Here is a 112,748-nt window from a genome sequence, read left to right on the forward strand (position 1 = left end):
GACGGCGAGATGCGTGCCTTCTTCGCCATCCATCGCGACATCGACGACCCATCCTTGCTCGGTCAGGCCGGAACGCAGGTAATCGACCACCTTGTGTTCGTCTTCCACTATCAGGACTTTCATGCCTGCACCTGTGTGTTCAGTGTGTGCTTATTGTGTCGCGGCTGTTCTCACTTGGCCCGCGCATCGGCGACATCTTGCGTCTGCGCCGGCTCGCTCACATCCCATCCGCCGCCCAATGCCTTCACGAGTGAGACCGATACCGTATGCTGCTGGCCGCGAATCTGCACGTCCTGCCGCTCGCTCGTGAGCAACTGCTGCTGCGCCGTGATGACATCGAGATAGGCGACGAGGCCGCCGGAATAGCGGTCATTCGCAAGCGAGAGCAGACGCTGCGCATCCATCACGGCGGCATGAGACTGCTTCGCTGCGCCATCCAGCACGGAGAGCCCGACGATGCCATCCTGTACTTGCTGGAACGCGTTCAACACGGTCTGACGATAGTTCGCTTCGGTTGCGCGATACCCCTCGCTCGCGAATGCGACCGCCGCCGAGCGACGGCCGCCATCGAACACGACCTGGCTCGCCATCGTGCCGATGGTCCACAAGAGACTCGGCGCAGAGATCAGGCTCGTGAGCGCGGTGCTTTCCCAGCCGATGGAGCCGTGCAACGTGAGGCTCGGAAAGAACGCGGCCTTCGCGACGCCGATCTGCGCGTTGGCGGCGGCCATCGCGCGTTCCGCGGACGCGACATCGGGTCTGCGTTGCAGCACGTCGCTCGGCACGCCGAGCGGTATCGGCGGAATCGGGCCTTCATCGACCTTCGAGGCAATCGAGAACTGTGGCGCGGGCGTGCCGACCAGCGCGGCGATCGCATGCTCGTATTGCGCGCGCTGATTGAGCAGCAGTTGCGCTTGCACACGCGTCGAATCGAGTTGCGATTGCTGTTGCAACACATCGAGGCCGGATACCGCGCCGAGACTGTGCTGTGTGTTCACGTAGTCGAGCGCCTTCTCCTGCAACTGCACCGAGCGATTGAGCACGTCGATTTCCGCATCGAGTTCGCGCATCGAGAAGTAAGCGCTCGCGAGATCGGTGGTCAAGATTAGACGCGCGTTGGCGAGGTCATCGCGCGTCTGGTCTTCCGATGCCTGCGCGCTTTCCACTTCGCGGCGAATGCGGCCGAAGAGATCGAGGTCGTAATCGACCGTGGGCGCGAGCTTGATATCGTTCTGCACGGTCGACATGCTCGGCGTGCTGTAGTTGTTCACCGGGCGATTGCGCGAGGTGCGCGTGCGTGCCGCTTGTGCGCCGAGATCCACTTCGGGCAGCGCGAGCGATGACGTTTGCGCAAGTGTCGCGCGAGCCTGCTCGTAATGCGCGCTCGCGGCGGCGAGCGTCTGGTTCTGCGCGAGCGCCTGCGTTTCGAGTCCGTCGAGAATGTCGTCATTGAAGCCGCGCCACCAGTCGAGAGCAAGCGGCGCGTGCGAGGGCTCGCCCACGCGCCAGTACGAGTCCGTCTTCCATGTCGGCGGCGTCTCTGCAAGCGGGCGCTGATAGTCGGGGCCGACCGTGCAGGCGGCGAGCATCGACAGCAACGCGATAGAGGCGATGCGTCTCATGATGCGGCCTTCTTGTCGCTCGCCTGCTGCTCGGTTTGCTGCGGTTGTTGCTGCTGCTCGTGCTGCTGGCCTTGTTGCGGCGCGATCACGACATGATCGCCGTCCGCCACCGAGTCGCTCGGGTTGATGATGATCTTGTCGTTCGCTTCGATGCCGCTCTCGATTTCCAGCGTCTGCCCGAGGTCCTGCGCGATGACGATCTTGTGCAGATGCACGTGTCCGCTCGAATCGACGACGGCCAGGCGCGGACCTTCCGAGCGAAACAGCAACGCATTGCCGGGAACGATCAGACGCGCGTGCGCGACGGACGGCACCGCGACCTGCACATACGCACCGGGGCGCAGACGTCCATCGGCATTGGGCAGCGTCACTTCGATTTGCAGCGAACGCGTGGGCACGTCGATCGCGCCGGAGATATGCGTGATCTTGCCGTGGAACTGTTGCCCGGGGAGCTCGGCTTGCGTGACGACCACCTGCTGCCCGACCGACACGTTCTGCGCGTAGGCCTGCGGCAGTTGCACATACACGCGCAACGGATCGGACTGCGCGAGCGCGAAGAGCGCACGACTCGCGCCACTGCCTGCATCGATGAGATCGCCGACATCGACATTGCGCTGCGTGACGACGCCGGCGAACGGCGCGACGATACGCTTGAACGATTCGAGCTGGCGCAGGCGCTTCACGTTGGCATCGGCTGCCGCGAGGTTGGCGACATCCTGGTTATAGGTGCTCTGGCGTTCATCCAGTTCCTGCTGGGAAACGGCATCGCGTTGGCGCAATTGCTTCCACCGTTCGAGCGATGTCTTCGCGAGCCCGAGACTCGATGCGGTCTGGTCGCGTTGCGCGACGGCCTGCGCGAGTTCCTGATCGATCTCGGGCGTGTCGAGATCGGCGAGCAATTGTCCCTGCTTCACGCGCGCGCCGATATCGACGTACCAGTGCAGCAGATAACCGGTTGCGCGCGCGTAGATCGGCGACTCGACGAAGCCGCGCAACGTGCCCGGCAGCGTGGTTTCGCCGCTGCCGTCTGTCTGTGTCGGCGACGCCACGTTGACGTATTGCTGCGCGTTCTGCTGCGTGCGCGTGGCGACCGAACGGCTATGCATGAGGTCGCTCACGACCGTGCGCGCGGCGCCTATCGCAAGCAGCGCGAGCACGATCACGATTGCAATCTTCGCGCGCTTCCATTCGAGGTTGCGCGGCGGCAACGCCGGGCCTTCGTCGGGATCGCGAGCGGGAATGGCCAGCGATGCGTGGTTCTTTTCAGTCATGTTCGGCTTCGGGCGTGATGCGGTTCAATGTTGATCGTGATGCTGCGCTTCGTCTTTGCGCCGCGCGCGGCGTGCGAGCCGCGCGTGAATGCCGGCGAACACGAGCGGCACGAAGAAGAGCGTCGATACCGTTGCGAAGAGCAGGCCGCCGATCACCGCGCGGCCGAGCGGCGCGTTCTGCTCCGCGCCTTCGCCGAGGCCGAGCGCCATCGGAATCATGCCGATGATCATCGCGAAGGCCGTCATCAACACGGGGCGAATGCGGCTCGCGCCGGCTTCGAGCGCGGCCGTGAGCGGCGGCGCGCCCGCCGCGAGGCGTTGCCTTGCGAAGGACACCATCAGGATGCTGTTGGCGGTGGCGACGCCCATCGTCATGATTGCGCCGGTCAGCGCCGGAACGGACAGATGCGTGCCGGTGAGAAAGAGCATCCAGATGATGCCTGCAAGCGCGGCAGGCAATGCGCTCACGATGATGAGCGGATCGATCCATGACTGAAAGTTCACGACGATCAGCAGATACACGAGCACGATCGCCATCGCGACGCCGACGCCCAGGCCGAAGAACGATGTGCGCATGGTCTCCACCTGTCCGCGCACGGCGATCTGGCTTCCGCGTGGCAGCGTGCCGCGCGCCTGATCGACGAGCTCGTTCACGCGACGCGCGACGCTGCCGAGATCGCGTCCTTCCACGCTCACGAAGATATCGATGACAGGGCGGATGTTGTAGTGCGACACGACCGCGAACTGACTCTGCGGCGAGAGGCGCACGAGATTGCCGAGCAATTGCGTCGGCCCCGTGCCGGGCGCGGAGACGGGCGTGCGCATCAGTTCATCGACCGACGATATCTGATACTGCGGCGTCTGCACCGCCATGTTGTATTCGACGCCGTTGCGCGGATTGAACCAGAAGCCCGGCGACGTCTGCGAACTGCCCGACAGCGAAATGAGCACGTTCTGCGCGACATTGCTCGCAGACAGATTGAGCTGCTGCAAACGCGTACGGTCCATCACGAGATTGAGCGTGGGTTGGTCGAGCTTTTGCTGGATATGCGTATCCACGTTGCCGGGGATCATGCGTATCTGCTTCATCAGGTTGCTGGCCACCTGAAAATTGCCTTGCTGGTTTTGCCCTTGAATCTGCACGTCGATGGCCGCGGGCAGACCGAAGTTCAGAATCTGCGTGACGATATCCGCTGGCTGAAAGAAGAATTCGACGCCGGGAAAAAGGCGCGGCAGCAGGGAGCGCAACTGGTCGATGTAGGTTTGAGTCGGCGCATGATCGGGCTTGAGCGCGACCTGTATCTCGCCATCCAGCGTGCCGATCGTGCCCGCGTTGCTATACGACAAGTTGATGCCGCTATACGGCAGGCCGAGGTTGTCGAGAATGGTGGCGAGTTCGTCCTGCGGCACGACCTTGCGCACGACTTTCTCCACTTCGTCCGCAAGACGCGCCGTTTCCTCGATGCGCGTGCCGGTCGGGGCGCGCATGTGCATGCGGATATCGCCGGCATCCACGCTCGGGAAAAAGTCTTCGCCGAGCACGAATACCAGTCCTGCCGACAACAGACAGAACCCCAGAAATAACGAGCCGAACGCGCGTCGCCGCACGAGCAGGCTGCTCAGAATGACGATGTAGGCGGCGCGCATGCGTTCGAAGCCATGATCGAACCGGCGATGCAGCCGCATGAAAAGATTTGGCCGGGCCTTCGCATCCGCTGCGTGCGCGTGGCCCATCAAAAGCATCGCGAGCGTCGGCACGAGTGTGCGCGAGAGGACATACGACGCGAGCATCGCGAAGACGACGGCTTCCGCGAGCGGCACGAACAGGTAGCGAGCGACGCCGGTCAAGAAGAACATCGGCACGAACACGATGCAGATGCATAGCGTGGAAACGAGCGCAGGCACGGCGATTTCGCCCGCGCCTTCGAGAATCGCTTCGTGCAGGGCCGTGCCCATGTGCAGATGACGCTCGATGTTCTCGATCGTCACGGTCGCGTCGTCGACCAGAATGCCGACAGCAAGCGCCAGGCCGCCGAGCGTCATGATGTTTATGGTCTGCCCGAGCGCATGCAATGCGAGCAGCGAAGAAAGAATCGACAACGGAATCGAGACAGCGATGATGCACGTGCTGCGCCAGTTGCCGAGAAAGAGCAGGATCATCGCGGCGGTCAGCGCGGCGGCAATCAGCGCTTCGCGTACCACGCCTTCGACGGCGGCCTTGACGAAGACGGACTGGTCGAACAGTGCCGTGATCTTGAGATCTTGCGGCAGCGCGGCGCGCGCTTGTGGCAACAGGCTATGCAACGTATTGACGATGGCGAGCGTCGATGCATTGCCGTTCTTCAGCACGGAGATGAGCACGCCGCGTCGCCCGTCCTGCCGCACGATATTTGTCTGCGGCGAGGAGCCGTCGCGCACGTGCGCCACTTCGCGCAAGTACGTGGTGGCGCCGTTCACCGTGCGCACCGGAATGTCGTTCAGGCCCGCAACCGTCGTCGGCGAGCCGTTCATGTTGATCGTGTATTCCTTGGAGCCGATCTTCGCGGTTCCGGTCGGAAGAATCAGGTTTTGCGCGTTGACGGCGCTCACCACGTCTATCGGCGTGAGGCCCTTGGCGAGAAGCGCGCGGGTGTTGAGGTCCACCGAAATCAGGCGCGTCTTGCCGCCATACGGATACGGCACGGCCGCGCCCGGAATGGTCACCAGTTGCGGGCGCAGAAAGTTGAGGGCGGTGTCGTTCAGTTCCTGCTCCGACTGCTTGGGACTCGACAGGCCGAGCTGGATCACCGGAATACTCGACGCCGAATAACTGATGACGAGCGGCGGCGTCGCGCCCGGCGGCATCTGCTTGAGCTGCGCCTGTTCGACGGCGACCGTCTGCGCAATCGCCGTCTGAATGTTGGCGGTCGGCTGCAGGAACAGCTTGATGATGGCGATGCCCGGAAGCGATTGCGACTCGATGTGCTCGATGTTATTGACCGTCGTCGTGAGACTGCGCTCGTTGACGGACGTGATGCGATTGGCGATGTCCTGCGAGGACAAGCCCGTGTACGTCCAGATGATGCTGACCACGGGAATGTCGATCTCGGGCAGCACGTCTACCGGCGTCGTCAAGAGGGCGAACGGCGTGGCCAGCACGATCATGATGGCCATGACGATGAACGTATAGGGGCGCTTCAGCGCAACGTTGACGATCCACATTGAGTCGTTAGAGAGTGCGGGAGAAGGGCGCCGGGGTCGTGCTTGTCAGCGCGCGGCGTTTCATGAAGAGGCGATCGCTTTGCGTTCAGTGCCGCTATGGTAGTGCGTGGGCACCAACGAGATAATGACGCGAAAATGGCGCTGTCGTCATATTCGATTCATTACGCGCGAACGTTCGGACGTTTTTGATAGCGGAGCAACCGCGCGAGGCGGTCGCTCCATGAGGGCATCAGTTCACGTTGACGTTGGTGTCGTTGGATGAGGATTGCGGAGTCGCGGAGCGATACACGCTTGCGCCGGTATAGATGCCCTCGCGTCGGTCGAGGAAGCTGCCGGGATATCGTTGGTCGTCGACGCCCGGAAAGTATCCGGCCCGCTCGGCTCGGATCAGGTCGTCGCGGACTTGCTGCCGCGTCAGACTGCTCGACTGCGCGGCGGCGGCAAGCGGCGAGAGTGCGAACACAACGATGGCAATGCGCGTGACTGGCTTCATGGCGAACTCCTCATGCAGATGATGGACGGACGCAATCCAATGCGCGTCCACGGCAGAGCCGCCGCGGACCGGTCCATTGTAAGCACGAGCGTTAGCAAGATTTCGCCTGTTTGCGGCGGTTTTATCGAACGCTGCGAGGCAATGCAGTGAACGAATGCGCGGACTATTGCGGCATCTGCTGCGAAGGCGTATTCGACAACGCACCGCCCGAGGCCGACGTGCCTTCCGGCGATGCGCCATACGCCGTGCCTCCATGCACGCGCGCTTCCGCGGCCTCGATGTCATTGGGATAGAACGCCTCGCGTGCCGCCGGCCGATAGCCGGCCTGCTCCAGTTGCTGAAGGTCCTGCTTGACCTGATCGCGCGTGAGGCCTTGCTGGGCCATCGCGGCGACGGGCGAGGCGATGAGCGCGGCGGCGACGATACGCATGACGAGTTTCATGGCGAACTCCTGTTACGGGTGAAAAGCGATCGCGGCATGCGGTCGGGAATGAGGAGCGAAAGCAGAGAAGACCGCTTTCGACACGGCTGAATTCTATTCGTCGTACCGTGGCGAGATGCTGGCGAGCACATGGCGTTTTCGTCAGCGGCGCGCGGGTGTCGGCTGCCTGAAAGATGGCGCGGCCAGTGATAGACTCGCCTGCGCGCGAGGCCCGCCCATCCGGCGAAGCGCTCGACGCCTCGCCTTTTCATCCAACCGGATACGATCAATTGCCGTTCAAGCTGCCGACTACCGCTACCGCTCCGTTCTGCCCGTCCGAAGTCAAAGGCTCCGTCATCGTTGCGCCGGGCACGCCGCTCTGGAAGAAGCTGTTGCAATTCGCGGGGCCAGGGCTGCTGATCTCGATCGGCTACATGGACCCGGGCAATTGGGCAACCGACATCGAAGCAGGCTCGCGCTACGGCTATAGCCTGCTGTTCGTCGTCGTGTTGTCGAGCATCGCGGCGATGGTGCTGCAATGCCTGTCGATGCGCCTCGGCATCGTCACCGGTCGCGATCTCGCGCAGTTATCGCGCGAGCGCTACGCGAAGCCTGTCGCCAATGCGCAATGGATGCTCGCGGAGTTGTCGATTATCGCGTGCGATCTCGCCGAAGTGCTCGGCGGCGCGCTCGCGTTTCATCTGCTCTTCGGCTGTTCGCTGATGTGGGGCGTGATTCTCACGGCATTCGATACGCTGATCGTGCTGGGGCTGAAAGAACTTCCGCGACCTCGAAGCGATCATGCTCGGGCTCATCGCGACCATCGGCGTGGGATACATCGTGGAGTTGGCGCTCGTCAAACCGCACTGGCCGTCCGTCGCGGCGGGACTCGTGCCGTCGTTCAACGTGCTGTCCGAGCGCGAGCCGCTTTATCTCGCCATCGGCATTCTGGGCGCGACCGTGATGCCGCATAACCTGTATCTGCATTCGTCCATCGTGCAGACACGCGTGGTCACTCGCGAGCCGAAAGACCTTGCTTCATCGATCAGGCTTTCGCGGCTCGACACTATCGCGTCATTGATGCTTGCGCTCCTGATCAACGCCGCGATCCTGATTCTCGCGGCTTCCGCGTTTCATGCGACAGGTCACACGCAAGTGACCGAGATCGAGGACGCATACAAGCTGCTCGCGCCCATCGTCGGGAGCGGGCTTGCGGCGATTCTGTTCGCGGTGACGCTCTTCGCTTCGGGGCAAAGCTCCACCTTCACGGGGACCATTGCAGGGCAGGTCATCATGGAAGGCTTTCTGCGCCTGAAGATTCCGTGTTATCAGCGCCGCTTCATCACGCGGGCGCTCGCGCTCGTGCCTGCGCTGATCGGTGTCTATATGCTCGGCAACGGCGCGGTCGGCAAGCTGCTCGTCGCGAGCCAGGTCGTGCTGAGCCTGCAATTGCCGTTCGCGCTGTATCCGCTGATTCGCATGACGAGCGATCGCGCGCTCATGGGCAGCTTCGCGAACGCGTCGCATACGAAGGTTATCGCGTGGTTGCTTTTCGTCGTGATCAGCGCCGCGAACATCTGGCTCGTCGTGCAGACCGCGACGGAGTGGTTCGCGTAAGCGCGAGGCTCACGCGAACCACTTACGGCTTACTTGACGACAGCGACCGGCGTATTCGATTTCGCCGCGACGGCAGCGGGAATCGCGGCGTCGGCAGGGAGAGCCTGATCGACCGTCGTGCGTCCGCCATCGCGGAAGAACGCGAGTTCAGCCGCCTTGTTCAGCACGAGAATGCTGATACGCCGGTTCGTCGGCTCGTCGATGACGTCCTTGTTGAGCGGCAGGACGTCGGAGAGACCGCGCACCTGCAGCACCTTGCCTTCGTTCATGCCGCCCGCGACCAGCGCACGCCGCGCCGCGTTCGCGCGCTCGCTCGACAGTTCCCAGTTCGAATAGCCTTTCTGATTGCCGGAGTAGGGCACGGCATCCGTATGGCCTGCAATCGACACGCGATTGTCCACGTCGTTGAGCGATGCGCCGATGTTCGACAGAATCGTCGTCACATAGCTTTCGAGCTTCGAGCTGCCCGATGCGAACATCGGCCGCTTGAGTGAATCGACGATCTCGATGCGCAAGCCTTCGCTCGTGATCGCAATGCGGATCTGATCCTTGAACGCGCGCAATGCCGGCGTGTTCTCGATCAGCGCGGTCAGCTTTTGCTTCAACTGTTGCAGACGCTGCATGTCGTCGACAGCGACGGCCGCGCGCGCGACCGAAGGCGGCACGGGCTGCGTCTGGCTCTTGTTGGCTTCGCCGGGACGCGAGCTCGACAGATCCTTGCCGCCGCCGTTGACGACGCTCGTATGCGCGGAGGCGCCGCCTTCGTTGCCGAACAGCGCCGAGAGCGGCGTATTGAAGTATTGCTCGATGCCTTCCTTGTCGTACTTCGACGTCGAGCCGAGCAGCCACATTAAGAGGAAGAACGCCATCATTGCGGTCACGAAGTCCGCGTAGGCGATCTTCCACGCGCCGCCATGATGGCCGCCGTGGCCGCCGCCCTTCTTCTTGCGACGCACGACGACAGTGGGCGCGAGCACGGATTGCAACGGGTCGCGTGACGGTCTTTCAGCCATGAACGATGCTCCTTGTGTCTACGCAGGCGCGGGTCAGGCCGACTTCGGCGACTTGGTGGCGCGCACGGCGTCGTCCAGTTCCTTGAAGCTCGGACGGTCCGCCGTGAAGAGCACCTTGCGGCCGAATTCGACAGCGACCGTCGGCGCGTAGCCGTTCATCGATGCGAGCAGCACGGACTTCACGCACTGGAACGGCTTGGCTTCTGCCGCGCCCTTCGCGTTGAGCAGGTCCGCGAGCGGGCCGATGAAGCCGTATGCGAGCAAGATGCCGAGGAACGTGCCGACCAGCGCGCCCGCGATCATCTCGCCGAGCACGGCGGGCGCGGCGCCCACCGAGCCCATCGTATGCACCACGCCCATCACCGCGGCGACGATGCCGAATGCCGGCAAGCCATCGGCCATCTTCTGAATGGCGTTCGCGGCCACCGCGCTTTCCGTGTGATGCGTCTCCAGTTCTTCGTCCATCAGGTCCTGCAATTCGAGCGCGTTCACGTTGCCCGCCGACATCATGCGCAGGTAATCGACGATGAAGTCGAGCAGGTGATGATCCGCCATCACGTGTTCGTACTTCTGGAAGACCGGGCTGGACTCCGGCGCGTCGACGTCTGCTTCGAGCGCCATCATTCCTTCCTTACGGGCCTTTTGCAGGAGTTCGTACAGCAACGCGATCAGCGACAGGTATTTCTCTTTGGTGTACCCGCCGCCTTTGAATACCTTCGGCAGCGCCTGCAAGGTTTTCTTGAGCGTGGACGTGGGGTTCGATACGACGAAAGCCCCGATGGCCGCGCCGAAAATACACAGCAATTCAAAAGGCTGAACGAGGGCTGCCAGGTGACCGCCGACCCCCATGAAGCTCCCGATCACGGAGCCGATGACGACTACCCATCCGATAACGACAAACATGATTTCTCCGCAAATGTCCGGGCGTTGCGAGCCGTGCGCGCTCGTTAGCGAAACACGCACGGCTCGCAATGCATTGTCTGCATGATGCTGGGCTTTTTAACGGCGCAGTACACGCCGACATTTAGGGTGGCGCCCGCAAACATTTCGACGCGGCCTCGCCCAAGGTAAAACTTACGCGCGTGCTTTACGCGCAAGGTAATGGATTGCTGCCATGCGCTTCGTCTAACATCGGCGCATGGACACGACACTCACAGAAGCGAAGTCGCGCGCGCCGGGCATCACGCCTGCCACGGTCGGCATGTTGCTGCGCGAATGGCGTCAACGCAGGCGCATGAGTCAGCTCGAGCTTGCCTGTATAGCGGACGTTTCGACGCGCCACTTGAGCTTCATCGAATCCGGACGCTCCGTGCCGAGCCGCGATATGTTGATCCGGCTCGCCGAGCAACTGGACGTGCCTTTGCGCGAGCGCAACGCGCTCTTTCTCGCAGCGGGCTATGCGCCGCTGTACAAGGAGCGGGCATTCGCGGACCCCGATCTTGAACCCGCGCGGCGTGCAGTCGAGCTCGTGCTCAAGGGCCACGAGCCGTATCCCGCGCTCGCGGTGGATCGTCACTGGACGATGATTGCCGCCAACGCCGCGCTGCAACCGCTCGTCGCGTCGGCGGATGCGTCGTTGCTTGCGCCGCCGGTCAACGTGCTGCGCCTCGCGCTGCATCCGCTCGGGCTCGCGAGCGTGATCGAGAACTGGCACGAGTGGCGCGCGCATCTGCTCGCGCGGCTGCATCGGCAGATAGACGTGTCAGGCGACCCGACGCTCGCCGCGCTGCTCGACGAACTCGAAGCGTATCCCGCGCCGCCGCACGCGGGACGCGTCGAACGCGGCGCAACCGATTCTGTCGTCGTGCCGCTGCGCTTGCGCACGGAGTTCGGCGTGCTGTCGCTCATCAGCACGACGACGGTGTTCGGCACGCCGGTCGATATCACGCTTTCCGAGCTCGCAATCGAAGCCTTTTTCCCCGCAGACGACGCCACCGCGCGCATACTCCATCGGGCGCACGGCGAGCGTCGCTGACGGGTGATGTGGAACCTGCTGCTGCCGCGCGAATCAATCAACAGGAGGGGAGCGGCGCGCGCTGCCATACGCGCGCGCCGGTGCCTGCGTCAGCTTTTGTCCAACCAACGCAGAAGGCAGCCATGATTCAGACATTCGAACACGTGATCGGCGGCGAGCGCATGCAGTTTTGCGCGAGCATCGCGGAAGGCGGCGGACCGCAGCGCGTCATCATCAGCCGGGCGGACTCGGCGGAATCGCTCGTCATCGTCCAGGCCGATGGCATCATCGGCACGATCAGGGCGGAAGTGGAAGCGCCGGATACGTTCGTCGCGGACGCCGTGCGCAAGGCGCAGCAGGACGCGTTGATCGAACGCGCGCTGGAAACCGGCGAGGTTCAGACGACAAGCCTCTAGCGTGTTTCTATCCGACAATGCCCGCGCAGCCCCGAAGGGCGCGCGGGCATTCGTCATGCGGACACGAAGGAGGAGCCGCTACATGCGCGGCTCGCCGTTCTTTGGATCGGCCGGGACGAGCGGCATCGCCGAATCGGGGCCGTCCGGCATGTCGGGATCGTCGGGATTCGGCGCCGCATCCGGATCGAGCAACTTGTCCGGATCCGGTTCGACGGTTTCTTCCGGGGCGTGTGGCTGGCTGGACATGATGCGGGTTCTCCTTGAAGTGACTTGAGCCGGTTCGCAACCTGTGTTCCCGCCGATGCCCACGCGCTATTTCACCGCGCGTCGCAACCGGTTCGCGGCTTCATTGCCGTCCGCCGCCGTGCCGCCGCGCACGCCACGCGCGATGAGCGCCGCGCACGCCAGCATCGCCACCGACGCAGCCGCCGACCAGCGCACCGCATCGACGATTTGCGCCGATGCCGCCGTGCCTCCCGCGTGGCCCGCCAACGCGCCGAACGCGGCCACGCCCATTGCGCCGGCAGCCTGCCGCGCGGTGTTCAGCACGGCCGAGGCCGTTCCCGCGCGTCGCTGGCCGACGGTGCCGAGGAGCGCCGTGGTCATCGCGGGAACGGCCACGCCCATGCCCGACGGAATCAGCAGAAACGGAAGCAGCAGAGCGACTGTCGGCGTGTGGGCATCGACAAATGCGAGCGACGCGAAACCCGCCGCGTCGAGCAAGGCGCCTGCGATCATCGGGCCGCGCGAGCCGAAGCGCGCCACCACCGGACCGCTCGCGAGATTCGACAGCAGGAAGCCGCCCGTGAGCGGCAAAAACGCGAGGCCGGTCTGCAACGGCGTCTGGCCGAGCACGCGTTGCAAATACAGGCTCAGCACGAACACGCTTCCATAGTAGGTGAAGTTCACGGCGATGCCGAACAGCACCGCGGCGCTGAAGGTGCGCTCGCCGAAGAGCGCGAGCGGGAGCATCGGCGCGGGGCTTCTTCTCTCGACTGCGATGAACGCGGCCGTCGCCGTCACCGCAATCGCGAATGCCCCGGTCACGAGCGGATGCGACAGCCCGAGCGGCCGCGCTTCGATTACCGCGCCGACCAGCGCCGTGAGCGCGACGATGGCGAGCGCATGGCCGCTCAGGTCGATGCCGTCGCCGCGCCCGTGCGACGGCGACTCGTCCACACATGCGAGCGTCGCCGCGACGCCCGCCGCGCAGATCGGCAGATTGACCCAGAAGATGCTGCGCCAGCCGAACGTTGCGATCAGCGCTCCACCGACAATCGGGCCTGCCGCGATAGAGACCGCGCCCGCCGCCGTCCATAAGCCGACCGCGCGCGCCCGCACGCGCCGATCATGCCCACACGCGGCGTTCAGCAGCGCGAGCGAATTCGGCAGCATCGCTGCCGCGCCGACGCCTTGGATCGCGCGGGCGGCGATCAACTGCGCGGCATCGCGCGAAAAGGCGCAGGCGAGCGAAGCGAACGCGAAGACCGCGAGACCACCGACGAACAGCCGCCGCGCGCCGAGCCGGTCGCCGAGCGAGCCGGCCAGAAGCATCAGCGCGGCGAATGCGAGCGCGTAGGCGTCCACGGTCCATTGCAGGCTCGCGACGCTCGCGCCGAGATCATGTGCGATGCTCGCGAGCGCGACGTTCACGATCGACACATCGAGCTGCGAGACGACGAAGCCGACGCTCGTCGCGGCCACGACGCACAACTGGCGGGAAGACAGGTTCGAGTTCATGCCGTTCATCGTAGGCGCGTGGCGCTCGGGATGTTTCGGCCTCGCCTGAAATGAAAATGGCGCACCGCCGAGGCGTGCGCCATTGTCTTGCCGTCACGATGAAACGGCTCGCGGCCTCAGCGTGCTTCCTTGATGAAGAGCGCGGTCACCGCGCCGACCACGCACAGCGCGCCGACGTAGAGCGCGGGCGCGGCCGGGCTCGATTTCATCATCAGCGAAACGACGATCGGCGTGAGTCCGCCGAACACCGCATACGCGACGTTGTACGAGAACGAGATGCCCGAAAAGCGCACGGCGGGCGGGAACGACTTGACCATCACGAACGGAATGGCGCCGATCACGCCGACCGTGAAGCCCGTGAGCGCGTACCACGGCAGCAGCGTCGAGGCATCGACCGCGACTTGCTGGAACAGCGCGTAGTACGAGCCCGCCAGCAGGAACGCGCCGACGAAAAGCGTCTTGCCCGCGCCGATGCGGCCGGCAATCGCGCCCGCGAGCACGCAGCCGACCGTGAGACACAGCGTCGCGGCGCAGTTCGCGATCAGCACCGTGGCCGGCGCAATGTGGAACTGCTTCTGGAGCAGCGTGGGCGTCATCAGGATCACGACGACGATGGCGGCCGAGAGCATCCACGTCAGCAGCATCGACACGATGACGGCGCGGCCGTGGTCGCGCAAAACGGCCTTCAGCGGAAGTTCAGCCGCCAGCGACTTGCGCTTCTGGAGTTCGGCGAACACCGGCGTTTCATGCAGCCAGCGGCGCAGATAGACCGAGCAGAGCCCGAACAACCCGCCGAGCAGGAACGGCAGACGCCACGCGAAGCTCGCGACATCGGCAGGAGAAAACGTCTTGTTGATGGCCGTCGCGATCAGCGAGCCGAGCAGAATCCCCGCGGTCAGGCCGGCCGTGAGCGTGCCGCACGCATAGCCGATATGACGGGTCGGCACGTGTTCCGAGACGAATACCCACGCGCCCGGCACTTCGCCGCCGACCGCCGCGCCCTGCATCACGCGAAAAACCAGCAGCAGAACGGGCGCCATCAGCCCGAGGGACGCGTATGTGGGCAAGAGGCCCATCAGGAGCGTCGGGACCGACATCAGCAGGACGGAAAGCGTGAACATGCGCTTGCGTCCGAGCAGATCGCCGAAATGCGCCATCACGATACCGCCGAGCGGCCGCGCCAGATACCCGGCGGCAAAGATGCCGAAAGTCTGCAATTGGCGCAGCCAATCAGGAATGGACGCCGGGAAAAACAGCTGGCCGATGACCGGCGCGAAAAACACGAAGATGATGAAGTCGTAGAACTCGAGCGCGCCGCCGAGCGCGGCGAGCGCGAGCGTCTTGTAATCGCCGCGCGTAAGGGCGCGGCCGGCGGCGTGCGACGCGCCGTCGAAAGGTGTTGCCTGCATCGAATGAGAACCCGTAATGAGAAAAGCCACGCGTGCGGTCGAGCGACGCATGGGACGAGGCGATGCCCTGCGGGATGTCGGACGCGCCGGGTGAGCGCGAAACGGGAACGACTTGGGGCACGGTCTGAAACCGCGCCCGTCACCGCGCTGCGCATGCCGGCGGACAGCCGTGTCGCAGCTTGCACTTGCGCCGTCTCGGTAAGGCGGCGGAAGCGGGGACTTTCGGCTCGATGTAAGCCGAAGGCGGCATGTTACAGGATGTAAGTCGCCACTACACAAAAAATCACGTTTGAGTGTCGCGCGTTCGCGCCATGGGCGGCGCGCGGCGTTACATGCGTTGACATTTCGGACGAGTCCGATGGGCAAGGGTGGTCGCGCTGACCAGAATGCGTGCCTGTATTTGCCGTCTCTTTTTGTAACGAGACGCCCGGGGAAATGCCGCGAGAAGCGGCATCGGCCCATGTCCTCAGACTCATCAGGCTTGACTCTATGCGCGTCGCCGTTTTGCAAACCGACCCAAGTTACCGAAATCTCATCGCCGAAGTCGTCAAACGACTCGGTCACACTGTCGTCACCTTCGGCGACGGCCTGCTGCTTTCCAAGGCGCTGTCGCGTTCGACCGTCGATCTGCTGATCCTCGACTGGAACTCGACGGGGCTCTGCGGTCTCGATCTGCTGAAATCCGTGCGCTCGAGCTTCGGCGAGCGCGTTCCCGTGATGTTCGCTACTGCCGACGGCGCCGAGCACAACGTCGTCTGCGCGCTGACGGCGGGCGCGGACGACTTCGTGGTGTATCCCATCCGTCCGGGCGAATTTGGCGCGCGCGTCGAAGCGTTGCTGCGCCGCGCGTACCCGACGACGTCCAGCGCGTGCCTGGAGATCGGGCCGTATCGCTTCGATTCGCGTCAGCAGACCGTCACCGTGCGGGGCCGCCCGGTGCAATTGAGCGGCACGCAGTTCCGGCTGGCGCAGCTTTTCTTCTCGAATATCGGCCGCGTGTTGTCGCGCGATCACATTTTCGCGATGGTGTGGGGCCGGGAATTCCGCGAAACCACGCGCACCATCGATAGCCACGTGTCGCGCCTGCGTCTCGCGCTGGAAATCGAGCCGGTGAACCACTTTCGCCTGCAGCCGGTGTACAAGAGCGGCTATCGGCTGCTTCATCTGTACGACGACGGTGAAGACGCGGGCGACGATCGCGTGGAAACGGAGCATGCGCGAATCGCTGCTTGAGGCGATTGAACGAAGCTGAACGAGGATGCCGTCGCGAGACGGCATTTTCGTTTTTGGGAGCCGGGTGCAGCGCTTTGGCTTGCGACGCTCGTCGCACGCGAGCGGCAAGCGCGGCGGGGGCTTGCCCTCTCTGGCCGCGCGATGGATTCCGCAAATTATCAGCGTGGGAATTCGCCGGGCTGGCGGCCGCCGTGCGTCGGTCGCAGTGAGCTAGGCGCGGCATCGGCGGCGCGATTTCGGCCAGCATTAGCAACATCGCCGCGAGGAAAGAAGCGCCCGCATAGCTCGCGCTTTCCCAGCTCGCGCGGCGTCGGACTTGCGCAGACGCGACGCCTCCTGCGCAGCGGCAAGCTCTTTCTCAACGGCGGGCGGGCCGAAGTGTCCCATGCCGCCGCGCTGCGCCTCTCAGTCGCTTAACGCGAGACTTCGGGGACCATATGTGAGCCGGTGATTTCTCAGCCATTCGCGACTGCCCTAATGCGCGGGATTAGATAACCAAGCCGGGTGAATCGAATGCAGCCGTCCACTTGTTCAGACGTTGCATAGCAACCCAGTTCAGACACTGTCTCACGCGCAAATTACCGCCATGACCGTGAGCACAATAATCGCAATACCGAGAAGCCACGCGGCGACGGGATTCGTGCCTCCACGACGGACTAACTCAGCGTCGCGTATTTCGGCCGGTAAGGGAGAATCGCTTACCTTCTTGAGAATCTTTTCGGCGTGCGCCAAGTAAATGGAATTGCCGCACAACCCCATTGCCACCGGCAATGCGTAGGAAAGCGCATGATTGATGCCCTCACTCAGCGAAGACGTCGCTACGGTACAAACCAGAGCGATTGCAATGTAGGCGGCGGCTTGCCAAGCGCATTTTCCTGTACACGAGCCAGACCGGCCCTAAGAGAAACGCGGCGCCGTTCCACGTTCGCTTCGACATGCGCGTGTTTTGAATCACCCATTTGCGACTGTAATACTCAATGTTCTTTCCGACGAACAGTGCCATGTCGCGATCAAGTTGGAATGATGCGGAGTGTGCGTCAGTTTGCGGTGCGGCTTGTTCGTTGATTTGATTCATCGGCGATTTTTAATTGTATTAATCAAAGCGAGCAGCTTCGCACGATCAGCGTAGCGCGTCCATGTGTTCGCCTCCGTTTGATCGAATGTTTTGATTCGTTAGGCAGGCTAAACGACGATGAAAATCGACTTTCGGAGCTCCGCCATTTGATGCCCTGCGCCCGTCGATTAATGCAAAAGTGAAGCGAGCAGGTGTGCAAGCGTCTCAAGCATTGTCGTCGGCACCGCATCGTTAAGGGAATTGCGGCGCACGTCAGACGCGCGGGACAGGGCTGCGACATCGATCAGGAAGAAGGGGCTCATGATTCGTTACCTCGGTTGCGTTTCGGACAGGTCTAATTTTGAGATGGGGTGCTTTCCCTTGCCATCGGATGTATCTCAAAATTGCGCCGGCGTTGCGCTACGGAGGAAACGCGCCCAGGTAGAACCGGTTATTTTTGGTCTGGCGAGCATTGGCCGCGGAGCAGCGCCCATTCCTCGCACGACTTGCCGCCTGGGAAGCGGCACATGCCGATCTGGCCGTCGCCGCTCTCGACGATTTGCAGCGTCCCGCCTTGGCGGATGCAGTTCGTGGAAGCCGGGTTGGGAAGTCCTGTGTGCGAATCGGGCCGCGAGGCGGGCTGGTCTGCAACCACGTCAGTGGCGGAAGGGACGGGCGACCTGCACGCTGCCAATAAAGTAGCAACGGCAAATGAGGTGGCGAGCTTGAACACGAACGAGCGACATCAATCGGAAACCTGAGCGCCGCGACTATATCAAGCGCTTTCCGCGCCGTCGAATTCTCGCGCCGTGGGTTCCAGTTGAGCGGCGCGCGGCCGGCGCGGCCCGCCCACGCTCATCCCGTCTGCTCGACCGGCGTCACATCGACATCGATCATCTGCGTCCCGCGCAGCACCGCGACCTTCACCGCGCGCTCGATACGCGAAGCATCCAGCGCGCGCTGCAAGCCGTCGACGCTATCGACGTTCACGCCATCCACCGCGACGATACGGTCGCCCGTGCGCAGCCCGCCCAGCGCGGCCGGGCTGCCTTTGACGACTTCCATGACGTGCACCGCGCTCGCCGACGTCAGCCCGAAGAAGCGTTGCACGCGCCGCGACACCGGCGCCGTCGTTCCCGCCACGCCGATATACGCGCGCCGCACGCGTCCGTACGCGAAGATCTGCATGATGACCCACTTGGCCGTATCGATGGCAGTCGCGAACGAAATGGCTTGCGCGCCCGAAATGATGGCCGTGTTCACGCCGATCACCTGTCCCGCCGAATTGATGAGCGGACCGCCCGAGTTGCCGGGATTGAGCGCGGCATCGGTCTGGATCACGTCGTAGATCATGCGGCCGGAGGTCGAGCGCAGCGACCGTCCGAGCGCCGAGACGACGCCTGTCGTCACCGTCTGAGCAAGGCCGAGCGGATTGCCCACCGCGATCGCGATCTGGCCGACGCGCAGATTGCCCGATTCCCCCAGTTCGACGTGCGGCAGCGGCTCAGGCGAGCCGATGCGCAGCACCGCGAGATCGCTGCCCGGATCGTCGCCGACGAGATCGGCGTAAAAGTGCGCGCCGTCGGCAAGCGTCACGGTGATGCGCGTCGCGCCGTGAACGACGTGGCTATTGGTCAGCAGATAACCGTCGGGCGTGAAAATGAAACCCGAGCCGGTGCCGCCCGCCTGACGGCGCGCGCCGCGGGCATCGGCGAGTTCGCGCTCGACCGAAATGAAAACGACGGCCTGCTGCACGCGCTCCAGCGCGCCGATCACGGTGCGCGAATACGCATCGAGCAGCGCGGTGTCGTCGAGCGGCTGCGGCTGGGACTGCGGAGCGTCTTGCGAGCCGCGCGCAAGATCGTCGATGAATTGTGGTCGGCTTCCCATGTCGGACTCCCGATATTGAGAGGCGACATGCGGGTCGCGCCGGCGCTTTTCAACCCCGCGCGGCGCGGGCGAGCAACTTCATCGGCCCCAGCGTTTCGACGATGCGGCGCTGGGCATCGTCCCGCACGAAAAGCGAGCCGGCGAAGCCGAGCGCGTTGATCGCGATGCCTTCGACATCGGCCACGGTGCGCGGAACCGCGAGCATCCAGCGGCGCGTGACGAGCAAGTTGTACGGCGCGGCCTGATGCGTTGCCCCGGCGACATCCAGCGGTTCGACGCCGATCGCGTCCAGCAACCGTCGATACGTGTGGTGCGCGCGTTGCGGCGTGTTGTCGGACGGGGCGTCGAACCACGCCGCCGCGTGACCGAACGCGAGCCCCGGCACGCGAAAGATCGCGCCGTTCCGCGCGTTCTGGATCAACGGCTCGATGGGCGCCGCGAGACCGTCGAGCGGCAGCCGCACCATCTGCATGTGCTTATGCGGCTGGCTCGATCCGGCGACGGCGCCGCCGTTGTAGAAGCCGAGCCCGTCATACTGGTTCAGGCACGCGAGCAGGGCGGCGAAATCGTCGGTATCGAGCAGGGCTTCCTGTGGCTCGAACTGCGTGGTCACGATCAGCAGATGGTGCGCGAGGACATTGAACTTGTTCAACAACAGGAAATGCCGCTCGCCGATATCACCGACGCGCAGCGCGTCCTCGCATGGCGAGAACGGATCGCGCCACGCGCTTGCTGCATCGGTGGCAGACTTGGCCGCCAGCTTCGCGGCCTCTTCCTTGCGCGCCAGATTCGCCGTTTGCCGCACGAGGAAGCGCACGCCGCCTTCCTCGACGACGTGCTCTACCGTGTCGAACGGGCGCAGCGCGCCACACGCGAGCGCGCGCGCCGTCTGCTCGACGACTACTTGCCATGAAGGCGCTTCTGGCAGTGGATATGGGCTCATGTTTCTCGCGAGTTGTTGCCGGAATGTGCATTCTGCTGCCTTTGCGCATATTGCGTGCAGAAGCTGTTTGCGGGCGGCTGTTATATAGCATCTGCGCAGCAAAACAGCACCGAATTGTTCCGATAGTTCAGACTTTTCGGCGTTCATTTTGGCCGGTGACTTCGATAGACTTTCTCGCACTCAGTCGTTCGCAAACGCAGTTATCCGTTCGTTGTACTTAGCGAATAGACGTCATGACTGAGCGCGACGCTGGCCGGCGTATTACCCACATTCTATTGTTTTCAGCGAAAGGCACTCTCATGCAAAAGATCGACCGCGCAGCTCTGGTTCAGGCAAACATCGCTGGTGGCACCGCCAAGGCGTCGAGCACGTCTTCGTCCACCACCAACGTCTCCGTGACGATCACGGCTTAAGGCTGCGACCTCGGCGTTACAGCACTATCGCTTCAACCGTTATTCAAGAAGGTATGCACATGCAAAAGATCGAACGCGCTGCTCTGGCTCAAGCAAACATCGCTGGCGGTACCGCCAAGGCATCGAGCTCGTCGTCGACCAACACGACCGTCGATATCAACATCTCGGCGTAAGAGTGCCGCTCTCTTCGTGAGAGCGAACCCCGGTTGTTCGAAGGCTCCCTTTCATGGGAGCCTTTGTCATCGGACAAGTCACGCCCAGTCTTCCTCTGCGTTCTTTGGCTCCGGCAACGTCAGACCGGACGCTGGTAGCGGCAGCGCCGTTTTGTAGCGCACCTGCTTGAGTGCGAAGCTCGAGCGAATGTTCGACACGCCCGGCATCTTTGTGAGCCGCTCCAGGATGAAGCGCTCCAGCGCTGCCACGTCGGGCAGCACCACGCGCAGCAGATAGTCGGCATCCCCCGTCATCAGATAACACTCCATGACCTCCGGGCGCTCGCTGATCGCCTGCTCGAAGCGCGCCAGCGCGTCCTTGATCTGCTTCTCCAGACTCACCTGAATGAACACGTTGATGCTGAGTCCCAGCGCCTCTGGACTGAGCAGCGTGACGTGTTGCCTGAAAAGCCCGGCTTTCTCCAGCGCGCGCACGCGATTGAAGCACGGCGTCGGCGACAGATTGACGGCGCGGGCAAGCTCCGAATTCGTGATGCGCGCATTCTGTTGAAGCTCGTTGAGAATGCCGATGTCGATGCGGTCGAGCCGCTGCTTCGTCTGTGAGCTCATAGTTCAGATGTTCCTGTTTCGTGCCTTTTCGCAGAATAAGAACACTACCGCAAAGCGATCTCGCAGCCAAATGAGATGCACATTCTGCGCGCGACTGGTTATCCTCGACTGATACTAGCCTGCCAGCGGAGCCGCGCCATGACCGATTTGTCGAACGGAACCAGTCAGCTTCTTTCTCTTGCGCGGGGGCGTGAAGACGCGGACCCCGGCGAAACAGCCGAGTGGCTCGATGCGCTCGATGCGGTCGTTGCTCACGTCGGGAAGGAGCGCGCGCAGTATCTGTTCGACCGCCTCGCGGAGCATGCGCTGTCGGTCGGCGTCGAATCGGCGCGGGCCCGCGCGACGCCATACGCCAACACCATTCCTGTCGAACAGCAGCCGCCGTATCCGGGCAACTTCAAGATCGAAGAGAAACTCGCCGGCGTGCTGCGCTGGAACGCGCTGGCAATGGTCGTGCACGCGAACCGCGCCTACGGCGAACTCGGCGGCCATATCGCGAGCTACGCGTCGGCCGCGGATCTCTTCGAAGTGGGCTTCAATCACTTCTTTCGCGCAGCGGGCGGCGACCACGGCGGCGATCTCGTCTACTTTCAGCCGCACTCGTCGCCGGGCGTGTATGCGCGGGCCTTTCTCGAAGGCTTCCTCGACGAAGCGCACTTGCAGCACTACCGGCGCGAGATCGGCGGGCCGGGGCTGTGCTCGTATCCGCATCCGTGGCTGATGCCTGATTTCTGGCAATTTCCGACGGGCTCGATGGGCATAGGGCCAATCAACTCGATCTACCAAGCGCGCTTCATGCGCTATCTGCAAAACCGTGGCCTGAAGCAGACGGAAGGGCGCAAGGTCTGGGGCTTTTTCGGCGATGGCGAGATGGACGAGCCTGAGTCGATCGGCGCGCTGTCGCTGGCTTCGCGTGAACGGCTCGACAACCTCGTGTTCGTCATCAATTGCAATTTGCAGCGGCTGGATGGACCGGTGCGCAGCAACGGGCGCATTGTCGACGAACTGGAAGCGCAGTTCACCGGCGCGGGCTGGAATGTGATCAAGGTGCTGTGGGGATCGGACTGGGACGCGCTTTTCGCGCGCGACCGCACCGGCGCGCTGCTGCGCGCGTTCGCGCATACCGTCGACGGCCAGTTTCAGACGTTCTCCGCGAACGACGGCCGCTACAACCGCGAGCGCTTTTTCGGCCAGAACCCGGAACTGGCCGCGCTCGCCGCGCATTTGTCGGATGAAGATATCGACCGTTTGCGGCGCGGCGGCCACGACGTGCGCAAGCTGCATGCGGCGTACGCAAAAGCGCTCGCCCACAAGGGCCAGCCGACGGTGATCCTCGCGAAGACGATGAAAGGCTTCGGCATGGGAACGGTCGGGCAGGGCCGCATGACGACGCATCAGCAAAAGAAGCTGGATCTCGACGACCTGAAAGCGTTCCGTGACCGCTTTCGCTTGCCGCTTTCCGATGCCGACGTCGAGGCGCTGAAGTTCTACAAGCCCGCCGACGACGCCCCGGAGATGCGGTATCTGCACGAACGCCGCGCGGCGCTCGGCGGCTACCTGCCGCGGCGACGCGCGAAGGCGTCGGAATCGCTCGTGCCGCCTGCGCTCGGCACCTGGGCGCAATTTGCGCTCGACAGCGCCGGCAAGGAGATGTCCACGACGATGGCGTTCGTGCGCATGCTCGGCAGTCTGATGAAGGACGCGACGCTCGGCCCGCGCATCGTGCCCGTTGTGGCCGACGAAGCGCGCACCTTCGGCATGGCGAATCTGTTCCGGCAGGTGGGCATCTATTCGCCGCTCGGCCAGCTTTACGAGCCGGAAGACATGGGCTCGATGCTCTACTACCGCGAGGACACGCGCGGGCAGATTCTCGAAGAGGGCATTTCCGAGGCCGGCGCGATTTCATCGTGGATCGCGGCGGCGACGTCCTATAGCGTCCACGATCTGCCGATGCTGCCGTTCTACATCTACTACTCGATGTTCGGCTTCCAGCGCATCGGCGATCTGATTTTCGCGGCGGCCGACCAGCGTTCGCGTGGCTTCCTGATCGGCGCGACGTCCGGGCGCACGACGCTCGGCGGCGAGGGCTTGCAGCATCAGGACGGCACGAGTCATCTGACGGCATCGACCATTCCGAACTGCCGCGCCTACGATCCCGCGTTTGCGTACGAAGTCGCGGCGATCGTCGACGAGGGCATGCAGGAGATGTTGACGCGTCAACGCGACGTGTTCTACTACCTCACCGTCACAAACGAGAACTACGCGCAACCGTCCGCGCCCGGCCAGACGCTGGATTCGGCTACGCGCGAAGGCATTCTGCGCGGCATCCACCGCATTTCCGGCGACGACGAGGCGAGTAGCGCTCAGGTGCAACTGCTCGGTTCGGGCGCGATCCTGAACGAGGCGATCGCTGCGCGCGCCATGCTCGAAGCCGACTGGAACATCGCGGCGGCCGTTTGGAGCGTGACGAGCTATGCGGAACTGCATCGCGATGGCGCGGCGTGCGAGCGCATGGACCGCCTCTCCGACGACGCGCCGACGCCCTATGTGACGCGCGCGCTGCAGGCATCGCGCGGGCCGGTGATCGCCGCGACCGACTACGTGCGCGCGGTGCCCGAGCTGATTCGCGCGTATGTGCCGCGCCGTTACGTGACGCTCGGCACCGACGGGTTCGGGCGCAGCGACACGCGGCAGTCGCTGCGCGCGTTCTTCGAGGTGGACCGCGTGGCCATCGTGTTAGCGGCGCTGAAAGCGCTGGCGGACGACGGCCTGATCGAGCGCGCGGTGCTGCGGCTCGCGCGGCAGAAGTACGGCGCGACGCATGCCGAACGCGACGCTCCGTGGACGCGCTAGGCGCTGAGTCCTAGAAGCGCGCGCACTTCGTCGTCGCTCGTCTGGTCGAAGTCGATGTAGAACTGCCCGACGCCCAGAAAGTGACGCGGCTGAAGCACGCAGACGCAAGAATCGACGACTTCGGCGAAGCGCGACGCCGCATCCAGCGGCGCGACCGGCAACGCCGCGATCAGGCGCGCGGGCGCGGCGCCGCCGTTGCGCAGCGACATCGCGGCCGCGCGCATGGTGGCGCCGGTGGCCATGCCGTCGTCCACGACGATCGCGACCTTGCCGGCGGTATCGAGCGGCGGACGCGATCCGCGATACATCGCCTCGCGCCGGGCCAGTTCGGCGCGCTCGCCCTCGATCACGGCGTCGAGTTGGGGCTTGCTGACGCCCGCATAGCCGACGATGCGGTCATCGAGATAGAAAGCATCGCCGGACGCGATAGCGCCCATCGCAAGCTCGGGCTGCGACGGCACGCCCAGCTTGCGCACGATGAGTGCGTCCAACGCAGCGCCAAGCGCGCTCGCCACTTCGAAGGCTACCGGCACGCCGCCGCGCGGGAGGCCGAGCACGATCACGTCGTCGCGGTTCGCGTAATCCGCGAGCAGCGTGGCGAGTTCGCGGCCGGCTTCGCGCCGGTCCTTGAAGAAGGAGTTCATGTGGCTTGGGTCTTGCCTGCGCGTGGGGCTGTCGTCCTGATCGACATCACGCCGAGGCGCGCGTGATGGGCGCACGGCGCGGGTCGCCGGGCGTTCGCGCGCATCCGCCAAGGGAGCTTTCCTACATCGTAGGCGATAAATCGTCTGTTACACATGTGAACGCGCGCACGCGCACGGCGGCGCGCCACGAACCGCCCCGGCGAAAAAAAAGCGCCCCGACTCGGGGGCGCTTTCGCATGAGGGATTTGAACGCTCAGAGATTCGCGCGCACTGCGTCCCTGAGAGCGTCCATCACGATACCGTAATTGAGCGGAATGTCCAGCGAGTCCGAGTAGCCCGTTTTCTCGGCTGACTCGGCGGGCGCAGCGCCGACCGGAATCGGCTCGTAGGCAGTCTCGCCTGCCGGATTGTTGCGTCCTTCGATGGCACTCTGCAATTGCGGATTCTTCACGATTAACTCCTTTCCGGTAAGGGAGCGGCGAGGACCTGCAAGATAAACCAGTGTCGTGACAAATTGACGACTTCGATTGAGCACGCATCCGAAACACACGCGTCCGGCGCGCCGGTATTCGCCGTAATGACGCAATGTCAAAGAGCGCGGGGGCTCTAGTGTAACGGCGGCGCGCCTCGGGCGAAGCGATTTTTTCTTATGACGCAGCCGGAGCGGTATCGGGTGCGGATGCGACAAAGCGGCGCGGAAATTGCATCCCCGCATCGGGCGCGTCGCTCGAGCGAGCGGCGTGCCGTACGATCGTTCTCGCCAAAGGCTGTTCGCGGAAAGGAATCCGAACCATCAGGACCGCTCACTCGACGTTCCTTATCGGCATCCGGCGCGAGAGGCGCGCGCGACGACCATGCGCGCGCGGTAAAACAAGGAGAAAAGAAACATGAGCAGGATCGCGATCATCGGCGCTACCGGCAATGTCGGAAGCCGGCTCACGCACGAAGCGTTGCGGCGCGGACACACCGTGACGGCGCTTGCCCGCGACACGTCGAAGCTGGAAACGCGCGAAGGTCTCGACGCGCGAGACGTGGATGCGCTCGATCTCGACGCGCTCGCCGATGCCATCGCCGGACACGACGCCGTCTTCAGCGCGACGCGTTTTTCGACCGTGCCCGAGAGCGCGATCGTGGGCGCGGTGAAGCGCGCGGGCGTGGAGCGGCTCTTGGTCGTGGGCGGGGCGGGCAGCCTGTATCTCGCGCCCGGCCAGCGCCTGCTCGACGCCCCGGGCTTTCCGGACGCCTACCGCGCGGAAGCGACAGCGGGCGCCGCGTTTCTCGACGCCCTGCGCCGCGACCGCGAACTGAACTGGACGTTCGTGTCGCCGTCGGCGGAGTTCGTGAGCGGCCCGCGCACGCAGCGGTTTCGCACGGGCGTCGACGAACTACTGGTCGATGCCAACGGCCGAAGCTGGATTTCCTTCGACGATTTCGCGATCGCGTTCCTCGACGAGTTCGAACGCGGGGCGCATATCAAGCAGCGGTTCACGGTCGGCTATTGACCGCAGGCGGCCGCACGGAGCGGCGCCGCCTGCGCCGCCCGCCCGCCCCCCATTCGTCAGCCGTGGACGTCGGCTTCGACTTCCTCGGTCTTGGGCATGGCGGCGGCGAGAATCATCGCCGATGCGTTCTGGGGCTTCGGATCGCGCTGCGACGGCCGATAAACCTGATCCCCGCGATGAATCGGCATGCCCGAGAGCGAGCACACGCCGTCGCCGGACGCGGTGGTGGCGCGCCAGCCCTGATAGCCGTAATGGCACGTTCCCGGATCGGACCAATAAACGAGCGCGGTCGCGCTGCTCGGGCGCTCGATGACGCGCACGATGGCTTGCGGGAAAGGCAAGCGGTCATTCGACTCGCGCGGATGCGTGCGATTCCAGTCGCGCGTCAGGCGTTCGAGGAAGGCGCTTTCGGCGCGAGCCGTCTTCTGCGACGGCGCGGTCCGCCCCGACTCGACGGGGATGGTTTCAAGTTGGTGGACGGTCTGTGACCACGGGTCCGCTCTTTTCGAAAAAGCTGTCATGGCATTGTTCCAGGCTTTGACTCGACCTAGAACGTACGTCATTAAGCATATTCCGATAAATACGGGATAGGTGAAAACACTGTCCCGTTAGTGCGAATAATCCGAAAAAGTAGCGAGCGGGGTGCGATTGCGGGCCGCCGGGTTGATATATGGACCCTCGCGGAGCCTTATGTGGCGAGGCTTTGCGGCGGGTCTCGCCTTTGACCGAAGGCCGAACGGCGTGGCACTGTTTAGTCGCGGCAGGGAGACAACGGCGCGCTTTTCCGTACGGGCGACGTGGGTTTCTCGGGCAGAACAGGCGGCCACGCTCGCGAGGGAGCCCCGGCCGTTCGGTTTGGCGCTCGTGCGCGGGTCGCGTCCGAGGCGCAAGGATGCGACCGATCGGGCTGGCTCAGATGGCTGCACGCGGCCCTATGGCGACCCCTGTCGCGCAAGGCAACACGCGGGTCCGCCGTCGCGGTCTCGGCCCACTACCGCGCACGTACGTGCCGCTTAGAGACCGCGCAGGCGCCGGTCGAAAACAGATGCACAAGCGCGCGTGCGGCAATGGGCCGACACTTGACGCTTGCCCGAGCAGTTCAGATTAGTCGGCTCAAGCGACGAAAGCGCGACGACGCGTTGATATAAGAATGGCTGCGGACGAGAAACGAGCACGAGAGCAACCGACGGCAGAGGACCGGCAGCGCGGGCGGGCAAGAAGAGGCGCCTTGCCCACAAGGGCGGATGAGCGCGCGGAGTCTACGCCCGGCGGCGAGCGCCGCCGTGGGCTCGGTTCCGGCTATAGTGAGGGCACGATTCGGCGGGCGTTGAGACCGAAAGAACCAGACCCTTGTGCGGGCGCGTGGCCCAGCGCGGGAGGCCGCCCTATAAGCCTGCGTTCTGATCCACCGCCACGGCCTCGGACCGAAATCGCCCGCGCCCAAGAGCTCTGCGAGCGCAAGTCGAAGCAATAGTCGGCGGTAAGCCGTTTCGCGGCCGAACCGGGGTTTGACGCCCTCAGGCGAGAAAGAGCGAGCGCCGCCGTGGGCTCAGGCCCGGCCATAGTGCGGCCCATTCAGCGGGCGTTTAGCCGGACTCGAAACGAACAGGCCCTAGTGCGGGCGCGCGGCCCAGCGCCGGAGCCCGCTGTATAAGCCGCCAATCTGATCCATCGCCAAGGCCTCGGACCGCAATCGCCCGGGCTTAAAAGCGCTGCTAGCGCAAGTCGAAGCAACACTCGGCGGTAAGCCGTTTCCCGGCGGAACCGCGCTTCGGCCCGCTCAGGCGAGAAAGAGCGAGCACCGCCGTGGGCTCGGATCCGGCCATAGTGCGGGCCGCATTCAGCGGGCGTTGCGCCGGACTCGAAAGGAACAGGCCCTAGGGCGGGCGCGTGGCCGGCGTCGAAGCTCGCGGGATAAGCCGGCGTTCTGATCCACGGCCACGGCGTTGGACGCTATCGCCCGCGCCGGAAAGCCATGCGAGCGCAATAAAACACCATCCGGACGGCAAGCCAATTTCGCTGCGAATAATGCAGTTCGGCCCGCACAGGCGAGAACGAGCGTCATGAGGATTCAGGGAGAGAGGGCGCCAGCAAGGCCAGCGCGCCCGCCGTCATTGCGGGGAGAAAAGCGGCAGCGCGGGGACTACCTCTCTGCCCGACGTACAACAGACCACTCAAGCCACCTTCGCAACAACTCCCGTCACGCGACTACAATGCCGCGCGCGCCTGTCTGAAGCCCAGATCGCGCCTGCATCCAACGAACGCATCGGCGCGACCGAGCGTGCTCACGAAAGCGCCGCACAATCGCCGCATTCTTCCGCAACCTGCAACCCATCGGTAGATGCCGGCTGCACGAACGGCCGCCACACGGGCGCGGTCGGCGCGAAGTCGTCGAGCATGGAGAATTGTTCGAGCGACGTGTTATCGAACATGATCGACCTCATTGCTATGTAGTTAGTTTGACGAAGTAAATCAACGCGCGACCACATTGTTTCGTACCGGCGACCCATTCGCATACTCGACGATCCCGCGATTGCGCGCTTCCGCTTGAGCGGCGACCGCATCGCCCCACATGCTGCGCGACGGATAGCTATTGCGATTCAGCGCCGGAAGCGAGCCGTCGGAGTAAGCCGCTGCAAGCTCGGCACGGACTTGCGCGCGAGTCTTCGGTGCTTCGCTCGTGCTCGACGTGGTCTGAGTCAGATACGTCCCCGCACGGCCAATGCCTTGTCCGCCTTCAGCGAAAGCCGTGCTCGAAATGACGGCAGAGATAGCGGCAAGCGAGACACTCGCGACGATAAAGCTTTTCATGTTGCGACTCCTTTCGATCCGTTCCATATGCATCGGGATACGGCGCACTGTTCACTTTGAGCGATGCGTCGTGGCAGGACGAAATGTAGTCGCGCGGTGTCGGCGGATAAATGCCCCATCCGCGAATAGATTTATCGACATCCGCGAATAATCGCTCGCGGCGTCGTCATTGAAGTAAGCGGGAAATGAGAGAAATGCTTTCCATCATGGCGATGGAAAGCATGTGAGCAACGAGAAGAACAGCAGTGTTTCGTTAAACGACGACGTCTGCCGTGCCCGCCACTTCGGGCGTGCCATGACGCACGATCATCGGCGATGCGGTGCTCGTCGGCAGGCAACGCTCTTCCGCATCCTTCTGTCCTTGCAGCAGCGGGCAGCGTTCGAATAGCTCGGCAACCCAGTCCACGAACACGCGCACTTTCGGCGACAAGTGCCGGTTGTGCGGATAGACCGCGGAAATAGGCATCGGCAAGGGATTCCATTGCGGCAAGACTTCGACGAGTTCGCCCGAGCGCAAATAAGGCAGCGCCATGAAACGCGCGACCTGCACGATGCCGACGCCCTTCAGGCCGCAGCTGAGATACGCTTCGGCGTCGTTCACCGCGATCATGCCGCGCATCTTCACTTCGATGGTTTCACCGTCCACGACGAAATCCATATCCATGATGCGGCCCGTGCGGCTCGAGAAATAATTCACTGCCGTGTGGTTCTGCAAATCGTCGAGCGTCTTGGGCGTGCCGTGGCGCTCCAGATATTGCGGACTCGCCACCGTCACGCCCTGAAACACGCCGATGCGCCGCGCGACGAGACTCGAATCCTGCAGCGTGCCCACGCGAATCACGCAGTCGACGCCTTCCTGAATGAGATCGACGGGCTTGTCGCCGAAGCCCATCATCAGTTCGATATCCGGGTAGCGCGTGTGGAAATCGCATAGCTGAGGCATCACGATCAGACGCCCGATTGCGCCCGGCATATCCACGCGCAGCTTGCCGTGCGGGCCTTTGCCGTTGTTGGAGAACGTGCTTTCCGCTTCTTCGATGTCCGCGAGAATGCGCACGCAGCGCTCGTAATAAGCCGCGCCGTCCGGAGTGAGATTGAGCCTGCGTGTCGTGCGCTGAAGCAGGCGCACGTTGAGAAACGCTTCGAGGTTTTGAATGATGGTCGTCACGGACGCGCGCGGCAGATTGAGCGTATCCGCTGCCCGCGAAAAGCTGTTCGTGTCGACGACGCGGGTAAAGACCTGCATTGCTTGTAGCCGATCCATGTTCTCGTACCTTCGATGCTGAGTGAGCGAGGAATTAAGCGGGTGGCTAAGAAATGAATTGCGCGGTCTAGCCACGATTGCCCCGATTGTTCGGGGCGACCGAATTGTGTTGCCGGATTATAGGCATTTATCTAAAAAGGCGTGGACTCCAGAATTCGCACCATCGCAACTCATGCGCGGACGCCTTGTACGCAAGGCCGTGCGAACGGAATAACCATGGCAACACTGCTGGATCAGGAGCAACGCCCGAGACTGTGCATCGAAGAGGTGCATATCGCAGGGCACGTCCAGCCAATCGTGCTGCGAAGCTATCGCCCGGCATCCGATGGCACTGTCTTGCCCATCGTGCTCTATTTTCATGGCGGTGGTTTTACACACGGCAATCTGGACGATGCCGACATCGCCGCTTCGACCATCGCAGGCGATACGCCGGCGTGGGTCGTCTCCGTCGGCTATTCGCTCGCGCCGGCCTATCCGTTTCCCGCCGCGCCGGAAGACGGCTATCGCGCGGCGCAATGGGCCTTCGCGCATGCACGCGGCCAGCGCGCGGACCCGCAGCGCATGGGCGTCGCGGGCCACGATGCAGGCGGCAACCTCGCGACGTGCGTAGCTGCCATCGCTCGCGATCGCGGCGACATTCGCGTGTCGGCGCAGGCGCTGCTCGCGCCGCTGCTCGATCCGAGCATGACGCGCGTGGCCGATGAGCGCAAGGTTCTGTGCCCCGATCTCGAACTCAGCGAGTGCGCGCGGTGCTATCGCGCGTACTTGCCGAACCCGTCGCAACGTTTGCATCCGTACGCGGCGCCGCTCGAATCGCGGCGTCTCGCTGGCTTGCCTCCTGCATTGATCGCGAGCGCGGAGCATGACCTGCTGCATATCGAAGCCGAGAAATACGCGGCCGAACTCATTGCGGCGGGCGTGCCGACCGAAGTCACGCGCCACTGCAAGGCATCGCACCAGGCGCTCGCGGCGCACGCGGCGGCATTGAAGGATGTCGTCGCCTTCTTCAGGAAACGGCTCGCGCGCACCACATAAGCGCAAAGCCACGCACCACAACAATACGAACTCAACGCAACCGGAGCTTTCCATCATGATGTTCACTCGCAAACGCATCTACGCCGCGCTAGGCGCGACGCTGATCATCGCAGGCGCGGGCGGCTATACCGTCTGGCGCGGCCAGGGCGACGCGGCCATCAATCAGGCGCACGCCGCGGCACAGGCACATAGTCCGACCGCCACCGAAGTGGACGTGGCGACCGTCGTGTCGAAGACCATCACGGATTGGCAAAGCTATTCCGGCAGGCTCGAAGCGGTGAATCACGTGGACATTCGTCCGCTCGTGCCCGGCACCATCGTCGCGGTTCATTTCAAGGACGGCGCGCTCGTGAAGAAGGGCGATCCGCTCTTCACCATCGATCCGCGTCCCTACGAAGCCGAAGTGGATCGCGCACAGGCGCAGCTCGCGGCGGCGCAGGCCCGTAACGGCTATACGTCGACGGACGCGGCGCGCGCCGAACGTCTGCTCGCCGACAACGCCATTGCCAAGCGCGACTACGACGAGAAGCAGAACGCCGCCCGCGAGGCCGTCGCGAATCTGAAGGCCGCGCAGGCCGCGCTCGAAGCCGCGAAGATCAACCTCGCGTACACGCATATCGTCGCGCCGGTGTCGGGCCGCGTCTCGCGCGCTGAACTGACGGTCGGGAACATCGTGTCGACGGGCGCGAACGCGCCGCTTCTGACGACGCTCGTCTCGGTTTCGCCGATCTACGCCTCGTTCGATGTGGACGAGCAGACGTACCTGCGTTATCTGGGCCGCGATGCGGGCAGCACCGTGCCGGTCTCGTTGGGCCTGGCGAACGAGGACGGCTATTCGCGCGAAGGCGTCGTCGATTCGGTCGATAACCGTCTCGATACGACCTCCGGCACCATCCGCGTGCGCGCGCGCTTCAACAACCCGGATGGATCGCTCGTGCCGGGGCTCTACGCGCGCATCAAGGTGGGCGGCGGCACGCCGCATCCGGCAGTGCTCGTCGACGACTCGGCCATCGGCACGGATCAGGACAAGAAGTACGTGATGGTCGTGGACAAGGACAACCGCGTGCAGTACCGCGAAGTCACGCTGGGCCAGACGCATGACGGCCTGCGCGTCATCGCGAAGGGACTTGCTCCGGGCGAACGCATCGTCGTGAACGGCTTGCAGCGCGTGCGTCCAAACGATGTCGTGAAGGTCAACGCCGTCGCCATGAACAACGCCGGCGAAGCGCCCGCGGTGAAGACGGCATCGGCACAGTGATGCGCGTCATTCGTAACGAACAGAACCCGTCATGAACATATCCAAATTCTTCATCGACCGCCCGATTTTTGCGGGCGTGTTATCGGTGGTCGTGCTGCTGGCCGGGATCATCGCGATGTTCCGGCTGCCGATCTCCGAGTATCCGGAAGTCGTGCCGCCTTCGGTGGTCGTGCATGCGCAGTATCCGGGCGCGAATCCGAAGGTGATCGCAGAGACCGTCGCTTCGCCGCTCGAAGAGCAGATTAACGGCGTAGAGGACATGCTCTACATGCAGTCGCAAGCCAACAGCGACGGCAACCTGACCACCACGGTCACGTTCAAGCTCGGCACCGATCCGGACAAGAACACGCAGCTCGTGCAGAACCGCGTGAATCAGGCGTTGCCGCGTCTGCCGCAAGACGTGCAGCGGCTCGGCGTGACGACCATCAAGTCGTCGCCCACGCTCACGATGGTGGTCCACCTGAACTCGCCCAACGGCCGTTACGACATGACGTATCTGCGCAATTACGCGCTGATCAACGTGAAGGACCGGCTCGAGCGCATCGCCGGTGTCGGCGAAGTGCAACTGTGGGGCTCGGGCGATTACTCGATGCGTGTATGGCTCGATCCGCAAAAGGTCGCGCAGCGCGGCCTGACGGCGACCGATGTCGTCAACGCCATTCGCGAGCAGAACGTGCAGGTCGCGGCCGGCGTGATCGGCGGTTCGCCCACGCTGCCGAACGTGCCGCTGCAACTCAACGTGAATGCGCGCGGCCGCTTGCAGAACGAGTCGGAGTTCCGCGATATCGTGCTGAAAACGTCGCCGGACGGCGCGGTCACGCATCTCGGCGACGTCGCGCGTGTCGAACTCGCGGCATCCGAATACGGCTTGCGCTCGCTTCTCGACAACAAGTCGGCCGTGGCCATCGCGATCAATCAGCAGCCTGGCGCTAACTCGCTGCAAATCTCCGACGAAGTGCGCAAGACGATGAAGGAACTGCAGGCGGACATGCCCGCGGGCCTCGAATACCAGATCGTCTATGACCCGACGCAGTTTGTGCGCTCCAGTATCGAAGCCGTGATTCATACGCTCGCCGAAGCCATTGCGCTCGTCGTGCTCGTGGTGATCGTATTCTTGCAGACGTGGCGTGCGTCGATCATTCCGCTTCTCGCGGTGCCGGTATCGATCGTGGGTACGTTCTCGCTGTTGCTCGCGTTTGGTTTCTCGATCAACGCGCTCTCGCTTTTCGGCATGGTGCTCGCCATCGGTATCGTCGTGGACGATGCGATCGTGGTGGTCGAGAACGTCGAGCGCAACATCGAAGCGGGCTTGTCCGCGCGAGAGGCGACGTATCAGGCCATGCGCGAAGTGAGCGGGCCGATCATCGCGATTGCGCTGACGCTGGTGGCCGTGTTCGTGCCGCTCGCGTTCATGTCCGGCTTGACCGGCCAGTTCTACAAGCAGTTCGCGATGACCATCGCCATCTCGACGGTCATCTCCGCGTTCAACTCGCTGACGCTGTCGCCCGCGCTGGCCGCGCTGCTGCTCAAGGGTCACGACGAGCCGAAGGACTGGCTCACGCGCGGCATGGATCGCGTGTTCGGTGGCTTCTTCCGGCGCTTCAACGCGGTGTTTCATCGTGGTTCCGAGTCGTACAGCAAGGGCGTGAAAGGCGTCATCAACCGCAAGGCGATCATGATGGTGCTCTATGCGGTGCTGCTCGGCGGCGCGGTATTGATGGGCAAGATCGTCCCCGGCGGCTTCGTGCCCGCGCAGGACAAGGAGTATCTGATCAGCTTCGCGCAGTTGCCGAACGGCGCATCGCTCGACCGTACAGAAGGCGTGATCCGCGAAATGAGCGCCATCGCTCTGAAGCAGCCGGGCGTGGAAAGCGCGGTGGAGTTTCCGGGCTTGTCAGTGAATGGCTTCACCAATTCGTCGAGCGCGGGCATCGTGTTCGTCACGCTCAAGCCCTTCAAGGACCGCGTGCATGACAAGGCGCTTTCCGCGAATGCCATCGCAGGCGCGCTGAATCAGAAGTACGCGGGCATCAAGGGATCGTTCATCGCCGTGTTCCCGCCGCCGCCGGTGCTCGGCCTGGGCACGCTCGGTGGCTTCAAGATGCAGCTCGAAGATCGCGGCGCGCTCGGCTATGCGGCGCTCGCCGATGCCACGCAGGCATTCATCAAGCGTGCATCGCAAACGCCGGAACTGGGGCCGACGTTCTCCAGCTATCAGATCAACGTGCCGCAGCTGAACGTCGATCTGGATCGCGTGAAGGCGAAGCAACTGGGCGTCTCCGTCACCGACGTGTTCGACACGATGCAGGTGTATCTCGGCTCGCTGTATGTGAACGACTTCAATCGCTTCGGCCGCGTGTATCAGGTGCGCGTGCAAGCGGATGCGCCGTTCCGCGCGAATCCGGAGGACATCGGCCTGCTGAAGACGCGCAACGCGAATGGCGACATGGTGCCTTTGTCGTCGCTCGTGAAAGTCTCGCCGACGTACGGCCCCGAAATGGTAGTGCGCTACAACGGCTATACCGCAGCGGACATCAACGGCGGTCCCGCGCCCGGCTATTCGTCGGGGCAGGCGCAGGCGGCGGCCGAACGCATCGCAGCGGAAGTGTTGCCGCGCGGGATCAAGTTCGAATGGACCGATCTCACGTATCAGCAGATCCTCGCGGGCAATGCGGCGCTGTGGGTCTTCCCGATCAGCGTGCTGCTCGTGTTCCTCGTGCTGGCCGCGCTGTATGAAAGCCTGACGCTGCCGCTCGCGGTCATCCTGATCGTGCCGATGAGTATCTTGTCCGCGCTGCTCGGCGTATGGCTCACCGACGGCGACAACAACATCTTCACGCAGATCGGCTTGATGGTCCTCGTGGGCTTGTCCGCGAAGAACGCGATTCTGATCGTCGAATTCGCACGCGAACTGGAAATGCAGGGGCGCTCCATCGTGCAGGCCGCGATCGAAGCCAGCCGTCTGCGTCTGCGTCCGATTCTGATGACGTCCATCGCGTTCATCATGGGCGTGGTGCCGCTCGTATTGTCGTCGGGCGCAGGCTCTGAGATGCGGCATGCAATGGGCGTCGCGGTGTTCTTCGGCATGTTGGGCGTGACGCTCTTCGGCCTGATGCTCACGCCGGTGTTCTACGTGATTCTGCGCAAGCTGAGCCGCACCGAACATGTGACGGACAAGCATGGCACGCATCCGCAGATGCGCGGTATCGGCGCTTCGTACGAGGCGCAATGAGGTCGATAATGAACAAGATGCCTATACAAAAATGGCTGGGTTTGCCCGCGCTGATGAGCGCGTTGCTGGTGGTCGCGGGATGTTCGCTCGCGCCCACGTATGAAAAGCCGGACGTGAACGCGCCGAGCGCCTATAAGGAAACGCCGACGCTCGCGCCTTCGGAAGCGGGCACCTGGAAGACCGCGCAGCCTTCGGAAGAGATGATGCGCGGCGAATGGTGGACGCTTTTCGACGATGCCACGCTCAACGATCTCGAACGTCAGGCGCAGGATGCGAATCAGAACCTGAAAGCCGCGGCGGCGCGCGTGAAGGAAGCGCGGGCGATCAATCAGACCGCGCGTGCTGGGCTCTTTCCGACGCTCGACGCAGGCTTCGGTCCGACGCGCGAGAAGTTCTCGCCCGCATCGCAGTTCCTGCCTCCGAACGCGAACGTTCCGGCGCAGACCTTGTGGCGCGCGCAGGCGAGCGTGTCGTACGAGGTGGATCTGTTCGGGCGCGTGTTCAATACCGTGCAGGCCGCCAACGCCGACACGCAGCAAAGCGAAGCGTTGTTCCGTTCCGTGCAACTCGCGTTGCAGGCGGATGTGGCGCAGAACTACTTCGAGCTGCGCGAGCGCGATGCCGAACTGGACGTGTACACGCGTACCGTGTCGCTGCGTGAAGAAGCGCTGAAGCTCGCGGAGCGACGGTTCGCCGAAGGCGATATCAGCGAGTTGGATGTGGCGCGCGCCAAGTCGGAACTCGCGACCGCGCGTTCGGATGCGATGACGGTGCAACGGCTGCGGGCGGCATCCGAGCATAGTCTCGCGGTATTGCTCGGCAAGACGCCCGCCGAGTTTTCGATGGCCGCTAATCCGCTCAAGCCTGTCACCGTGCACGTGCCGCCCGGCTTGCCGTCTTCCTTGCTCGAACGTCGCCCGGACATTGCGGCAGCGGAGCGGTCGATGGCGGCGGCCAACGCGCGCATCGGCGTGGCGAAGGCGGCGTTCTTTCCGTCGCTCACGCTGACAGGCTCGGGCGGCTTCGAGTCGGCTACGCTCGGCGATCTCTTCAACTGGTCGAGCCGCACGTTCTTGCTCGGACCGTTCGCGGGCACCATGCTGAACCTGCCGATCTTCGACGGCGGACGTCGCAAGGGCAATCTCGCCAATGCGCGCGCCATCTACGAAGAGGACGTGGCGAATTATCGCCAGCAAGTGCTCGTGGCGTTTCGTGAAGTCGAGGACAACCTGTCGGACTTGCGCATTCTGGAGACGCAGACGGCGACGCAAGCGGATGCGGTGAATGCGTCGGTACGCGCCGCGCAACTGTCGCGCAGGCAGTACACGGAAGGCGCGGTGAACTATCTCGACGTGATCGACGCGGACCGCACGGTGCTGCAATCGCAGCGCGCGGCGGTTCAGCTCGCGGGCGCGCAGGCGGTATCGACGGTCAATCTCGTTCGGGCTCTAGGCGGCGGCTGGGGCGATGCAATGCCCACGCCCGTGCCTGAACCGAGCCTCGCGCAGAAGTAATGCCAACGCACAAAGCCCCGCTCGGAGCGGGGCTTTTGTCATGAAGGCGATTGTTCGTCGCGAGGAACATATGTCTTCACCTGGCGCCCATTTATCCCGTGCGACGCGATCCCTAGAATCTCAATCATGGGAACGGGAGCGTGCAATGAGAGCTTTGATCGAAAGACAGCTATATCAACCGTCAGTGGTCCTGCCACTGCTTCTTCTAACGCGCCTGATGGTGTCGCTCGACTTCAATCTCGCGCAAGTCGCATTCGTGGTGCTGCTCAGAGGCTCGCAGCAGGTCTATCATTTCATGCATCAGGCGGCGCTGCGTCAGCGTGGCGGCGCGGCGGTGGAGCGCATCGCCTGCCGTCACTGCTGCTGAACTGACTCAATACACTTCGGGGACGTACATCGATTCCGGCACGGGCTGACGCAGATAATCGGGATTGAACACGCGCTCGGGCAGCGTGATCTGCGGGTGTTCGATCTCGTGATACGGCACCTGGCTCAACAGGTGATGAATGCAGTTGAGGCGCGCGCGCTTCTTGTCGACAGCCTGAACGACCCACCACGGCGCTTCGGGAATATGCGAGCGTTGCAGCATGACTTCCTTCGCGGCCGTGTACGCTTCCCAGCGACGGCGGCTCTCCAGATCCATCGGACTCAGCTTCCACTGCTTCAGCGGATCTTCGATTCGCGCCTGAAAGCGCACTTCCTGTTCGTCGTCGGTGATCGAGAACCAGTACTTGATGATCTGGATGCCGCTGCGCACGAGCATCTTCTCGAACTCCGGTACCGAGCGAAAGAATTCCTCATACTCTTCGTCGGTGCAGAAGTGCATCACGCGCTCGACGCCCGCGCGGTTGTACCAGCTACGGTCGAACAACACGATCTCGCCGCCCGCGGGCAAGTGCGAGACGTATCGCTGAAAGTACCATTGCGTGCGCTCGCGATTGTTCGGCGCGGGGAGAGCGGCGACGCGGCAGACACGCGGATTCAACCGCTGCGTGATGCGTTTTATCGCGCCGCCCTTGCCAGCGGCATCGCGCCCCTCGAAGATCACGACAAGCCGGTGGCCCGTATGAACCACCCAGTCCTGTAGCTTCACCAACTCGCCCTGTAGCCGGAACAACTCGCGGAAATAGGTCTTGCGAAGCTGCCGCTCTTCATCCGAGAACGCCGCTTCGCCATCGAGGAAGCGATCGTCGATTTCCATCTCGAACTCTTCGTCGTAGCTGTCGATCAGGTCGGCGTGAAAGCGGCGCTGCTTGTCCGTCGTGGTCATTGAATGCTCCATGTGCGTGCTATGGCGTGCTTCTTGTGTGCAGTGCGCGGGCGGCGCTGAACGCCCGATGGTGACGTTCCCGCATGGCAGTCGTGTGACACTGCCTTCCGCGTCATCTCGCGTCATTCATTGTATGAAGCCGCGCGCTTTATGACACGAGCCGCGCGGCCCTTAGAATGGTCGAGCGTTTGACGGCATCACGTTGGCACAACCATTCCAGAGGCGAACCGCACGATGATCGACACACCTGGCGCAATTCCCGTTTTCGACGCGGCGCAAACCGCGCGCCTTCTGCCTTACGACCGCTTGGCGGACACGCTCGCCGCGACGATGCTCGATTATGCAGCCGGCCGCATCGAGAGTCCTGAGCGAATGGTGGTCCCGCTTGCGCACGGCGGGGTCATGCTCTCGATGCCCGCGACGGCCGCCGACATTGCCATGCACAAGCTCGTGAACGTGTGCCCGGGCAATGGCGCGCGCGGCCTGGCGACGATTCACGGTCAGGTCACCGCTTTCGACGCCACCACGGGCGTGCCCCAGTTCATGCTCGACGGTCCCACGGTCACGGGTCGCCGCACGGCCGCGGTCTCCATGCTGGCGATACGCGCGCTGGCGGCCGACATTCCGCGCGAAGTGCTTGTGATCGGCACCGGAAAGCAGGCGGTGTCGCATGTGGAAGCGCTCGCAAGCCTGTATCCGGAAGCGCGCCTGTTCATTCTCGGGTCGCGTGCGGAGCGCGCGAGTGCTTTCTGCGCGGACCATGCCGCGCTTTCGCCGAACCTGATCCCGCTCGAAGGTCCGGCGATACCGGATTCCATCGACGTGGTGATTACTACGACCACCAGCAAGACGCCGGTGTACACGCTTGCGGCCAGCGCGGCGCGACTCGTGATAGGCGTAGGCGCATTCACCGCCGATGCCGCCGAAATCGCGGCCTCGACCATTCATGCCAGCGCCTTGTTCGTCGACGATCTCGCAGGCGCGCGCCACGAAGCGGGCGATTTCATCCTCGCTGGAATCGACTGGAACGTGGTGCGGCCACTCGCGACGGCGCTTGCATCGCATGAAAGACCCGACGTTCCGGTGGTTTTCAAGTCGGTCGGATGCGCGGCATGGGACCTCGCGGCCTGCCGCGTTGCGAGGGCAGTCTTGTCCGACCAGAGCCAAGCCGGGTGACAGGTGGAACAACCTTTGCTGTAAGTTTGCTCGATGACGATTGCGCAACGGCGCTCAAGCACTCCAGCGAATGAACAGATCAATGAACAGTCGAATCGACACCGACCGGGCGGCATGGCCGGCAGAATACCGAACCGCCCATAGCAACGACCTTGCGGTGGCGCGGGCGCCGGCGCCTTCTGTGCAAGGGCGCGCCGCGCCGCCCGCCGCTTATTTCATCTCCGTCCTCGAAATGGCGACCGGCGAGCAGCTCGGCAACGAGGAACGCGTGCGCGCGGTGGCCATGCTGGAGACGGAATTTGGCGCGGGACGGCCGCGTACGCTAAAAGAGGCGGTGCGCATTTGCGCCGCCGCCATCGATTTCTCTACCTTGCAGCGCATGGCGCGCGGAGCCAAGGCCTGATTCGAAGCGCCGAAAGCGGTCATGGCAGACGCTCTTTAAGCACATTCTTTCATCAACGTGTAAAAGAAACGTGCTACTTGACGGTCTGAATGACTTCGAAGCCTTCGAATTCAGGGTGCCCGAGATAGAGCTGGCGCGTCTCGCCGCCTGCGTTGCGATGCGCGGCGCGAAAGGCGTCGGACCGCGTCCAGTCTTCGAACGCCGCCCGATTCGCCCAGATCGTGTGGCTCGAATAGAGGACGTGATCGTCCTTGGCCGGGCCCTTCAGCAAATGAAATTCGACGAAGCCGGCGACGTCCTTGAGATGCGTGTCGCGGCTCGTCCATAGGCGCTCGAAGTCGGCTTCTGCGCCGGGCACGATCTTGAAGCGATTCATGGCGATATACATGTCGACGTTTCCCTTTGTGGTGATTGAACGAACGAAGGCTTAAGAGCGCGCCAGTTCGACTATCGTCGAAAAGCCGCCGAAGAACATGCGCTTCGCATCGAAAGGCGGCTCGCCGTGCTCCATCATCGCCTTCAGACGCGGGTCATTCATGACCTTTGCGTTGACTGCGTCGCGCTGCTCGCGCGATTCATAGAGTATCCACGAGAACGCAATCGTTTCACCTTCCTTCAATTGCACGCTCTGCGGGAATGAAGTGACTTTCCCGGGCTTCACGTCGTCGGCAATGCTCTCGACGAATTGCAGTGCGCCGTGTTCGAGCCATATCTTGCCCGCCTCTTCGGCCATGACGCGATACGCGTCGATCTTGCCGATGGGGACAGGTACGACGAATCCATCCACATAGTGCGCCATGTGAGCCTCCTTGAGCGGTATCGACAGCGTCATCCCGTCAATTGCATTGGAGCTTGAGCCGCGCGACGAAGTTCAGGCCACGGTCCAGACGCCGCGCTGTCTGTCATAGTCGAGCGTTATGGACGACAGGGGCGCGAAGTCCATCGCGAAGATAGATTCGAGCGGGTCGCCTCGCACATGCGCCAGTGCGGCTTTGACGACGATGGCATGCGTGACGATCAAATAACGTCCGGTGCGGGCATCGTCGTTCACAAGAGTTGCCAGCGCGTTCGCAATGCGTTCGGACAGCATCGCAATACTCTCGCCGCCGTGCGGCCGCGCGGCGACATTCGCGAGCCATGCGTTCATGCCTTCAGGGTCCTTCTCGGCGATGGCGCGTATCGAATGCCCGCGCCAGCGGCCGTAGTCGATATCGCTGAAGGCGTCGCACGTTTCGACGCTGCATGCTATCCATGCGGCCGTCGCGCGGGCAACGGGCGCGGGACTCGCGATCACGCGGCCGTCGAAGCGTGCGAAGCGCTGTGCAAGCGCCGCGCGGTCATCCCATGCAGGCGGCTCGTCGCCCGTCGGAAAGCGGGCGGTTTTCATCGCGTGCGTGGCGGCGTGGCAGAGAAGCGTGACGTTCAATGAAGGAGGCAATGGGCGCATCGTTGCTTTACTTTGCCCGCAATCGTCCTAGAATGGCAAGCTTGCAGTGCGAGGAAGCCGGTGCAAGCCCGGCACGGTCGCGCCACTGTAAGCGGCTTTCGTGAGAACGACGGTCCGCGAGTCAGACCCCGCTGCAAGCTCTTTCGTCTATTGGGACGCGCTTTTCCCTCGGAGAAAATCAATGAATGTCGCTCACGCGCCGGTTTATGCCGCCGCTTCTGCTTCGCCCGCCCTTGATGCGCCGGTGCCTATTCCGGTACGTGAAGTCGTGCCTTGGGCCGTGTTCATCGGCCTGATCCTTTTGATCGCTATCTATTTCGTCGGCGCGGAGCAGGGCGCGACGTCGATCTTCTCCGGCATGGTCGTTCACGAATTCGTGCATGACGGCCGGCACTTGCTCGGCTTTCCCTGCCACTAAGGGCGCGCCATGATTCGCAGCTTGTTGATACGCGGCATGATCGCGGGTTTCGTCGCGGGCCTGCTCGGCTTCGGTTTTGCGAAGATCGTCGGTGAGCCGTTCGTTGCGCAAGCCATCGCGTTCGAAGCAGAACATGCGCATGGACATAGCCATCAGGAGGCCACGGCTCATTCCCACGATCACGACGGCGACGAAGAGCTGGTGAGCCGGGACACGCAGGCGGGTCTCGGCCTCTTTACCGGCGTGGCAGTATTCAGCGCTGCGCTCGGCGGCATTTTCTCACTCGTCTTCGCGTTTGCTTATGGACGGCTCGGCGCATTGCATGCGCGCGGCACATCGGCGTTGCTCGCGCTATTCGGCTTCTTAAGCGTGGCGGTCGTGCCTTTCCTGAAGTATCCGCCGAACCCGCCTTCGGTCGGCAACGCGGCGACGATCGGTCCGCGCACCGCATTGTTCTTCGGCATGTTGGCCCTCTCCATCGCGGCAGCGGTGTTCGCCGTTGCGCTGCAAAGGCGGCTGCGCGTGCGGCGCGGCGAGTGGAACGCAACGATGATCGCAGCCGCTTTCTACATCGCGTCGATGCTGCTCGCGCAGTTCGCGCTGCCGCGTATCGAAGAAGTGCCGGCCGGCTTCTCCGCGTCGTTGCTCTGGGACTTTCGCGTCGCAGCCATCGGCATTCAGGTCATCATCTGGACAACGCTCGGGCTCGTGTTCGGCGCGCTCGCTGCCCGCGAACTCGAGCGGCCCGCATTGCGCAAAGTGGCGGCCGTCTAAGCGTTTTCTCGCGACAATGCCGCTTGCCTTGCGGGCAATTCATCCAATAGCGCGAGTTTCGCGGCATCGTCCATCGAACGGAACGACTTGATCTCTTCGCGGCTCCTGAAGCATCCCGCGCACAGACCGTGTGCGGGATCGATCTTGCATACGCCCGTGCAGGGCGAACCGACCGGCTCTTGCGACTTCGCGCGCGCAATGGTGAAGGCGAGGTCGATGATCGTCATAGCGATTCACCGCGAAAGAGCGCCGCGGCGACGGCCGGATTCGATGGCCAATACGCGTGCATATACGTGGCCGTGATCGGACCGTGGCGAAAGAGGGCTTCGCCTTCGGCGCCTGTCGTTGCATGCTTCGAAAACAGATGCGGCTGCATGGGTGTATCGAGCGTGGAGTAATGGAACGTGTGACCGGTAAGCGCGCCATGCGCGGTATCGAGCCTTTGCATTGCAAGACGCGCGAGACGGCGCTGCATGAAGGCGTTGCCGGGCAGAAGACCGAGCATTGCATGCTTCGTGCCTTCCACGTCCGTCAGCGTATCGAGCAGATACAGCATGCCGCCGCATTCAGCGACGACGGTTCTTTCACGCGCCACATGCGCTTGAATCGCTGTCCGCGTGCGATGGTTCGCGGCAAGCGTGGACGCATGCAGTTCCGGATAGCCGCCGGGAAGATAGAGGGCGTCGGCATCGGCGGGCACGGGTTCATCGGCGAGCGGGGAGAAGGTGCTCACGCGCGCGCCCATTGCGTGCAGCAAGTCGATATTGGCCGGATAGACGAATGAAAACGCGGCATCGCGCGCCACGGCGATATGCAAGCCTTCGAGCAAACGCGGCGGCGCTTCAGGCTTCGCGTCCTCGAAGCGCACAAGCGGCGGTAGATCGGCAAGCGTGGTAGCGGCAATGGCATCGGCGGCGCGATCGAGACGCGCATCCAGTCCCGCGACTTCTTGCGCCTGCGTCAAGCCCAGGTGACGCTCGGGCAGCGCGATGTCCTCTGCATTCGAAAGATGCCCGCAATAGCGCAGTCCATCGGGGATGGCTTCGGCCAACATCTGCGCATGCCGCGCCGATGCAACGCGATTGGCGAGCACGCCATGGAACGGCACGTCCGCGCGATAACGCGCCAGTCCGAACGCCACCGCGCCGAACGTCTGCGCCATGCCATGCGCGCCGATCACCGCAAGCACCGGCACGTTGAATGCGGCCGCGAGATCGGCGCTGCTCGGCGTGCCGTCGAAGAGACCCATGACGCCTTCGATCAAGATGAGATCGGCCTCGCGCGCGGCCTGTGCGAGCAACGCGCGGCATGCGTCGAGACCGACCATCGACAGATGCAGCGAATAGACGGGCGATCCGCATGCGCGTTCGAGAATCATCGGATCGAGAAAATCGGGACCGGTCTTGAATACGCGCACGCGCAGGCCACGCCGCGCATGATGCCGCGCAAGCGCGGCCGTCACCGTGGTCTTGCCTTGGTGCGACGCGCTCGCGCCGATGAAGAGTGCGGGGCAGGAGGGCATGAGGTCAGTACTCGACGCCACGTTGCGCCTTGACGCCCTGCTCGCGATACGGATGCTTCACGAGCCGCATTTCCGTGACGAGGTCCGCCAGTTCGACGAGCGCATCCGGCGCATGACGCCCCGTCACGACGACATGCAGCATCGCGGGGCGCGCCTTCAAAACATCGAGCACTTCGTCGAGCGGCAAGTACTCGTACTTGAGCACAGTGTTGAGCTCGTCGAGCACGACCATCTGATATTCGCCGCTCTCGATCATGCGCCGCGCTTCGTTCCAGCCTTTGCGCGCGGTCGCCATGTCGGCCTCGCGGTTTTGCGTGTTCCATGTATAGCCGTCGCCCATCGTCACGAAATCGCAATTGGCGACCGCGCTCAGAAAATCGCGCTCAGACGTATGCAGCGCGCCTTTGATGAACTGAACGACGCCGAGCTTCATGCCGTGCCCGAGCACGCGCACGGCCATGCCGAAAGCGGCCGTGGTCTTGCCCTTGCCATTGCCTGTGTTGACGATCAGGAGACCCTTCTCGTGATCGGCGGCGGCCTGCTTCTTTTCGTGGCCTTCCTTGCGACGCTGCGTCATGCGCAGATGCGATTCCGTATCGGTTTTCATGGGCTCTTTCAGGCTTTCTTCGTTGCTATGGCGACGGTCACGTGACCGTCGATCATCTTCGGCGCCACAAGCTCTCCGCCATCGCTTGCGAGCAGCGCGCTAGGCTCGCACACGCCCTCGGCGGGCATGAGCGCGAGCTCGTCCGCGCGATAAAGGCGCAATGGCAGGGCATGACGCTCGCAGAAGACACGCAAGCCGGCTTCGTCGTGTTTGATGTCGATGCTCGCGACCACCGCGATGTGCGCGAAGGTGAGTTCCGCTGCTTGAAGCGCACGAAGCACGGCCGCTTCAATCGCATCGGCGCTTACGCCGCGTTTGCAGCCGATGCCGACGGCGAGATGGCGCGGGCTCACGCAAGGAAGCATCATCGAACGAATGGACGGAATGCGTGCGCCGCGCATGCGTCCCTCGCGGATGGCGGCGTTCGGCGAAGGCATCACGATGGCGAGATGCGCTTCGTCCCCTGCGCTGGCCGGTATCCGGGCTTGCGGCCGTCATCGCGCAGCCTTCCCACCGTGAACGGGCAGTGGCCGTGTGCGCCATGCGCGATATCGTGCAAGCCGATACCGCCGGTCGCGTACCGTTGCGGGGACAGCACAGGTTGGCGAGCGCTTGCATGATCGTGAAGACGCCGCTTCCTGTTTCCCGTTTAACTGCGCGTTTCGTGTGAACGCGCGAGCACCAGTCGCGCGCCAACGATACCACATGCCCCCGCTTTTCGGCGGCGCTTTCCTTGACGCTCCTTCGTGAGGAGCCTAGACTTCACGCAGTTCTGGTGCCCGCGTGCGAGCTTCTTTCGCGCGCAGTTAAACGGGAAGCAGGAAGCGCATCGCTCCATCATGCGATCGGACGCGCGCCAACCTGCGCTGCCCCCGCAACGGTAAGCGACCGGCGGTATCGGCGAGTACGATATCGCGCGTTGCGCACGAAGCCACTGTCGGTACACGGCAGGAAGGCTGCGCAACGAGGTCCCAAGCCCGGATACCGGCCAGACTTTCGCAGGGCCCACGCCGCGGGGATGCGGCATGTCCCATGATCCATCAGTCGTGCGCTTTTTCCCGCAGATCTCGCCGGCGATACCTTCCTCGCGCGACGCACGCACGACGCACGCATACACGAGCCACGGAGCGACGATGCAAACCCGCAAGATACCCGTCACGGTCGTGACCGGCTTTCTCGGCAGCGGCAAGACCACCTTGATGCGCCACATCATGTCGAATGCGCAGGGCTTGCGCCTCGCTGTCATCGTGAACGAATTCGGCGAGCTCGGCATAGACGGGGAAATCCTGAAGGGTTGCGGCATCGGTTGCGACGACGAAGCCGGGTCCTCGGAGCGCAATCTCTATGAACTCGCTAACGGGTGCCTGTGTTGCACGGTGCAGGAAGAGTTTTATCCGGTGATGGAGCAGTTGCTGGAACGCCGCGAGCGCATCGATCATGTGTTGATCGAGACGTCGGGCCTCGCGTTGCCGAAGCCGCTCGTGCAGGCATTCAACTGGCCGTCCATCAAAAATGCGTTCACGGTCGATGCCGTCATCACGGTGGTCGATGGTCCTGCCGCCGCAAGCGGACAGTTCGCCGTGAACCCCGCAGCGGTCGATGCGCAACGCAAGGCCGACCCGAACCTCGATCACGAATCGCCGCTGCACGAGCTATTCGAAGATCAACTGTCCTCGGCTGATCTCGTGATCGTCAACAAGACCGACCTCATGGACGCCGACGCACTGCGCCGCGTGGAAGCGCTCGTGCGGCCCGAGATTCCGCCGCAAGTGAAGGTCGTGCCCGCGCAAATGGGCAAGCTCGATCTGCATGCGCTGCTCGGTCTGCAATCGGCGTCCGAGGACAGCATTCATCTTCGCCACGATCATCACGGTTCTGCCGACGACGAAGGCCACGTGGACCATCACCATGACGAATTCGATTCGGTCGTCGTCGAAGGACAAGTGGAATCGCGCGAACAGGCCATTGCGGCGTTGCAGGCGCTCGTGGAGAGTCACACGATCTATCGCGTGAAAGGGTTCGCCGCGCTGCCGGGCGCGGGCATGCGTCTCGTGGTGCAAGGCGTGGGCCGGCGCTTCGACAGCTATTTCGACCGGCGCTGGAACGAAGGCGAAGCCGCGAGCCGCTTCGTGCTGATCGGAGAAGACCTCGATCGTCAAACGCTGCAAATAGCGTTGAACGCGGCGCTGGCGAACGCGCTCGCGCAGGCCTGACGCGATGCATCTGTTACGCACGACGCCCGGAGGTTTTGTCGATGACGCGGCAGGCGTCATGCGTATCGAGCAGACGCGCGCACCGATCGTCGTGCTGAGTTCGGCGGATACCACGCTCGCGCTACTTGCAAGCGTGTTTCCGCGTCTGGAGCCGGGCTTTCCCGAAGTGCGGCTCGCGAATCAATCGTTTCTGCGCCAGCCCGCATCGGTCGACTTCTATATCGACGATGTATTGCGTCATGCGCGCGTCGTCATCGTCGATCATCTCGGCGGTGAATCATACTGGCCTTATGGCATCGAGCGAATCGTGGCGCTCGCCGAGCGCGAGAAGCAGATGCTCGCCATGTTCTCGGGCGATCTCACCGAAGACCCGAACCTGATCAGCAAGAGCACCGCGGAGGCCGCGTTCTGCCGCGAGTTGTCGCGCTATCTGCGCGAAGGCGGCGCGGGCAATGCCGAGGAATTTTTGCGCGCGATCGGTCATCGCGCGTTCGGCTTCGGTCGCGCGCCGCAAGCGCCGCGTCCGCTGCCTGTCGTGGCCATCTATCATCCCGAGCGCGACATCGCCGCAATCGACGACTGGCGCGCGCGATGGACCGAAGGCGCGCCCGTCGTCGCGATCCTGTTTTATCGCGCGCATCTGCAAGCGGGCAACACCGCTGTATTCGATGCGCTCATCGAAGCGCTCGAAAAGGAAGGGCTGAATCCGCTGCCGATTGCGATCGCTTCCCTCAAGGAAAGCGTGAGCCGCGAAGTGATCGCGCGCTTGTGCATGGAGCATCGCGCATCGCTCGTATTGAACACGACTGCGTTTGCAGCAAGCGTGATCGGCGAAAGCGAAGACTTCGACATCGCGGGCGATGCGCCCGTCCTGCAAGTGATATTGAGCGGCGGCAATCGCGAAGACTGGGAAAAGGACAACCACGGCCTCAATTCGCGCGATGTAGCGATGCATGTCGCGCTGCCCGAGGTCGATGGCCGCATCATCACGCGCGCGGTCAGCTTCAAGGGACTCGCGTATCACTGTGCGCAGACGCAAGTGGACGTGGTCCGTTATCAGGCCGATGCCGAACGCGTGCGCTTCGTCGCCGAGTTGAGTCGCCGCTGGTGCAAGCTGCGGCATACGCCCAACCACGAGAAACGCATCGCGCTCGTGCTCGCCAACTATCCGGCGAGCGAAGGACGCATCGGAAACGGCGTGGGACTCGATACGCCGGCATCCGCGATCGGCATCCTGTCGATGCTCGCCCGCGAAGGCTATCGCGTGGGCGAATTGCCGGAGAGCGGCGACGCGCTCATCGCTGCGTTGACGCGAGGCGTGACGAACGATCCCGTGGTTCGCGATATGCGGCCGGCGTTGCAAAGCCTCTCGCTCGACGACTATCTCGACGCTTATCGCGCGTTGCCCGCCGATGCGCGCGCCGCGCTCGAAAAGACGTGGGGCGCGCCGCAAGACGATCCGACATTGAGGCGCGGCCGCTTCATGATCGCGGGCTATCGCTGCGGCGACGTGTTCGTCGGCATTCAGCCGTCGCGGTCGCGCGAGCGTAACGACTACGCGAGCTATCACGATGCCGAACTCGTTCCGCCGCACTCCTATCTCGCGTTCTATTTCTGGCTGCGCATGCGCTTCAACGCGGACGCGCTGGTGCATGTCGGCAAACACGGCAATCTGGAATGGCTGCCGGGCAAGAGCGTCGCGCTGTCGGCATCGTGCTGGCCTGATCTGATTCTCGGCCCGATGCCGCATCTTTATCCGTTCATCGTCAATGACCCGGGCGAGGGCAGTCAGGCCAAGCGGCGGGCACAAGCGGTCATCATCGATCATCTGATGCCGCCGCTTACGCGCGCCGAGAACTATGGTCCGCTGCAAGACCTCGAACGGCAAGTCGATGAGTACTACGAAGCATTGATGGTCGACGTTCGACGCGCGAAGCTGTTGCGCAAGTCCATACTGGCGAGCATCGTCGAGAACAAGCTGCACGAAGAACTCGGCCTCGATGCCCCGCGCGATACATCGGGAGAAGACGCGTTGCTCACGCGCGCCGATGCTTACCTGTGCGAGCTGAAAGAAGCGCAGATTCGCGATGGGCTCCATGTTTTCGGCGTGTCTCCGGAAGGTGTGCACCGACGCGATACGCTGCTTGCGCTCGGGCGTTTTCCGATCGGCGACGGTCAGGGCGCGAATGCAAGTCTGATCACTGCGCTCGCACGCGACCTGCAATTAGGCGACGACTTCGATCCGCTCGACGCCGACTGGGCCGCGCCGTGGCAGGGACCGCGTCCGCAGGCATTGCAGTCGATGAGTGATGCTCCCTGGCGTCATCACGGCGACACGCGCGAGCGGCTGGAATGCCTCGCCATGCAACTTCTTGAAGGCGAAGCAACTGCGCCCGGTCCGCATACGCAACGCGTGCTGGAACGCTTGCATGGCGATCTGCTCGCGCGGCTGGATGCATGCGGACCGCAAGAGTCGCTGCAACTGAAACGCGGCCTCGAAGGCCGCTTCGTTCCGCCGGGGCCGAGCGGTTCGCCATCGCGCGGCAGACCCGACGTGCTGCCGACAGGGCGTAACTTCTATTCGGTCGATACGCGAGCATTGCCGACGCAAGCGGCCTGGTCGCTCGGGCTCAAGTCGGCAAACATGCTCGTCGAGCGGCACGTGCAGGACCACGGCGATTATCCGCGTGCCATCGGTCTGTCGGTGTGGGGCACCGCCACCATGCGCACCGGCGGCGACGACATCGCGCAGGCGTTCGCGCTCATCGGCGTGCGGCCGAAATGGGCGGCGGGCAGCCATCGCGTCACCGACTTCGAGATTTTGCCGATCTCCATTTTCAACCGGCCGCGCATCGACGTGACGCTGCGTGTATCTGGCTTTTTCCGCGATGCATTCGCGAATCTCATGCATCTGTTCGATGCAGCCGTGCAGGCCATCGCGGAACTCGAAGACGAGCCGGAAGACGTCAATCCGATTCGCGCGCGTATTCTGCGTGAGCGCGATGAGTTGATCGGACGCGGCATCGATGCCAAGGAAGCCCGGCTGCGTGCCGGCTGGCGCGTGTTCAGCACGAAGCCGGGCGCGTACGGCGCGGGCTTGCAAGAACTCATCGACATGAAGCAATGGGAAACCGATGCCGACCTGTCCGCCGCTTATCAAAGCACGGGCGGCTATGCTTATTCGCAGGCCGGCGATGGCGTCGAAGCGCGTTCGACCTTCGGCGCGCGGCTCTCGACACTCGATGTGGTGCTTCAGAATCAGGATAACCGCGAGCACGACTTGCTCGATTCGAACGACTATCACCAGTTTCAGGGCGGAATGATCGCGGCGGTGCGTTACTTGGCGGGCGTGCAGCCGCAGGCGTACAACGCGGATCACAGCAACCCCGCCGCGCCGCGCATGCGCACGCTGAACGAAGAGATCGCGCGTGTCGTGCGCTCGCGCGTGGTCAATCCCAAGTGGATCGACGGCGTGAAGCGGCATGGCTACAAAGGCGCGTCGGAACTCGCCGCGACGGTCGACTATCTCTTCGGTTACGATGCCACCGCGCGCGTCGTCTCCGATCATCAATATGCGCTGGTCACGGATGCCTACGTGAACGATGCCGGTACGCGCGAATTCATCGCGCGGCACAACCCGCACGCGCTCCAGTCGATCTGCGAGCGTCTGCTCGAAGCGATGCAGCGCGGGCTGTGGCAGGAACCCGGCGACTATCGGCAGTCCGTGACGCAACATCTGCTCGATGTCGAGCAGCAACTCGAAGGCCGACAGACTTGAACGAAACCTCATTTTTTCCCGCGTTTCCTTTCACCGCGCTCGTCGGGCAAGCGCCATTGCAGCAGGCGTTGCTGCTCGCGGCTGTCGATCCGTCATTGGGCGGCGTGCTCGTGAGCGGGCCGCGCGGCACGGCGAAATCCACGGCGGCGCGCGCGCTCGCTGAACTCTTGCCGGAAGGGAAACTTGTCACCTTGCCGCTCGGCGCGAGCGAAGAGCAACTCATCGGCACGCTCGATATTCAAAGCGCGTTGCGCGATGGCGGCGTGAAGTTTTCGCCGGGCTTGCTCGCAAAAGCGCATCGCGGTGTCCTGTATGTCGACGAAGTGAACCTGCTGCCGAATCCTCTCGTCGATCAACTGCTCGACGTGGCGGCGAGCGGCGTGAATATCATCGAGCGCGACGGCATATCGCATCGGCATGACGCGCAGTTCGTGCTGATCGGCACCATGAATCCGGAAGAGGGAGAACTGCGCCCGCAATTGCTGGATCGCTTCGGGCTTGCCGTCGAACTTGCGAACTGCTTCGACGCCGACGTGCGCCAGCGGATCGTCAAGGCGAGACTCGCATTCGATTCGGACGCCGAAGCATTCCGCGTGCAGCACGCGGATAATCAGGCGGCGCTTGCCGAACGTATTGAAGCGGCGCGCGCGGCGCTCGACCAGTTCGATTTCGATGACGTCGTGCATGCGCATGTGAGCGAGCTGTGCATTGCGGCCAATGTCGACGGCCTACGAGCCGATCTCGTGATGCTGCGCGCGGCGCGTGCGCTCGCGGCGCTGGAAGGCGCGGAATACGTCGAAACGAAGCATGTCGATTGCGTGTCCGATGCGGTATTGCGGCATCGCCGGCGCGAGCCTGACGTGTCCTCTCGTGAATCACAGCGCCCGGAAGGCAGCGCGAATACCGCGCAAGGCGGCGACTGGGGTTACATGCCGCCGGAGCCCGTCGGCATCGCGAAGGTCAAGCAGGTCAGGCCGCTCGCCGCAAAAAAAGCCTGAGCCATCGAAGGCCCGACGCCGATGCGAACGCGCATCGTCTTCGATGGCAGGAGGCGCGTTCGCGTGGGCGAGAACATGGGCGTGAAGGGCTCGCTACTGCATCGGTCGACTGGATGGCGACGCTGCGCGCCAAGCGCAACGCACGCTTCGATGCCGGTCACTTGCGCTATCGACGCGGCCACGGCGAAGCATCCGCGCTGCATTGTTTCGTGCTCGATTGCTCCGGCTCGATGCTCGGCGGCGAACGCCTCGCGCGCGCGAAGGGCTTGCTGATCGCGCTGTTCGACCGTGCGTATCGCGAACGTGCGGAGGTCGCGCTGGTGTGCTTCGGCGGGGGACGCGCGGAAGTGCGTCGTCAGCCGGGCACGGCGCATTGGTTCAATGACCGCTGGATCGCGCCGATTGGTGGCGGAGGCGGCACGCCGCTCACGCTCGGGTTAGCGACGGCATCGACGGTACTTGCGCGGGCCGCGCGTCGCAAGCGGTCGCAACGCCGCTGGCTGTGGCTGTTGAGCGATGGACGCACCAACGAACGGCCCGCGGCGCCCGCGCTGGCGGACCGTATCGTCGTGGTGGATTTCGAGGAAGGACGCGTGCGGGTCGACGGGGCGCACGCGCTGGCGCTCGACTGGCGCGCGCAGCATATACCCGCCCAATCGCTTCAATACGAGCGAGGCGTATAGACCCATTCGCCGTTGCCGATCACGCGCGTCTTCGACGATCCGACGATCACCATCGTTCGCATATCGACGAGACCGCCGTGCAATTCGCCGAGCGTCACGACGCGCACCGTTTCCGCTGGACGTCCCACATCGCGGCCAAGCACGACGGGTGTAGCAGCGTCGCGATACTTCCGCACGATGTCGATTGCGCGATCGAACTGCCAGGGTCGCGCCTTCGATAGCGGGTTATAGAACGCCATCGCGAGATCCGCTTCGCTTGCATGCCGGATGCGATACTCGATCACGTCCCAGGGCTTGAGGTTGTCCGATAGCGACAGCACGCAGAAGTCATGGCCGAGCGGCGCGCCCGCGCGCGCGGCCGTTGCGAGCGACGCGGACACGCCCGGCACGATAGCGAGTTTCACGGCGGCCCATTCGGCATGCGTCGCGCGCCCCTCGTCGAGCGCTTCGAGCACGGCGGCAGCCATCGCGAAGACGCCGGGATCGCCCGACGATACGACCACGACCTTGCGCCCTTCGCTCGCGAGTTCGAACGCATGGCGTGCGCGCTGCAACTCCTCGCGGTTATCCGTCATGTGGATGCGCTGGTCTGCGCGAAACGGGCCGGCCATGCGTACGTACGTTTCATAGCCGAGAACGTCCTGCGCCGAAGCGAGCGCGGCTTGTGCGGCCGGCGTCATCAAGTCTGCGCTGCCGGGGCCGAGCCCGATGACCGTCAACGTGCCACGCGCGCGACCGATGGACTCCACGTCGAGAGGCGTGTGAGCCACGCTCAACGCGATTCCGTGGGCGCGAAGCGCGTCATTAGGCGGCTGTTCGCTGCTGAAGCGAAGGGGCACGTCGAGCGCGTTGGCGGCATCGCTGAGCGCATCGAACGTCATGCTTTCTGTCGGTGCGACCAGCGCGGCCAGCGCAAGCGGCGAGAGTCCGTGGTCGCGCAATGCATGATGAACGCGTTCAGCAATCGCATCATCCGGCGCTTCGATCCATGCGGCCACGCAACGCGGATGAATCATGAGACTGCTCTCGTCGTTCATCACATGCGGCGTGACGCGCACTGCAAGGCGCGCGTCCGCTGCGCGGGGCAAGTCGGCCTCATCGAGCCACGGTGCATGGCCTTCGATGCGCGTCGTTTCGCCCGCGAGCAGGTCGGACACGAAACGCTTGCCGCGCTCCATATCCGCCAGCGCGTAGCCATCGGGCGGCGCGAGCAGGCACATGCCGAAGCGCAGTTCGCCGCTCGTCGTGATCGCGGGCATGACATCGAGCGCCGCGCCGATCTCGCGCGCGAGCACATTCACGCCGCTCGTGCCACCGAGCAGCGGCACGACGGCGCTGCCATCCTGCGCGACCGCGAGCACCGGCGGCTCCGCGCATTTGTTCGTGAGACAAGGCGCCAGCGAGCGAATGACGATGCCCGCCGCGCACAGCGCGACGATAGGCGTGGCTGCCAGATAGAGCGCTCGCACGTGCGCGCCGAAATCGTCGAAGGCGATATCGGCATCAACCCGATTGGCGAGACCATGCACGAGCGACCCGGGATAACGCGCCTGAATGCGGCGCGCGACAGGAAGCGCGCTCTCGCCGAGCACGACGATCGCAATCGATGACGCCGCGTTCATGCCTGCCATTTCTTTCCCGGTAGGACGAGCAGCGAGAAATAGGGCGACGCCATCGGATCCACTTCATCGAGCGGCACGATCCGTTGATTGGCCATCGTCGCGCGCTCGACATAAAGCGCGCGCTTGTCCAACCCGAGATCGGTGAGCACGCGCCGCACTTTATCGAAGTTGCGGCCGAGCTTCATCACGACGGCAGCATCGGATGCTTCGAGCTTGCACTTCAACTCGTCTTCCGGCAGCACGCCGGACAGCACGCAGAGACTCTGATTGCGATAAACGAGCGGCACGCCGAGCACGGACACGCCGCCCAGCATCGAACATACGCCGGGCACGACATGCGCATCGAAACGTCCGGCGAGACGGTCGTGCAGATACATGTACGAGCCGTAGAAGAAGGGATCGCCTTCGCAAATCACGGCGACATCGCGGCCCGTTTCGAGATGATCCGCAATGGCGAGCGCGGCTTCATCGTAGAACGCGCTGATGATCGTCTCGTAGCACAGCGGCGGTTCGAGCGCTTCAGTCGTTACCGGATACACGAGCGGCAGGCGCGTCTGCGCGTCGTCCAGATGCCCCTCTATGATGCCGAACGCGTTGCCCTTCTTGCCCTTCGCGACGAAATACGCGACCACCGGCGCGGACTTCAGAAGCCGCAGCGCTTTCACGGTGATGAGTTCGGGGTCGCCCGGACCGACGCCGAGACCATACAGGCGTCCGCTCATCATTCGTTCTCCGAAGCAAGTGCGTTGACTGCTGCGGCGGCCATCGCGCTGCCGCCGCGTCGTCCTTGTAATGCGACGAAGGGCACGCCGCGGCTGTCGGCTACGAGCATCGCTTTCGATTCCGCCGCGCCGATAAAGCCGACCGGGAAGCCGAGAATGAGCGCGGGCTTCGGCGCGCCGGCATCGAGCATGTCGAGCAGATGAAAGAGCGCGGTGGGCGCGTTGCCTATGGCGACAACCGCGCCTTGCAGATGCGGCCGCCAAAGTTCGAGCGCAGCAGCAGAACGCGTGTTGCGCATGGCGCGGGCGCGCTCGGGCACGGACGGATCGCCGAGCGTGCAGATAATGCGGTTATCGGCCGGAAGACGCGCCTCGGTGATGCCGTGCGCGACCATGCGGGCATCGCAGAGTATCGGCGCGCCGGCTGCGAGGGCCGTGCGGCCCGCGTCGCCCGCGCCGGGAGAGAAGCGCAGATCGTCGACGATATCGACCATGCCGCACGCGTGAATCAGCCGCACGGCGAGCTTTTCGAGGTCGCGCGGAATGGCGCTCAAGTTTGCTTCGGCGCGGATCGTCGCGAAAGACTGGCGATAAATCTCGGCGCCGTCGCGGATATAGTCAAGCATCGGCATGGCTCCGGGCGAGCCACGCGGCCGCCTCTTCGATAGATACGTTCGGTGCGACGAGGCGCGCGTCGACACGCAAGTCATAGCGTCCAGGCGACACCGCAATCAATGTGTTCGCGACGGGATGCGCGGCGGCGCACGAGCGTTCGCAGCCGCTTAGATGCACATCGTCGTGCACAGGCAGCAGGGCGGCGAGGCGGTGCGCATCGGCTTTTGTATCAGCGCGACTCTTCGCGCAACCCGACGAACCGGCGCACGCGATGAGACGCGCGAGCGGATGATCCGCGCGCGTGACGAGGCCGAGCGCGTTCATGCGGTGGAGCACGTGTTCAGCATGTCGCGGCATGACGCCGGGTACGAGCACGCCTTGCCAGGGCGTCATCAAGAGCCGGCCTTGTGCGTGCGTCGAAGCAAGATCGGCGAGCGCGTCGAGCGTGGCGGCGTCGAGCCGTCCGAGTTGCGTCTGCGCGGCGACATACCCGTGCCCGCCGTCCGGCATCGGATGCGCGCCGAAGCGCAGCGCGTCTTTGACAGGCGCGCGACGCCAGGTAGTGTCGATAGGATCGAACGAAAGCATCGCGAGAAAACGCGTCACGCCGATTCGCGCCAGCAAGTCACGCATGCGGTGTTCGTCCTTCAAAGCGAGCGCGACGAACGCGCGCAGCGCCGCGAGCACGAAGTCCACGACATGCTCGCGCGCGATGCTGCCGAGCGCGGGCAGGTCGCTTATACGATGCGGCATCGAGCCCGCGAAACCGAACGCGTAACGCGCGCCGTCGTCGAGCGCGGAAAGCCACAGATCGTGCGGATGATCCAGCATCGCCAGCCGTTCGCCGCCGTCGACTTGCAGCGCGAACTTCGGCGACAACGCGTGCAGCGCGGCATCGGATTGCATCGCGGTGACGATGGCGGCGGCGAGGCCGCGCGTGGCGTCGCTCGCGAGCGGACTCAGCATCACGTTGCGCACGTCGTCGCCGCCTTCCGCTTGCGGACCGAGGCCCGCGTTCAGCGCGATATCGACGAGTTCCGCGTGGGCATCGGCGCGAATGCCGCGCAGTTGCAGATTCGCGCGATTGGTCAGCTCGATGACGCCCGAGCCGCACCGTACGGCCGCGTGCGCGACGGCATGCGCCGCGTGCGTATGGAGCTCGCCGCCGGCAAGACGCAGGCGCGCGAGCCCGCCGTCGCGCGCCTGCACGATGCGCATGAGGCCGGGGCAGGCCGAGGGCCGCGGTGTCGGAAAAGAAGCGTTCAAAAGCGTGACCGGTGCGATTCTCGCTTCGGGCGATGCCACCGGTACACCCCGCCCGGACGGCGTCGCGCGAATAATGCGTGTATAGCGTGGAAAGCGCGAGTCGGCAGGTCTCTTGGCTGGCAGGTCTGCGCCCGCGCCGGCCTTCCCGGTATAAACCAGTGGCAGTGGAGCGCGGACTCGCTGCGTACAATTGCGGGGGCAGCCACAGTTTCGCTGTGTTCCCTGTTAGGCCCGCGGGTTGAACCGTTGGGCACCGACGTACCGATGTATTATGCCCGCTTTTATCGACCATCAGAACGCTTCGTGCACGGCATCGTCGCATGAAGCGCGTCGCGAACCGCAAGGAGGGGACGACCCATGTCGAGCTGGCTGACCGTGGTAGGCATCGGCGAGGACGGCTGGCACGGCCTCAGCCGCGCGGCGCGACGCGCGCTTGTCGAGGCCGGCGCGATACACGGCGGCGAGCGTCATCTTGCGCTCTTGCCTGCGCGTATAGCCGCGCGCCGCGTGCCGTGGCCCAGCCCGTTTTCTCTCGATGCCGTGCTTGCCGAGCGCACGCGTGGCATGCCCGTATGCGTGCTCGCGAGCGGCGATCCCATGTTCTTCGGCGTCGGCGCGACGCTCGCTCGCGAGCTTTCCGTCGACGAGATGCGCGTGATTCCCGCGCCTTCGTCCCTGTCACTGGCCGCTGCGCGCTTGCACTGGGCGTTGCAGGACGCGCGCTGCGTGTCGCTTGTCGGGCGGCCCGTTGCGTCGCTGCTTGCGCATGTGTTTCGCGGCGAGCGCCTGCTGGTCCTGAGCGCGGACGGCGCGACGCCCGCTGCGATCGCTTCGCTGTTGACGGCGCATGGATTCGGCCCGAGCCGCATGACCGTGTTCGAGCATCTCGGCGGCGCGAACGAACGCCGCATCGACGAGCGCGCGGACGACTGGCGCGAGCCGTTCGTGGCGTCGCTCAATCTCGTGGCCATCGAATGCCGCACGCATGCGGGTCATGCCGGTCCGCCGCTCACGCCCGGCCTGCCCGACGACGCCTATCGTCACGACGGCCAGTTGACCAAGCGCGATGTGCGCGCCGTCACGCTCGCGCGTCTCGCGCCGCAGCCCCGCGAACTGCTGTGGGATGTGGGCGCGGGTTGCGGGTCGATCGGCATCGAATGGATGCGCGCGCATGTTTCCTGCCGTGCCATCGCCATCGAAGCGAACGAGGGCCGGCAGCGTCTGATCGAACATAACCGCGATGCGCTCGGCGTCCCCGCGCTACAGCTCGTCAAGGGCGAGGCGCCCGCCGCGCTCGCGGGCCTCCCCGCGCCCGACGTCGTGTTCATCGGCGGCGGCGTGACCGTGCCGGGCGTGCTCGATACGTGCTGGTCGCGGCTGCGTCAGGGCGGGCGGCTGATTGCGAACGCGGTCACGCTGCAAAGCGAAGCGGCGCTCGTCGACTGGCGCGCGCGGCATGGCGGTGAACTTGTGCGCATCGGCGTGGCGCATGCGGAGCCGCTTGGCGGCTTCGATACCTGGCGGCAAGCGTTGCCCATCACGCTGCTGTGCGCAAGCAAGCCTTGACCGCATTCGACGCTCATCATGCGTGACGAGACATCGGAACAACCGGCGCCGCTCAGAAGCGGCTACACGACCGGAAGCTGCGCGACCGCGACGAGCCTCGCAGCCGCGCGTCTCTTGCTGACCGCGCAAACGAGCGATCGCGCGGAGATCGTGTTGCCCAAGGGCCAGCGCGTCACGATGAAGCTCGAATTCTGCCGCCTCGTCGACGGCATGCGCGATGCAGCGGAAGCGGGCGTCATCAAAGATGCAGGCGACGATCCGGACGTGACGCATGGCGCGCTCGTGTTCGCGCGCGTGCGTCTCTCGGCGGATGCGGGCGTGCGCTTTCACGCCGGGCCGGGCGTGGGCACGGTCACGCGCGCGGGCCTGGCGCTCGCCATCGGCGAGCCGGCCATCAACCCCGTGCCGCGCAAGATGATGACCGAGCATCTCCTCGCGCTCGCGCCGCTCGCGGACTATGCGGGCGGCTTCGACGTGACGATAGGCGTCGAGCATGGCGAAGCGCTCGCGCAAAAGACGATGAACCCGCGGCTCGGCATCGTGGGCGGCTTGTCGATTCTCGGCACGACGGGCATCGTCCGGCCGTTTTCGTGTTCGGCGTATATCGCGTCGATTCATCAGGGCATCGACGTGGCGCGCGCGAACGGCGTGCGGCATATCGCGGCCTGCACCGGCAATCAGAGCGAAGACGCGATGCGCGCGCGCTACGGCTTGCCGGATATCGCGCTGATCGAAATGGGCGACTTCGCGGGCGCGGTGCTCAAGCATCTGCGTCGCGCGCCGGTCGAGAAGCTCAGTCTGTGCGGCGGCTTCGGCAAACTCAGCAAGCTCGCGGCGGGACACATGGACCTGCATAGCCGTAGCTCCAGCATCGACTTGCCGCTGTTGGCCTGCTGGGCCGCGGAGGCGGGCGCGAGCGCGGCGCTTCAGTCGGCCATCCGCGCGGCGAATACGAGTCAGGAAGCGCTGAAGCTGGCGCGCGCCGAAGGCATCGCGCTGGGCGACCTCGTCTGCGCACGCGCCCGCGACGTGGCGCTCGATACCGTGCCGAGCGGCGTGATCGTCGAGACGTTTGCAATCGACAGGCAAGGCGTGATCGTCGGGAGCGCCGCATGACGCGCGCGTTGCTGCTCGGCGGAACGGGCGACGCGCTCGCCATCGCGCGAAACATGGGTGCGCCGCATGTCTACAGTCTCGCGGGACTCGCTCGCGTGCCGACGGATCTCGCCTGTGCCGTGCGCGTGGGCGGCTTCGGCGGCGTGACGGGTCTCGTCGATTATCTGCATGCTGAACGGATCACGCTCGTCATCGACGCGACCCATCCGTATGCCGCGCAAATGAGCCGCCATGCGCGCGAAGCCTGCACGCTGGCGCATGTGCCGCTCTGGGCCGTGCGCCGGGCCGCGTGGCAGCCGCAGCCCGGCGACGACTGGCGCGATGCGGCCGACTGGCGCGGCATCGTCGAACGTATCGCGCCGTTTCGCCGGCCGCTGTTTACGCTCGGACGCGAGCCGCTCAAGCATCTCGACGAGATCCCCGCGTCGCAGCACTGGACCATTCGATGTCTCGGCGCACACGAAGGGACGGCGCGCGCCAGCATTCTCGATGCGCGCGGTCCGTTCGATATCGACGGCGAGCGCGCCTTGTTCGACGCGGCTCGGATCGATGTGGTCATCAGCAAGAACAGCGGCGGCAAGGCGACCGAGGCGAAGCTCGCGGTGGCGCGTGAACGGCACTTACCCGTGGTGATGCTCGCGCGGCCGCTGCTGCCCGAAGCAGACCGCGAATTCGACGACCCCGCGAGCGCGCTTCATGCGCTGCTCGCTCTCGACTCTCTCTGACATGACGGTCTATTTCATCGGCGCGGGCCCGGGCGATCCGGAACTCATCACCGTCAAAGGGCAAAGGCTGATTCGCGCGTGCCCAGTGATTCTGTATGCGGGATCGCTCGTGCCGGAAGGCGTGCTCGAAGGGCATCGGGCGCATCGCGTCGTGAATACGGCGGAACTCGATCTCGATGCCATCGTCGCATTGTTGCAGCAAGCGCATGCGAATGGCGAGGACGTCGCGCGCGTGCACTCGGGCGATCCGTCGCTGTACGGCGCGATTGGCGAGCAGATTCGCCGACTGGAAATGATAGGGATTCCTTATAAAATCGTGCCGGGCGTGACGGCGACGGCCGCATCGGCGGCGGCGCTCGGGCGCGAGCTAACGCTGCCGGGCATTTCGCAGACGGTGATCCTCACGCGCTATGCGGCGAAAACATCGATGCCGCCCGGCGAATCGCTCGCGGACCTCGCGCGTCATCGCGCGACGCTCGCCATTCATCTCGGCGTGCGGCATATCGAGCGCATCGTCGCGGATCTGTTGCCGCATTACGGCGACGACTGTCCGGTTGCCGTGATCTTCCGCGCAAGCTGGCCGGACGAAGAACGCGTGCAGGGCACGCTCGTCGATATCGCGCAGAAAGTGCGCGCATCGGGCATGGAGCGCACGGCGCTGATTCTCGTGGGCCGCGTGCTCGACGTGCGCGATTTCGCCGATTCGACGCTCTACGCGAAGGACTGAGCGTCCATGCGCGATCTCGACGCCGTATTCGATGCGCTCGCGAAATCCGCGTTTCGCCGGCGATTCGCGCTCGGCGTGCGCGAAGGTCGCTATCTGCGCGAGCGCGGCATGGAAACGGTGGTCGCGCAAGCGCATGAATTGATCGCGAAACGGCTCGCGCCGCAGGCGCCGCTCAACGACGGCAAGCAGACGCCGTTTCGCGGGCATCCCGTGTTCATCGCGCAGCATGCGACGGCAACGTGCTGCCGGACCTGTCTCGCCAAATGGCACGGCATCGCGGCGGGAAAAGTGCTCGACGATGCGGAGCGCCGGCATGTGGTCGATGCCATCGAGCGATGGCTGCGCGCGCAGCCGATGCCGCCTGCCGCTGAGACAACCGAGGACAACCCGCAGCGCGAGTTGCCCTTCTGACGCTCAGTGCGGCTTCTGCTCGCGCGACACCGCAACGCGGCGCTTGCTGGTCGCGCGGCGCGCCAGCATGTTCAGTCCTTCGACGAGCGCGGAGAACGCCATCGCGGCGTAGATGTAGCCCTTCGGTACGTGGGTGCCAAAGCCTTCCGCGATCAGCGTCATGCCGATCACCAGCAAAAAGCCGAGCGCGAGCATCACGATGGTCGGATTGCGTTCGATGAAGCGCGAGAGCGGCCCTGCCGCAAACAGCATCACGGAAACCGCCGCGATGACCGCGACGAACATGATCGGAATGTGCTCCGTCATGCCGACCGCAGTCACGATGCTGTCGATGGAAAAGACGAGATCGAGCAGCAGAATCTGGCCGATGGCCGACAACGGCGTGAGCCGCGCGCCGGATGCGGGCCCGGCGTGGTCCTCGGCGTCGTGCGTGACGTGATGATGAATCTCGCTCGTGGCTTTCCACACGAGGAACACGCCGCCGGCAATCAGAATCAGATCGCGCCATGAGAAGCCGTGGCCGAACGCTTCGAAGATCGGCGCGGTGAGCCGCACGATCAGCGCGACGGTGCCGAGCAGGCCGAGCCGCATCACGAGCGCGAGCCCGATGCCGATGCGCTGCGTGCGCGCCCGGTGCTCGGCTGGCAGCTTGTTGGTGAGGATCGAAATGAAGATGAGGTTGTCGATGCCGAGCACGACTTCCATCACGACGAGCGTCGCGAGGGCCGCCCAGGCGGCGGGGTCGGTGAGAAGGGCGGCGATGTAGTCCATGCGATGCGTTATTCGTAGGAGGGAAGAGGCGTGATCTTAGCCGGTGCAGCCGTTATTATGAAAGCTATTTGAAACCTTCGTCGGCGCTTGGTTCCGCAGAACTTCGCTCCAACGGTAACTTTGCCGTCGAAATCCGACAAATAAGCGAACTAGGGCGGAAAAGTCCTCCTGTTCCGATGATGCGCCGCAACGAATCCGGGTAAACTCCAATGCTTCGATGCGGCCGCTGTCGAGCCGCTCTCCGTCCACCTACTGCACTCTGCAGCACACACGGTCACGCCGCATGTCCGGACAATCCCAACGCCTCGTCGAGCTCGACTTCTTCCGGGGGCTCGTACTCTTGATCATTGTCGTCGATCATATCGGCGGCAGCGTGCTGTCGCACTTCACGTTGCACGCGTTTGCGCTGAACGACGCCGCCGAGGTCTTCGTGTTTCTCGGCGGCTTCGCCACTGCGACCGCTTACGCGTCTCTCGCTCAGCGCGGGTCGGAGCGCGCTGCGGGGCTGCGTTTCGTGCGGCGGGCGTTCGAGATCTACCGCGCGTTTCTGATCACGGCCGCGCTGATGCTCGTCGCCACCTTCCTGCTGCGACCGTTCTATGGTCACGCGCCGAATCTCGTCCTGCACGACCTCGACACGCTGACGGCGGCACCGGTGACGTCGATCGCGCAGATTCTGACGTTCGAGCGCCAGCCATATCTGGCCGCCGTCCTGCCGATGTACGCGTTGTTCGCGCTGGCGGTGCCGCTCGTGTTGCCGCTCGCGCGCACGAAGCCGTGGGTTTTGCTGGGCCTGAGTCTCGCGCTTTGGTCGTTCGCGCCCGGCATCGGCGAATATATGCCGTCCGTCGACGATAACCTCTGGGACTTCAATCCCGCCGCCTGGCAACTCATGTTCACGCTCGGCGTGCTCGCGCGCTGCCAGCCGGTTTATCAGCGCGTGGCGTCGCACCGCTTCGGTTGGACGATCAGCGCCGCCGCGCTCGCGGTGATCGTCGGCATGGCGTACTACAAGCTGCTCGTGCTTCCGCCCGTGCTCGACAGCGCGTTCAAACGCGACCTGGCGGGCGCGCGCGTCGTCAATTTCCTCGCGATCGCGTGGATCGCGACCAACCTGGCGCGTTACGGCGTGGTGAAGGCCGTCGCCAGCCGTTTGCCGTGGATCGGCGCGGTAGGGCGCGACGGAATGGTGTGCTTCGTCGCGGGCGCGGTGATTTCGCTCGTGGTCGATTCGATTCTCTTCACCTTCACGGACGGGCTCGTAAACGTGCCGGCCGGTCTGGTCGGCGACGCGGTCGCGATCATGGCGCTGCTTTCGGTGCCGCGTCTGCGCCAGCCGGTGGCAAACTGGCTCGGCATGCGGACGCGCGTTCCTGCGGCGAGCGCTGCTGTAGTTGCAGCGGCGGAAAATCCGGCGCGCGGCGTGCGCTGAGTTTGACAAGAAGGCACCGCCGTTTGACGGTGCCTTTTTGGACGCTGTTTTGCAACTAACGGTCTTGCGCATCGACGCCCGTTAATCGGCGGGGCATGAGGTTTGCAAGGAGCCTGCTGTTCACAACAAAAAAGGCTCGTCCATGCTCAAGCTCGCTATTCTCTTTGCGGTCATCTCGGTCATCGCCGGCTTCTTCGGTTTCGGACGCGTGTCGTCGGGCGCGGCCGGCATCGCGAAGATCTGTTTCTTCATCTTCCTCGTGCTGTTCGTGATCTTTCTGGTCGTCGCGATTTCGGCGGGGTCGCTGGTGCTTTGACGGGGCGCGTTTGTACGCGAGCGCGACGAACGGCGCTCAGCGCTCGCCCTCGATCCGCCCCACGTCCACAGGCAACGGCAGCGCACCGCTGCGATCTTTCAATCCGACGCCCGTCAGCCCGAGCCGCCGCGCTTCGTTCAGCAGCCAGTGCAGCTTGAACGCGGCGGCATCGTAGCCGAGTCCTTCGGGGCGCACGTTCGAAATGCAGTTGCGCTCGGCGTCCATACGCCCGGCGCGTGGCTCATAGGTGACGTAAAGCCCGAGGCTGTCGGGCGAACTGAGGCCCGGCCGCTCGCCGATCATCACCACGACGATCCGCGCCCGTAAAAGCTCACCGATGCAGTCGCCCAGCGCGACACGCGCCTGCGTCGCGATGACCACGGGGCCGATGTTCCAGCCGTCGAGCATGGCGCGCAGCCTGAACAACAGCGGCGCGACGTGGCGCTGGGCAGCGAACGCGGACAGGCCATCGGCGGCGACGAACACGACATCGGGCGCATCGCCGTGCTCGCTGACGTACGCGGCGAGGCGCGCGGCGCTGGCGTCGTCGAGCATGCGGCCCATGTCGGGCCGACGCAGATAGTGATCGCGATCCGGCGCGGCGCTCGCCACTTCGAGCGTCGCAAAGCCGGCTGCGCGCAGCGCTTCGCCGAGCGATGCGGTGTCGAGCGGCTGATGCACCGCGTCGCGCGCCTGCGCGTGCGCCAGTTGAAAGGCGAGAAGCGGCGCTGTCGGCAGACTGTCGCCCGCGCGCCCGAGCGCGATCCGCGCGTTCGTGAACTGCCTGAGCGCGTCCCACGGGTCGGCGTCGACCGGGCTTGGCGTGGCGTCGTCGGTCATGAGTCGATCCAGTCGAGGAGCGGTTGTCGCACTGCGCCCGACGAATGCGGAAGCAGCGCGCCGTGCGCATCCGTGACCCGCATGCGCGCGAGCCACGCCTCGAATTCAGGCGCGCGCTTCAGGTTCAGCACGCGGCGCACGTAGAGCGCGTCGTGGAAAGAGGTGCTCTGATAGTTGAGCATCACGTCGTCCGCGCCGGGCACGCCCATGATGAAATTGACGTTCGCGACGCCGAGCAGCGTCAGAAGCGTGTCCATATCGTCCTGATCGGCCCGCGCGTGGTTGGTGTAGCAGATGTCGCAGCCCATCGGCACGCCGAGCAGCTTGCCGCAGAAGTGGTCTTCGAGGCCCGCGCGGATGATCTGCCGCCCGTCGTACAGATACTCCGGGCCGATGAATCCGACCACCGTATTCGTCAGGAGCGGCCGGAAGTGTCGCGCGACCGCATAGGCGCGCGCCTCGCAGGTCTGCTGGTCGACGCCATGATGGGCGTTCGCGGACAGCGCGCTGCCCTGACCGGTCTCGAAGTACATGACGTTGTCGCCCACGGTCCCGCGCGCGAGCGATTGCGCCGCGTCGTGCGCTTCCTGCAACAGCGCGAGCGACACGCCGAAGCTCGCGTTGGCGCGCTCCGTGCCCGCGATCGACTGGAACACGAGATCGACGGGCGCGCCGTGCTCGATCGCCGCGAGCGTGTTGGTCACATGCGTGAGGACGCACGACTGCATCGGCACGTCGTAACGCTGGCGGAAATCGTCCATCATCGTGAGCAGCGCGGCGATGTCCGCGGGCGAATCGGAGGCCGGATTCACGCCGATCACGGCATCGCCGCAGCCGTAAAAGAGGCCGTCGAGCATGGAGGCCGCGATGCCCTTCGGATCGTCCGTCGGGTGATTCGGCTGCAGGCGCACCGACAGCCGGCCCGGCAAGCCGATGGTCGTCCGAAAGCGCGTGACGACCGGGCGCTTTCTCGCGGCGAGAATCAGATCCTGATTGCGCATGAGCTTGGAGACGGCGGCGGCCATTTCGGGCGTCAGGCCCATTTGAACGGCTTCGAGCGCGGCGGTGTCGGTCGCATCCGACAGCAGCCATTCGCGGAATTCGCCGACCGTCAGATGCGCGATGCGCGCGAACGCGGCGGCGTCGTGCGTATCGACGATCAGCCGCGTGACCTCGTCCGTTTCATAGGGAATGAGGGGCTCATCGAGAAATGCGCGCAACGGCAGGTCGGCGAGCGCCATCTTCGCGGCGACGCGCTCTTCCTCCGTGGCCGCCGCGACGCCCGCGAGTTCATCGCCCGACCGCTGCGGGCTCGCGCGGGCGAGCAGCGTCTTGAGGTCGTCGAAACGGTAGCGCCGCACGCCGATAGTTGCCTGATAGCCCATCGATTCTCCTGCCCGCATGACCGGATTCGCGATGCCCTTACTGTAACCGCATCGCGGCGCGCGCAAAAATCCGCCGCAAAACCGAATTCGCTGCCCGTGCGATAATTTCGGGCTTCGCCGCCGCCGAATTGCGCTCAAATTCCGTGAAAAACCTGCTCGTTTCAATCGACCGTCTTCAGGATTTCGATGAAATCGTCGATGTCCGCACGCCGCTCGAATTCGCCGAGGATCACATTCCGGGCGCGATCAACGCGCCGGTGCTCGAAAACGAGGAGCGCGTGATCGTCGGCACCATGTACAAGCAGGTGTCGCCGTTCGAGGCCACGCGCGTCGGCGCGGCCATGGTCGCGCGCAACATCGCGCGTCATCTGGACACGATCTTCGCGGACCGCCCGCGCAACTGGCGGCCGCTCATCTATTGCTGGCGGGGCGGCAAGCGCTCCGGCTCCATGACGACGTGGCTGAACATGATCGGCTGGCAGGCGCGGCAGCTCGATGGCGGCTACAAGAGCTACCGGCGCGACGTGCTCGACAGGCTCACGGCGTTGCCAGCGCGATTTCGCTTTATCGTGCTGATCGGCCACACCGGCAGCGGCAAGACCCGGCTCTTGCACGCGCTCGCGCAAGCGGGCGCTCAGGTGCTCGACCTCGAAGGGCTGGCGGCGCATCGCGGCTCGCTGCTCGGCGCGCTGCCGGGGCACGCGCAGCCGTCGCAGAAAGCATTCGATTCCGCGCTCGTCCATACGCTGCGCGGCTTCGATCCGGCCAAGCCCGTTTTTATCGAGGCGGAAGGCCGGCGCATCGGCTCGATCTCGACGCCCGACTCGCTGCTCGACAGCCTGCACGCGGCCGCCTGCGTGGAAGTGGAAGCGCGCCGCGAGGACCGCATCGCGTTTCTGTTGCAGGACTACGCGCATCTTTTCGACGAACCCGCGTTCTTCAAGGCGCAGTTGTCGAAGCTCGTCGCGCTGCATAGCCGCGAGCGCGTGGAGCATTGGCATCGGCTGATCGACGAAGGCGAGCGCGCCGCGCTGTTCGCCGAACTGATCGACCGCCATTACGATCCGGCGTACGGCCGCAGCAGCCGCGCGCTGTACACGCAGTTGCCGCATGCGGCGCATATGCTGTTTCGTCCGAACGATGCCGACAGCGTCGATCAGGCGAAGGCGCTGCTTGCGCAGCTGTCCGAGACGACGCCTGCGCTCGGCTGATTTTCTTTTTTCGATTCGACCAAGAATATGACCACGCTTCGACAACCCCGCGTCGCGCTCGGCTGGCTGGTGTTCCTGCTGATCGCCGTCGCGGGCCTTTTCTATGTCAAATGGTTCCCGTACTACAACCGCGCGTTTGTCGCGGCGAGCCAGCATTCCATCGGCAAGTCGATTTTGATGGGCGCGTCCGCGAGCGCGCCGGAGCCGTCGTGGCAGGCCGCGCTCGATTACGCGATGGCCTACGGCAAGGCCATCTGGCAGGCGATGGTGCTCGGCCTGTTGCTGGGCTCGGCGGTGCAGGCGCTGATCCCGCCGCAATGGGTCGCGCGCGCGCTCGGCCAGCATAGCTTCGGCAGCGTGATCAACGGCGGACTGATGTCCTTGCCCGGCATGATGTGCACGTGCTGCGCGGCGCCGGTCGTCGCGGGCCTGCGCGCGCGTCAGGCGGCGCCGGGCGCGGCGATCGCGTTCTGGCTCGGCAACACGGTGCTCAATCCGGCGGCGCTGGTATTCATGGGCTTCGTGCTCGGCTGGCAGTGGACCGGCCTGCGGCTGGTGCTCGGCGTGTTGATGGTGTTCGGCCTCGGCTACGCGGTGAACCGCATGGTGACGCCCGCGCAGGCGACGGCATCGCGCGAGGCGCTCGCGAAGCTGATCGAAGAAGACGAGCCGGGCACTGCGTTCTCGCGCTGGATCAAGATTCTCGGGCGCATGACGCTGCGGCTCGTGCCCGAGTACATCGTGCTGGTGCTGCTGCTTGCCGCGGCGCGGGCGTGGCTCTTTCCGCATATCGGGCCGGATATCGGTAACGGCGCGCTGTGGATCGTCGCGTTCGCGGTGGCCGGCACGCTGTTCGTCATTCCGACGGCGGGCGAAGTGCCCATTATCCAGGCGATGCTGTCGCTCGGCATGGCGGCCGGCCCGGCGGGCGCGCTGCTGATGACGCTGCCGCCCGTGAGCGTGCCGTCGATGGCGATGCTCGCCCGCTCGTTTCCGCCGCGCGTGCTTGCGTTCGTCGCGGGGGCGGTGGTGGGGTTCGGCGTCGTCGCAGGCACGATTGCGGCGGCGTTCTTCTGACGTCCGCCGCAACGGACTCGCGGTTCAATGAATCGCCGTCCCGAGCCGAATCAACAGCTTGAACGGCAGCGCGAGCAGCATCGCGCCGCCGACGCCCGCCATCCACAGCGCGACGAACCAGAACAGCTTCGTCGCGCGCGTCATTGCAGTCTCGCCGCCGCGCTCAGTGGTAGTGATGTTCGCCATGACGCACCTTTCCTCTGAATACCCAATAGCCCAGCGTCGTGTACGCGATGATGACCGGCAGAATCACCGCCGCGCCGACAATCGTGAATAGCTGGCTCGACCGCGGCGACGCCGCATCCCAGATCGACACGCCGGGGAAAATGTCGTTCGGCGAGATGCTCGCGACCAGTCCCGCGTAGCCCAGCACCACGAAGCCGAGCGCGACGGCGAACGGCCGCTTTTCGTGGCGCGACAAGATGGACCGCCGCATCGCCCAGGCGCACGCAAGGACGAGTATCGGCACCGGCAGCATGCGATAGAAAAGCGGCGAATCGAACCAGCGCGACGCGATGCTCGCATCGAGCAACGGCGTCCACACGCTGACGACGGCGATCGTCGCGAGTTGCAGCAGCGTCAACGGCCACACGACGCGGTACATGCGCCGCTGCAAGTCGCCTTCGGTCTTCGCGATCAGCCAGCACGCGCCCAGCAACGCATATGTGACGACGAGCGCGCCACCCGTGAACATGGAAAACGGCGTGAACCAGCCGAAGGCATCGCCGGAAAAGCGGCCGTCCGCGACCGGAATGCCGTCGAGGAACGCGCCCAGCGCCACACCCTGAAAGAACGTCGCGCCCGCCGAGCCGCCGATGAACGCGAGATCCCACATTGGCTTGGTGCGCGACGCCTTCGCGCGAATCTCGAACGACACGCCCCGGAAAATCAGGCAAACGAGCATGAGCACGAGCGGCAGATAAAGCGCCGAGAGCACGGTCGAATAGACCATCGGGAACGCGGCGAACAGGCCCGCGCCGCCGAGCACGAGCCATGTCTCGTTGCCGTCCCAGACGGGCGCGACGGTGTTCATCATCACGTCGCGGTCGTGCTGGTCCGGGAAGAACGGAAAGAGAATGCCGATGCCGAGGTCGAAGCCGTCGAGCACCACGTACATGAGAAGACCGAGCGCGATGATCGCGGCCCAGGCGAGTGTAAGGTCCATGGTCATGCTCCTTCGATGGACTGATTGGGCAACGAAAGCGGCCGGCGCGCCGTGCCCGCCGCCGAAGCCGGCGCGAGCGTTTCGCCCGGCAGCGCGGGGCCGTGGCGCAGCAGCTTGAGCAGGTAGTAGATGCCCGTGCCGAACACGATCGTGTAGACCACCACGAACGCGAGCAGCGACACGCCCACCTGCTGCGCGGTGACGGGCGAGACGGCATCGGCCGTGCGCATCACGCCGTAGACCACCCACGGCTGGCGGCCGGCTTCGGTCGTGACCCAGCCCGCGAGCAACGTGATGAAGCCGGTCGGCCCCATGACGAGCGCGAAGCGATGGAACCAGCGCGCATCGAACAGCCTGCGTTTGCGATGCAGCAGCCACCCGGCGACGGACATCACGATCATCAGCACGCCGAGGCCCGCCATCACGCGAAAACTCCAGAACACGATGGTCGAGTTGGGGCGCTCATCCTTCGGAAAAGACTTCAGGCCGCGTATTTCGCCGTTCCAGCTATGCGTGAGGATCAGGCTGCCGAGATGCGGAATCTGAACCGCGTACTTGGTCGTTTCGGCCTGCATGTCCGGAATGCCGAACACGTTGAGCGCCGTGCCGCCTTTCTCCGTGTCCCAGATGCCTTCTATCGCCGCGATTTTGGCCGGCTGATATTCGCGCGTGTTGAGGCCGTGCGCGTCGCCGACGAGCGCCTGAATCGGCGTCAAGGCGAGCAGCAGCCACAGCGCCATCGAGAAGGTCTTCTTGATTGCCGGATCGCGCCGGCCTTTCAGCAGATGCCATGCGCCCGTCGCCGCGACGACGAGCGCCGCCACGATGAACGCGGCAATCGCCATGTGCGCGAGCCGATACGGAAACGAAGGGTTGAAGATGATCGCGAACCAGTCGACCGGCACCACGTGATCGCCCTCGATGCGAAAGCCTTGCGGCGTCTGCATCCAGCTATTCGAAGCGAGAATCCAGAACGTGGAGATGAGCGTGCCGATGGCGACCATCAGCGTCGCGCCGAAGTGCGCCTTCGGGCCGACCTTGTTCCATCCGAACAGCATGATGCCGAGGAAGCCTGCTTCGAGGAAGAACGCGGTCATCACTTCGTAGGTCAGCAGCGGGCCGGTGATGGGACCCGCGAAGCTGGAGAAGCCGCCCCAGTTGGTGCCGAATTCGTACGCCATGACGACGCCCGACACCACGCCCATGCCGAAGGCGACCGCGAAGACCTTCGACCAGAAAAGGCACAGTTCCTTGTAGACCGGTTTGCCGGTTTTGAGCCATGCGCCTTCCAGCACGGCGATGAAGCTCGCGAGCCCGATGGACAGCGCCGGAAAGATGATGTGAAACGATACGGTGAAGGCGAACTGTATCCGCGCCAGATCGAGTGCTTCAGGAGTCGATTGCATGATGACGTCTGCTACGTAGCGTGTCTTGGCCAGGTCGGCCGTGTTTCGGTTTGCGTTGGTAACGGGGCAGAGCGTAGCGCTGAATCGCGCGAGGTGTTGCGCTGCGTCAGCAAAGCCGGCTTGCGCGGAAATGCCGCAGTTTCGACGTAGTACCGCGTCTATTTGCTTGATATTGCGAGGTTTTCGAGATAGCGGGCGCGACCGGCATGGAGGACGCAAGCAGGCATCGTCGCGACAATCGACCGCACTGCATCAAGCGCTTTTCGCGACATTCGGCAATGCGTTGCCTTCGGAAATAGGCGGACGAACTTTGACTTACCGGCCGTGTAGAGAAGGGCGCCGGCGCGGGTACGATAATCGCTTTATGAGCAGCGCGCGACGCGCCAACTAAACGGAGAAAGCAACATGCGCCTCGATGATGAAGCGGAGAGTCAGAACGTCGAAGACCGGCGCGGATCGGGCGGGTTCAGCATTGGCGGCGGCTCGATCGGGATTGGGACGATCATCGTCGCGCTGGCAGCGTCGTATTTTTTCGGCATCAATCCGATGACGATCATCAACGGCGCGCAGGTCTTGCACGGCAATGCGCCGCAACGCCAGGCCGCGCCGAGCGACGCGCCGCCGGCGAACGACCCAGGCGCGGTCTTCGTGCGCCGCGTCCTCGGCAACACGGAACGCACGTGGGAGCACATCTTCCGCACGCAGTTCAATCAGGACTATCCGGCGCCGAAGCTCGTGCTGTTCTCGGGCGGCACGCAGACGGCATGCGGCATGGGCCAGGCGGCAATGGGGCCGTTCTACTGTCCGGCCGACCGCAAGGTTTATATCGATTTGTCGTTCTACCGCGAGTTGCGCGACCGTTTCGGCGCGGGCGGCGACTTCGCTCAGGCTTATGTCATCGCGCATGAGGTGGGGCATCACGTTCAGAACGTGCTCGGCATCTCAGACAAAGTTGACCAGGCGCGGGCGCGGATGTCGCGTGAGCAGGCGAATGCGTTGTCCGTGCGCGTCGAATTGCAGGCGGATTGCTTCGCCGGCGTCTGGGCGGCTGTGGCGCAACGGGACAATGCGAAGCTCATCGAACCGGGCGACTTCGAGCAGGGCCTGAACGCGGCCGGCGCGATCGGGGACGATCGCTTGCAGCAGGAGACGCAAGGGCGCGTGGTGCCGGAAGCGTTCACGCACGGAACGAGCGCGCAGCGGCAGCGTTGGCTGCGGCGAGGGTTGTCGACGGGCGATGTTAGGCAGTGCGATACGTTTTCGGCGCAGGGGTTGTAGCGGGGTGAGTGAAAGTTTGCCTGAAACGGCACGGAACGCCTTGCGAATTGATTCTTCTCCTGCGGACCCCAACAAATTTCCGGGCGAGCGAATGCGCGTCGCCACACGGTGCGCGTCGCTCATCGATGCTACCTTGGCACGTCAACACGAAATGGGGATGAGATGAAGCGCAAGTCATCGGGCGTGGCCGTAGTCGCGGTGCTCGTGGGCGTGGCCGTCGCGGTGACGCTTTATATCGCGAGCTTCGGCAGGTCGTCGCGTCACGCCAGCATCGACACGCCCACGACGCACGACGCCATCTCAAAGCAAGACATGCACGCGAGCGACGCCGCCTTCACCGCAGCGCCGATGCAGCCCGTCTCCGCTTCCAGCGACGCAACCGCAGCGCGTTAGGCTCGAACATCGTCGCGTCGACCCTTTGTCCTGGACGCGACAAATCACGGGAATGCGCCTTGCTCACCGGCTTGAAACTTCAAGCCGGAGCATATCCTTGGGCCATCCATCGCAGCAGATTCCGCTCGCCGTCCTGCCTGTCGATGCGCGCGGCATCATCGGCAACATGAAGACGGCGGCGCTGGTTTCGGTGCGCGGCACGATCGACTTCATGTGCTTTCCGCGCGTCGATTCGCCCACGCTATTCGCGGCGCTGCTCGACGACGAGCACGGTGGCTCTTTCGCGATCTCCCCGCGCGATCCGGATGCCAACGTCAAGCAGATGTATCTGCCCGAGACGAACGTGCTGCTCACGCGCTTTATGACGGGCGAGGGCGTCTGCGAGTTGCTGGACCTGATGCCCGTGCCGTCGTCCGAAGCGCGCGTGGATGCGGTGCCGAATTGCGTCATGCGCATCGTGCGCATCGTGTACGGTCGCATGACACTGAATGTCCGGTGCGATCCGCGCTTCGACTACGCGCGCGTCGCGCACACGGCACATGCGGTAGAGAAGGGCGTGCAATTCACGAGAGCCGACAACGGCACGCCGCTTGTACTGCGCGCGAGCGTGCCCCTTTCCATCGAGCATGATGCCGTACGCGCGACGCTCGACATGAAAGAGGGCGACTCGGCCTGCTTCGCGCTTGGCGCCGTCGACGACATGCCGAAGCTCGACACCAAAGAGAGGTTCGACGGCATGTTGCAGGAGACGATCGCTTTCTGGAAAGAGTGGTCGTCGCGCTCGACGTATCGCGGACGATACCGCGAAGTCGTGCTTCGTTCCGCGCTGACGCTCAAGCTGCTGAGTTCGGACGAACATGGCGCGATTGTGGCGGCGCCGACGTTCGGTTTGCCCGAAGCGCAGGACGGCTCGCGCCGGTGGGACTATCGCTACACGTGGATTCGCGACGCCGCGTTCTCCGTTTATGCGCTTTTGCGTCTCGGCTATACGGGCGAGGCCGAGCGCTTCATGCGCTGGATTGCCGAGCGCAATCGCGATTGCAGTTCGGACGGGTCGCTTGCCGTGATGTATGCAGTGGACGGCGAGCCCGCACCCGAAGAAACGCAACTCTCTGCGCTCGGCGAATCGGCGCCGGGTAAGCTCGTCGTGGGCAACGGCGCCCGTGGACAAACGCAGCTCGATGTCTATGGCGCGCTGCTCGATTCGGTCTATCTCTACAACAAATATGGCGCGGCGATCTCGTATCAGGGCTGGCGGCATGTGACGCGCACCGTCGACTATGTCGTCGAGCACTGGCGCGAGGCCGACCACGGCATCTGGGAGTTTCGCAACGGCAAGCGGCCGCTGCTGCATTCGCGGCTGATGTGCTGGGTGACGGTGGATCGCGCGCTGCGTCTTGCGCAGAAGCGCTCGCTTCCCGCGCCGCTCGCGACATGGTTTCAGACGCGCGACGACATTCATCGCGACATACACGAGCAGTTCTTCAACGAAGAGCTGCAGTCGTTCGTGCAGACGCCGGGTTCATCGACGCTCGATGCATCCGCGTTAATGATGCCGCTCGTGCGCTTCATCGGCCCGAAAGATCCGCGCTGGACCGGCACGCTGGATGCGATCGGCCGCGATCTGCGCGTCGATCCGCTGGTGTTCCGATACACGCGCGGCACGACGCTCGACGGTCTTCCCGGCATGGAAGGCGGCTTCAGCGCGTGCTCGTTCTGGTATGCGGAGGCGCTCGCGCGCTCGGGCCGCGTGGACGAGGGGCGGCTCGTGTTCGAGAAGATGCTCGCCTATGCGAACCATCTCGGGCTGTTCTCGGAAGAAGTGGCGACCAACGGCGCGGCCCTCGGCAATTTTCCGCAGGCGCTGACGCATCTGGCGCTGATCAGCGCGGCGTATCAGCTGGATCGGGATCTGGATCGTACGCATGTGCCGTGGACTTGAGGGCGGGATGTGAGCGCTTTGGCGCTGGGCGTCAGTTGACATAACACAAATTAGCGATGTTTAAGTAAGCGCCCAAAACAGAATTCGCCGCGCCCGTGAAGCATTCAGCCGAAACGGCCGGCTCATTCCGCTGGCGGCATCGGCTCCGACGCGCCGAACGAACTCTCTTGCGCCGGCGACGCGCCCGGGCCCGCCGGATTCACATCCGGCGGCGTGCCGAGCGTCCGGCTCGGCTCGCGCTCGGGCGGCGCAATCGGCTCATTCGACGGATCCGCAGCGGGCGACGTGTTCGCCCACTTCGTACAGGACCGAAGCCAACCCGCCAGCCAACGAACGCCTAAACGACTTTGCCCGGATTCAACAGCCCGAGTGGATCGAGCGCGCTCTTGATCGCACGCATCGCGTCGATGTCCGTCTCTCGACGGCTTTGCGAAAGGAACGCTCGCTTCTTGACGCCGATGCCGTGCTCGGCCGATATCGACCCGTTCAACTCGCGCGTGACGTCGTAAATGACGCGGTCGATATCGTCATGGTCGTGCTTGCCCATGCCCGGCACGTCCACGACGATATGAATGTTCCCGTCGCCCAGATGCCCGTAAATCATGACGAGCGATTGCGGCCAGTGCTCGCGCAGACGCGCCTCGCAGCGCGCGGCAGCCTCGCCGACTTGCGCGATGGAAAAGCTCACGTCGTAGGCGGCGTGGTTCGGTATGAACCGCTGATACTCGCCGGGCGCATCGCGGATCGCCCAGAACGCGAGCGCATGCGCTTCCGACGACGCAATCGCCGCGTCCGTCACGATGCCTTCTTCCAGCATCGCGCCCAGAAACTCCTCGAACGCTTCGCCGTGGCGCGTCGGATCGGTCCCGACGCTTTCGAGCAAGACGTAGAACGGATGCGCTGAACCGAGGGGCGCGCGCAGCTGCGGCAAGTTGGCGAGCACCGCATCGTGATAGCCGGCCCACATGACCTCGAATGCCGACACGCCCGACGCCAGCCTCGCCTGCGAACGCGCGAGCAGCGTGGTCACCGCGTTGAAGTCGGGCAAGCCGCACCATGCGGTCGCCGTCGCAGTGGGTTTCGGACGCAGACGCAGCACGACCCGCGTGATGACCGCAAGCGTGCCTTCGCTTCCGATCAGAAGATGCCGCAAGTCGTAGCCGCTGTTGTTCTTGATCATCTTGTTGAGATCGCCGACGACGGCACCGCTTGCCAGCACCGCTTCCAGCCCGAGCACCTGATCGCGCATCATCCCGTACTTGATGACGCGATTGCCGCCCGCGTTCGTCGCGAGATTGCCGCCGATCGAACAACTGCCGCGTGCGCCCAGATCGAGCGGAAAGTAGAAGCCCGCCGCGCTCGCCGCTTCCTGCACGGTCTGCAACGCGGTCCCGGCTTCGACCGTCATCGTGCCGGACACTTCGTCGATTTCGACGATGCGATTCATGCGATCCAGGCTCAGCGCCACTTCGCCGCCGCGCGCATTTGCTCCGCCGACGAGTCCCGTCAACCCGCCTTGCGTGACCACGGGCTGCCGAAAGCGCGAGCAAATGGAAAGCGCCTGTGCCACTTCTTCCGTCGTGCGCGGGCGAATGAGCGCAAGCGGAATCTCGCCCGGCAGTCCGCTCCAGTCCACGACGCGCCGGTCGCCGAATTCTTCCGGAAGCGCGACCACTTCCGCGCCGAGAGTCTCGCGCAATGCGCGTATTGCTTCTGTTGCCGTCATGTGCTGCGTGTCTCCGTGTGCGTTGCGGCGCGCTTGATCGAATGCGCGCCTTCGTCACCATATACCGCACCGGGCCGCGACGGCAAGCGCGCGAGCGTAGGCACCTTGCATGCGGTCATCGCGCAGCCGCGCCCTGCCCGTTCCTCGCGGTCAATTGTTCGTACACGTCATGCGACACGGCGAGCAATTGCGGACGCGGGATGGCACCGGACACCGCATAGCCGAAATCGCCATCGACCCAATAGAACACATTGACGGAGCCATCCTGATAGAGCTTGAACGCAGTCACGTCGGTGCTCACCTTGCGATGCGACACGTTGAGCGTGATGCGCTCGCCCTTGGCGTCGTGATACATGAATTGCGCAATCGGGCCTTCGTCGCCGGGCAAGAGCCGTCCGCCCATCAGATTGAACCCCACATGCGTAAGCACGGGCGCATGTACGTCGGTGCCGAGCCGGTTTGACAGCCACTTGACGAGCTCCTCTTCCTGGTCCGCGCCGACCTCGACCGGGCGCGTTACCATCGGCGCATACGTGACATATGCAATCGCGGATTGCCGCGCGAACGACTCGTCCTTCGTCAGGCTCGCATGACGAAGCGGCGCGTTGTCGTCGCCGGACGCGAGCATGTCGCGCGCAGGCGGACTCATCATGCCGGCCACGCCAATGCCTATGCCGAGCACGAGCGCCGCCGCCATGCCAGCATACTTCGGCCAGTTCGCCGCGGGACCTCGGCCGGCGTTCGCCTTTGCGGTGCGCGTGGTGCTGGCATCGGCCGCATCCAGCACGCGCGTCAAACGCTCCGGCAGCGGTTCTTGCAATACGCGATCGAAGCGATCGTGAAGCATGCCGCTCAGCGCGAAGTAATCGCTGACGCGGCTTGCGAGCGCAGGATCGGTCTCCAGCAGCCGATCGATCTCCTCGCGCCGTTGTTCGCCGAGCACGCCATCGACATAGCCTTGAATATCCTCTTCGCTGATGGGAGTCGTTTGTTTGTTCATCGCACCACCTTCAGTTGCACGCCTTCCTGCTTGCCCGCCATGAGCGCGCGTAACCTTTCGCGGCCACGCGATAGCCGCGACATGACAGTGCCGAGCGGAATCTCGAGCGCGAGGGCCACTTCCGCATACGACATCTCTTCGAGGCCGACCAGCAGCACCACCTGACGCTGTTCGACCGGCAGCCGTTGCAACGCGTAATCGAGGTCTCGCATTTCGAGCGATTGCGTGTCCCGGCTTGCCACCGCGAACTGGCTTTCGTCGAGAGGATCGTCGTCGACCGAAACATGCACCGCGCGTGCATCCGCGCGTCTCGTCTGATTTGCGAAGACGTTATGCATGATCGTAAAGAGCCACGCGCGCAGATCGGTGCCCGACTGAAACTTGTCCGTGTGCCTGAGCGCGCGTTCCAGCGTGTCCTGCACGAGATCGTCGGCGAGTTCCTGATTGCGGATCAACGCGCGAGCATAACGACGCAAGCGCGGCAGATGATCCATGAGTTGTTCGCGCACGCTCATCGGCGCACCTCGCGGGGCAGTCTTGCGTTCATCGTTCATTCCATTGCATGTTCTGACGAGCCATCGACACTTCGGCGGCACGCATGAGTCCCGGCGTGCCGGCGCGGGCTCCGATCACCGTACGAACGCCCGATGTCGATATCCATTCGACAAGACGCACGGTTCCGATTCTATGCGCGTGCCAGGTTGCACGCATGAACGACGGCGGCGCACACGTCGAGAGCAGCACGAGCGGCTGATTTCTCTCATTGCGATACGCGAACACCTTCACAGTCGAGAAGGCCCCGAGCGTGACGTTCGTCGCATCGACGGCGTGAAAGCCCGCCGATGACAGATCGGGCGCGTCCGCGATGCTCGCCGCGCGCGCTGGCGCCGCCGACTGAATCGCCAAAGCGGACACGGCTGCGCGTTCCAATGCTGCGTCCGGTAGGCGCACGGTGGCCCAGATCGCGGCGATCACGAGCGAAAGGCAACCGGCAATGGCTGCCCACAGTCGCAACCGCGCGCCCGGCCGCCGATGGCTCGTTTGCCGCGCGCTGTGTTCGTCGCTGAACATCTCGCGCAACTGCGCATTGAGCCGATCATAGAACGCCACTCTGCGCGCTTCCTCGGGCCGGCGAGCGAGATAGGCATGCAGCGACGCGGCCCGTTCCGACGCGAGCAGGCCGTCGGCGAACGCCTGTACGTCGGCTTCGGAAAGGCGAGTGTCGGAATGCGGGTCCACGGTCGTCGTCCTGCGCGCTGGAAAGGTCGTCTTCGATTGCAAACAACGTTGCGAGTCGTTTATTCCCGCAAGCTTCGAATTTTTTGTGGCGATCACGAGCCCGCATAGATGTGGCAGAAGCTGTAAGGGCCCACGCAATCGGACGGGCTCATCGACGCACTTCCCGCGCCCGACGCGGTCTTCATGCCGCCGTAACCGCCGCTCTCCGGCGTTTTCGTGCGCGCTGTCTGGTTCTGATAGATAGGGCTGATGTCCGGATACGAGGCATCGGTCACGAGACGCGAGCCGTTCTGCTCGGCCTGCACGAGTTGCGCGCGCACTTCGTCGCGCGTCAGACTTTGCGCGAATGCGCCCGTCGAGACGACGAGTGCGGCGGAAACGGCGAATACTTTGGCGATGTTCATGTTCGACTCCTTGAGAAAAATTCATTGGGCTTGCATGAAGGCAAACCGTCCGCGGAGCCGATCTATTCCAAAGAATTTAATCGACACGTTGCTGGAATAACGAGGCAAGCATTTGTGTTCGCGTCACTGATCCATCGAACAGCGAGCGAAACCCCATGAAACAGGCACCTTTCTCACTGATGAGACTCTTGCGGAGTCCAAGGCGACATGCACGCGACCTCGCGAAACTGGCGGTCATCGGCGGCAGCGTGCTCGCCATCGGCACTGCGTTCGCCTACGTGGCAGGCATCGGCGACACGCACAGACTGACTTCGACCAGAATCGTCGACACACTCGAAAGCGTGAGCGGCGTGCATGCGGGATACCGGCGCAATCATGCAAAAGGCGTATGCGTCGAAGGCTGGTTCGACGGCAACGGCAACGCGTCGTCGCTTTCGCGTGCCGAAGTGTTCAGGCGGGAGCGCACGCCGGTGACAGGTCGGTTCGCGATACCCGGTCCGAATCCGTTCGTCAGCGATTCAGGCAACCCCGTGCGCAGCCTTGCTCTCGAATTCCGGCTGCACGATGGCGAGCAGTGGCGCACTGCGATGAACAGTACTCCTGTGTTTATTGTGAACAGCGCGCAGGGGTTCTATGAGCAACTGGTCGCATCGCGTCCCGATCCGAAGACCGGCAAGCCCGATCCCGCGAAGCTCGCCGCGTTCTTTGCGGCGCATCCTGAAACCCGGCCTTTCCGCGATTGGGTCAAGGCGCACGCGCCATCATCGAGCTTCGCGAATGCCGCCTACTACGGCATCAACGCGTTTCGAGCGAGCGACGCTTCGGGCGTTACGCATGCGGTGCGCTGGTCCCTCGTGCCCGAAGCCAACTACGAGGCTGTCTCGCAAAGTGACGTCTCGCGGCACGACTTCCTCGACGAGGAACTGCGAGGTCGCCTCGCTCGCAGCCCGCAACGGTGGCACCTGATTTTGACCGTCGCGCAACCGGGCGACGTCACCAACGACGCGACGAAAGCATGGCCTGATGACCGTGAGCATATCGACGCAGGCACGCTCGTGATTACCCGCGTGAGCCCGCAAGCCGACGGCGCTTGCCGCGACATCAACTTCGACCCGACCGTGTTGCCCGCAGGGCTCATGGTCTCGGACGATCCTTTGCTCGCGGCGCGTTCGTCCGCCTATTCCGTTTCGTTCAACCGCAGAACGCATGAGGAGGCGCATCATGAAGCGCACTGACGCGAACCACTTCAGTCCGGCGGCGCGCTGGATTCACTGGCTCATGGCGGTCCTCGTGATCGCCATGTTATTCATCGGTGTCGGCATGGTCGCGACGCTATCGTCGTGGCATCAGACGTTCATCGCGATACATCGCCCTCTCGGCATCGTCATTCTTGCGCTCACGGTGCTGCGTCTTGCCGTACGCATGACGCACCGCACGCCCGCCCTCCCCGACGACATGCCGCAGTGGCAGCAACGCATCGCGCATGGCTCGCACTGGCTGTTCTATGGGCTGCTTCTCGCGATGCCGCTCGTCGGATGGTCGATGCTATCCGCAGGCGGATTTCCGATCGTCATGCTAGGCGGCGTGCATCTGCCGCCGATCGCGCCGGTGAACGTGCGCCTCTATGCGTTGCTGAGAAGCGCGCACACGTATCTCGCGTTGCTGTTGTTCGCGACCTTCGTGATGCACTTCGCCGCAGCCCTGTTTCATGGGCTGATTCGTCGCGACGGCGTGCTCGCGAGCATGGCGCGCAGCGGCCGATGACGGACGTGCGCGTTCATTCATTCGGCGAGACCTGTTCGATTGCAACCATCAAGTCTTCCGTATGGACCATGAGTTCGCGCACTCGTTGCAGCATCGGGTATTGATCCAGCACGCCGCGCCAGCGAGGCGACTCCAGCAGATCATCCCACACGGGCTCGAGCATTCGGACATCGGCTGGTCGATGATCTTGCAGCATGCACGCGTAATCGAGGCTCGCTTGCGCCGACAGCAACTGCATGCGGCTGCCCGCGCCGAGCACGCGCTGCGCCGTGTCGGCAGGCGCATCGCAGCAATAGAGAACGGTGCGTTGCAAGCCGGCCTCGTCGGTGGTCAGGCGGTGTAGCGACGAACCGCGCAAACGCACGGCGCCCTGCGCAGTTTCGAACGCGTACGAGACGTTTTCCTCGGCATGCGCAAGGAGTTCGATACCACGAAGCAGCCGGGAAAGATCGGTCGTCGCTGCATCGACAGAAGCCTTCGATTCGACAAGCAGACAGACATCCCATTCCGGCGCTTCATCGGCGTTGTTGGCCCGCTTGAGCAGCACCGCATCCCACTCGCTCTTGGCACGTTCGGCGCGACCCGGAATGGACGCAGGAACGTGCATCGAGGTCACGACGCGATACGCCGCGCGATCACCCTCTTCGTCTCCAAGACGGTCTGCCATAGCTTGCAACGCGTGACTGGCGCGCCCTTCGGCCGCTGCCCCGCGCTTCTGCGATGCGTTACCTTCCGCGGCCGCTTGCGCGCTGCCCGAACGCGGACCATGCCGGTCCCATAGCGACAAATACGCCTGCACGTGCTCATCCCGAAGCAGCGTTTCCAGACGTTGTAGCCGAAGCAAGGAAGGACTTTCGATCAGCCGCGTCAGGGCATCACGGGACTGGAATTCGTCGGCGAACTCGGGAATGGTTAGCAGGTGTTGCGCGATATCGGCAAGGCCGGAAAAGTACGGCGATGACGCATAAGCGTGCAATTGCGCCAACGCCTCGCGCTGCGCATCCGACGACGCGCGCTGTTTGCCGGGATGAGCGATGGCGTTCACACTGGCGCGAATGAATCGACGATCCTGCTTCGCGTGCGCCGATAGCGACACGTATTCACGCACTTCCGCCACGCGATGCCGGAGCAACGTGGCCTTGAAGACCGGGTCGCCGGATTGGTCGTGCAAGGCTTCTTCGATCAGCCGTGAGAGCCCTTCGACGAACGCCTGCTTCATCTCTATGGTCGGCGCTTCGCCTCGAGAGATCGCGCAGCGTGCATCTTCGATGACGGTTGCAAGCGCCGTGGCGGGTGACGGTATCGACGATCCATCGGACAAGGCAGCGAGCGCCGGCAAGCGGTACCGGCGCGCCACGACGCGCAATATTTCTCGAAGCAGAAGCGATGCACACATGAGAGCACGAGGGATGAAACGCAGCCTCGTACTTTACCTCGTCGATGCGCGGGCGGCCGCCTGCCGCCCGGCACCTCGCTGCTTGCGCTTATCGACGCGCAGTTCCCGACACGACATCGATCCACACGGCGAGCACGAGGATCGCGCCCTTGACGATCATCTGCCAGTAAGAGTCGACATCAAGCATCGACATGCCGTTGTCGAGGCTCGCCATCACGAGTGCGCCGATGATCGCGCCATACACGGTGCCGGAGCCGCCACGCATCGATGTGCCGCCGATGAAGCATGCAGCGATCGCGTCGAGCTCGCCCATCGATCCCGCAGAAGGCGAGCCAGCCGCGAGACGCGCCGTATTGACGAGTCCGCCGAACGCGCACATCAAGCCCATGAGTGCGAAGATGGCGAGCTTCACGCGGTCGGTGTTGATGCCGGAGAGGCGCGTCGCCTCCAGATTCGAGCCGACCGCATAGATGCGCCGGCCGAAGACCGTTTGCGTCGCGATATAGGTGAAGACGGCGAGCAGCGCGAGCAGCACGAGCACGGGCACGGGAATGCCGCCGTAACGGTTGAGCGTCGCGACGAACGCGAAGAGAATCACGCCCGCTGCGATGATCTTCACGGCGTCCTGCCACGGCGCGACAACCGGCAAGCCATAGCGCTGACGGCTGCGTCGCTGGCGCAAGGTCAACACGGCGAGCAGAGCGAAGAGCGCGATGGCGAGCGTATCGCCGGCCACGCGCGGCAAGTAGCCTTGCCCGATGAACACGAGTGAATCCGACACCGGGGCAATGGTCGAACCGCCGGTTATACCCAGCAACACGCCGCGATACGCCAGCATGCCGCCCAGCCCGACGATGAACGAGGGCACTCTTCGATACGTGGACCACCAGCCGTTGAAAAGACCGATGGCAACGCCGAGCACCATCACGACCAGCAAGGTCGCCGCAATCGGCCAGTGATACGTGACATCGAGGATCGCGGCCACGCCGCCGAGCAGCCCGAGCAGCGAGCCCACGGACAAGTCGATTTCGCCGGAGATGATGACGAATACCATGCCACACGCGAGCATGCCGGTAATCGACATCTGCCGCAAAAGGTTCGAGAGATTGCGCGGCGTGACGAACGCGCCATTGGTCAGGAACGAGAAGAACAGCCAGATGACGGCGACGGCGAGCAGCAGCGCTAACAGCTTATAGCGCGTGAATAGCTGCTTCATGCGCTGGCCGGCGGGCTGCGGCGCGCCCTTCTCGTCCTTGCTTGGCTTGGGCGTCGAAATGAGATCGGGAGTCATGCGAGGCTCGCTGAATCGATTGAGTCGGTTTCCTGCCGCGTTGCGATGGCGGCCGAAAGAATGTCTTCTTGCGTGAGGCCGTCGTTAAGAAAATCGCCTCGTAACTGGCCTTCGCCGATGACGAGCACACGGTCCGAGACACCGAGCACTTCCGGCAATTCCGACGACACCATGATTATGGAGACGCCGCGTTGCGCGAGTTCGAACATCAGCTTGTAGATTTCGTACTTCGCGCCTACGTCGACGCCGCGCGTGGGTTCATCGAGAATCAGCACATCGGGATTCGTCAACAGCATGCGCGTGAGTACTGCCTTTTGCTGATTGCCGCCGGACAGACTCGCGATGGACAACATTGGATGCGCGGCGCGCACGGACAGGCGCTTCATCTCGGTGTGAATGGTGTCGAGTTCCGCAGCGGTATCGATACGTCCGCCTTTAGCGAAACGCCTGAGCACCGCGAGCGTGATGTTATGCCCGACGCCCAGTTGCGGAACGATGCCATGACGCTTGCGATCTTCGGGCACCATGGCGATACCGGCCGCGATCGCGTCGCCGGGCGTGCGAATGGAAACGGGCTTGCCCTTGACGATGACCTGCGCGGCACTCTCGCCCGCGTATGCGCCGAATACTGCCTGCATGAGTTCGGTCCGCCCCGCGCCGACGAGCCCCGCGACGCCGAGAATCTCGCCTTTTCTCAGCGCGAATGACACGTCGTCCACGCGTTTGCGGTTCGGATTGTTGATATCGAAGCAGGTGACGTGACGCGCTTCGAACACCACTTCGCCGATCGGCTGCCGGTCTTGCTTCGCAGGACGCGGAAAGAGATTCGTGATTTCGCGCCCGACCATCATCGCGATGACGCGGTCGGTGGTCACGTTACGCATCGGATGCGTCGCGACGTGCTTGCCGTCGCGAATGACCGTCACGGTGTCGCACACGGCTTCGACTTCATCGAGCTTGTGCGAGATATACACGCAGGCGACGCCGCGCCGCTTGAGGTCTCGCACGATATCCAGAAGGATCTGCGTTTCCGACGCGGTAAGCGATGAAGAAGGTTCGTCGAGAATGAGGAGTCTCGCCTTCTTGTTGAGCGCCTTCGCTATCTCGATCAATTGCTGGTGGCCGCCGCCGTAGTTCATCACCGGCTGCGCCACGTTGATGCCCTGTATGTTCAGCTCGCCTAGCAGTTCGCTTGCGCGCTGATACATCGCCGGGTAATTCATGCGCCCGCCGGGCAGCGTGATCTCATTACCCAGGAAGATGTTCTCGGCCACCGACAGTTGCGGCACGAGCATGAGTTCCTGGTGAATGATGATGATGCCCGCATGCTCGGTGTCGCGAATGCCGGCCGCTCGAAGCGGCTTGCCATCCCAGATGATTTCGCCCTGCCACGTCCCATGCGGATAGACGCCCGACAGCACTTTCATCAGCGTCGACTTGCCTGCGCCGTTTTCACCGCAAAGTCCCACGCATTCGCCTTGATTCACGACGAGGTCGATGCCGTCGAGCGCCTTGACGCCGCCGAACGACTTGGCGATGCCGTGCATCTCCAATAGCGCCTGTGCCATGCTTGGTGTCCTGACTGTGCTGAACGAAGCGGGCATCGCCTAAGACAACGCCCGCACGACCATTAGTTGCCGGCCAGTTGCGCTTGCGAGTAGAAGCCGTCCTTGATGACGACATCGACGTTGGACTTGGTCAGCAATGTCGGCTGCAGCAGGACCGTGTCGACTTGCTTCTTGCCGTTGTCGTATTTCGCGTTGAATGCGGGCTTGTCGCCCTTGGCGAGATCGACGGCAAGCTTGGCGGCATCGCCTGCGATGAGTTTCAGAGGCTTGTAGACCGTCATGGTCTGCGTGCCGGCCACGAGGCGCTTGACCGCGGCGAGGTCGGCGTCCTGCCCCGACACCGGCACCTTGCCCGCGAGCTTCTGCGCGGCTAGCGCCTGAATGGCGCCGCCCGCCGTGCCATCGTTGGATGCGACGATCGCATCGATCTTGTTGTTGTTCGCGGTCAATGCGTCCTCGGTGATTCGCAGCGCCGTGGATGCGCTCCATTCCGGCACCCACTGCTGCCCGACGATCTTGATATCGCCGCGATCGATAGCGGGCTTCAGCACTTTCATCTGCCCTTCTCGCAGCATCTTCGCGTTGTTGTCGGTGGGCGCGCCACCGAGCAGGAAGTAATTGCCCTTGGGTTGCGCGTTATAGACGCCTTGCGCCTGCAATTCGCCGACCTTTTCGTTGTCGAACGAGATATAGGCATCGATGTCGGCATCGAGCACCAGGCGGTCATACGACACGACCTTGATGCCTGCCTTGTGCGCCTCCGCCACGACATTGCCGAGCGTCTTCGAATTGAACGGCACGATCACGATGACATCGACGCCACGCGAAATGAGGTTCTCAATCTGCGAAATCTGACGCGCTTCGCTTGCGTCGGCGGACTGCACCGACACTTTCGCGCCGAGCTTCGTGGCGGCCGCTACGAAATAGTCGCGATCGCGCGACCAGCGCTCCACACGCAGATCGTCGATGCAAAAGCCGATCTCGGGCTTGTCCTTGCTTGCATGCGCGAGCGGCGCCGCCAGTGAAAAGCCCGCGCACATGGCGGCGCAGACGAGCGAACTCAGTACCGAACGGCGAATGGATGATTTCATGTCTCACTCCTGTTTTGGATGGCCGCGGGCGTAGTCGTGCGAGAGCGCCCGGCGTTACATACAGTGCGCCGCGAATACGTGTCCGCAGGCGTCGCTATGATTGTTTCGACTCGAAGAGTGGCCGCTATTCGCCCGCGCTGCAATTGCGAAATCGACCGCTCGCGCTAACGTTTTTTGGCCTCGCTCAACCGTAGATCGCGCGATTGACCCAATTCTCCAGGCGCTCCTGCTGACCGCTTACGTGCCGCGGATCGATTCCGCGAGAGATGGCATCGTTCGCCAGTGCGTCGAGCGAATAGCCGCCCGCGAACACCTTGCGCCCGAATTCGGATTCCCAACCGGCATAGCGGTCTGCCTTCAGTTCCGCGAGCCGATCGTTCTCTACGAGCCTCGCTGCGCGTTCGAGCGCGATCGCAATGACGTCGATTGCGCCGATGTGGCCATGCAGCAGATCCTCGGCATCGATACTCTGCCGGCGTACCTTCGAATCGAAATTCATGCCGCCTGTCGTGAAGCCGCCGTTGCGCAGTATTTCGTATAGCGCGAGCGTGAGTTCTTCGACGCTATTCGGAAATTGATCCGTATCCCAGCCGTTTTGCGGATCGCCGCGATTCGCGTCGATACTGCCGAAAACGCCGAGCGCGAAGGCCGTCGCAATCTCGTGGTGAAACGAATGCCCGGCAAGCGTTGCATGATTGGCTTCGATGTTCACGCGGAACTCGTCTTGCAGGCCGAATTGCGTGAGAAAGCCATGCACGGTGGCGACGTCGTAATCGTATTGATGCTTGGTCGGCTCTTGCGGCTTCGGCTCGATCAACAGTGCGCCCTTGAAGCCGATCTTGTGCTTGTGTTCCGCGACCATCGCAAGGAAGCGCGCAAGCTGTTCGCGCTCGCGTTTGAGATCCGTGTTCAAAAGGGTCTCGTAGCCCTCGCGGCCGCCCCATAGCACATAGTTCTCGCCGCCGAGATCGAGCGTGGCTTGCAGCGCCTCGCGCACTTGCGTGGCGGCGAAGGCGAATACGTCCGGGTTCGGATTCGTGGCTGCGCCCGCTGCATAGCGCGGATTCGAGAACAGGTTCGCCGTGCCCCAGAGCAGCTTGACGCCGCTTGCCTCTTGCTTGCTCGCGAGGTACTCACGCATGCGCTTGAAGTTGTCGACGTATTCACGAATGCTCGCGCCTTCGGGCGCGACGTCGGTATCGTGGAACGTATAGAACGGCGTGCCGAGTTTCCCGAAGAATTCGAACGCGGCGTCGGCTTTCATGCGCGCCATTTCCATCGCATCGCCCGGCTTGTGCCACGGCCGATCGAACGTGCCGGCGCCGAACACATCCACGCCGGGCCACACGAACGAATGCCAGTAACATACGGCAAGCCGCAAATGATCGGCCATACGCTTGCCGAGGACCATCTTGTCGGCATCGTAATGCCGATAAGCGAATGGATTGTCTGAACCCGCGCCCTCGAAACGGGCGCTCGGAAGATGTTCGAGCGAAGGCATCGCGTCTCCTGTTTTCGAATGCGCGCATTCGAGTCGCGCTTTAGAGTGACGCCATGCTGCCAGCCGTGCGCCCGGTGCTTCAATTGCGAAATTCGCCAGCGCGATTAGCGATTCTTGGCAATGGGCGGAGTTGATTGACGCATGCCATTAGAATGAAGCGGCTGCATAGTCGGCAGTCGCGCTTCACATATGGAAAACCCTTAAGTCCGCTAAGAGATTTTCATGAATCGTCCGCATCGCATCGCGTTGCTGTTCAACGCAAACAAGGTGTACGACCGCGAGATCATCACGGGCATCGGCCAATATCTGCTCTCTACGCGGGTCGCGTGGGACCTCTTTCTCGAAGAGGACTTCAGGGCGCGGCTGACCGGCATCGAACGTTTCGACGGCGACGGCATCATCGCGGATTTCGATGACCCCGCCGTCTGCGACGCGCTCGCCGATTGCCCGCTTCCTGTCGTCGCCGTGGGCGGCTCGTATCACGACGCAGCGTGTTACCCCGCATCGTTGCCGTATATCGCCACAGACAACGCCAAGCTCGTATCGCTCGCCTATTCGCATCTCATCAGCGCGGGGCTGCAGCGCTTTGCGCTGTACAGCCTGCCGGAATCGAGCGAGAACCGCTGGGCTCAGGAGCGCGAACGCGCGTTTCAGGCGCTGGTCGAGGCGGACGGACTCGAAGCGGAGATCCATCGCGGTTTGCCGACGAGCGCCCCGGTATGGAGCCAGGCGAGCGCCGAGCTCACATCGTGGCTGCAAAGTCTGCCGAAGCCCGTCGGCATCATCGCCGTCACCGATGCGCGTGCTCGGCATCTGCTGCAAGCGTGCCTCATTTCAGGCATTGCAGTGCCCGAGGAAGTCGCGATCATCGGTATCGACAACGATCCGCTCACGCGCTCGCTCACACGCATTGAGCTTTCTTCCGTGATTCAGGGAACAGAGGAAATGGGACGAACGGCCGCGCACTTGCTGCATCAGATGCTCGGCGGGGCGCGCTTTGCAGGGCGGCGAATACTGGTGCCGCCCGTCGGCATCAACGTGCTCGAATCCACGCGCCATCAGCCCGTGGCGAGCCCTTACGTGATGCGCGCGCGCCATTACATTCGCCAATACGGATGCCAGGGCATCAAGACCGACCAGGTGGCCGATTACGTCGGTGTATCGCGTTCTTCGCTCGAAGATCACTTCCGGCGCGAACTGGGTTGCACCGTTCATCAGGAAATCCTCAGCCACAAGCTACAGGTGGCCAAGCAATTGCTTGCGAAACAGGACGTACCCAGTGCGGAAGTGGCGATACGCTGTGGCTTCACATCGCTGCAATACATGTACGCCGTTTTCAGGCGCGAGCTCGATTGCACGCCGCGTGAATATCAGGAACGGCTTCAGGCCACGTCGTCGCACACCGCCTGACGCCACGAAGGGTATCGACTTATGAATATCGCCGACACCGAGGGCGCTGCCCGAACGAACGCCGACCGAATCTCCGCCGAGCGCTGGGGCAGCCTGCCAGGCGGCGACAGCGTGCGTCTCTTTACGCTGCGCAACGCACACGGCATGAGAGTCGCGATCAGCGATCTCGGCGCGACCCTCGTCTCGTGGCATGCAGCGGATCGCGCGGGCCGCGTCGCCGACGTTCTGCTCGGACACGACACGCCGGAAGCCTATTTGAAGGGTCGCGCGTATCTGGGCGGCATCATCGGGCGATGGGCCAATCGCATTCGCGACGCCCGCTTCATGCTGGACGGAGTGAGTTATTCGCTGGATCGCAACGAAGGCTCGCAACATCTTCATGGCGGCGCAGCGGGGTTTCATCGGGCGATCTGGAGCGCACGCGAGATCGACGGCACACTGGTACTCACCCACGAGTCGCCCGAAGGCGACGCCGGCTTTCCAGGCAACGTCATAACGACCGTGCGCTATGCGCTCGACGACGACGGCACGCTCACGATTCAGTACGATGCCGTCGCGGACGCACCGACGCCCATCAATCTGACGAATCATGCGTATTTCAACTTGTCCGGCGACGGTACGCCTGGCGCATGCGATATACGCGGCCACGTCATTGCGATAGACGCCGATAGCTTCTTCGACATAGACGACGCGATGATTCCCATCGCTCGCGCAAGCGTGGTCGGCAATGCGTTCGACTTCCGCGCGGGCGCGCCGATCGGCGCACGACTGGACTGGCCCGATGCTCGTCTTTCACGCGCCGGCGGCTTCGACCATTGCTATATCCTGCCGCATACGAATGATGTCGGCGTGCGCAAGGTCGCGGTGCTGTACGACCCTGCGAGCGGCAGAGAGTTGACCGTATCGACGGACGCGCCCGGCTTGCAGTTCTATACCGGCAACTTTCTGCAAGGCGTGCCGGGCCGCGACGGCAAGCCGTATCGCATTCATGCGGGACTGTGCCTCGAAGCCGGTGCGTTTCCGAACCAGATCAATATGCCGGATGCGTCGCGCGTGGTGCTGAGGCCCGGAGAGCGCTACAGTCAAACCACGCGCTATCGCGTCGGCGTGCGATAGAGTCGCTCAGGAGACAGCGGGCGCGCGCACGCCCATTGTTCCCTCTCGTACCGGCGCGTTCGTTTCCTTGATGACACTCTCGCATAACGCGATGATTTGCGCCGCGCTCGCCGGATTGAATAGCGAATGGTCGATGTCCGGAAACGTCATCACGCGGACGTTCGGGTATCGCGACAAGCGCACGCCCAGCTTGCCGCAATGCGCAGCCAGCAGATCGAGCCCCGCGTCATAGCTGCCATAGACGAGCAAGGTCTTGACGCCCTTTGCATCGAGCACGCGAGCGATCGCTTGAGGCGTCGTCGCTTGCTCGATGGACGCAACAGTGGCGCTGTCGAGGCGGAACATGTCGGCAATGCGCGAACGCATGCGCGTCCCGGCATAACCCGCAATGAAGCCGAGCACGCGCAGCAGGTTTTTATCGCCGCGCAGTATCGCTTTCCATTTCTGCAACTCGAACATCGAGGCTGCGTAACCCGCCATCGAATTGCGCGTCGATTGACGCATCTCGTCCGCTGACTTGTCCTCGGGTTGCTTGAACGTCGGAATGTTTATGGCGATCACACCTGTAATGGCGGGCTCGGACGCGGCCGCTTTGAGTGCGTGATAGGCGCCGGAACATATGCCGAACGAGTAGATCGACGCGTATCCGCGTTGCGAGAGCCATCGTGCGGCGGCCGCGGTATCGCGTGTCGCGACCGGATGATAGATTCGACTATAGGGCGTATCGGTCTGACCCACGCCGGGTGCAGCGGGACTATCGCCGCGGCCACGCGCATCGAAACGCAACGAAGCGATGCCACGTCTTGCGAGATCGCGCGCGATGCGCACGGAGAGCCGGCTGTCACCGACACGCGAACTCGCCGATGTATTGGCAAGCAAGAATGCGGACCCACGCGACACGGGACGGCGCGGCTCGCACATGACGCCGATGAGACCGTCCTCGCCTATTCGAACAGGCCGCTCGATGGCTTCGGGCGTTTCAATGCTCAGGTCGTCGGGCCATTCAAACGGAATCGACGGTGCGTTGTGAGAATCGTGCGTCCCGTCGGCAAGCCACTGCACCGCCTGCGCGAACGCTGCATGCGGCATGACCGTGAAGGCTGATTCCTGAATGAATCCGGTCAGGTCGTCGAATGTTTGAACCTGTACATCGACATCGAGCGAAGCAAGCGCATCGCGCAACGCGTCTTTCGAGCCGACACGTCCATGCATTAGCAGCACGCGAGGCGCCGGAGCGATGCCGGACTGTTTGACGCTGGCCGCCAGATCGACGGCTTCAAGATCACGCCTGAAGTCTTCGCCATAGGTTTGACCGAGAACGTTCAGCGGACCGTCCTGCGGCTGTACTTCGCGCAACGGCGCAGCGAGCTTTTCGAGCCAGGTCTTGCGCGTCACGTTCAGTTCGCGCATGTACGTGCGCCCGCTCACAACGGGCGCAAGCAGCACGAGTTCATCCACGGGGCGGCGCAGTGCCGCATGCAACGCGAACGCGGCGCCCACTCGGAAACCACAAAGCGCCACATGCTCGACGCCCGTCTGCTCTCTCAGGAAATCGACTGCCGCGCCAATGTCATCGACTGCCGACTCGAATTGGCCCGGCGCCGCGTCGTCGCCGATGGAATCCCCGGTGCCGATGTAGTCGAAACGCAAGACCCAGAGACCGCGAGCCGCGAGCAGCTCCGCAAGCAGACGCAAGCCGCTATAGGTCCAGACATACTCATGGCCATAGGTATTGCAAAGCACGACGCCCCGCTTACCCGTTCCTGCATGCAGCCACCCCAATCGCCCACCGAATACGACCGGTTTCATTGTTCTGTCCTCGCTCTGGCGACGTACACGAATCCCAAGGGAGGCCCCCGCTTCCCTTTTGCTCGCCTTTTGCTGCGGGATTCGTCGTGCGAGATCCGCAGCGTCGGTGTGCTGGTTGCCGCGATTATATTGAGCAAGTCGACTTCGCAATGTCGGCTTCCGACATTTCGGTTGAATACGCTAGTGTTTGGCGGCTATGGCGGCGCTTGAGTCATTGTGGTGTGGTAGACGAAGGGATCGTCCGCATGCTGTCTTTACGTCAGGCGGCCATCGCAGGATTGACGGCTTCTTGCGCAGCAAGGCGCGCATGTGCGTAGACACGGTCGCGCTCGCGCGCGACAAGGGCCTTCTTCGAGGCCACCGTCTGACGATGAAATCTCGGGTCGCCCATCATTGCGACGTATTCGCCGCGACGGTAGCGCAAATAACGCTGAAAGAACTCGGCTCCGGGCAAGCCGCTGTCGAGCGCGAGAAGCACGCCATAGTCGATGTCTTCGACGTCCCCAAGCGCCTTTACTGCAGACTCTAGAGCGGCATAGCGCTGTGCCAGCGGCACGCTCTTGTCGCACAACGCATGGAAACGCTGATAAGTGAGCAATTGCCGATGTGAGGCACAACGTCGCAATGCCTTCGCTAGTTTAAGACTCAGTTCGGTTTCCACTTTCCCTCCCGCAATATCATGGATCGCAGGCGCACGACTGCGCGCCATCGGCTAAAGCCGATGGCGGTTGATACTGGCCTGCTTCAACTGTCAAAGCAAAGAGAAATGCCGATATTCACAGTCATGCCGTTAAACGACTGCCACGGCGAATGAGCGTCGATTCGCTTGACGCGAAGATTGAAACGCAGTCAATGAGTGCAAAGTTCCGTGAGCATTACGTCAACGTTCGGCATGAGACTGTCAGTGCGAGACAATCATTAACGATGAACCCTGCGCCACCGGGCAAGGACATTGTTGGTTCAACTCGATGGTGTTTACATGCTAGCAAACATATCGCGGCTAACCAAGAAGAGATTGCTGTTTTTGCAGGCTGATACTTTTCATCAAACTGTCAACCGGTAGTTCTTCCTTCTGTCGCAAGGGGATGAGGCCCGACCGTTTGTACTTAAACGACGCGATAGAAGGTCAATGGAGATTATCTATATTATTCGCGCCGATTAACCATCGCTTATTGAACAAAGGTTGATGGAAACCGCATCAATCGCACTGTATTGACGTGGGTAGTCTCAATGGTCGCTTCGGCGGAGGGAATCGAAACAGTCGTGAAGCGGGCGCAGCCGGGCTCATTGAATGAGGGTCGCCCATAGGCGCGACGGGCTGCGCGAAGGCATACAGTCAACGCCTCGCAGCAACCCGCCGTCAATGCCAGGAATGTCGCCGGAGATCAGTGCCCGAAATAAACCGGCTTATTCGCATCGTTCATCGGCCGCAATGCGCGCATGCCTGCGGCGGAAGTTCCATTGTCGACGCCACCGTATGCGCTGCGCTCGCCCTGCATCGCACCATTCTGGCTCGATACGCGTCTTTCCGCGTTCTGCACATCGCTCGGATACGTCGTGGGATCCGCTTGCGCAGGGTTGTAGCCTGCGGCTTCTACCTGCCGCAAATCCTGCTGCACCTGCGCGCGCCCAACGGCAGAGTCGGTTTGGGCGAACGAAAGCGCCGGGGCAACGAGCACAGCGGCAGCAGCGACTGCTTTAACGATGGACTTCATGACTGATCCTCCGGTTGTTAGACGGCGCGCCAGCATTTCTGCGCCTGCTCCCAACATTTAGCATCGGTCGTTCCTGCGCTGCCTGCCGCCTTCTCATTCCGCCTTGGCTTCGATTAGTTTGACCAGCACGTGAAGCATGCGGTTAGCCGGCGTGGGCACTTTCAGCGCTTCGCCGCGCCGAACGATCAATCCGTTAAGGTGATCGATCTCACTATGTTTGCCGCGCGCCAGATCCTGGGCCGTGGACGAGTACTGATTCGGCATGGTTTCCGCAATGCGGCGCACTGCTGCATCGACATCGCCGGGGAGCGTCACGCCATCGGCCTTGGCGACGGCAACGCACTCGTCGATGACATCGCGCATCGCGCGCGTGACGCCCTCGCCCTGAACCAGTCGTCCATAAGGCACCTGTGCAATGGCCGAAAGCGCGTTGTACGCACAGTTGAGAACGAGCTTCGCCCATAACGCGCCGCGCACGTTGTCCGATATCTCGGTAGGCACATTCGCGGCGGCGAACATATGCGCGACGTCTTCGCTTTTGCTTGAAGGTTCGATGACCAGTTCGCCGCGCCCATGGTGACGCATATGCCCCGGACCCGCCATTTCCGCAGCGACATAGACCACTGCCGCCGCGACTTCTTGCGGTAGCAACTGGCGCAAGCGCTCGGCATTGTCCACGCCGTTTTGCAGCGACAAGACCAGCGCGCCTGCATCGAGATAGGGTTTGAGTGCCTGTGCGGCGCTGTCCGTATCCGTCGACTTGACGCAGAACAGAACCAACTGCGCGCCCTTCGCCGCGCTCGCGTCTGTGCTGGCCAACACGCGGACGTGCTCATCGAAAGTCTGGGTGTCAAGCCTCAAGCCTTCTCGCTGGATCGCTTCGACGTGTTGGGGCCGTGCAATGAGCGCGACTTCATGTCCCGCGCGCGCAAGCATGCCGCCGTAATAACAGCCCACTGCGCCCGCACCCATGACAGCAATCTTCATGTTTCGTTTCTCCTGGTCACTGCATCACGCGAAGTCCGTTCGCTTTGCAACGGGAAAATAGCACAACACCGCTAATGGCTTCCGGCACAGGGCTTCACTCGCAAACGCTTGCGCTCTGCATGCAGACGCAACTTTGTGGGACGACGCACGATAGTCAGTCGAATTCGCAATGAACCATATTGTTAAAGCATGCCGAGGGACGATACGCTTGCTGCAGCGGATAGACGGCGCGTTTCTAGACCATGACCGACCGCTGCGGGGTATGTGCTGCACGCCTTGCCGGCGAAGGGTGCCGGGAAGGAAGGCAATGTAGGGAGACCAACTTACGGCGCGCCGAGGCGCCGCATAGGCAGGATGAGCGGTAGCGGCCCGGCAACGGGCGACGCGCAGCCGGAGCGTGGGGTGTTTTCACGAGAACAAAAAATGAACCATGGATATGAAGCATCGCTCGTCAAGCGCGTGGTGAACCAACTCGTCGCGGGCATTATCAACGGAGAATACAAGGACAACATTCTGCCGCCTCAAATCCTTCTATCGCAGAAGCATGGCGTCTCGCGCACCATCATGCGCGAGGCATTGAGCGTCCTTATCTCGCGGCGCATGTTGGATGTACGGCCGAAGACAGGCACGCGCATTCGGCCTGCGCACGAGTGGCTCATCATCGATTCCGAAGTGGCCGAGTGGCGCTTGCGCGCCCTGCCCGATCCGGACTGTCTGCGACGGCTCGTCGAATTCCGCTCGCTCGTCGATCCGCCGGCAGCGGCGCTTGCGGCAGCGCGCGCGAACCGGCATCAGCGCATCGGCATCAACGCCGCGTTTCAGCGGCTCGTGCATGCGAGTCCCACTGAGCCCTCGCAGGCAACCTCGGAAGAAGCGTTATTGACCGCTATTGTCGATGCAAGCGGCGACGAGATTCTGCGCCAGATGGGTAGCGTCGTGCGTGTCGCCATGAGGACGATCAAAGCCACGCTGCGCAATCACCCTCAGGGGCTTCTACGCATGCCCGAGTCCGAGATCAGCGATTACGGCAAGGTCGTGCGCGCCATCGACGCAGCCGATGGAGAAAGCGCGCGAACCATCATGTCGCACATGCTCGAACGTACTGCTTCGTTGTGGATCGAAGAAGCCGTGTGATCGCCTCTGCCTTTTCCAATGCGAGTACAGGAATCAATGACTACAATGGATCGATGATTCGGTCAGAGATTCGGTGTGCCAGCCGCTCGGCATTGAGACTCGGAGGCAGAGATGGCAGAACTCGACAAGGAAGAGGTCGTCGCCGTATTGAACCGGATTCTCGAATCCGAGCTCGCCGGCGTGGTGCGTTACACGCACTATTCGTTTCTCGTCTTCGGGTTCGGGCGCATACCGATCGTTTCATGGCTGCGCGCGCAGGCGGATGAATCGTTGACGCACGCGCATCAGGCGGGCGAATGGATCACCACGCTCGGCGCGTATCCATCGCTCGAGATCGGTCCATTGCTGGACAATCACACGTTCGATATCGCGACCATTCTTCGCGAATCGCTGCAAGCAGAGAAAGTCGCGCTGGACCTTTATCGCGATCTTTTGAGGCTTGTGGAAGACCGCTCGGTCGCGCTCGAAGAATATGCGCGGCAGATGATTCAGACGGAAGAACTGCACGCAGGCGAAGTGGACAAGATGCTGCGCCGTCCTGGAGAAGTCGACACGTCCCCGGAAAGACGCACGGGGCATGTCTGAACATGCGCTGCGCGGGACACCGCACAGCGCATCGAACGTCCGGCAACCGCTTACTTCGGCTGCGCGACCGTACGCAGATAAGGCTTGAGCGTCTTGAAGCCTTCCGGATACTTTTTCTTGGCGTCTTCGTCGGAGACCGAGGTGGGGATGATGACGTCATCGCCCGGCTTCCAGTTCACCGGCGTGGCGACGGTGTGCTTCGCGTTCAGTTGCAGCGCATCCAGCAACCTGAGCACTTCGTCGAAATTGCGGCCGGCGCTCATCGGATACGTGAAGGTCGCTTTCATCTTCTTGTCCGGACCGATGATAAAGACGGCCCGAATAGTGGCGTTGTCGACGGCCGTGCGCGGACCGCCGCCGCTCGCATTCGGATGAATCATGTCGTAGAGCTTGGCGACAGTCAGGTCCGCATCGCCGATCATCGGGTAATTCACGGCCGTGCCTTGTGTTTCCTCGATGTCTTTCGCCCACTTGGCATGATTGTCGACCGGATCGATCGACAAACCGATGATCTTGGTGTTGCGCTTGTCGAACTCGGGTTTCAGCTTCGCCATATAGCCGAGCTCGGTGGTGCAGACGGGCGTGAAGTCCTTCGGATGCGAAAAGAGGATCGCCCATTTGTCGCCGATCCACTCGTGAAAGCGAATCGGGCCTTCGGTGGTTTCTGCGGTGAAATCGGGGGCTTCATCGCCAATGCGGATCGACATATATGATCTCCACGTCAAGGAATAATCAGAGAGCGTTGCGCTTTCGTGCAACAGGTCTCCTTGGTTAAAGCGAAACCGACAGGCCGATTATAGTGCCGCTCTGTGAGAGAGCGGACCACCGCCACGAATCACCCCGCTGCGCACGCGGTCTTCGGCACGCCGAATGCTGCAGCGACCGGGCGTTTCTGACCCATAAGACCGAGCATGCGCGGCTTCGTTCTCGTATTCCTCGGCGAAGTCTGCTATTACGAAGCTGCAACTTCAGGCCGGCGTCGATTCGTCGCCCTGCAACTGTCCTGCCAAGGACTGGAGGTGATCGTGGCCGTCATGCAGAGAAAGACCGTCGCTGCACTGCAAAAAGAAGCATCGGAAACTGAAGAGATTCTGCAGGAGCAAGGCGGCCACGCGTTGAAACGTTCGCTTACCGCGCTCGATGTGACCATGCTCGGCATCGGCTGCATCATCGGGGCAGGCATATTCGTGCTGACCGGACACGCCGCGGCTTCGAATGCAGGCCCGGCCATCGTCATATCGTTCGTGCTGGGCGCAATCGTGTGCGCGCTTGCCGGCCTTTGTTATGCGGAAATGGCCTCGACCGTTCCCGTCTCAGGGAGCGCTTACACGTACGCTTACGCAACGATGGGCGAGCTGATAGCATGGCTCATCGGCTGGGACTTGATACTGGAATATGCCGTCGGCGCAACGACGGTGGCGATCGGCTGGTCGGGCTATGTCGTGAGTTTCCTGCATTCACTGCATATTGATATTCCCGCGCAGCTTTCGCAAGCGCCCTTCGCCTATGACCCCGCCAAGGGATGGAGTCACGCGGGCGCAATCCTCAATGTGCCGGCCATGGTCATCGTGGGGCTCATCACCATCTTACTGGTCATAGGCATTCGCGAATCGGCGCGGGTCAACAGCTTCATCGTCGTGATAAAAGTGCTTATCGTGCTTGCGTTCATCGCGGCAGGCATCGCGTATGTCGATACGAGTCATTGGGTCACCGCGAAGAATCCCACGGGCGCGTTCATTCCACCCAATACCGGTGAATCGGGCGTGTACGGCATGAGCGGCGTTCTGCGAGGAGCGGCGGTCGTCTTCTTCGCGTACATCGGCTTTGATTCGGTGTCGTGCGTGGCGCAGGAGACGCGCAATCCACGTCGCGACATGCCGATCGGCCTGCTTGGCTCGCTCACCATCTGCACGATTCTGTATGTCCTCGTCTCGTACGTGCTGACGGGCATCGTGTCGTACGACAAGCTCAATGTGTCCGACCCAATCGCAGTCGGCGTGGATGCCATCGGCATGCGCTGGCTCTCGCCGATCGTGAAGCTGGGCGCGATCTTCGGCCTGACATCGGTCATTCTCGTTCTGCTGTTGAGCCAGCCGCGTATTTTCTATTCGATGGCGCGGGACGGCTTGCTGCCGCCCTTCGCCTCGAAGATTCATGCGCGCTTTCATACGCCGTACATCACGACGATCATTACCGGCCTGATCGTCATGGTTCTGGCAGGGCTGCTTCCGATCGGTCTCGTGGGCGAACTCGTCAGCATCGGCACGCTGTTCGCATTCGCCGTGGTCTGCGTCGGCGTGCTCGTCCTGCGTATCAAGCAGCCCGAGCTGAAGCGGGCCTTCAAAACGCCCGCCGTTTTCATCGTGGCACCGTTAGGGGCGATCTCGTCCGTCTTCCTTATGTCCGGCTTGCCTGCCGATACATGGATACGGCTCATCATATGGATGGCGATCGGCATCGTCATCTACTTCACATACGGCATACGTCATAGCCGCTTGCGCGTGGCAAAGCAAACGCCACCGGCTCAGACAGCAAGAAGCTAAGGTTGACGGGGGCGCCGGGTGCCGTGTTCGCGCGCTTCCTGCGGGCTTTCGTAGATATACGGCGCGACGCCCCGGCGTTTCAGCGCATCGCCGAGTTTCATGCGCAGGAAGCTGCTCGTCGTGTAACGCGTCACGCCGCCATAGTACTGACTGACAAGCCGCGTGACCATCTCCGAGTAAGCGTCGAGCATGCTCGGGCGAATCGAGAAATTATCGTAGTTCACGATAGCGTGTGGCTTGACGTTCGCGCCCGCGAGTTGCTTCTCGACTTCAAGGCGAATGGCTTCGACGTCATGCAGGCTCGCCACCTCAAAGCCTTCGAAATTGATGAAGAAAAGGTTCTTGTCGGCGTCGTAGCTGAACCGCTCCGCGAGATCCAGGCCTAGCAGTATCTTGCGTAGACCCATCGGCTCGTCCGTGAAAATGCGGGGATCCATCAGGCTCGGAGCGGACTGAATCACGGGCCGGAAGTCCATCTGAGCCACGATATCGCGCTCAACATCGATGCCGGGCGCCACTTCCTTCAGCGCCAATCCCTCGCTCGTCAGTTCGAACACACAGCGTTCGGTAATGTAAATCACCGTCTGACCGCGCTCCACGGCATAGGGGCCGCTAAACGTACGATGCTCGACGGCATCCACGAATTTGCGGCAACTTCCGTCACGGCGAATGACGAGCTTGCCGTCTTCGATCACGATATCGAGCTTGCCCGCGTTAAACGTTCCGACGAAAACCACCTTCTTGGCCGACTGACTAATGTTGATGAATCCGCCCGCGCCGGCGAGCTTCGGTCCGAACTTGCTGACATTGAGATTGCCTTCGCGGTCTGCTTGCGCAAGTCCGAGGAAGGCGATATCCAGCCCGCCGCCATCGTAGAAGTCGAACTGGTACGGCTGGTCGATGATCGCCTGCGTATTCGTCGCCGCGCCGAAATTCAGGCCGCCAGCCGGGATGCCGCCTATCACACCCGGTTCGGTCGTCATCGTGAAGAGGTCGATCACCTGCTCTTCGTTGGCGACGCTCGCAATGCCTTCCGGCATGCCAATGCCGAGATTCACCACGCTATTGGCCATCAGTTCGAACGCGGCGCGACGCGCGATCACCTTGCGTTCGTTGAGCGGCATGGGCGGCAGCGAACCCGCGGCGACTCGCAATTCGCTGGAAAACGCGGCGCTGTATTGCTCGCCGAACGTCTGCCAGTGATTCTCCGGGCGCGCGACAACGACGCAATCCACCATGACGCCCGGCACTTTCACTTGCCGCGCGTTGAGTGTGTTCGATTCGGCGAGCCGTTCCACTTGCGCAATGACGATGCCGCCGGAATTGCGCGCGGCCATTGCAATGGAAAGTGCTTCCAGCGTCAGCGCTTCCTTCTCCATCGTGATGTTGCCGTTCAGATCGGCCGTCGTTCCGCGCACGATGGCGACGTCAATGGGAAAGGCCTTGTAGTACAAATAGTCGGTGCCGTCTATCTGCATGAGACGCACGATGTCATCGATCGTGCGGGCATTGAGTTTTCCTCCGCCATTGCGCGGATCGACGAATGTGCCGAGACCGACAGTCGATAGCTGCCCGGGACGATGCGCCGCGATATCGCGAAAGAGCTGCGAAATCACGCCTTGCGGCAAGTTATACGCTTCGATGCGATTCTCGATGGCGAGCTTCTGCAAGCCGGGAACGAGTCCCCAGTGGCCGCCGATGACGCGCTTCACGAGCCCTTCATGCGCGAAGTGATTGAGGCCTTTCGCACGCCCATCGCCCTGGCCGGCAGCATAGACGATGGTGAGATCCGCGATCGGCTCGTCTGCTTCAGCGTCGCCTGCTGTCTTGCCTTCGAGAAAGCGCGCCTCGAGCGCCATCGCCACTTCTTCCGCGAAGCCGACGCCCACGAAGCCGCTCGTTGCGATCGTGTCGCCCGACCGGATGAGGCGCACGGCCTCGCGCGCCGATACGATCTTGCCGCGCTCGACAAGCCGTGCCGATGACGAAAAGGCGTGGTGACGAGGCGGGGCGCTGCTGTTATTCATGGCGTCTCCTTGTCCGTTTCGGGCAAGGTAACACCAAATGAGCGCAGCGCGAAATGCGCGTCGTCCAGAAGTGCCGTGCTATGCGCTTTAGCGAGGCGCGCCGGCCTCGATCGCCTGTATGAATTGATGCAACACGGCGCCGGACGCATCGGTCACGGCCCAGAACGTCATGCCGTCCTGATTCCAGCGGGCAAGCGCATAGCCGTCGTCCGAGCGCGTGACGACTGCCTTCGCGTCCTTTTGCGCCCCCGTCGACGCTTTTTCGGGGAACACGTACACGTCGATCGGATGCTTCAGATAGCGATAAACGACCACCGCCACCGGGCGATGTCCGATGTAATCGAGCCGTCCGCCGACCAGCGCATAGCCGGGTCCTGCCGGGTCGATGACAGGCGGCGCATAGTCGATGCGGCCGTTGAACCACGGCTTTACCGTATGTTTATCGCTGGATAAAACGTCTATTGGACGATCCGACATGAGCGCCCGCACATGGCTCGATACGATCTCTTGCGCGATCGGCGATTCGGCCGGCATGCGGGCCGCGGTCTGAATCCACAGCACGGCGCCCAGCACGACTGCCGATAGCGTCGCGCCTGCGAATGCCCCGCCGAAGAAGGGCCACGGCGCCGAAAAAGGCAGCCGCCATGTGTTGCGCGTGTTAGGCGTTGGCGATTGCCGGCGTGCTTCGCGAGCCGCTTCGTCCCGCACGCGCGCCAGCACTTGCGCTCGCAGGTGCGTCGGCGCGTGGTGATACAGCGAGCCATCGGTCAACCTCGTTTCGAGCGAGGCGGTTTCGTTATTGTCCATTGCCCGATTCCTCGGAATGACCCGGTTCTGATTTGCGCACGAGCCGCACGTTCGGTCTGTCGCCCTGAGCTGCGCGCACGGCTGCCGCCAGCATCTTCCGGCCGCGCGCGAGTCTCGACATCACGGTTCCTATCGGCACGCCCGTAATGGCGGCCACTTCCTTATAACTCATGTCTTCCAACTCACGCAGCACCAGCACCTCCCGAAAGACCAGCGGCAGTGACTCCAGCGCGCGATGCACCAGTTGCACCTCGTCCTTGCGCACCGCGAGCGTTTCCGGACTCACGCCGGCATCGTCAGACCATCCCGGCAATGCCTGGTCGCCCGCGATCTCCTCGTCATATGGCGTCGCGTCCGCCAACTGCACGCGACGACGCCACTCCGTGAACCACGTATTACGCACGATGGCGAGCAGCCATCCCCGCGCATTCGACTCATCGCCGTCTTCGAAACCCGAGAAGAAACGGAACGCGCGCAGATAGGCTTCCTGCACGACGTCATCGGCATCGCTCGGGCTGCCCGAGAGCCAGCGCGCAAGGTTATAGGCGGCATCGAGGTGCGGCATGACCGTCGCTTCGAAGCGCGCATGCGGGGACTCGTCTACCTTCGACCTGCTTGGCCACATTGCGCGGATCTCCCAAAGCCACCGGATTCGAATCTATTGATTGCGCCCACACTCGCTGTTACCGCTTGTCTCGCCGATTTATTCCTTCGTATTTCAACCGAGGGCTAAATAATTTCTATCGGGAATATCGGAGGTGCTGCGCCGGTTCGATGGACGCTGGATACGTCACTTCAACAAGGAGCCGCCGTGCAAACCGAACTGAATTCCTTATCTTGTCCGTCCGAACTCGACGATCACGGCAAACGCCGGCGCACCGCTCTCTCGTGCATGGCGTGGGCCGGTGCGGGCGTGCTCTGGACGATCAGCGGCGGCGTGCCGCGCTCGCAACTGATTTCGTCGGCTTATGCGGCCGAAACGACTCGCTCTTTCAGTTTCGTGCAAATCAGCGATAGTCATATCGGATTCAACAAAGATCCGAATACGGAGCCGACAGGCACGCTTCAGGAAGCCATCAGTCATGTCCGCGGCATGCCGCAGCGTCCCGCATTCATGATTCACACAGGCGATATCACGCACCTGTCGAAGCCCGCTCAATTCGACACGGCCACGCAGATCATCAACGATGCCGGCATGCCGGTGCATTACGTGCCCGGCGAGCACGACGTGCTCGTCGAAAACGGCGATCCGTTTTTTGCGGGCTTCGCGGACCAGTATGGCAAGGGCGGCGCGCGTCACTGGTACAGCTTCGATGAGGGCGGTGTGCATTTCATCGGCCTGACGAATGTCCTCGACCTGAAGGGCGGCGGCCTCGGATTTCTCGGCGACGCGCAACTCGCGTGGCTCAAACAGGACCTGCAGGCAAGAAGCAGCAGCACGCCGATTGTCGTCTTCGCGCATATTCCGCTTTGGGCGCTCTACCCTCAATGGGGCTGGGGCACCGACGACAGCGCGCAGGCGCTCGCGCTTCTCAAGCGCTTCGGTTCCGTGACAGTGTTGAACGGACACGTTCATCAGGTCGCGCAAAAAGTAGAAGGCGACATGCGATTCTATTCCGCGATGTCGACTGCGTTTCCTCAGCCTGCGCCCGGTTCGGCAGCCGGCCCCGGACCCATGAAAGTCGGCGCAGAACAGTTGCGGTCCATGCTGGGCCTGCGAGCCGTCACGCACATACCGGGACGCGAACAGTTGGCCATCGTCGATACGTCACTCGAAGGAGCACGCGCATGAATGCATCCTTCGCAGGACGATGCGTGCGTCAGCTAGCGGTCGCGATCATCGTCAAGGGACTCTTCGGCCTGATGCCCTCGGCTTGCGCCGAAGAGCCAGCGCAACAAGTCGCAGCGGCAGCGGCGCCGACCATCACCATCGACAACTTCGCGTTCAGCCAGCCGACGCTCACGGTCCCGGCGGGAACGAAGGTGACCTGGATCAATCGCGACGACATGTTGCATACCGTCGTGGATGAAACGAAGTCGTTCAAATCGGACCCGCTCGATAGCGGCGACACCTTCTCGCATGTGTTCGATCGGCCGGGCACGTACAAGTACTTCTGCTCGTTGCATCCGCATATGACGGGAACCATCGTCGTGCGGTGATGCAATGATGGCAAAGGCGCGCGCTGTCAGCGTTGCGCCTTTGCTATCGCGTCCAGATTGCCTTCGCCGAAGCCATGATGCCCGCGTCTCTCGACGATCTCGAAGAACATGTCGCCGGGCCGGCGTTCGAGAAACGTTTGGAGAAAGAGTTGCGGCGTGCCGTCCGGAAGTATTTCCCCGTCGACGAGAATGCCGCGTGTACGCAGTTGCTCGATATCGAGGCCATGTCCTGGCAGACGCGTGTCGATCTCGTCGTAATAGCGCGGCGGGGGCGTGAGAAAGCGCACTCCGCGTGCGCGCAGCGCATCGACAGAAGCAAAGATATCCGACGACGCAAGCGCGATATGCTGCACGCCCTCGCCTTCATGGTCCGGCAGATACTGCTGCATGAGGTCCGTGCGATACGTGCCCTCTTCATACACGGGAATGCGAATGGAACCGCACGGCGAAACCGTGACAGCGGAATCTTGCGACACGTGCCAGTCCGGATGCACCTCGTGAATCTCTTCGAAATGCAGGACTTCCCGGTAGAAATCGAGCCACTCCTGAATGCGGCCCGCGCCGACGGTTTGCGTGAAGTGATCGACTTCGAGCAGGCCCGTACCGCCGAGTCCAGTCGGCTCATGGTCGAGCGGTCGAAAGTCGATGTCATAAATCGAGGCTTCGCCGCTGTTCTTGCCGGGCCAGTGATCGACGAAATAAATATGCGAATCGCCGATACCCTGAATAGCGGGAATGGCGAGTTCGTTAGGGCCGATCTTCTCGCCCTCGAAGTCCCACGCGCCGTAGTCCACCGCGCGTTCATGAGCGATTCGCGCGTTCATCACGCGAATGCCGATGGCCGCGATACCCACGCCATGCGTCTCTGCGAAACGCGTGGCGAAGGAATCGGGCTCGGCGTTGAGCAGGAAATTCATGCTGGCCTGACGATAGAGCATCACTGCCTTGCTGACGTGCTGCGCCACCGGCACGAAGCCTAGCCGTTCGAACAGCTCCGCAAGGCCTTGTGGATCCGGGCTCGAGAACTCCACGAATTCCAGCCCCGCAATGCCGAGCGGGTTGTTGCCGGCTTCGGAATCGGGGATCGCGCCGGCGGCCGTGGAAAGGTCAGCGGATTGCGGCTGGGTCATCGACAATACCTCGAAAATGTACGAGTTGGTTCACGGACGTAAAAAGTACCATGACTGCCCCATCGTACGCCACAACGGACGCGGGCGGTCGTGCCAAGCGTAGCGGCAGCACGTCGCCCGTGTCAAAGCGAGGCATTGCTGGGCTCAGGCTGCAAGCCGCTGGGCATTCATCGAGGGACGGCGTGCCTGAGGCGGAAAGACGTTTCATGTGCCGTCGTCGTGACGAAAGAAAATGATGTCGATCAGCGCCCCGCCATGCCAGCCCTCGATGCGCACATAGCGCATGCCCGTGACGTGCGAGCGGCACAGTTGCGCGACGCGCGCGGGATGAGCGACCGTCGGCGCGAGCCATTTGTCGACGGCGCTGTGCAGTGAGTTTGCCGAAGTTTGCATGATGGTCTCCCTTAGATGGCCAGTGCGGCGCAATCCGTGGCGCAGGCAGGCAGTGAATTCGCGCGACGGCGACGCTGCGCGGCGACATAGGCTCGAACGAGCCCTCTTACCGCGTGAATGGCGACGCGAGGATGAACGAGGCAGGCGCGCACTTGCGTGCTGCGCGCCTCGCCGAACAGGCACCACGAGACGAAGTGCTCGCAGTTGTTGGTCAGAAGGCGATAGCGGTTCTCGCCCAGACGGCTGCGCGCGCGACGCACCGCTTCGACGCCGACGAAGTACGCTGAAGCGTGTTGACGAACGACGACGCCGTAGCCGTCTGCGAACTGCGCGACACTCACTTCTTCGACGGGACCGCGATGCAATGACTTGGCGAAGCCTGCATAGTGAATGACCTTGCCGTTGCCCGCATAGATGCCGTGGTGTTCGTAGCCGCAGCGGCGCGTGATCAGTTCGCTGCCGACCGGCGGTTCGTCATCGAACGCAAGCACGCGCGATACGGGCGCCTGATGGGTCCTGATCGACGTTGACGTGATTGACATGGCTCGCTCCATCTTTCGCAGGCTCGGCGCGATGTGTTCGTTTCGCGCCCGTTTGCCATGTCGTTTGCAGCTTTCTTGCCAGTCGTTGCGGAGCCTTGATTTGCGGGCTTGAGCGATGCATGCGATGCTTCGGCTAACCCGATGTGTTGAGGCCGGGCCAACGCTCTGCGGCCTGTTTCGTTGGTTGTGCAGCGTCAGTTAGGGCTCTAGGGCGGTGTCGGTTTATAGCGTTCTCCTCGGTAGACAATGTTGCCGAGCCGCTAACATCCCCGCTGGCGTAAGAGCGCGGAAGTCCGTCGATTAGACCGCTCGCGAGGTGCACGCAATCGGCACGGGCCTTGCATTGACTTCGTGCGTTCCTATGACACACCCTGGAGAGGCACAATGGCCACTCTCACCATCACCGATCTCGCCTTCGACCGCCGGCTCGACCGCACGGCAATGTCCGCGATTGCCGGAGGAGGCGGCGCGCCATGGGTGTACGGCTGGATCACGCCGTTCATAGCGGACCGTCACGCGAACTTCGGCGGCGTTGTCAACGTCTTCGAGATTACGAACAACTTCACCGCCGGCCAGATGATCAACCAGTTTCAGTCCGTCGACGTGCGCAATTCCGGTGATGGAGCGAGCCTCACGGTGACGCCCAACGCCATATCGGCGAATCGCGCAGGCTGACATCGCGCGCAGCACGATTGCACTGCATTAGCGTCCGGTTCAAGGAGACTGGCGTGACCTTCTCAACAGAGTTCGGATGGACATCCGCCGCGCGCTCGGACGTGGGCTGCGTGCGCTTAGTCAACGAAGACGCGGTGCTCAACTCGCCCGAGCAGGGTCTATGGGCCGTGGCCGACGGCATGGGCGGACATGCAGTGGGCGATCTCGCAAGCCGCATGGTGATAGAGCGCCTTACTGGCTTATCGACAGGCGGCGCACTGGGGAACGTCATCGCAGAAGCACGAGATCGGCTTCTGCGAGTGAACGATGAACTGCGTGCAGAGGCAGCACGGCGACAGGTATCGCGCATAGGCAGTACGGTGGTATTGCTTGCCGCGCGCGGCGGCGCGTGCGCTTATCTCTGGGCTGGCGATAGCCGCATCTATCTATTCCGCAACGGCCGCCTCGCACAGTTGACGCGCGATCACAGTCATGTGGAAGAACTCAAGGCACGCGGCCAACTGACGGCGGAAGAAGCATTGCATCATCCCGCGCAGCATTTGATTACGCGTGCCGTAGGCGCGCTCGACACACTGGAACTCGACGAAAGCAGCGTTACGCTCGCCGACGGCGATACGTTCTTGCTATGCAGCGATGGCTTGTCCAACGAAGTAACCGAAGCCGAAATGGCGAGCGAACTGGCGCCGGGCAATTGCGAGGCGGCGGCGCAGCGGCTGCTGGAGATGGCGCTGGAGCGCGGTGGACGAGATAACATTTCACTCGTCGTTGCTCATGCCGAAGACGTGCTTGGATCGGACAGAACGCAAGTGAATCCCACTCTGTGAACCACGCTGCTCACTGCTTGTTTCGTTGCGCTGCGAGCCTGAAGTCTTTCGAATGAAGCCCGTGCTTCTTCAGAAGCATTTGCAAGTGAGAGCGGTTCATGTCATAGCGCCGCGCAAGTTCCGCTACCGTGCCGCCTACTTCCTGCAAGCCGCGTTCGAGAAACGCGCGCTCCGCTTCGTCGCTTGCTACACGCTTCGCTTCGCTCAGCGAGCCGGCCATGGCGACACCTTCGCCGCTTGCCGACGGCGCTCCCATCGCAATGGCGAGGGATGACTTCGGGCGTATGTCCACCGGCAGATGTTCGATATCCGCCATGTCGCCGGCGAGGCAAGCAAGCCGATACACCATGTTGCGCAACTCGCGGATGTTGCCGGGGTAGTCGTAACTGCGCAGGAAATCCCGCAAGCGCGGCGACATTTTCACCGGACGGCGCTTGAGCGCAGCCGCCGCTTCGTCGCCGAAATACGCGAGGAGAAGCGGAATTTCATCGCGACGTTCACGCAATGGCGGCAGCGTCAGATGAATGACACTTAAGCGATAGAACAAGTCTTCGCGAAACCGCCCTTCCTCGCACCAGCGCCGCAGATTGCGATTCGTCGCTGCGACGATGCGGGTATCGACTGCAATAGGCTCGTCAGAGCCGACGCGCTGTATCTCATGTGCTTCGAGCACGCGCAGCAATTTGACTTGGCCCGACAGCGGCAACTCACCGATCTCGTCGAGAAAGATGGTCCCTGTATGCGCGCTCTCGAACTTTCCTTTGCGGTCGTTCGTCGCGCCCGTGAATGCGCCCTTGCGATGCCCGAATAATTCCGATTCGATGAGATTCTCCGGAATCGCGCCACAGTTCACGGAAATGTACGGCTTGTCCGCGCGCGAGCCGTTCGCGTGAATGACCTTGGCCATCAGTTCCTTGCCAGTTCCGCTCTCACCGTCGATCAGTACCGGCAGATCGGTCGGCGCCGCTTTCTCCGCGATTTCCAGCGCCTCGAGCAGCTTCGGGTTATCGCCGAACGTGCCTTCGAAGACGAAGCTGCGTTCCAGCAGTGCCTGTCGCCTGGCACCCGGCGACATTTCCCGCTTCGGCTCCGACGCCGCAGCCTGTACGAAACGTTCTTTGTGCGAGAGCTGCATGACCTCGTCGCGCAGCGCGCTCGCCTGTCGCAGCAGCTTCTCGATCTCGGGGCGTTCGAGGCGCGAGGTCCACCGCAGCGTCGAACGCAGTATCTCGATCTTCTCGATGAGCCCCGCATACGAAATAGCCGATGCAGGTACGTTGCTGTCGCTTTCCGGTTGGTCGAGTATCTTCATGCTGCGCTCAATTGCTTCTGCACGAGTTGGTAATACATGCCCTTTCTCGCGACAAGTTCATCATGCTTGCCCTGCTCCACGATGCCGCCCTCGTAGAGCACGAGGATCTTGTCGGCGCGCATGATGGTCGACAGGCGGTGCGCGATGATGACGGCCGTTCGCCCTTTCAAAATCTCCTGCATGTTGCCGAGAATATTGCTTTCGGATTGCGTATCGAGCGCGGAGGTCGCTTCGTCGAATACCAGCAGGCGCGGGTCATGATAGAGCGCGCGTGCAATGCACAGGCGTTGCATCTGACCGCCCGATAGCCCCACGCCGCGTTCGCCGACCACCTGCTCATAGCCGAGCGGCATCTTGCTGATGAAACCGTGCGCGTCGGCCATCTTCGCGACTTCCTCGATGCGCTTGCGATCCGGCGCTTCGTCGCCGCTTGCGATGTTGTCGGCGATGGTCCCGGAGAACAGCAAATTGCTTTGCATGACATAACCGATCTGCGCGCGATAGAAGCCTTTGTCGATCACGTTGATGTCGTAGCCATCGACGGTCATCTTGCCTTCCGTCGGCGCATAGAAGCCGACGAGCAGTTTCGCGAGCGTCGTCTTTCCCGATCCGCTGCGTCCGACCACTGCAATGAGTTCGCCCGGCTTTATATCGAAGCTAATGTTTTCGAGCACATAAGGCGCGTCGCCCTCACCGTAGCGGAAGTAGACGCCATTGAACCGGATGTCGCCCTGAAGGTCGGGCAGCATCACGCGTTGCTGCATGTCGGATGGCTTCTGCTCGGGCTCGATGTCGAGCACATCGCCGAGACGCTCCATGGCGACGCCGGCATCGTTGAGCAGACTCCAGAGATTGATGAGGCCCATGAGCGGCGACAATACGCTTCCCATGAATGCGTTGAACGCGATGAGCTGGCCGATGGTCAACTCGCGCGCCAGCACCAGATTGGCCCCTGCCCATAGCACTGCAATGGTCGTGGCGGCATTCAGCAATTGACTACAGAAGCCGACCGCAATATTGAAGCGTTGAGACTTATATTGAATTTCGAGTGACTTGGCGTACTTCTTCTCCCACTTCAGGCGAACGGCCCGCTCGATGCCCATTCCCTTGACGGTCTCGGCGCCACCCAGCGCTTCCATCAGGTACGACCGGGCGTCCGTCCCCGATGAGAACGTCTCCCGCGCGTTCTGTTTGATGCGAGGTGTGGCGAGTACGGTCAGCGCCATCAGCGGAATGATGAACGCAAGCAGCAGCAACGTCAGCTTGACGTTGTAGAGAAACATGATGGTGAAGTAGATGAAGATCATCAACAGGTTGAGCACTGTCGTGACCGTGGATTCAGTCAGAAACGCGCGGATCGTGTGATTCTCCTGGAACCGCGCGAAGATGTCCCCGGTCTTGCGTTTGGCAAAGAAGCTGAACGGCAGTGAGAACGTATGCTTGAAGAACTGCGACATCATCGCGAAGTCCATGTTGCGCATCATGAAGTTCGCCAGATACGCGCGTATCGTCGACATGAGTTGCGAGAAGACGTTCGAGATAATGAGTCCGGCGATCAGCACATGGAGCAATCCGACGTTCTGGTGAACGATCACGCCGTCCAGAATGTTCTGGATGATGAGCGGTGGAATCACACCCAGGACCTGAATGACGAACGTGGCGAGAAAGAGATGCAGCAGGATGGTGCGGTACGGCTTCATGTATCCGACGAAGCGTATCCACGGCGAACTGGATACCGCCTTTTGCACCATATCGTGCGCTGGCGAGAAGACCAGACACGTACCGCTCCAACCGCGTTCGAACTCGTCCACGGTCATCTTTTTGAAGCCTATCGCCGGGTCCGCTACCCACACGTCCGCCTTCGAAATGCCGTAGACGATAATGTAGTGATAGCCCTCCCAATGCGCGATGAACGGCAATTCGAACCCGCGCAACGATTCATAGGTGCACTGCACGCCGCGCGTGGTGAAGCCGAGCGCCTCGCCCGCGCGCGCGAGACTGTCGAGCGTCGCGCCTTGGGTCGTCACGTTAGCCAGTTCGCGCAGTTTGCCGAGCGTCATGCCGATGCCGTAATGCCGGCAGATCATCGCAAGACACGCGGCCCCGCAATCCATCTCCTCGGCCTGCTGCACCCATGCAAAGCGTTTGATGACCCGTTCGCCGAGTTCAGGCTTGCTGTGCAAATCCAGCATCGCGGGAAGACTGCGACGTTCGGCGAGCTTCTTTTGCCGCTGTAACTCCCGCTCGCTGAAGCGGATGCGTTCTTCAAGAACTTCGCGCAGCCTGACGTTGCGCTCGATGATGAAGTGCACTGTCTTCTCGGGGATGACGAGTAGGCGCGTATCGGCGTTCGCAATGGCCGAGGCCATCTGTTCCTGACGCATCACGCACGCCTTCTCGCCGAAAATTTCGCCGGGGCCGAGCGTTGCCAGCACGTACTGATGCCCGCCTTCCTCACGCACGATGCGCACTTCCCCTTGACGCACGACATACAGGCGCCTGTCGTCGCGAGCGTCCTGCCTGAGAATCTCCTTCCCTTCAGCGATACGCTTGACGCCGACGCTTCTCACGCATTCTTCGAGTTCCGCCTTGTCGAGCTTGCCGCGCAGATCGAACAGCTTGGCGACGAAACCGCCTGCTGAAGCAATGGCGACATAGCTGGTCGCGAACGCAAGCGCCGCGGGATTCTTCGCGATGACGGGTTCGATCGCGCGACGCGGAATGAACAAAAGTTCGGTCTTGCCCGATGACCGCACGGACGACTCATGCCGATAGTCGCGCAGCATCGCGATATCGGCGAATGTCTCGCGCTCCTTCTTCAGGCCCATGCTGATCTCTTTGCCATGCTCCTCGGTGAATATGCGCACGGAGCCTGCTCTCACGACATAGAGACCATCAGCCACGTCGCCGGCATTGCACACGGTTTCGCCGAAGCCGTAGCGGCGCGACTCCGTGTGTTGAGCCAACTGCTCGATTTCATCGCGCGAAAGCGGTGACAATATCTCCACCGTCGTGAGGAAACTGGCGAGCGAGTCGAGGTTTGATGGTGCGTCCATGTCCATGTGCAATGTTTAGCGCGCCTGAATCACATGTTCCTGCGCTCTTGCGAAGAGCCATTCTTCTCGCAATAGCCGACGGATTTCCGCTGTCGTGTCTTCGTCCAGCTGTGCCGGAAACTTGGACGTCACCGCAAAGATCTCGTATGAGGCGCCGTCTGCGGAGACGAACGGACCCAGCAGGTCGCCCGGCTCGGCATTGAACACCTTGGCCTCGATATCCGCCCGCAACTGTCCGCGCATCACGCGGCCGATGAGTCCGCCTTCTTCGCGCGTATCAGCGAGGGAATGTTCGCGCGCCATGTCCGCGAAGCTGTCGGGATCGTCGTTGAGATAAGACATCATCTCTTTCGCGCTTCCTTCGGAATCGAGAACGATATGACGCACCTCGATGCCGTCGAATCGCGGCGAATTGAGTTGGAAATACTCTTCGATGGCGCGTTGCGTGCCTACCTGCTCCAGCATCTTCTCCTGGTACAGCGTATCGGTGATATAGGCCTCGAATTCGTCGAGGCTCACATTGAGCGCGTCGAGATAGTTGTTCATGTCCGCTGCGCGGTGCAGCCCGCGAATGCGCCGGAACTGATCGGCGCGGGTCTGTATCTCGTCCGCCGTGAGCGTGACGCCGGCCTTCTTTGCCGCGCGCACCGTGAGCTTGTCGCGAACCAGTTGCTCGACGAGTC

At 63.1% G+C, this 112,748-nt stretch carries 107 protein-coding genes, 1 pseudogene and 4 riboswitches (2 of these 112 only partly in view); of the genes and pseudogenes, 43 read left to right on the top strand and 65 right to left on the bottom strand.

Annotated features, from left to right (window positions below; genetic code table 11):
• The 6 genes from JYK05_RS16090 to JYK05_RS16115 form a co-directional block, all read right to left on the bottom strand.
• Window positions 1-123: the 5' end (the start) of a heavy metal response regulator transcription factor gene (locus tag JYK05_RS16090; protein ID WP_175941383.1), read on the bottom strand. Its footprint begins 591 nt before the window's first position; 123 of the gene's 714 nt are visible here — the first part of the coding sequence; its start codon is at window positions 121-123; its stop codon lies off the left edge, out of view.
• 47 nt (window positions 124-170) lie between these two features.
• Window positions 171-1,622 (bottom strand): efflux transporter outer membrane subunit, encoded by a 1,452-nt coding sequence (locus JYK05_RS16095; RefSeq protein WP_206469448.1) that lies wholly within the window; start codon window positions 1,620-1,622, stop codon window positions 171-173.
• A complete protein-coding gene (locus tag JYK05_RS16100; protein WP_241269987.1) occupies window positions 1,619-2,893 on the bottom strand; it encodes an efflux RND transporter periplasmic adaptor subunit in 1,275 nt (424 codons plus the stop codon). Before JYK05_RS16100 ends, JYK05_RS16095 begins: the two co-directional genes overlap by 4 nt.
• Before the next feature lie 24 nt (window positions 2,894-2,917).
• The gene (locus JYK05_RS16105) at window positions 2,918-6,094 is read right to left on the bottom strand and encodes an efflux RND transporter permease subunit (protein WP_206469450.1); all 3,177 of its coding nucleotides are present in this window, start codon (window positions 6,092-6,094) and stop codon (window positions 2,918-2,920) included.
• Window positions 6,095-6,323: 229 nt separating this feature from the next.
• Window positions 6,324-6,587, bottom strand: a complete 264-nt coding sequence (locus JYK05_RS16110) for a DUF4148 domain-containing protein (RefSeq protein WP_206469452.1) — start codon at window positions 6,585-6,587, stop codon at window positions 6,324-6,326.
• Between the two features lie 163 nt (window positions 6,588-6,750).
• Complete coding sequence (locus JYK05_RS16115) at window positions 6,751-7,029, bottom strand: DUF4148 domain-containing protein (RefSeq protein ID WP_206469454.1); 279 nt, start codon at window positions 7,027-7,029, stop codon at window positions 6,751-6,753.
• A gap of 269 nt (window positions 7,030-7,298) precedes the next feature.
• On the opposite strand from JYK05_RS16115, the pseudogene JYK05_RS16120 reads away from it, so the two are divergent.
• Window positions 7,299-8,625: pseudogene (locus tag JYK05_RS16120) on the top strand (Nramp family divalent metal transporter).
• Window positions 8,626-8,654: 29 nt separating this feature from the next.
• Here JYK05_RS16120 and motB read toward each other — a convergent pair.
• Together motB and motA are read right to left on the bottom strand one after the other, a co-directional pair.
• Window positions 8,655-9,638: a flagellar motor protein MotB gene (gene motB / locus JYK05_RS16125; RefSeq protein WP_206469456.1), complete on the bottom strand. Its 984-nt coding sequence runs from the start codon at window positions 9,636-9,638 to the stop codon at window positions 8,655-8,657.
• Between the two features lie 33 nt (window positions 9,639-9,671).
• Window positions 9,672-10,541: a flagellar motor stator protein MotA gene (gene motA, locus JYK05_RS16130; protein ID WP_175941395.1), complete on the bottom strand. Its 870-nt coding sequence runs from the start codon at window positions 10,539-10,541 to the stop codon at window positions 9,672-9,674.
• Between the two features lie 235 nt (window positions 10,542-10,776).
• Here motA and JYK05_RS16135 point away from each other — a divergent pair, with 235 nt between their 5' ends.
• Both JYK05_RS16135 and JYK05_RS16140 read left to right on the top strand, forming a co-directional pair.
• The gene (locus JYK05_RS16135; RefSeq protein ID WP_206469458.1) at window positions 10,777-11,613 is read left to right on the top strand and encodes a helix-turn-helix domain-containing protein; all 837 of its coding nucleotides are present in this window, start codon (window positions 10,777-10,779) and stop codon (window positions 11,611-11,613) included.
• A 122-nt stretch (window positions 11,614-11,735) separates the two neighbouring features.
• Window positions 11,736-12,008 (top strand): hypothetical protein, encoded by a 273-nt coding sequence (locus JYK05_RS16140; protein WP_206469460.1) that lies wholly within the window; start codon window positions 11,736-11,738, stop codon window positions 12,006-12,008.
• Window positions 12,009-12,086: 78 nt separating this feature from the next.
• Here the strand turns inward: JYK05_RS16140 and JYK05_RS16145 are convergent, their stop codons facing one another.
• From JYK05_RS16145 to JYK05_RS16155, 3 genes are all read right to left on the bottom strand, one after another.
• Window positions 12,087-12,254, bottom strand: coding sequence for a hypothetical protein (locus JYK05_RS16145; RefSeq protein ID WP_206469462.1), 168 nt, complete (start codon window positions 12,252-12,254; stop codon window positions 12,087-12,089).
• A 66-nt stretch (window positions 12,255-12,320) separates the two neighbouring features.
• The gene (locus tag JYK05_RS16150; protein ID WP_206469463.1) at window positions 12,321-13,757 is read right to left on the bottom strand and encodes an MFS transporter; all 1,437 of its coding nucleotides are present in this window, start codon (window positions 13,755-13,757) and stop codon (window positions 12,321-12,323) included.
• Between the two features lie 107 nt (window positions 13,758-13,864).
• Window positions 13,865-15,157, bottom strand: coding sequence for an MFS transporter (locus JYK05_RS16155; protein WP_175941405.1), 1,293 nt, complete (start codon window positions 15,155-15,157; stop codon window positions 13,865-13,867).
• 489 nt (window positions 15,158-15,646) lie between these two features.
• Between JYK05_RS16155 and JYK05_RS16160 the strand changes: the two genes are divergently transcribed.
• Entirely contained in the window at window positions 15,647-16,390 is a 744-nt protein-coding gene (locus JYK05_RS16160) for a response regulator transcription factor (RefSeq protein WP_206469465.1), read from the top strand.
• 799 nt (window positions 16,391-17,189) lie between these two features.
• On the opposite strand, the gene JYK05_RS16165 is transcribed toward JYK05_RS16160, so the two are convergent.
• From JYK05_RS16165 to JYK05_RS16185, 6 genes are all read right to left on the bottom strand, one after another.
• The gene (locus JYK05_RS16165) at window positions 17,190-17,465 is read right to left on the bottom strand and encodes a DUF2628 domain-containing protein (protein ID WP_206469466.1); all 276 of its coding nucleotides are present in this window, start codon (window positions 17,463-17,465) and stop codon (window positions 17,190-17,192) included.
• A 167-nt stretch (window positions 17,466-17,632) separates the two neighbouring features.
• Window positions 17,633-17,767, bottom strand: coding sequence for a hypothetical protein (locus tag JYK05_RS26525; protein WP_256443427.1), 135 nt, complete (start codon window positions 17,765-17,767; stop codon window positions 17,633-17,635).
• A 128-nt stretch (window positions 17,768-17,895) separates the two neighbouring features.
• Window positions 17,896-18,177, bottom strand: coding sequence for a DUF333 domain-containing protein (locus tag JYK05_RS16170; RefSeq protein ID WP_371826450.1), 282 nt, complete (start codon window positions 18,175-18,177; stop codon window positions 17,896-17,898).
• A 122-nt stretch (window positions 18,178-18,299) separates the two neighbouring features.
• Complete coding sequence (locus JYK05_RS16175) at window positions 18,300-19,334, bottom strand: S1C family serine protease (RefSeq protein WP_206469467.1); 1,035 nt, start codon at window positions 19,332-19,334, stop codon at window positions 18,300-18,302.
• A gap of 49 nt (window positions 19,335-19,383) precedes the next feature.
• Window positions 19,384-20,277: a DUF4922 domain-containing protein gene (locus tag JYK05_RS16180; protein WP_206469468.1), complete on the bottom strand. Its 894-nt coding sequence runs from the start codon at window positions 20,275-20,277 to the stop codon at window positions 19,384-19,386.
• Window positions 20,278-20,941: 664 nt separating this feature from the next.
• Complete coding sequence (locus tag JYK05_RS16185; protein WP_175941415.1) at window positions 20,942-21,472, bottom strand: Lrp/AsnC family transcriptional regulator; 531 nt, start codon at window positions 21,470-21,472, stop codon at window positions 20,942-20,944.
• Between the two features lie 138 nt (window positions 21,473-21,610).
• Between JYK05_RS16185 and mdeB the strand changes: the two genes are divergently transcribed.
• Window positions 21,611-24,325 (top strand): alpha-ketoglutarate dehydrogenase, encoded by a 2,715-nt coding sequence (gene mdeB, locus JYK05_RS16190; protein WP_206469469.1) that lies wholly within the window; start codon window positions 21,611-21,613, stop codon window positions 24,323-24,325.
• Here mdeB and JYK05_RS16195 read toward each other — a convergent pair.
• Entirely contained in the window at window positions 24,322-24,969 is a 648-nt protein-coding gene (locus JYK05_RS16195) for a phosphoribosyltransferase (protein ID WP_175941419.1), read from the bottom strand. The genes mdeB and JYK05_RS16195 overlap by 4 nt on opposite strands.
• Window positions 24,970-25,222: 253 nt before the next feature.
• Window positions 25,223-25,420, bottom strand: a complete 198-nt coding sequence (locus JYK05_RS16200; RefSeq protein ID WP_159833576.1) for a hypothetical protein — start codon at window positions 25,418-25,420, stop codon at window positions 25,223-25,225.
• Between the two features lie 436 nt (window positions 25,421-25,856).
• Between JYK05_RS16200 and JYK05_RS16205 the strand changes: the two genes are divergently transcribed.
• The gene (locus JYK05_RS16205) at window positions 25,857-26,471 is read left to right on the top strand and encodes an NAD(P)-dependent oxidoreductase (RefSeq protein WP_175941421.1); all 615 of its coding nucleotides are present in this window, start codon (window positions 25,857-25,859) and stop codon (window positions 26,469-26,471) included.
• Between the two features lie 56 nt (window positions 26,472-26,527).
• Here the strand turns inward: JYK05_RS16205 and JYK05_RS16210 are convergent, their stop codons facing one another.
• From JYK05_RS16210 to JYK05_RS16225, 4 genes are all read right to left on the bottom strand, one after another.
• Window positions 26,528-26,992, bottom strand: a complete 465-nt coding sequence (locus JYK05_RS16210; RefSeq protein ID WP_206469470.1) for a DUF3331 domain-containing protein — start codon at window positions 26,990-26,992, stop codon at window positions 26,528-26,530.
• Between the two features lie 1,764 nt (window positions 26,993-28,756).
• The gene (locus JYK05_RS16215) at window positions 28,757-28,903 is read right to left on the bottom strand and encodes a hypothetical protein (protein ID WP_206469471.1); all 147 of its coding nucleotides are present in this window, start codon (window positions 28,901-28,903) and stop codon (window positions 28,757-28,759) included.
• A gap of 40 nt (window positions 28,904-28,943) precedes the next feature.
• Window positions 28,944-29,282 carry a DUF4148 domain-containing protein gene (locus JYK05_RS16220; RefSeq protein WP_175941427.1) on the bottom strand — a complete coding sequence of 113 codons (339 nt, stop codon included), beginning with the start codon at window positions 29,280-29,282 and terminating at the stop codon, window positions 28,944-28,946.
• Window positions 29,283-29,535: 253 nt separating this feature from the next.
• Window positions 29,536-30,546: a LysR family transcriptional regulator gene (locus JYK05_RS16225; RefSeq protein WP_175941429.1), complete on the bottom strand. Its 1,011-nt coding sequence runs from the start codon at window positions 30,544-30,546 to the stop codon at window positions 29,536-29,538.
• Between the two features lie 216 nt (window positions 30,547-30,762).
• On the opposite strand from JYK05_RS16225, the gene JYK05_RS16230 reads away from it, so the two are divergent.
• The 5 genes from JYK05_RS16230 (at window position 30,763) to JYK05_RS16250 (ending at window position 37,952) form a co-directional block, all read left to right on the top strand.
• On the top strand, window positions 30,763-31,581 hold the full coding sequence (locus JYK05_RS16230) for an alpha/beta hydrolase (protein ID WP_206469473.1): 819 nt from the start codon (window positions 30,763-30,765) through the stop codon (window positions 31,579-31,581).
• A gap of 55 nt (window positions 31,582-31,636) precedes the next feature.
• Window positions 31,637-32,839: an efflux RND transporter periplasmic adaptor subunit gene (locus JYK05_RS16235; RefSeq protein ID WP_206469475.1), complete on the top strand. Its 1,203-nt coding sequence runs from the start codon at window positions 31,637-31,639 to the stop codon at window positions 32,837-32,839.
• Window positions 32,840-32,870: 31 nt separating this feature from the next.
• Window positions 32,871-36,071 carry an efflux RND transporter permease subunit gene (locus JYK05_RS16240; RefSeq protein WP_175941435.1) on the top strand — a complete coding sequence of 1,067 codons (3,201 nt, stop codon included), beginning with the start codon at window positions 32,871-32,873 and terminating at the stop codon, window positions 36,069-36,071.
• Window positions 36,072-36,079: 8 nt separating this feature from the next.
• Entirely contained in the window at window positions 36,080-37,585 is a 1,506-nt protein-coding gene (locus JYK05_RS16245; RefSeq protein WP_305870207.1) for an efflux transporter outer membrane subunit, read from the top strand.
• A 145-nt stretch (window positions 37,586-37,730) separates the two neighbouring features.
• Window positions 37,731-37,952 carry a hypothetical protein gene (locus JYK05_RS16250; RefSeq protein ID WP_206469477.1) on the top strand — a complete coding sequence of 74 codons (222 nt, stop codon included), beginning with the start codon at window positions 37,731-37,733 and terminating at the stop codon, window positions 37,950-37,952.
• Window positions 37,953-37,958: 6 nt separating this feature from the next.
• Here the strand turns inward: JYK05_RS16250 and ppk2 are convergent, their stop codons facing one another.
• Entirely contained in the window at window positions 37,959-38,855 is an 897-nt protein-coding gene (ppk2, locus tag JYK05_RS16255; RefSeq protein WP_175941441.1) for a polyphosphate kinase 2, read from the bottom strand.
• A gap of 234 nt (window positions 38,856-39,089) precedes the next feature.
• Here ppk2 and lhpI point away from each other — a divergent pair, with 234 nt between their 5' ends.
• Together lhpI and JYK05_RS16265 are read left to right on the top strand one after the other, a co-directional pair.
• Window positions 39,090-40,031 carry a bifunctional Delta(1)-pyrroline-2-carboxylate/Delta(1)-piperideine-2-carboxylate reductase gene (lhpI, locus tag JYK05_RS16260; RefSeq protein WP_206469478.1) on the top strand — a complete coding sequence of 314 codons (942 nt, stop codon included), beginning with the start codon at window positions 39,090-39,092 and terminating at the stop codon, window positions 40,029-40,031.
• Between the two features lie 82 nt (window positions 40,032-40,113).
• Window positions 40,114-40,434, top strand: coding sequence for a hypothetical protein (locus tag JYK05_RS16265; protein ID WP_241269988.1), 321 nt, complete (start codon window positions 40,114-40,116; stop codon window positions 40,432-40,434).
• A 73-nt stretch (window positions 40,435-40,507) separates the two neighbouring features.
• Here the strand turns inward: JYK05_RS16265 and JYK05_RS16270 are convergent, their stop codons facing one another.
• The 3 genes from JYK05_RS16270 to JYK05_RS16280 form a co-directional block, all read right to left on the bottom strand.
• Entirely contained in the window at window positions 40,508-40,822 is a 315-nt protein-coding gene (locus JYK05_RS16270; protein WP_175941445.1) for an antibiotic biosynthesis monooxygenase, read from the bottom strand.
• Between the two features lie 39 nt (window positions 40,823-40,861).
• Window positions 40,862-41,233 (bottom strand): DUF1428 domain-containing protein, encoded by a 372-nt coding sequence (locus JYK05_RS16275; protein ID WP_206469479.1) that lies wholly within the window; start codon window positions 41,231-41,233, stop codon window positions 40,862-40,864.
• Window positions 41,234-41,305: 72 nt separating this feature from the next.
• Window positions 41,306-41,881 (bottom strand): histidine phosphatase family protein, encoded by a 576-nt coding sequence (locus JYK05_RS16280; protein ID WP_371826451.1) that lies wholly within the window; start codon window positions 41,879-41,881, stop codon window positions 41,306-41,308.
• Window positions 41,882-41,908: 27 nt separating this feature from the next.
• Window positions 41,909-42,032: riboswitch (cobalamin riboswitch) on the top strand.
• A 30-nt stretch (window positions 42,033-42,062) separates the two neighbouring features.
• Here JYK05_RS16280 and JYK05_RS16285 point away from each other — a divergent pair.
• Together JYK05_RS16285 and JYK05_RS16290 are read left to right on the top strand one after the other, a co-directional pair.
• Window positions 42,063-42,299 (top strand): CbtB-domain containing protein, encoded by a 237-nt coding sequence (locus JYK05_RS16285; protein WP_206469480.1) that lies wholly within the window; start codon window positions 42,063-42,065, stop codon window positions 42,297-42,299.
• Window positions 42,300-42,308: 9 nt separating this feature from the next.
• Entirely contained in the window at window positions 42,309-43,073 is a 765-nt protein-coding gene (locus tag JYK05_RS16290) for a CbtA family protein (protein WP_206469481.1), read from the top strand.
• On the opposite strand, the gene JYK05_RS16295 is transcribed toward JYK05_RS16290, so the two are convergent.
• The 4 genes from JYK05_RS16295 to JYK05_RS16310 are packed head-to-tail and all read right to left on the bottom strand — an operon-like array spanning window position 43,070 to window position 45,639.
• Window positions 43,070-43,300, bottom strand: a complete 231-nt coding sequence (locus JYK05_RS16295; protein WP_206469483.1) for a DUF1289 domain-containing protein — start codon at window positions 43,298-43,300, stop codon at window positions 43,070-43,072. The two genes, JYK05_RS16290 and JYK05_RS16295, sit on opposite strands and share 4 nt — an antisense overlap.
• On the bottom strand, window positions 43,297-44,595 hold the full coding sequence (locus tag JYK05_RS16300; RefSeq protein ID WP_206469485.1) for a cobyrinate a,c-diamide synthase: 1,299 nt from the start codon (window positions 44,593-44,595) through the stop codon (window positions 43,297-43,299). The genes JYK05_RS16295 and JYK05_RS16300 overlap by 4 nt, the downstream gene beginning before the upstream one ends.
• 4 nt (window positions 44,596-44,599) lie before the next feature.
• The gene (gene cobO / locus JYK05_RS16305) at window positions 44,600-45,202 is read right to left on the bottom strand and encodes a cob(I)yrinic acid a,c-diamide adenosyltransferase (RefSeq protein WP_206469486.1); all 603 of its coding nucleotides are present in this window, start codon (window positions 45,200-45,202) and stop codon (window positions 44,600-44,602) included.
• A gap of 8 nt (window positions 45,203-45,210) precedes the next feature.
• Window positions 45,211-45,639: a cobalamin biosynthesis protein gene (locus JYK05_RS16310; RefSeq protein ID WP_241269990.1), complete on the bottom strand. Its 429-nt coding sequence runs from the start codon at window positions 45,637-45,639 to the stop codon at window positions 45,211-45,213.
• A gap of 15 nt (window positions 45,640-45,654) precedes the next feature.
• Window positions 45,655-45,903, bottom strand: a riboswitch (cobalamin riboswitch).
• Between the two features lie 55 nt (window positions 45,904-45,958).
• A riboswitch (cobalamin riboswitch) is annotated at window positions 45,959-46,210 on the top strand.
• Between the two features lie 125 nt (window positions 46,211-46,335).
• Between JYK05_RS16310 and cobW the strand changes: the two genes are divergently transcribed.
• The 4 genes from cobW (at window position 46,336) to JYK05_RS16330 (ending at window position 52,874) form a co-directional block, all read left to right on the top strand.
• Window positions 46,336-47,415, top strand: coding sequence for a cobalamin biosynthesis protein CobW (gene cobW / locus JYK05_RS16315; RefSeq protein ID WP_206469487.1), 1,080 nt, complete (start codon window positions 46,336-46,338; stop codon window positions 47,413-47,415).
• 4 nt (window positions 47,416-47,419) lie between these two features.
• Window positions 47,420-51,193 (top strand): cobaltochelatase subunit CobN, encoded by a 3,774-nt coding sequence (gene cobN, locus JYK05_RS16320; RefSeq protein ID WP_206469488.1) that lies wholly within the window; start codon window positions 47,420-47,422, stop codon window positions 51,191-51,193.
• Window positions 51,190-52,191, top strand: a complete 1,002-nt coding sequence (locus JYK05_RS16325) for an ATP-binding protein (protein ID WP_175941463.1) — start codon at window positions 51,190-51,192, stop codon at window positions 52,189-52,191. Before cobN ends, JYK05_RS16325 begins: the two co-directional genes overlap by 4 nt.
• Window positions 52,192-52,304: 113 nt before the next feature.
• The gene (locus JYK05_RS16330; RefSeq protein WP_175941465.1) at window positions 52,305-52,874 is read left to right on the top strand and encodes a VWA domain-containing protein; all 570 of its coding nucleotides are present in this window, start codon (window positions 52,305-52,307) and stop codon (window positions 52,872-52,874) included.
• On the opposite strand, the gene cobJ is transcribed toward JYK05_RS16330, so the two are convergent.
• Genes cobJ through cobG form a run of 4 tightly spaced genes read right to left on the bottom strand, consistent with a single transcriptional unit; the run spans window position 52,853 to window position 57,051 of the window.
• Window positions 52,853-54,496 (bottom strand): precorrin-3B C(17)-methyltransferase, encoded by a 1,644-nt coding sequence (gene cobJ, locus JYK05_RS16335; protein ID WP_206469489.1) that lies wholly within the window; start codon window positions 54,494-54,496, stop codon window positions 52,853-52,855. The two genes, JYK05_RS16330 and cobJ, sit on opposite strands and share 22 nt — an antisense overlap.
• The gene (locus tag JYK05_RS16340; protein ID WP_206469490.1) at window positions 54,493-55,221 is read right to left on the bottom strand and encodes a precorrin-2 C(20)-methyltransferase; all 729 of its coding nucleotides are present in this window, start codon (window positions 55,219-55,221) and stop codon (window positions 54,493-54,495) included. Before JYK05_RS16340 ends, cobJ begins: the two co-directional genes overlap by 4 nt.
• A complete protein-coding gene (locus tag JYK05_RS16345; RefSeq protein ID WP_206469491.1) occupies window positions 55,218-55,844 on the bottom strand; it encodes a precorrin-8X methylmutase in 627 nt (208 codons plus the stop codon). Before JYK05_RS16345 ends, JYK05_RS16340 begins: the two co-directional genes overlap by 4 nt.
• Entirely contained in the window at window positions 55,837-57,051 is a 1,215-nt protein-coding gene (cobG, locus tag JYK05_RS16350) for a precorrin-3B synthase (protein ID WP_206469492.1), read from the bottom strand. The genes JYK05_RS16345 and cobG overlap by 8 nt, the downstream gene beginning before the upstream one ends.
• 132 nt (window positions 57,052-57,183) lie before the next feature.
• A riboswitch (cobalamin riboswitch) is annotated at window positions 57,184-57,372 on the bottom strand.
• Between the two features lie 84 nt (window positions 57,373-57,456).
• Between cobG and cbiE the strand changes: the two genes are divergently transcribed.
• The 5 genes from cbiE to JYK05_RS16375 are packed head-to-tail and all read left to right on the top strand — an operon-like array spanning window position 57,457 to window position 61,644.
• Window positions 57,457-58,665: a precorrin-6y C5,15-methyltransferase (decarboxylating) subunit CbiE gene (cbiE, locus tag JYK05_RS16355; protein WP_206469494.1), complete on the top strand. Its 1,209-nt coding sequence runs from the start codon at window positions 57,457-57,459 to the stop codon at window positions 58,663-58,665.
• A gap of 18 nt (window positions 58,666-58,683) precedes the next feature.
• A complete protein-coding gene (locus tag JYK05_RS16360; protein WP_206469496.1) occupies window positions 58,684-59,781 on the top strand; it encodes a cobalt-precorrin-5B (C(1))-methyltransferase in 1,098 nt (365 codons plus the stop codon).
• A complete protein-coding gene (locus JYK05_RS16365) occupies window positions 59,778-60,506 on the top strand; it encodes a cobalt-precorrin-6A reductase (RefSeq protein WP_206469498.1) in 729 nt (242 codons plus the stop codon). Before JYK05_RS16360 ends, JYK05_RS16365 begins: the two co-directional genes overlap by 4 nt.
• Before the next feature lies 1 nt (window position 60,507).
• Entirely contained in the window at window positions 60,508-61,233 is a 726-nt protein-coding gene (cobM, locus tag JYK05_RS16370; RefSeq protein ID WP_206469500.1) for a precorrin-4 C(11)-methyltransferase, read from the top strand.
• Between the two features lie 6 nt (window positions 61,234-61,239).
• Window positions 61,240-61,644 carry a DUF4186 domain-containing protein gene (locus JYK05_RS16375; RefSeq protein WP_175941495.1) on the top strand — a complete coding sequence of 135 codons (405 nt, stop codon included), beginning with the start codon at window positions 61,240-61,242 and terminating at the stop codon, window positions 61,642-61,644.
• Window positions 61,645-61,647: 3 nt separating this feature from the next.
• On the opposite strand, the gene JYK05_RS16380 is transcribed toward JYK05_RS16375, so the two are convergent.
• Window positions 61,648-62,415 carry a TerC family protein gene (locus JYK05_RS16380; protein WP_175941497.1) on the bottom strand — a complete coding sequence of 256 codons (768 nt, stop codon included), beginning with the start codon at window positions 62,413-62,415 and terminating at the stop codon, window positions 61,648-61,650.
• 283 nt (window positions 62,416-62,698) lie between these two features.
• Between JYK05_RS16380 and JYK05_RS16385 the strand changes: the two genes are divergently transcribed.
• Window positions 62,699-63,847: an OpgC domain-containing protein gene (locus JYK05_RS16385; RefSeq protein ID WP_206469502.1), complete on the top strand. Its 1,149-nt coding sequence runs from the start codon at window positions 62,699-62,701 to the stop codon at window positions 63,845-63,847.
• A gap of 142 nt (window positions 63,848-63,989) precedes the next feature.
• Complete coding sequence (locus tag JYK05_RS16390) at window positions 63,990-64,163, top strand: DUF1328 domain-containing protein (RefSeq protein WP_159833772.1); 174 nt, start codon at window positions 63,990-63,992, stop codon at window positions 64,161-64,163.
• A gap of 36 nt (window positions 64,164-64,199) precedes the next feature.
• Here the strand turns inward: JYK05_RS16390 and eutC are convergent, their stop codons facing one another.
• The gene (gene eutC / locus JYK05_RS16395; protein ID WP_206469504.1) at window positions 64,200-65,003 is read right to left on the bottom strand and encodes an ethanolamine ammonia-lyase subunit EutC; all 804 of its coding nucleotides are present in this window, start codon (window positions 65,001-65,003) and stop codon (window positions 64,200-64,202) included.
• Window positions 65,000-66,388, bottom strand: a complete 1,389-nt coding sequence (locus JYK05_RS16400) for an ethanolamine ammonia-lyase subunit EutB (protein ID WP_206469590.1) — start codon at window positions 66,386-66,388, stop codon at window positions 65,000-65,002. The genes eutC and JYK05_RS16400 overlap by 4 nt, the downstream gene beginning before the upstream one ends.
• Window positions 66,389-66,531: 143 nt before the next feature.
• Here JYK05_RS16400 and mnmH point away from each other — a divergent pair, with 143 nt between their 5' ends.
• Window positions 66,532-67,599 carry a tRNA 2-selenouridine(34) synthase MnmH gene (gene mnmH, locus JYK05_RS16405; protein ID WP_206469505.1) on the top strand — a complete coding sequence of 356 codons (1,068 nt, stop codon included), beginning with the start codon at window positions 66,532-66,534 and terminating at the stop codon, window positions 67,597-67,599.
• A 27-nt stretch (window positions 67,600-67,626) separates the two neighbouring features.
• Window positions 67,627-68,676 (top strand): permease, encoded by a 1,050-nt coding sequence (locus JYK05_RS16410; RefSeq protein ID WP_206469507.1) that lies wholly within the window; start codon window positions 67,627-67,629, stop codon window positions 68,674-68,676.
• A 24-nt stretch (window positions 68,677-68,700) separates the two neighbouring features.
• Here the strand turns inward: JYK05_RS16410 and JYK05_RS16415 are convergent, their stop codons facing one another.
• From JYK05_RS16415 to JYK05_RS16425, 3 genes are read right to left on the bottom strand one after another with little or no spacing between them, the layout of a single operon-like run.
• Window positions 68,701-68,862 carry a hypothetical protein gene (locus tag JYK05_RS16415; protein WP_175940670.1) on the bottom strand — a complete coding sequence of 54 codons (162 nt, stop codon included), beginning with the start codon at window positions 68,860-68,862 and terminating at the stop codon, window positions 68,701-68,703.
• Entirely contained in the window at window positions 68,840-69,841 is a 1,002-nt protein-coding gene (gene cydB / locus JYK05_RS16420; RefSeq protein WP_206469509.1) for a cytochrome d ubiquinol oxidase subunit II, read from the bottom strand. The genes JYK05_RS16415 and cydB overlap by 23 nt, the downstream gene beginning before the upstream one ends.
• A gap of 2 nt (window positions 69,842-69,843) precedes the next feature.
• Complete coding sequence (locus JYK05_RS16425; protein ID WP_206469511.1) at window positions 69,844-71,247, bottom strand: cytochrome ubiquinol oxidase subunit I; 1,404 nt, start codon at window positions 71,245-71,247, stop codon at window positions 69,844-69,846.
• 405 nt (window positions 71,248-71,652) lie between these two features.
• Between JYK05_RS16425 and JYK05_RS16430 the strand changes: the two genes are divergently transcribed.
• The 3 genes from JYK05_RS16430 (at window position 71,653) to JYK05_RS16440 (ending at window position 74,860) form a co-directional block, all read left to right on the top strand.
• Window positions 71,653-72,525, top strand: coding sequence for a neutral zinc metallopeptidase (locus JYK05_RS16430; protein WP_175941517.1), 873 nt, complete (start codon window positions 71,653-71,655; stop codon window positions 72,523-72,525).
• Between the two features lie 162 nt (window positions 72,526-72,687).
• Entirely contained in the window at window positions 72,688-72,918 is a 231-nt protein-coding gene (locus JYK05_RS16435; protein ID WP_206469513.1) for a hypothetical protein, read from the top strand.
• A gap of 97 nt (window positions 72,919-73,015) precedes the next feature.
• On the top strand, window positions 73,016-74,860 hold the full coding sequence (locus JYK05_RS16440; RefSeq protein ID WP_241269991.1) for a glycoside hydrolase family 15 protein: 1,845 nt from the start codon (window positions 73,016-73,018) through the stop codon (window positions 74,858-74,860).
• Window positions 74,861-75,197: 337 nt separating this feature from the next.
• Here JYK05_RS16440 and JYK05_RS16445 read toward each other — a convergent pair whose 3' ends face one another.
• The 5 genes from JYK05_RS16445 to JYK05_RS16465 form a co-directional block, all read right to left on the bottom strand.
• Window positions 75,198-76,586 (bottom strand): FAD-binding oxidoreductase, encoded by a 1,389-nt coding sequence (locus JYK05_RS16445; protein ID WP_206469517.1) that lies wholly within the window; start codon window positions 76,584-76,586, stop codon window positions 75,198-75,200.
• A 115-nt stretch (window positions 76,587-76,701) separates the two neighbouring features.
• Complete coding sequence (locus JYK05_RS16450) at window positions 76,702-77,586, bottom strand: anti-sigma factor (RefSeq protein ID WP_206469520.1); 885 nt, start codon at window positions 77,584-77,586, stop codon at window positions 76,702-76,704.
• On the bottom strand, window positions 77,583-78,101 hold the full coding sequence (locus JYK05_RS16455; protein WP_206469523.1) for a sigma-70 family RNA polymerase sigma factor: 519 nt from the start codon (window positions 78,099-78,101) through the stop codon (window positions 77,583-77,585). The genes JYK05_RS16450 and JYK05_RS16455 overlap by 4 nt, the downstream gene beginning before the upstream one ends.
• Window positions 78,102-78,129: 28 nt before the next feature.
• On the bottom strand, window positions 78,130-78,825 hold the full coding sequence (locus tag JYK05_RS16460) for an anti-sigma factor (protein WP_206469525.1): 696 nt from the start codon (window positions 78,823-78,825) through the stop codon (window positions 78,130-78,132).
• A gap of 92 nt (window positions 78,826-78,917) precedes the next feature.
• Window positions 78,918-79,229 carry a DUF4148 domain-containing protein gene (locus JYK05_RS16465; protein WP_206469527.1) on the bottom strand — a complete coding sequence of 104 codons (312 nt, stop codon included), beginning with the start codon at window positions 79,227-79,229 and terminating at the stop codon, window positions 78,918-78,920.
• Between the two features lie 179 nt (window positions 79,230-79,408).
• Between JYK05_RS16465 and JYK05_RS16470 the strand changes: the two genes are divergently transcribed.
• Together JYK05_RS16470 and JYK05_RS16475 are read left to right on the top strand one after the other, a co-directional pair.
• Window positions 79,409-80,464, top strand: a complete 1,056-nt coding sequence (locus tag JYK05_RS16470; RefSeq protein ID WP_206469592.1) for a catalase family peroxidase — start codon at window positions 79,409-79,411, stop codon at window positions 80,462-80,464.
• On the top strand, window positions 80,451-80,993 hold the full coding sequence (locus tag JYK05_RS16475) for a cytochrome b (protein WP_206469529.1): 543 nt from the start codon (window positions 80,451-80,453) through the stop codon (window positions 80,991-80,993). Before JYK05_RS16470 ends, JYK05_RS16475 begins: the two co-directional genes overlap by 14 nt.
• Before the next feature lie 13 nt (window positions 80,994-81,006).
• Here JYK05_RS16475 and JYK05_RS16480 read toward each other — a convergent pair whose 3' ends face one another.
• From JYK05_RS16480 to xylA, 5 genes are all read right to left on the bottom strand, one after another.
• Window positions 81,007-82,389, bottom strand: coding sequence for a 3-deoxy-D-arabino-heptulosonate 7-phosphate synthase (locus tag JYK05_RS16480; protein ID WP_206469531.1), 1,383 nt, complete (start codon window positions 82,387-82,389; stop codon window positions 81,007-81,009).
• An 88-nt stretch (window positions 82,390-82,477) separates the two neighbouring features.
• Window positions 82,478-83,680: a sugar ABC transporter permease gene (locus tag JYK05_RS16485; RefSeq protein ID WP_206469533.1), complete on the bottom strand. Its 1,203-nt coding sequence runs from the start codon at window positions 83,678-83,680 to the stop codon at window positions 82,478-82,480.
• Complete coding sequence (xylG, locus tag JYK05_RS16490) at window positions 83,677-85,248, bottom strand: D-xylose ABC transporter ATP-binding protein (protein ID WP_206469534.1); 1,572 nt, start codon at window positions 85,246-85,248, stop codon at window positions 83,677-83,679. Before xylG ends, JYK05_RS16485 begins: the two co-directional genes overlap by 4 nt.
• Window positions 85,249-85,310: 62 nt before the next feature.
• On the bottom strand, window positions 85,311-86,339 hold the full coding sequence (gene xylF / locus JYK05_RS16495; RefSeq protein ID WP_206469536.1) for a D-xylose ABC transporter substrate-binding protein: 1,029 nt from the start codon (window positions 86,337-86,339) through the stop codon (window positions 85,311-85,313).
• A gap of 184 nt (window positions 86,340-86,523) precedes the next feature.
• A complete protein-coding gene (gene xylA, locus JYK05_RS16500; protein ID WP_206469538.1) occupies window positions 86,524-87,840 on the bottom strand; it encodes a xylose isomerase in 1,317 nt (438 codons plus the stop codon).
• A 222-nt stretch (window positions 87,841-88,062) separates the two neighbouring features.
• Between xylA and JYK05_RS16505 the strand changes: the two genes are divergently transcribed.
• Together JYK05_RS16505 and JYK05_RS16510 are read left to right on the top strand one after the other, a co-directional pair.
• The gene (locus JYK05_RS16505) at window positions 88,063-89,250 is read left to right on the top strand and encodes a DNA-binding transcriptional regulator (protein WP_206469540.1); all 1,188 of its coding nucleotides are present in this window, start codon (window positions 88,063-88,065) and stop codon (window positions 89,248-89,250) included.
• Between the two features lie 21 nt (window positions 89,251-89,271).
• Window positions 89,272-90,366, top strand: coding sequence for an aldose epimerase family protein (locus JYK05_RS16510; RefSeq protein WP_206468301.1), 1,095 nt, complete (start codon window positions 89,272-89,274; stop codon window positions 90,364-90,366).
• Between the two features lie 6 nt (window positions 90,367-90,372).
• On the opposite strand, the gene JYK05_RS16515 is transcribed toward JYK05_RS16510, so the two are convergent.
• Together JYK05_RS16515 and JYK05_RS16520 are read right to left on the bottom strand one after the other, a co-directional pair.
• Complete coding sequence (locus JYK05_RS16515) at window positions 90,373-92,175, bottom strand: alpha/beta fold hydrolase (protein WP_206468302.1); 1,803 nt, start codon at window positions 92,173-92,175, stop codon at window positions 90,373-90,375.
• Between the two features lie 259 nt (window positions 92,176-92,434).
• Window positions 92,435-92,836, bottom strand: coding sequence for a hypothetical protein (locus JYK05_RS16520; RefSeq protein WP_241269919.1), 402 nt, complete (start codon window positions 92,834-92,836; stop codon window positions 92,435-92,437).
• 149 nt (window positions 92,837-92,985) lie between these two features.
• Between JYK05_RS16520 and JYK05_RS16525 the strand changes: the two genes are divergently transcribed.
• Window positions 92,986-93,210: a hypothetical protein gene (locus JYK05_RS16525; protein ID WP_206468303.1), complete on the top strand. Its 225-nt coding sequence runs from the start codon at window positions 92,986-92,988 to the stop codon at window positions 93,208-93,210.
• Window positions 93,211-93,560: 350 nt separating this feature from the next.
• Here the strand turns inward: JYK05_RS16525 and JYK05_RS16530 are convergent, their stop codons facing one another.
• Together JYK05_RS16530 and JYK05_RS16535 are read right to left on the bottom strand one after the other, a co-directional pair.
• Window positions 93,561-93,947, bottom strand: a complete 387-nt coding sequence (locus JYK05_RS16530) for a DUF4148 domain-containing protein (protein ID WP_371826426.1) — start codon at window positions 93,945-93,947, stop codon at window positions 93,561-93,563.
• A 36-nt stretch (window positions 93,948-93,983) separates the two neighbouring features.
• Window positions 93,984-94,877: a ketopantoate reductase family protein gene (locus JYK05_RS16535; protein WP_206468304.1), complete on the bottom strand. Its 894-nt coding sequence runs from the start codon at window positions 94,875-94,877 to the stop codon at window positions 93,984-93,986.
• A 423-nt stretch (window positions 94,878-95,300) separates the two neighbouring features.
• Between JYK05_RS16535 and JYK05_RS16540 the strand changes: the two genes are divergently transcribed.
• Together JYK05_RS16540 and JYK05_RS16545 are read left to right on the top strand one after the other, a co-directional pair.
• Window positions 95,301-96,011, top strand: a complete 711-nt coding sequence (locus tag JYK05_RS16540) for a FadR/GntR family transcriptional regulator (protein WP_206468305.1) — start codon at window positions 95,301-95,303, stop codon at window positions 96,009-96,011.
• Window positions 96,012-96,122: 111 nt separating this feature from the next.
• On the top strand, window positions 96,123-96,596 hold the full coding sequence (locus JYK05_RS16545) for a bacterioferritin (RefSeq protein ID WP_175941557.1): 474 nt from the start codon (window positions 96,123-96,125) through the stop codon (window positions 96,594-96,596).
• 50 nt (window positions 96,597-96,646) lie between these two features.
• Here JYK05_RS16545 and JYK05_RS16550 read toward each other — a convergent pair whose 3' ends face one another.
• Entirely contained in the window at window positions 96,647-97,303 is a 657-nt protein-coding gene (locus tag JYK05_RS16550) for a peroxiredoxin (RefSeq protein WP_206468306.1), read from the bottom strand.
• Window positions 97,304-97,630: 327 nt separating this feature from the next.
• Here JYK05_RS16550 and JYK05_RS16555 point away from each other — a divergent pair, with 327 nt between their 5' ends.
• The gene (locus JYK05_RS16555; RefSeq protein ID WP_206468307.1) at window positions 97,631-99,139 is read left to right on the top strand and encodes an amino acid permease; all 1,509 of its coding nucleotides are present in this window, start codon (window positions 97,631-97,633) and stop codon (window positions 99,137-99,139) included.
• On the opposite strand, the gene JYK05_RS16560 is transcribed toward JYK05_RS16555, so the two are convergent.
• From JYK05_RS16560 to JYK05_RS16570, 3 genes are all read right to left on the bottom strand, one after another.
• Complete coding sequence (locus JYK05_RS16560) at window positions 99,136-101,166, bottom strand: acyl CoA:acetate/3-ketoacid CoA transferase (protein ID WP_206468308.1); 2,031 nt, start codon at window positions 101,164-101,166, stop codon at window positions 99,136-99,138. The two genes, JYK05_RS16555 and JYK05_RS16560, sit on opposite strands and share 4 nt — an antisense overlap.
• An 87-nt stretch (window positions 101,167-101,253) precedes the next feature.
• A complete protein-coding gene (locus JYK05_RS16565) occupies window positions 101,254-101,973 on the bottom strand; it encodes an anti-sigma factor (RefSeq protein ID WP_206468309.1) in 720 nt (239 codons plus the stop codon).
• A complete protein-coding gene (locus JYK05_RS16570; protein ID WP_206468310.1) occupies window positions 101,963-102,598 on the bottom strand; it encodes an RNA polymerase sigma factor in 636 nt (211 codons plus the stop codon). The genes JYK05_RS16565 and JYK05_RS16570 overlap by 11 nt, the downstream gene beginning before the upstream one ends.
• A 267-nt stretch (window positions 102,599-102,865) precedes the next feature.
• Here JYK05_RS16570 and JYK05_RS16575 point away from each other — a divergent pair, with 267 nt between their 5' ends.
• Together JYK05_RS16575 and JYK05_RS16580 are read left to right on the top strand one after the other, a co-directional pair.
• A complete protein-coding gene (locus JYK05_RS16575; protein WP_206469596.1) occupies window positions 102,866-103,765 on the top strand; it encodes a metallophosphoesterase in 900 nt (299 codons plus the stop codon).
• Window positions 103,762-104,133, top strand: coding sequence for a cupredoxin family copper-binding protein (locus JYK05_RS16580; protein WP_206468311.1), 372 nt, complete (start codon window positions 103,762-103,764; stop codon window positions 104,131-104,133). The genes JYK05_RS16575 and JYK05_RS16580 overlap by 4 nt, the downstream gene beginning before the upstream one ends.
• A 26-nt stretch (window positions 104,134-104,159) precedes the next feature.
• Here JYK05_RS16580 and JYK05_RS16585 read toward each other — a convergent pair whose 3' ends face one another.
• The 3 genes from JYK05_RS16585 to JYK05_RS16595 form a co-directional block, all read right to left on the bottom strand.
• The gene (locus JYK05_RS16585) at window positions 104,160-105,263 is read right to left on the bottom strand and encodes a 4-hydroxyphenylpyruvate dioxygenase family protein (RefSeq protein ID WP_206468312.1); all 1,104 of its coding nucleotides are present in this window, start codon (window positions 105,261-105,263) and stop codon (window positions 104,160-104,162) included.
• A gap of 204 nt (window positions 105,264-105,467) precedes the next feature.
• Window positions 105,468-105,656, bottom strand: a complete 189-nt coding sequence (locus tag JYK05_RS16590) for a hypothetical protein (RefSeq protein WP_206468313.1) — start codon at window positions 105,654-105,656, stop codon at window positions 105,468-105,470.
• An 11-nt stretch (window positions 105,657-105,667) separates the two neighbouring features.
• Entirely contained in the window at window positions 105,668-106,198 is a 531-nt protein-coding gene (locus JYK05_RS16595; RefSeq protein ID WP_206468314.1) for a lecithin retinol acyltransferase family protein, read from the bottom strand.
• Window positions 106,199-106,582: 384 nt separating this feature from the next.
• On the opposite strand from JYK05_RS16595, the gene JYK05_RS16600 reads away from it, so the two are divergent.
• Together JYK05_RS16600 and JYK05_RS16605 are read left to right on the top strand one after the other, a co-directional pair.
• On the top strand, window positions 106,583-106,873 hold the full coding sequence (locus JYK05_RS16600) for a hypothetical protein (RefSeq protein WP_206468315.1): 291 nt from the start codon (window positions 106,583-106,585) through the stop codon (window positions 106,871-106,873).
• Window positions 106,874-106,926: 53 nt separating this feature from the next.
• Window positions 106,927-107,697 carry a PP2C family serine/threonine-protein phosphatase gene (locus JYK05_RS16605; protein WP_206468316.1) on the top strand — a complete coding sequence of 257 codons (771 nt, stop codon included), beginning with the start codon at window positions 106,927-106,929 and terminating at the stop codon, window positions 107,695-107,697.
• A gap of 10 nt (window positions 107,698-107,707) precedes the next feature.
• Here the strand turns inward: JYK05_RS16605 and JYK05_RS16610 are convergent, their stop codons facing one another.
• The 3 genes in view from JYK05_RS16610 to JYK05_RS16620 are tightly spaced (at most 15 nt apart) and all read right to left on the bottom strand, a layout consistent with a single transcriptional unit that may run on beyond the window.
• The gene (locus tag JYK05_RS16610; protein ID WP_206468317.1) at window positions 107,708-109,009 is read right to left on the bottom strand and encodes a sigma-54-dependent Fis family transcriptional regulator; all 1,302 of its coding nucleotides are present in this window, start codon (window positions 109,007-109,009) and stop codon (window positions 107,708-107,710) included.
• A complete protein-coding gene (locus JYK05_RS16615) occupies window positions 109,006-112,065 on the bottom strand; it encodes a peptidase domain-containing ABC transporter (protein ID WP_206468318.1) in 3,060 nt (1,019 codons plus the stop codon). The genes JYK05_RS16610 and JYK05_RS16615 overlap by 4 nt, the downstream gene beginning before the upstream one ends.
• A gap of 15 nt (window positions 112,066-112,080) precedes the next feature.
• Window positions 112,081-112,748, bottom strand: partial view of a peptidylprolyl isomerase gene (locus tag JYK05_RS16620; protein ID WP_206468319.1) — the 3' portion only. The gene runs 85 nt beyond the window's last position; only the last 668 of its 753 coding nucleotides appear in the window; its start codon lies beyond the right edge, outside the window; the stop codon is at window positions 112,081-112,083.

Source organism: Caballeronia sp. M1242, assembly GCF_017220215.1.
Taxonomy (GTDB): domain Bacteria; phylum Pseudomonadota; class Gammaproteobacteria; order Burkholderiales; family Burkholderiaceae; genus Caballeronia.

Bases quoted from the DNA above. Each gene is read 5' to 3' on its own strand.
- JYK05_RS16480 (WP_206469531.1), bottom strand. From the start codon at position 82,389: ATGTGTGCATCGCTTCTGCTTCGAGAAATATTGCGCGTCGTGGCGCGC.
- cobJ (WP_206469489.1), bottom strand. From the start codon at position 54,496: ATGAACGCGGCGTCATCGATTGCGATCGTCGTGCTCGGCGAGAGCGCG.
- JYK05_RS16530 (WP_371826426.1), bottom strand. From the start codon at position 93,947: ATGTTGGGAGCAGGCGCAGAAATGCTGGCGCGCCGTCTAACAACCGGA.
- JYK05_RS16615 (WP_206468318.1), bottom strand. From the start codon at position 112,065: ATGGACGCACCATCAAACCTCGACTCGCTCGCCAGTTTCCTCACGACG.
- JYK05_RS16230 (WP_206469473.1), top strand. From the start codon at position 30,763: ATGGCAACACTGCTGGATCAGGAGCAACGCCCGAGACTGTGCATCGAA.
- lhpI (WP_206469478.1), top strand. From the start codon at position 39,090: ATGATCGACACACCTGGCGCAATTCCCGTTTTCGACGCGGCGCAAACC.
- JYK05_RS16375 (WP_175941495.1), top strand. From the start codon at position 61,240: ATGCGCGATCTCGACGCCGTATTCGATGCGCTCGCGAAATCCGCGTTT.
- xylA (WP_206469538.1), bottom strand. From the start codon at position 87,840: ATGCCTTCGCTCGAACATCTTCCGAGCGCCCGTTTCGAGGGCGCGGGT.
- JYK05_RS16455 (WP_206469523.1), bottom strand. From the start codon at position 78,101: ATGAGCGTGCGCGAACAACTCATGGATCATCTGCCGCGCTTGCGTCGT.
- cobN (WP_206469488.1), top strand. From the start codon at position 47,420: ATGCATCTGTTACGCACGACGCCCGGAGGTTTTGTCGATGACGCGGCA.
- JYK05_RS16365 (WP_206469498.1), top strand. From the start codon at position 59,778: ATGACGCGCGCGTTGCTGCTCGGCGGAACGGGCGACGCGCTCGCCATC.
- JYK05_RS16535 (WP_206468304.1), bottom strand. From the start codon at position 94,877: ATGAAGATTGCTGTCATGGGTGCGGGCGCAGTGGGCTGTTATTACGGC.
- JYK05_RS16225 (WP_175941429.1), bottom strand. From the start codon at position 30,546: ATGGATCGGCTACAAGCAATGCAGGTCTTTACCCGCGTCGTCGACACG.
- JYK05_RS16285 (WP_206469480.1), top strand. From the start codon at position 42,063: ATGAATGTCGCTCACGCGCCGGTTTATGCCGCCGCTTCTGCTTCGCCC.
- cobO (WP_206469486.1), bottom strand. From the start codon at position 45,202: ATGAAAACCGATACGGAATCGCATCTGCGCATGACGCAGCGTCGCAAG.
- JYK05_RS16345 (WP_206469491.1), bottom strand. From the start codon at position 55,844: ATGCTTGACTATATCCGCGACGGCGCCGAGATTTATCGCCAGTCTTTC.
- JYK05_RS16570 (WP_206468310.1), bottom strand. From the start codon at position 102,598: ATGTGGCCAAGCAGGTCGAAGGTAGACGAGTCCCCGCATGCGCGCTTC.
- cbiE (WP_206469494.1), top strand. From the start codon at position 57,457: ATGTCGAGCTGGCTGACCGTGGTAGGCATCGGCGAGGACGGCTGGCAC.
- JYK05_RS16380 (WP_175941497.1), bottom strand. From the start codon at position 62,415: ATGGACTACATCGCCGCCCTTCTCACCGACCCCGCCGCCTGGGCGGCC.
- JYK05_RS16160 (WP_206469465.1), top strand. From the start codon at position 15,647: ATGCGCGTCGCCGTTTTGCAAACCGACCCAAGTTACCGAAATCTCATC.
- cobG (WP_206469492.1), bottom strand. From the start codon at position 57,051: ATGCGCATCGTGCAGGCGCGCGACGGCGGGCTCGCGCGCCTGCGTCTT.
- eutC (WP_206469504.1), bottom strand. From the start codon at position 65,003: ATGACCGACGACGCCACGCCAAGCCCGGTCGACGCCGACCCGTGGGAC.
- JYK05_RS16235 (WP_206469475.1), top strand. From the start codon at position 31,637: ATGATGTTCACTCGCAAACGCATCTACGCCGCGCTAGGCGCGACGCTG.
- xylF (WP_206469536.1), bottom strand. From the start codon at position 86,339: ATGAAATCATCCATTCGCCGTTCGGTACTGAGTTCGCTCGTCTGCGCC.
- JYK05_RS16145 (WP_206469462.1), bottom strand. From the start codon at position 12,254: ATGTCCAGCCAGCCACACGCCCCGGAAGAAACCGTCGAACCGGATCCG.
- JYK05_RS16140 (WP_206469460.1), top strand. From the start codon at position 11,736: ATGATTCAGACATTCGAACACGTGATCGGCGGCGAGCGCATGCAGTTT.
- JYK05_RS16470 (WP_206469592.1), top strand. From the start codon at position 79,409: ATGAGACTCTTGCGGAGTCCAAGGCGACATGCACGCGACCTCGCGAAA.
- JYK05_RS16250 (WP_206469477.1), top strand. From the start codon at position 37,731: ATGAGAGCTTTGATCGAAAGACAGCTATATCAACCGTCAGTGGTCCTG.
- JYK05_RS16430 (WP_175941517.1), top strand. From the start codon at position 71,653: ATGCGCCTCGATGATGAAGCGGAGAGTCAGAACGTCGAAGACCGGCGC.
- JYK05_RS16545 (WP_175941557.1), top strand. From the start codon at position 96,123: ATGGCAGAACTCGACAAGGAAGAGGTCGTCGCCGTATTGAACCGGATT.
- JYK05_RS16280 (WP_371826451.1), bottom strand. From the start codon at position 41,881: ATGCGCCCATTGCCTCCTTCATTGAACGTCACGCTTCTCTGCCACGCC.
- JYK05_RS16095 (WP_206469448.1), bottom strand. From the start codon at position 1,622: ATGAGACGCATCGCCTCTATCGCGTTGCTGTCGATGCTCGCCGCCTGC.
- JYK05_RS16450 (WP_206469520.1), bottom strand. From the start codon at position 77,586: ATGAACAAACAAACGACTCCCATCAGCGAAGAGGATATTCAAGGCTAT.
- JYK05_RS16295 (WP_206469483.1), bottom strand. From the start codon at position 43,300: ATGACGATCATCGACCTCGCCTTCACCATTGCGCGCGCGAAGTCGCAA.
- JYK05_RS16505 (WP_206469540.1), top strand. From the start codon at position 88,063: ATGAATCGTCCGCATCGCATCGCGTTGCTGTTCAACGCAAACAAGGTG.
- JYK05_RS16555 (WP_206468307.1), top strand. From the start codon at position 97,631: ATGCAGAGAAAGACCGTCGCTGCACTGCAAAAAGAAGCATCGGAAACT.
- JYK05_RS16560 (WP_206468308.1), bottom strand. From the start codon at position 101,166: ATGAATAACAGCAGCGCCCCGCCTCGTCACCACGCCTTTTCGTCATCG.
- JYK05_RS16265 (WP_241269988.1), top strand. From the start codon at position 40,114: ATGAACAGTCGAATCGACACCGACCGGGCGGCATGGCCGGCAGAATAC.
- JYK05_RS16435 (WP_206469513.1), top strand. From the start codon at position 72,688: ATGAAGCGCAAGTCATCGGGCGTGGCCGTAGTCGCGGTGCTCGTGGGC.
- JYK05_RS16390 (WP_159833772.1), top strand. From the start codon at position 63,990: ATGCTCAAGCTCGCTATTCTCTTTGCGGTCATCTCGGTCATCGCCGGC.
- JYK05_RS16205 (WP_175941421.1), top strand. From the start codon at position 25,857: ATGAGCAGGATCGCGATCATCGGCGCTACCGGCAATGTCGGAAGCCGG.
- JYK05_RS16270 (WP_175941445.1), bottom strand. From the start codon at position 40,822: ATGTATATCGCCATGAATCGCTTCAAGATCGTGCCCGGCGCAGAAGCC.
- JYK05_RS16360 (WP_206469496.1), top strand. From the start codon at position 58,684: ATGCGTGACGAGACATCGGAACAACCGGCGCCGCTCAGAAGCGGCTAC.
- cydB (WP_206469509.1), bottom strand. From the start codon at position 69,841: ATGGACCTTACACTCGCCTGGGCCGCGATCATCGCGCTCGGTCTTCTC.
- JYK05_RS16180 (WP_206469468.1), bottom strand. From the start codon at position 20,277: ATGAGCCCATATCCACTGCCAGAAGCGCCTTCATGGCAAGTAGTCGTC.
- JYK05_RS16275 (WP_206469479.1), bottom strand. From the start codon at position 41,233: ATGGCGCACTATGTGGATGGATTCGTCGTACCTGTCCCCATCGGCAAG.
- JYK05_RS16175 (WP_206469467.1), bottom strand. From the start codon at position 19,334: ATGGGAAGCCGACCACAATTCATCGACGATCTTGCGCGCGGCTCGCAA.
- JYK05_RS16425 (WP_206469511.1), bottom strand. From the start codon at position 71,247: ATGCAATCGACTCCTGAAGCACTCGATCTGGCGCGGATACAGTTCGCC.
- JYK05_RS16195 (WP_175941419.1), bottom strand. From the start codon at position 24,969: ATGAACTCCTTCTTCAAGGACCGGCGCGAAGCCGGCCGCGAACTCGCC.
- JYK05_RS26525 (WP_256443427.1), bottom strand. From the start codon at position 17,767: ATGAGCCCCTTCTTCCTGATCGATGTCGCAGCCCTGTCCCGCGCGTCT.
- JYK05_RS16220 (WP_175941427.1), bottom strand. From the start codon at position 29,282: ATGAAAAGCTTTATCGTCGCGAGTGTCTCGCTTGCCGCTATCTCTGCC.
- JYK05_RS16300 (WP_206469485.1), bottom strand. From the start codon at position 44,595: ATGCCCTCCTGCCCCGCACTCTTCATCGGCGCGAGCGCGTCGCACCAA.
- JYK05_RS16600 (WP_206468315.1), top strand. From the start codon at position 106,583: ATGGCCACTCTCACCATCACCGATCTCGCCTTCGACCGCCGGCTCGAC.
- mdeB (WP_206469469.1), top strand. From the start codon at position 21,611: ATGACCGATTTGTCGAACGGAACCAGTCAGCTTCTTTCTCTTGCGCGG.
- JYK05_RS16475 (WP_206469529.1), top strand. From the start codon at position 80,451: ATGAAGCGCACTGACGCGAACCACTTCAGTCCGGCGGCGCGCTGGATT.
- JYK05_RS16525 (WP_206468303.1), top strand. From the start codon at position 92,986: ATGAGCGTCGATTCGCTTGACGCGAAGATTGAAACGCAGTCAATGAGT.
- motA (WP_175941395.1), bottom strand. From the start codon at position 10,541: ATGTTTGTCGTTATCGGATGGGTAGTCGTCATCGGCTCCGTGATCGGG.
- JYK05_RS16245 (WP_305870207.1), top strand. From the start codon at position 36,080: ATGAACAAGATGCCTATACAAAAATGGCTGGGTTTGCCCGCGCTGATG.
- xylG (WP_206469534.1), bottom strand. From the start codon at position 85,248: ATGGCACAGGCGCTATTGGAGATGCACGGCATCGCCAAGTCGTTCGGC.
- motB (WP_206469456.1), bottom strand. From the start codon at position 9,638: ATGGCTGAAAGACCGTCACGCGACCCGTTGCAATCCGTGCTCGCGCCC.
- JYK05_RS16575 (WP_206469596.1), top strand. From the start codon at position 102,866: ATGGCGTGGGCCGGTGCGGGCGTGCTCTGGACGATCAGCGGCGGCGTG.
- JYK05_RS16290 (WP_206469481.1), top strand. From the start codon at position 42,309: ATGATTCGCAGCTTGTTGATACGCGGCATGATCGCGGGTTTCGTCGCG.
- JYK05_RS16410 (WP_206469507.1), top strand. From the start codon at position 67,627: ATGACCACGCTTCGACAACCCCGCGTCGCGCTCGGCTGGCTGGTGTTC.
- JYK05_RS16485 (WP_206469533.1), bottom strand. From the start codon at position 83,680: ATGACTCCCGATCTCATTTCGACGCCCAAGCCAAGCAAGGACGAGAAG.
- JYK05_RS16215 (WP_206469471.1), bottom strand. From the start codon at position 28,903: ATGTTCGATAACACGTCGCTCGAACAATTCTCCATGCTCGACGACTTC.
- JYK05_RS16585 (WP_206468312.1), bottom strand. From the start codon at position 105,263: ATGACCCAGCCGCAATCCGCTGACCTTTCCACGGCCGCCGGCGCGATC.
- JYK05_RS16595 (WP_206468314.1), bottom strand. From the start codon at position 106,198: ATGTCAATCACGTCAACGTCGATCAGGACCCATCAGGCGCCCGTATCG.
- JYK05_RS16445 (WP_206469517.1), bottom strand. From the start codon at position 76,586: ATGACGGCAACAGAAGCAATACGCGCATTGCGCGAGACTCTCGGCGCG.
- JYK05_RS16165 (WP_206469466.1), bottom strand. From the start codon at position 17,465: ATGAATCAAATCAACGAACAAGCCGCACCGCAAACTGACGCACACTCC.
- JYK05_RS16135 (WP_206469458.1), top strand. From the start codon at position 10,777: ATGGACACGACACTCACAGAAGCGAAGTCGCGCGCGCCGGGCATCACG.
- cobW (WP_206469487.1), top strand. From the start codon at position 46,336: ATGCAAACCCGCAAGATACCCGTCACGGTCGTGACCGGCTTTCTCGGC.
- JYK05_RS16540 (WP_206468305.1), top strand. From the start codon at position 95,301: ATGAACCATGGATATGAAGCATCGCTCGTCAAGCGCGTGGTGAACCAA.
- JYK05_RS16110 (WP_206469452.1), bottom strand. From the start codon at position 6,587: ATGAAGCCAGTCACGCGCATTGCCATCGTTGTGTTCGCACTCTCGCCG.
- JYK05_RS16100 (WP_241269987.1), bottom strand. From the start codon at position 2,893: ATGACTGAAAAGAACCACGCATCGCTGGCCATTCCCGCTCGCGATCCC.
- JYK05_RS16185 (WP_175941415.1), bottom strand. From the start codon at position 21,472: ATGAGCTCACAGACGAAGCAGCGGCTCGACCGCATCGACATCGGCATT.
- JYK05_RS16400 (WP_206469590.1), bottom strand. From the start codon at position 66,388: ATGGGCTATCAGGCAACTATCGGCGTGCGGCGCTACCGTTTCGACGAC.
- JYK05_RS16240 (WP_175941435.1), top strand. From the start codon at position 32,871: ATGAACATATCCAAATTCTTCATCGACCGCCCGATTTTTGCGGGCGTG.
- JYK05_RS16590 (WP_206468313.1), bottom strand. From the start codon at position 105,656: ATGCAAACTTCGGCAAACTCACTGCACAGCGCCGTCGACAAATGGCTC.
- cobM (WP_206469500.1), top strand. From the start codon at position 60,508: ATGACGGTCTATTTCATCGGCGCGGGCCCGGGCGATCCGGAACTCATC.
- ppk2 (WP_175941441.1), bottom strand. From the start codon at position 38,855: ATGACCACGACGGACAAGCAGCGCCGCTTTCACGCCGACCTGATCGAC.
- JYK05_RS16210 (WP_206469470.1), bottom strand. From the start codon at position 26,992: ATGACAGCTTTTTCGAAAAGAGCGGACCCGTGGTCACAGACCGTCCAC.
- JYK05_RS16330 (WP_175941465.1), top strand. From the start codon at position 52,305: ATGGCGACGCTGCGCGCCAAGCGCAACGCACGCTTCGATGCCGGTCAC.
- JYK05_RS16105 (WP_206469450.1), bottom strand. From the start codon at position 6,094: ATGTGGATCGTCAACGTTGCGCTGAAGCGCCCCTATACGTTCATCGTC.
- JYK05_RS16565 (WP_206468309.1), bottom strand. From the start codon at position 101,973: ATGGACAATAACGAAACCGCCTCGCTCGAAACGAGGTTGACCGATGGC.
- JYK05_RS16310 (WP_241269990.1), bottom strand. From the start codon at position 45,639: ATGCCTTCGCCGAACGCCGCCATCCGCGAGGGACGCATGCGCGGCGCA.
- JYK05_RS16510 (WP_206468301.1), top strand. From the start codon at position 89,272: ATGAATATCGCCGACACCGAGGGCGCTGCCCGAACGAACGCCGACCGA.
- JYK05_RS16155 (WP_175941405.1), bottom strand. From the start codon at position 15,157: ATGCAGGCAACACCTTTCGACGGCGCGTCGCACGCCGCCGGCCGCGCC.
- JYK05_RS16610 (WP_206468317.1), bottom strand. From the start codon at position 109,009: ATGAAGATACTCGACCAACCGGAAAGCGACAGCAACGTACCTGCATCG.
- JYK05_RS16580 (WP_206468311.1), top strand. From the start codon at position 103,762: ATGAATGCATCCTTCGCAGGACGATGCGTGCGTCAGCTAGCGGTCGCG.
- JYK05_RS16415 (WP_175940670.1), bottom strand. From the start codon at position 68,862: ATGGCGAACATCACTACCACTGAGCGCGGCGGCGAGACTGCAATGACG.
- JYK05_RS16550 (WP_206468306.1), bottom strand. From the start codon at position 97,303: ATGTCGATCCGCATTGGCGATGAAGCCCCCGATTTCACCGCAGAAACC.
- JYK05_RS16465 (WP_206469527.1), bottom strand. From the start codon at position 79,229: ATGAACATCGCCAAAGTATTCGCCGTTTCCGCCGCACTCGTCGTCTCG.
- JYK05_RS16385 (WP_206469502.1), top strand. From the start codon at position 62,699: ATGTCCGGACAATCCCAACGCCTCGTCGAGCTCGACTTCTTCCGGGGG.
- JYK05_RS16515 (WP_206468302.1), bottom strand. From the start codon at position 92,175: ATGAAACCGGTCGTATTCGGTGGGCGATTGGGGTGGCTGCATGCAGGA.
- JYK05_RS16115 (WP_206469454.1), bottom strand. From the start codon at position 7,029: ATGAAACTCGTCATGCGTATCGTCGCCGCCGCGCTCATCGCCTCGCCC.
- JYK05_RS16340 (WP_206469490.1), bottom strand. From the start codon at position 55,221: ATGATGAGCGGACGCCTGTATGGTCTCGGCGTCGGTCCGGGCGACCCC.
- JYK05_RS16150 (WP_206469463.1), bottom strand. From the start codon at position 13,757: ATGAACGGCATGAACTCGAACCTGTCTTCCCGCCAGTTGTGCGTCGTG.